The sequence below is a fragment of the Exiguobacterium sp. s191 genome, from assembly GCF_018618955.1.
In the GTDB taxonomy this organism is placed as follows: Bacteria; Bacillota; Bacilli; order Exiguobacteriales; family Exiguobacteriaceae; genus Exiguobacterium_A; species Exiguobacterium_A abrahamii.
In genome coordinates, this window is record NZ_JACSNC010000001.1 from 968692 (window position 1) to 1077304 (window position 108613).

Here is a 108613-nt window from a genome sequence, read left to right on the forward strand (position 1 = left end):
TGATAGCCGATCGTTTTGGCTGTCTCGATGAATGCTTCGAGGTCTGACGGGGCTATTCCTTGAAATACTTGATTGATCGCTTGCTCGTGCTTTGGAAAAATAGCTTCCATCAGTTGGTGTCCTTCAGAGGTCAGTTCCGCAAATGTCACACGCCGATCCTCTGGACATGCTTTTCGGACAACGTAATTTTTCTTTTCGAGCTTATCGATGACATAGGTGATGCTACTGCTCGTGATCAAGACTTTTTTCCCAATCAATTGAATCGGTTGCCTGCCTCTGTGAAACAGCAACTCAAGAACCGAAAAATCCGTCGGGTTCAACCCCCATTGCGCAACATCCTTCTTGATGACTTCATGTAACGCATCGACTGCGCGCACCATGACCGTTAATGCTTTCAAGTTCGGATTCGGTCGTGTCATTTCGTTCACCTCTATTGTATCTTTAATTCATATATCTTTAATTCGAGATAAATATACCATCTCGATTTTTGTTCGTCAACTGTTTTGATGATTATTTATATGACCATAATGCCTAGTAAACAAAAAACTGAGCCGAAGAAAAAATCAGCTCAGTTGCGATGAATCACATAGTTTTTAAAATAGCTTGAAGTTTAGACCCAATCAACGAGATCAGCGATGGCTTGACGCGTTTGCGCATGAGCCGGTGCTGCATTTCGGTAACCGAACGCTGCCATGACCGCGACATTCAGATTGTCCGTCAAATGTCCTTCTTCACGTAACAGCTGTTCGATAGCTTGTTGGTCGAACCCTTCGATTGGACACGAATCAATCCCGATTTGTGCCGCACTGGTCATCATGTTACCGAGCGCAATGTATGTTTGTTTTGCCGACCAATCCCGCATGGCACGCTTTGATGACACAAGATCGAAGTCTGATTCTTGGAACTGACGATAAAATGAATGACGACCTTTCTGTGCTTCAGGCGTTAATCCGATCACGTCCTGCATCATATGGTTGATGTAAGGCTCGTCAAAATGCATGTCCTGTTCATTTCGAGCCAAGAGGATGACGAAGTGGCTCGCTGTCTCAAGTTGTCCAGCAGCGCCCCATGCAAGCGGTGCAAGACGCGCACGAAGTGACTCATCTTGAATGACGAGAAAGCGCCACGGTTCGTAGCCAAACGATGACGGTGAAAGACGCCCTGTTTCGAGAATGAAGGCAAAATCATCTTCCGGAATCTGTTTGTCCGCAAATCGTTTTGTCGCGTGACGGAAGGCGAATGCCTCGAGAATCTGTTGTTTTCGTAAATCGGTAGTCGTTTTAGTTAACATGTTCTAGCCTCATTTCGTATGATAGTGACATCTGAAGTGTATGCCGCTCCCTAACAAGCGACAAGTACGCACTTTGAAGTGACATACTATCAATCATGTAACTAAAGGAGATGATCCACATGCAAATCGAAGAAAGTTGTGTCTTTCTGAATACCTATTCTTGCGCGACGGCAGCGACGGTTGAAGTGATCGGTGGAAAATGGAAAGCCATCCTGATCTATCAATTGCTTGACGGTCCGCTTCGCTTTTCAGAACTATTGAAGACCTCCGAATCCATTAGTCCGCGTATCTTGACCTTACAATTACGAGAACTCGAGTACGATGGGCTGATCCAACGTGTGACATACGCAGAAGTGCCACCTCGGGTCGAGTATTCGCTTACCCCGCTCGGTGAGACCCTTCGTCCACTCGTCCTGATGATGAAACAATGGGCGACCGAACATATGTCTAGCGTGCTCGAACATCGTGCTACAGGAGAACTCGCAGGAGAACTCGTTTGATGACGTTCTCACTATATGAAGCGCATCTACCGGTAACTGATTTACATCGATCGATTGTATTTTACGAATCACTCGGATTGACCTTTGATCATACCGTTGACGATCGAATCGCATTCTTATGGATTGAACCCGGAAAAAGCTGGATTGGACTTTGGCTTAGCGAGCACGCGAACACACCGTATCATCCTTCTATCCGACACATCGCTTTAACTGTCGATATCGACTTTTTACGGAATGCTCCAGGTTGGCTGCGCGAGCGTCAAATCGAACCACGCGCTGCATTTGGATTTGGACCAGATGAGCCCTTCGTGATGACACATACGAATTACGCCCATGCCAAATTGCATTTCAATGATCCGGATGGAAATAGTCTAGAATTCATCTGTCACTTACCGAATCCGAAACGACTATCGAAGAAGATGACACTCCTAGAGTTCGAGACGCTAACGTTCACTTAATGTAACGTCCATACAACGCGTGTCCTTCTCCTAATCGATAGTGATCTGTCCCAGAAAGAATATACGCCGTATCGTCAGGTAATCCGATCGCGTGATTCATTTGAGACAAGTGTTCCTGAAAACGGGTTGCCCGTTTTTCCTGGTTTAAATGAGGACAGAGACAACCGCTCAGCCAGCCTTGCCCCGTATCCAGGCAATAGTCCGTTCCGTCCTCACTCGTACGGATTCCGAATTCCATCGCATAGATCGCTCCAGCACTGACACCGACGTACCATGTTCCACGCTCAACGACTTGTTCAAGCAATACATCCATGCCTTTTAGAGCAAGCGTCTGAACGAGTAACGGGTAATTGCCACCGCCGACATAAAGAATGTCGGCACGTTCTATTAATCGTCGTTGCGTCGCCATGGATTGTTCGTCGTCAAATAGCGTGACGACCGAGACGATCGCTCCAAGTGCTTCATATGTATCTCGAAATTGGTATTGATATAACGATTCATCTCGACTTGCCGTCGGCAGGAAGACGATATGTGGCGCGTGTTTCGTCAGTTGAACGACATGCCGATTGATGAATTGGTGAGACGGAGCAACCAGTTGACCGCCTCCGATTAGCATGAGGTTCATCTTTTTTCTCCTTTGCAACGACTTTTTAGAAAAAGGAATACAGTCCGTGTTCGTAATAATCAAATTCTCGTTTAGTCAATCGCTCGAAACGATAGCCTTCATAAAAGGCATCGAGGGCTCGCGGATCATCGATGATTGGACTGATCGCAAGAGCGATGTCATACCGCCGATCGCCCGGTCTTATCGCTCCGACATCAATGAACGACAGCGTTCCGTCCGTCGCGACCAACATATTGTCCGTCGTACAGTCGCCATGAATCCAACTAGCGGCAATCGGATTCGGCCGGATAGATTTCAATCGTTTCAGTAAATCCAACGTACCGGACGTCCAAGCAGATGCGACATAACGTTCCGCTGTCATAAGTCGTGCCGTTAACCACTCCTGTGACGTTCCCCCTGTCATGCGTTGATGAAACTGGAAAAGATACGTTCCGAACGCTTGCCACAGCTGAATCCGTTGCTCGCTTGTCGCCTGTCTTAAGGCTGTCGTCAACGTCATCCCGTCTCGCCACTGCATCAAGAGATGGCTTTGCTGTTCCGTCTTAAAAAAACCAACGTACTCAGGTAGGAACCCTGGTTCTCGTTGCATCCATTCTTCTAAGACGATTGCTTCTTCTGCGAGCCATTCTTGGTATCTCGCTTCCGTAGCAGTCTTTAGTAAGTAACTCCCTTTCTTTGCTTCAATCCGGTACACAATCGAAGTTCCCCCTTGCTCACCGAGTTGTTCGATGTACTCGATATCCCCCGTCAGTTGTTCGATCCGTACACGTGTCGCTTCCGTCATACCGTATATCCCGTGAACGGCACTGGCGTCGACAGTCGAATCCAGGTCGATGGTTTGCCGTAGACCGATGCGTCATCAAGAAAATGTTCCAGTGTTGTAACGGACGCCGTTTGCAACTTGACCATGAAGTTATAGCTACCGGTCAGACGGTGACACTCGACGACTTCTGGATGTCCTTTACAAAATTCAATCAAGCCTGCGCAGCGTGTCTCTTCGAACATGACGACCGCGAGTAACCCTTGCGCGAGTGCTTCCGGATTTATGACAGCGCGGAATCCTTCGATGATCCCTGAGTCCTCCATTTTTCGGACCCGTTCGATGACGGCAGGTGCCGATAACCCGATCTGTCGTCCGAGTTCCGACCATGGAATCCGGGCATCGTCTTGCAGAATCCGGATAATCTGTTGATCAATTTGGTCCATTTTTCATCTCCCTTTCGAATTAAAACCACTTTCTTCAAATTAACACGGAATCAAAGGAAAATATAGCCTTTTCCTATGTTCTCCTACTGTGCTCCTCAAAATGCTTTTCTTATACTAATTACAGGAGGTGATACATATGGAATCAACCTGTGTCCGGTGTCAAGAAACGATTGAAACGACGGTCTATCAGTGCTCGCACGCTTGTACGTTTTGCGAACCGTGTACGAAAACGCTCGATCATATTTGCCAAAACTGCGGGGAGATGCTTGAACCCGTCACGCCAGTCGCGACATAAAAAGACGGATGCCTCGGCACCCGTCTTTTGTCTATTTAGATCGTCTCTTGTGATTGCCGCTCGGCTAAGCGCCCTTTTGCTTGTTCTTGATGCGGCTTGATCGCCGACTCCCCGAGTGCTTTCGCTAGACCTCGGGTTGGAAGATTGACATACATCGACTCATAATTGCTGACTTCGAACGTTTCATGGAAGATCCCGACCGCTTCTGATGTCCGTGCCTTCTGATTGAATCGTTTCCACGCCGTCAAATGACGAGAACCATGGGCATATGCCATCAATTCTTCCGTCGAACGCCAATACTGAATCAACGTCACGGAACGCCAACCGACAAGTGACTCATGCGAAATCAGACCGACATCGTTTTCATAACACTCTTGTAGCATCGGTCCCATCGCTTGGACCGTCGGTAACCACTGCCGGACAGAACGTAGGCGATTGATCCGTAAACCGATGATGAACACGACGACGTCTTTGTTCGGAGTCGCAATGATCCGTTTCATGTCAATTTCCTCCTTCAAGGGTCTCAAGGGAAGCGTCGCACCAGTCGAGTAACGCCCGTGTCTTCCGAATGCCATAATCAAGCGTCAATAACCAATAGACGGCATCATTCGAGTCAGGATAAGAACGAATCATCGCATCGATCGCTTGATACGTCTCAAGCCGTTCTTCGAGCAATCGAGCGTGCTCCTGAATTTTCTGCAACGTGACCTCTTTTGAAGCATGTCGAGCGAAGTACAGCTTCAACAACAGGTCGTTCCGTTGCACGGGCAATTCGACGGACGGTTCAGCGACCCACCGCTCGAGCTCCGCATGCCCGTTTTTCGTCAGGGCGAATTGTTTCCGTTCCCCATCCGCGACCTCTTCAACGATCAATCCTTCCGCCTCTAACCGTTTCAGTGTCGGATAGACTTGTCCGAAGCTGATTTTCCAAAAGTGATTCAAGCTCGTGTCGATCGTATGTTTCATCTCATAACCAGACGTACATCCACTTGCAAGAAGTCCGAGAATCGCATAACGGGTCATGTTTTCTTTAGGCATCGGTCCCTCCTATATCTAAAAGATACTATCTTTTAGATATAGTTCCCGTTCATTCAAATGCCAAACAAGAAATTCACTAAATGAAGCAGGAATTCTCGTTTTAAATCCGAATTCTTGTTCACATACTTAATTAAAAGGAGTTCTCACATGACATACGCTAAAGCTTCTATCTTCTTTAGTTTGCTCGGTCTACTCATCGCCTATATGATTTTCCCACCGCTCAACTGGTCGTTCGGACCGAACTCGATGCTTACGATTCCGATCGGACTTGTCATTTATCTGTTCGGAATCGGACTCGGGATCGTCGCCTTCAAACGACGCGAACCGGGAATCCTCAAATACGTCAGTCTCGCCTGTGCCGTTCCGCTTGGCGTGTTACTACTGCTCTTTCTCGGTTTCATCTTCAGCGGGCAGATTTAATCATTTTACAATAGTTGTTCATGAGACGTTTTCCCGTTTGCATCGAATGTCAGCTGATGGATTGCTGGACTCCCCATCGCGCCCAGCCACTCATTTGCCGGTCGTTCAGTGTAGTGTTCGAGCACTAACGCCAACACGAGACCATGCGTCGCGACGACCACTCGGTGGTACGGGTGGGTTTTAAGTAGCTGATCGATGGCTACTAGAGCACGATTGCGTGCTATTTGATTCGACTCTCCACCTTTTTGCGCGTAATCGTCATTTTGGAATGATCGCTTCAACAGTTCTTCTAGCCGTTTAGGTGATAAACGTTCGTCTGTTTCCTGAAAACACCGTTCCTGAAACGCTGCCTCGTAGATCGGCAAACCTCGTTGCTCAGCAAGCGGGCGAACGGAGTCCATCGCTCGTTGCATCGGACTCGAATAAATGGCGTCAATCGGCAGCGCTTGAAAGAACGCTACGAGTTCTTGCGCTTGTTCCTGACCTGCATCTGTTAATCCCCGCCCTCGATCACTGCCTGTTTTGATCGATTCGCAATGGCGAACGAAATAGATCGTCCTCATCGCAACTGGACCCAAGTTCCTTCAGAAATTACATCTACGTTCGAACCGATGACACGGATCGCTGTCGCGTCGTCGATTGCGTAAGCTGGATTCGTTAATATCTCAGCCCAAGACTTGGCAGCTTGTAAGTGATTGTCCGGTAACTGCGGATGATCGAGATGCGGGAAGATTGAAAAATCAACGAGACCTAATGTTGCGTCCGATTGCTCCGGCGTCTTGTTCCACCCAACGAAATCTGTTCCAATTCGTGGCGTAAGCACCATGCTACCGGCACTCATCCCGACATAGACCCCTGTCAAATTCGGTAACATGCGATCAAAACCCGATTCGACGAACCAATGATGTAGAAAGAGTGGATCCCCACCATTAACGAGGATGACATCCGCTTGTTCGACCGCTGGTTGCCAAATTGCTGGATCAATTACCGAGACCGCTGATAATTCCAACAGACCGACTGACTTCCATCCTAAATCAACCATCGGTGCCTCATCTTTTCCTTGAATGAAGTTTGTAGCAAGCTCCAATCCTTTGGATAACGCATATGAAGCTGTCGTGATCGCGATGGCATGGCATTCCTCAATCGGTTTTCCGAGCATCTCGCGTAACGCGTTGTGAATCGATGGATTTTGTATCCCACCAGACGTTAATAAATAGTCCATCATGATACCTCCTGTCCTTTGCTTCAGTTTACAATATTTGTACGTTTCTGGTATCCTTACTTTTATTCCCACTAGAATAGGAGGAATCATATGTCTTTCGATTTAATGACGTTACCTGAAACGACGTTACACTATCGTCTGATTCTCGGAACTTCCAATCAACCGACGTTTATCTTTGAAAATGGATATGGACAAGATCTTTCAACTTGGCAACCAATCATGGATCAAGTTGAAGGACTTGGAACGATCTTGATATATGACCGTACGAACATCGGTGGCAGTATGCCCTATGATTCCGAGACTAGTCGACAGAGCGTGAATCGCCTTCGCCGTTTGATTCATACTTTATCTCTCAAACCACCATTCATTCTTGTTGGTCATTCCTATGGCGGCACGTTAGTTCGACAATTTGCATCGCAATATCCAAATGAAATAAATGGGCTATTGCTCATTGATGCAACACCAGAGTCCTATATTCAACGCTTCTTACCCGTTATGCCAAACACGTTCCAATCCATTTACAAAAAACAATTCACGCTCGAATGTACATACGAAGATTTTAAAGAGAGTATTGAAGCGACGAACGTCGATGTCCTCTACCCATTTCCACTCATTGTTCTGTCTGCTGGTAAAAAGGATCATTATTCGCGTGAAGCGCAACTATTGTGGCACGAATTGCAACGACAAACTGCTGCACAGTCGATTCAAGGATCATTCATCGAAGTTGCCAACAGCCGGCACTTCATTCAACAGGATGCTCCCGATATTGTGATCGATGCGTTACATCGTTTGATTTCAGGTGATTCTTAAACTCTTTTCAAAGGAACTATTTCCCATTTACATACGTATAACTAATGTAAGCTTGATTCGACACACTGAATGGAGGCACATATGTATTCGATTCCTAGCTACTTCACACTCTACTTAAAAATCATGCTGACGGATAAGATTCCGGTCTTTTGGTCGTTGATCTTCCCATTGATTCTCGCCTTTGTCTTCGGGTCACGACTCGACTTCACCGAGAGCAGTTTCCTCTCGTTCCTCGCGCTTTTTTGGGGCTATATCTTACTTTCGATTTACGTGAATGGCATCGGTCTCCAGCTTGCCCGGATGCGGGAGCATGGTTTGATGAAAACGTATACCATGATTTCCGGTAGTAAGATCGGTTGTATTCTCGCACTCGTACTCGTTCAGCTCGTGTTCGCAACCGTTAGTTTAACGGTCTTTACGACGATCCTGATGCTCGTGTTCGGCTTCTTCTCACCTTTGACGTTGTTACTTGCATATCTCGTCTTGTTGCTCAGCATCCCGCTTGCTTTTGCAAGCATCGCCTTGACGATGCTTCCGGCAAAGATTTCGAGTATGTCGACATTGATCAACATCGTCATGTATCCCCTGTTCTTGTTCGCAAGTAGCCAACCGGATCGTTGGTACAGTTACTTGAATCCTTTTTATGTCATGAAAACACTCGGTCTCGCCGTCTCCGAGCACGTTACGGGAGCATCGTTACTTATCTTGACCGTCGTACTCGTCGTTTATTTATTACTTGGTCTATTCTCTGTCAAACGCTTTAATCTCATGTCATTGCTGACCCGATAGGAGGATTCAGATGCACGTCCAACACATACGATTTAACTATCCGAAATCACCTGACCTGTTACACGATGTCTCCTTTTCACTCATTCCCGGAAAATTGAACGTCTTGATCGGGATGAACGGTGCCGGGAAAACGACACTGTTTGATTGCATGACTGGTGCTTTACCGATCACGTCCGGTGAGCTTGATTTACCCGATATCTCGGACATTCTTTATTTGACGCAATTCATCTATTACTCGGACGAACTAAAGGGCAAGGATGTCGCTGTCTTCGTCGGCCGGCTCGCCCGTTTGAAAGCATATCGCAAGCAAGAGACGTATACGCGTCACCTGAAACAGCCACGAGAGCTCGATCTATTCGCTCACCTTTGGGAGATGAAAATCGGTAAGATGTCCGCTGGCGAAAAGAAATGGTTGTTCGTGACTCTGTTGACGACAGTACCACGTTCGCTCTACATCTTTGACGAGCCGACGAGCGGGGTCGATCCGGCAACACGGCTTCATATCATGCGACGCTTCGAGCAGATGACAGCAAACGGTCAAACGTGCCTCTTCTCGACGCATCAATTACACGATCTATTGCATACCGATGCCCATGTCATCTTCCTTCATCACGGTCGTATTTTGTACGAAGGCGACTTCAAGGATTGGTTGAACCGATTCGAGACGACCGATCCGGACGTCGCGTTCGTTCAGATGTTGGAGTTAGCAGGTTGATGGATTCTAAAAAAACCGTCCAGTATACTCGTATTTCCTAAGTGGAACACAAGTATACTGAACGGTTTTTATAATATGTTCATTTTTTCGACTCCGCATATGACTTGAACCGATCAAGGATCGCCTGCCAACCCGCTTGTTGCATCTCAGGCGGGTTGATTGTTTCGGCATCAAACGATTCGACGACTTCGGTCTGTTCTCCGTTCCGGGAGAAGTCGATCGTCACCTGGCGACCATCTTCGAGGACATACGCAATGCGTTCGTAAGGAACGATTGTCTCGTATGTACCCGTGAAATCAAACCCCATGCTACCATCTTTTGCTTCCATTCGATTCGTGAATTGACCACCGACCGTCAAATCATTCGTTGACGCCGTCGTGTGCCAATCGTCAGACGCTGCGTTCCAGCGTTTGATGTCTTCCGGTGCGTTCCAGATCTCCCACACGGTCTCGACCGGACGATCAATCACGGCTTGAATCGTTAGTTTCGTCATCTTTCTTCCTCCTTACTAATTTGAAGTTCCCTCCTTTTTTCGAGAATACCTAGACAAATTCCTTGTTTTTATCGATTAATTCAGAGGTGATTTTGAACGCTTTGTTTTCCATACCACAAACAATAGAATCGCCGGAACGAGACAGATGATTGCATCGGTAACGGTCGGCAGTCGTAACGCCGGACTGGTTAAAAACCGAACGCCTTCCACCGTCCAAATCGTTAACATACAGGTGGTCAACGCTGCAAGCCGCCAGCGTCTCGGAATCCGGACCCAGTAAGCGAGGAGTCGCTCCGATAACTTCATCTTCCTTCCACCTTTCGGACCGCTTTCAGAAAGCTTTGTTCCGTTTTATAGGAGGCGTCGCGCCACATGAAACGTTTTGTATGCTGGAACGTATTTTTTTCAAACTGATTTCCCGAACTCGTCTTGAAGTAATGGGCGACACTTAACGAACCATCGAATGTGTTTTTGATGATCGTGTTGTCATGGACATCATGCTGGACGAGCAATTGACCACCCTCGAGTCCTTTCGTATCATTCCCGATCAGCTGATTTTGCTCGATCCGGACACGTTTTGTACCGCCTCGCTTCGTGTCATACCCACCGATCGCAATTCCGGTGTAGACGTTTTGCCGTACATCATTCTGGCGCACGATGACATCTTCTGCGTATCGTTCGGCATGTTCACTCGTCACTTCAATCCCGATGTCACTCGCTTCGACGAGATTCTTCTCAATCGTCAAATTCTTCCCACCATCGACATAGATACCGGCTGCATTGTATTCCTTCCCGTAAGCAGGATTGCCGTAGCTCGACGTCCGGTAAACACGATTTTCCGACACGACGCCCTCACGGACGTAGTCGTCTTTCTTCGACTGAGCGATTCCTTCGTGTCCGATCAAATCAATGCCGATGTTGTCGTTATCCCGTAAAACGTTCTTCGTCACACGGAAATGTTTGACGTTTCCGTTTAAGACGAGGGCTTCACTGAAACCGAGACGATTCTGCTCGACTCGGTTACCGGTAATCGTCAGTTGACGAATCGCTCCCGTTCCGTAGACGGCGATGCCGTGTGCATTCCCATCTTTCGCGAGCGTCTTAATCTGGCGAACCGTATTGTTCTTCAACGTGATGTTAGATCCTGATCCCGTGACCAAAATGCCGATCGGTGTCGCATCCGACCGTTTCGACTGAACGGCTTCGATCGTCAGTCCTTGGATTGTCACATATTTTCGATTTTTCACCTGAACGATCGGTAAGGTTGCGTCCCGATCTTTGATTTTTTTCCCGCTTAACGTGACCTGCTCGTCTTGATAGTTTCGGAAGGTGATCGGGCGTTCTTTCGTTCCGTTCTGTCTAACGTTCAGCTTCTCGTGATACGTTCCTTTTCGCAAGTAGACCGTCGTACCCGCAGTCGCTTTTTGTGTCGCCTGTCGAATCGTTTTAAACGGATGCTTCAACGTGCCAGTATTTTTATCACTGCCGTTCGGTGCGACGTATAACGATTTTGCCGTCGATTCGACCTCTTCACTTGTCGAGGCACAACCGACGAGCAGGACGGTTGCTAATAACCATTTGCCTTTCATGATTTCCTCCTTTATTTAGCAAGAACATTGTTGGTATAATCTAGGTAACATTTCTAATTTTTTGAATATTTCAATTTCATCTCGATTCACTATGACTATGGAAAAGAGGATCACGTCATGAAATACGCGCTTTTATTCACCCTTCCCTTCTTGCTTGCTGGTTGCACAACGGAAGCAACCGTCCTTCCAAAAGAAACCGTCAAGATCAAGAAGTCTTCCTTTTCGATCACACCTTCTACCACGAAGGACGAGTCGCAGCAACAGCGGACATTTTTCTTAACTGGTACACTCGATCGCCCGCTCCAGCTCAAGGCGGTCCAATTTGACGATACAGAATCACCAGAGGTGCTGATCGACAAATCGATTCCTGCCGGTACATATGATCGCACGCCGTTCCAGTTGACGTATGATTTGAACCTACTTAACGATTCGCATGCCTTCACCTATTCGCTTGATGCGAAGAATGGTATTCCTGAGACGAAAACGGCCTATACCTTACCTCAAAACGTCCAGACTGACAGCGGTCAATTCAATGATCAAAAACAGACGAATGCTTCATTCTATCCCTTACTCCTCAAACGCTATACGACAGGAGAATCGATCATCGGTCGCTCAATCGACACGTTATCCTCTCCTCACCTAAAGGTCAGAAAACAAGAAGGCGCAATTTTGATCTATTTGACGAAATCACGATAAGGAGAACGGCGGACCGAGAAAAGTCCGCCGTTTTTTTAGTCCGCTATGACATGCGACATGTCAGCTTCTAATCGAATCACGGCTTCCCCATCCCTGTATTCAATGATCGTCAAACTCGTTCCATGAATGAACGGCGGATCCCATAATGTCGCGAACGGCTTTCGTTGAAGATATGTCAGCAAGATGTTAAGGAAGATGCCGTGGGTGACGATTAAGATGTTTTCGTCTTCTTCATGGTCTGCCAGTCGTTCCAAAAACGATAGAATGCGCTCCCGGACCGCGTCAAAGGATTCTCCACTCTCCGGTATGTACGTATGCGGCGTTTGCCAAAATGCAGCATGAGCAAGCGGGTGTGCGACTTCAATTTCCGCCGCCGTCCGCCCTTCCCATGCCCCCATGTGCATTTCACGCAATCGATCGTCGATAGTGACCGGAATCGCTGGATCGAGATCCATCATTCGAACTGTTTCTCGGACGCGACCAATCGGACTGATGTAGAGATGATCCAGATGAATTTCACGTAAGCGGTGACCAAGGTCCCGCGCATTTTGCCTGCCCTTTGCTGTCAGAGGAGAGTCTTCCCAGCCTTGCATTCGTTTTTCTAAGTTCCATTCCGTCTCGCCATGACGCGTAATGTAAAGTGTTGGCATCTGTTCCATCCTTTCGATTTCTAGTTTCTTTCAAAAGTGTATCAAACTCTGGCTGCTTTTTCCTGCAACTAGAGAAAACGAATCCAGAAGAGAAATTCACCAATCCGTTCGGTATGATGAAGATAGACCTAAAGGAGGAATTCGATGAATCGCCAAGAGATGATTGACCTTGCCAAACAAATCCGCTCGGATGAGGAACGTCCTCAAGTCACACCTCCTCATCCACCGCAAGCGACCACGACTACGCTACACGTGCCGACTTCAGTCGGAGATGTCCGAGTGTTGTGCCACTCACCGATTGATGCAGCAGAACCGCTACCTGGATTCATCAGTTTCCATGGTGGCGGCTTCATCACCGGAACGCCAGAGATGGACGAACCATGGAATCTGTTTCTCGCTGAGACCGCCAACTGTCATGTTCTCAATGTCGAGTATCCGTTAGCGCCGGAGCATCCGTTTCCTGTTCCGGTTCATGTCGCCTATGAGGTCGTTCAGTGGATTTTCCAACATGCTGATACGCTACGCCTTGATGCTTCACGTATCGCCATCGGAGGGCATAGTGCCGGTGGCAATCTTGCGACTGCCGTATCGTTATGGAACGCTGAGCAGACAGATCCTGTGCCGCTCATCGCTCAAATTCTGGACTACTCTCCGCTTGATCTCGCGACGGATCCCGCGGATAAACCATTCTTCGAGGAAGCGATCCCCGCTGAACAGGCACGGCAGTTCAATGCGATGTACATCGCTCGTACGGAAGACGCGTATCATCACCTCGCTTCGCCACTCTATGCGGCTCAACTCGATGCGTTACCACAGACGCTCGTCCTGACGGCGGAGCACGACTCGCTGGCGCAGGAGGCGCGGCAGTATGCGAAACGTCTTCAGGCGGCAGGTGTCGCTGTTGAACACCAGGAATTTGCTGGTCAAGCTCATGCCTTTACACACCATGGTGACTTGGACGCGGCACTTCAGGCTTGGTACCGTATCGCGGATTACCTCAAGTCCGTTTATCGTTCGTAAGTATAGGGGGGAGTTGACTCAAAAGTCGGTTTCCCCAAAGATAAGGGGGGGCAGAATGATGATTTGCCACCCTTATCGTGTAAATAAAGAATGACGCGTTTCACGCCACTCCTACAGGAAAAAGCGCATTGTTGCGCTGTCAGAGACAAACAAGACCCGCTTACCTGCTTGAATAAGGCAGGTAGGCTGGCTTGTGTCTCGCCTGAGGAAAGGGCGTGAAAAGACACGTCATTCTTTTTTAAATCAGCCTCTTTGTCTATTCGGTCTGGTCAAATGTCTACTCGGTGAGAAGCGCGTCAATCGGGCTGTCTGGTGATTTCTGAATCAATCGCATGGTTGTCTCTTCCGGTCGATCACTGACGATCCACATCACGTCCGTTCCGTTTTGGTAGGCAAGATTGAGCTGTTTCCCTTGCTTTTGAACGTGTACCTTCAATCCGTTAACGGTACGTATCCTTTTTCCAAATCGTGCCGGAATCTGCTCACTTTTCAGTCGTGTCTCAATCACCGTGTAATGATGATTCGTGACAATTTTCGTCGTCATTTTTTTCTTGTCTCCTTCCCACGCTAGGCTCCCTTCGATCGACTCGCCTTTCGTCGATTGATCCCGAATGAGATCCATCGAACTGCTTAACATCCAGTTCGACTTCTTTTCATAAATCATCAGCGAATCGAATCGTCCTTCGATCACGCTTGCTAGCAGTAAGTTATAGTCACAGAATCGCGCGTCCACTCGGAAATCGTCTTGCTTTAACGTATAGGTGGACTTGTCACTCAAGTCATATTTAAACTGATGCTCGGCCGTCTCTACAGCAGTCGGATAGGACCCACTGTCAAACAGACTTGTACCATCAACGTGAATCTTTTCCTTCACTTCGATATTCTTTTCCGCCGCGCACCCGCTGATACAGAGGAGTCCCATTAGTATGAGCGGTATCGTTTTTTTATAACTGATTCGTTTCATCGCATACGCTCCTTCTTGTTTCATTTACATATTTGTAGACCTGGATCGTCTTGCCATCCTTTTTCGATCACACGTCGCCGGAAAATTAAATGACGCTCGGTACCGGTTTGAAAAGATGGTGTCGGGCGAATAATTCGATCCGTAAAGTCATCTGCTCCATATGGAAGGTAAAGTTCAAAATCTGGTCGTCTCGTCACGCCAATTGCCGTGACGGTCTCCGGGAACTGCGCGATTGCATCTTGTGCTGATGTGTATGGAGGCAAATCGTTGACTGCGTGCATGCGTGCTTGATTCTTGACCGACCACGGTAAATCAAGCCATTCACACAATTGTCGCTCATGTCTTTTTTCCGTCGCTTCTGAAATATCCGATGGATCAAAATAGACGATATCGATGTCCGACTGTGCGTTTAAGTCGGTTCCCCAAACCTTCGAACGTAAGACACCGGCACAGATCCACCAATCCGGCAAATCAAGTCGTTCTACAGTGGCCAGCATGAGTTGCACTTCCGCATCCTCTCGTAATCGCTGTTCGATGTCAGCTTGATTCATTTCGTTTTCTCCCTCCAACGCAGCATGATGCTGGTTGCTTATTTTCTATAGTTTACCTCATTTCATCAGAACGGGAATCATTTCCTGACTTTTATCCCATTTTTTGTATTATCACTTGTTTCCATTCCTTGTAAATAGTATATTTTGTATAACTATTCTGACAATTCAACGAAAAGGAGTGTTTTCATGTCACGTTTTCGTAAAACGATTCCCGTGCTTGTGACTTCTCTTGCTCTGCTTGGTGGTGTTGGTTGGTACTGGGCTTCACATCAGGATAAACCCGTCAACGTCTCATCACAAACGAAATTAGCTGGTGTTAATGAAACAACCGAAGATCATGTTCAATCGATTCAAGAATTGATGAAGCTAGGAATTGTTAAAACGTATCCTGGTGATCCGGAATTAAAAAAGAAGTCATTCCGTGCTGAAGCACTTTTAGCTTCTCCCCCAAAAGAATTACAGTTAAAAGAAAAGACGGGTTTCCGCTACGTAACCGTACCACTTGTCCTGCATGATACGACTGAGACTGTGGGAGGTTACAGCATTTATAAACCGAACTTGTTTGTTCTAAATGACGGTAAGGGCAACGAATACAAGGTGGTCGACTATGTCAACCATAATCCGAAGGCATGGCGTAACAGTCATCAGTATTACGCTCCACAACGTGCTCAACTCGATCTCGTGTATCAAGTACCAGTCAAATCGAAAACGTTCGTCTTACTCGCAGATTCCGACGCGTTCCCGAAAACACATGCGATTAAGATCGAGTTATGAACTGTCGCGCTTGCATGAATGTGTAGGCGCTTTTTACATAGTATTTTAGAAGGGACGTGGTGTGAGTGCTACGATTCATTTGGAATTCTTGGTGGCGCAACAAAGAACGATTCATCCTCTTACTCGTCGGCGTACTCGTCGTCAGTACCGGATTGAGTTACTTGATCGGCACGACGCAAGCGAACAACGGTACGGTCGTTGACGAGTTACAAAAACGCTGGAAATCTTCCTACGATATCGTCGTTCGTCCACCGAACAGTCGAAGCGTGACGGAAGACCTCAAACTACTCGAACCGAACTATATGAGTGGTCTTGACGGTGGGATCACGATGAAACAATACAAAACAATTCAAGCCATTGCAGATGTCGACGTCGCTGCTCCAATCGCGATGATTGGAAATCATGCGACAGGAGCAAACGTCGGTACGCATCGTTTTGATGATTACGGTGTCTATAAGTTGACGATCACTAACAAACAGAATACCGGATTAAACGTCGAAAAGTATTCTTCCGTCAACTATCTTGCTGCTGGGTGGACGCCGGATGAAAATGCCACTATCTCTGGTGTCTCACCTGCTGCGCTCGGTGAAGAACCTTTGCTCGAGTTCGGGAGCGATACGATGATTGCCGGAATTGACCCAAAAGCGGAAGCCCGTTTGATCGGTCTAGACGAGGCGACAGTCGCCGGCAAACATAGCCGTTATTTTGACGAACAGGACGCAGCAAACATCGTCGATCCGGAACTTGGAACGGTCGAGCTTCCCATATTGATGAACGAGCGCGAGTATGTCGACGCATCGCGAACGTATACGTATGAAAAGTTAGATCTTCCCCTCATTAATGATTCGATTCAGGAGACGATTCGAGATGTGACGAAACGGGGCGGTAAAAAATATTTAAAAACGTTAAAGACGACGGATAGTCCTGGAAAAACCTATTCCGTCACGACACAAGACGTTCAGAAAAAATTGATCCAGCAAATCATGACCGACTCCTTTCCGACATTACCCTCTGGTAACTCCGAGTGGCTGATCCTCAAACCGTCACCAATCAGTTACCAGACGATTTCGAGCCCTTTCGCTTCGCGTTGGCCTTTCAGTTATCAGGTCGAACCGAAAAAAGTCAATCCTGATTCCTTACTTGCGAAACGGACGATGTATCGTGAGGCACGGATGTTCGGAAAAACGAGTGACGATTGGCCACGGATTCGCTTGAACTATATCGGCGTCTTCAATCCGAAGAAATTGAATTTATCAAAGGATCCGTTAACCGAATTACCGATGGAAACTTACTTCCCAGCTAAAGCACAATGGGTCATGGACAAAAACGATCGACCGGTCAATCCGGTCAAGGACGTCAAGCCGACGAACGACGCCTATGATTTTTTGACGAAACCACCTTCGATGTTGACGACGCTCGATGCCGCCTTTAAGATTCGCGGTGAAAAAGCGATCTCCGTCATTCGTGTCAACGTCAAAGGTGTCGATCAGATGAATGCCGCGAGTGAGCAAAAACTCCAAGATGTCGCTCGCGAAATCGAGGATAAGACCGGTTTGATCACGGACGTCACGCTCGGTTCGTCACCGCAACTTGCATTGACTTACTTACCGGGTCTAGAAAAAAAATCGGCGCTTGGCTGGGTGCAGCAACCGTGGATTAAGCTCGGTTCTTCGATGACGATTTTCCAGGAAGCGAAAGTCGGTATGTCTGGTGTCATCGCTAGCGTCATCGCGGTCGCACTCGTCTATGTCTTTAGTTCTAACATCATCCTGCTGTACGCTCGTAAAAAAGAGTTCGCGATTCTATTATCACTCGGTTGGCGGCCACGTCAGCTCTCTAAACTGCTATTCCTTGAAGCGACGCTACTCGGTTCTCTCGTCGCACTAATCGCCTGGACGATCCTCGGTACGTTCTGGTTGACGACGGACCATCCAATCGCACTGGGTCGGATTCTTTTAATCGGACTAGCCGGTTTACTCATCTACTGGGGTGGTACACTCGTACCGATGACATTGATCCGAAGAATCAAGCCGTATGAGAGTATGCGTTCCGGGGAAGTCTCTCGTTCACGACGCTTCGTCCGCTCCCAATCGATTGTTGGTATGAGCATGAACCAACTCTTCACATACTGGCAACGAACGCTTCTTTCCATCATCGCGATTGCCTTACCAACGGGTCTGTTCATCTTCTTCCTGTTCGTGACATTCCGTCTAAAAGGAGTCTTGTATGCAACGTGGCTCGGCGAATACGTCGCTTTAGAAGTCGGCATGATGCATTATGTCGCGATGGGTGTCGCCTTATTGATTGCTATTTTGACGACGACGGAAATTCTTTGGCAAAACGTCAATGAACGTCGCAGTCAACTCGCCGTCTTAAAGGCGACAGGTTGGCAAGACACACTCATCCGCCGACTTGTCTTACTGGAAGGTTTGTTGACAGGGCTACTTGCTGGGATTGTCGGTCTTCTCTTTGCGCTAGCGATGATTTGGCAAGTCTACCGTCAATTCCCGACATCGGAACTCGGTTTCTTATCTGCAACGATTCTAATTCCGCTTGTAACTGGAATTATCGGAGCCGTCTTGCCAGCTCAACGGGCTGTCCGAATCGTTCCGAATGCAGCGATCAGTAGTGTCAGCGTCAATTCCAAAGAGACGGAGCGTCGCTTCAAACTGGCTCTCTCAACGATTGGTGCCGTGCTATTCGTCGGTGTCTTATCGCTATTCCTGTTTGGGACAAATGAATCGCCAGCTGAACAGACACCGACCGCTCAAGCACCGAAGGTCATCACGACAGGTAGCAAGATTACAGATGGTGTGACCGGATCAAAGAGAACGCTTAAGAAAACAGAAAAACAAGCTTCCGGTGTGATTGAAGAAACGATGGCGAAAGGCGTCATCAAGACGTTCCCGGGAGACCCCGTCGTCAAAGATACAAGTTTTTGGGTTGGTACGTTATTGAAGCAACCGCCTGCCTCCTTGAAATTAAAAGAAAAAGCAGGTTATCAATACATCACTGTACCGACGTTCTATCAAGATCCATTTTATCAAGAAATCGGTGAAGAAAGGTTTTACCATCCGAATCGTTTCAGTCTGACTGGAGTCAGCGGAGTCTACGAACCGATTGATTATGAAAATAAGAACGAAAAAACTTGGAAACAAGGACTGAAATACGTCGCTCCGGGCAAAGCACACGTCAATCTCGTCTATCAAGTTCCGGCAGACGAGACGGAATTCGTCCTGTTCGTCTCAGGGGATAACTTCGCGAAGACGATTTCAATCAAAATCGATTTAAAGAACGACTAAAAACAGACCGTCTTGCGCGTAGATTCCCCTATGCGCGAGACGGTCTGTTTGTTCATAAACGAATCAGGATGATGCCACCTAGCATGACAAGTAGACTGACGATCTGCACACCAGTGACCGGTTGTTTTTTCGCACCGAACCAGCCGAAACGGTCAATCAATAGGCTGCCGGTCAGAAGACCGATCGTGACGATGACGACGGCGAGTCCTGTACCAACGAGCGGAACGATGAAGGCATTACCGGCAACGAACAACGCACCGATCAATCCCCCGATCCAAATCCAAGCAGGTAAGGGTTGCGAACGATCGATGTGCCATTTCGTTCGGAGGATCAGATTCAGTAATAACAAGGTGATCGTACCGATGACGAATGAAATCAAGGCACCTTTGACGGCTGACCCGAGAACACTTCCGAGATGACCATTGATCGCCGTCTGGGCAGCACTCATCATACCCGTCAGAATCCCGAGCAGACGCCAGACAAGCACCGAGTTTTCTGATGATGCCACCTGTTGCTTCCGCCGTCGTGCGAAATAGTCACCAAGCGCGACCGTCCCGACGACACCGAGTAACACAAGCACTGCACCGATGACCCGTGTCAACGAAAGTGTCGTGACGTTCGCTTCAAACAATCCAAAATGATCGATCAACAGTCCCATGATGACTTGACCGAAAATCGGCATGATGACCGTTTGGACGCCTCCGAGTCGCGGAAACAGCAGGATGTTTCCGGTCAAATAGATGACGCCGAGCAACCCTCCACCCCAAATCCAAAACGGTTCATCGGCAGTAGCTGAGAGACCTGTAAAATCCCCATCGACGAGCAAGACGAGAAGCAGTAGGAAGAGTGAGCCGATCGAAAAGGAAATCAGCGAAGCGAGGAACGGTGAACCGACGACACCCCGTAATCGTGTATTGACACTCGTTTGAACCGGCACGAGCAGACCGATGATGAATCCAATGATGATAGCAAGCATACGAGGACCTCCTTCTTCATGTGCCTTTCCATCATACGGCAGGCTCGCACGCGGAAGCGACAGGAATGCTCAAAAAAGGAGCCGGTTCATCGACCGGCTCCACGAATTATATCTTTTTCCACGACTTCGGATACGTCCTTAACTCCTTCTTCGTCGGATGCTCGGCATCGAGACGTTTTCCGTTTCGTTCAAGTCGCATATCGGACACGAGCAAAGCAATCGCAAGAACGACGTAGACGGCAAAACTAAGGAAGAATGGCAAGTCGAATACGATCAGCATCGGGAAGAAGAGTCCCATCAAGATGACGAACAGAAAATCCGTCACGTACTGCCATTGAATGATTCTCTTCATCTGTGGCTCTTCTGTTAATGCCATATCACGTTCGACTTCTTGCGAGTGAAGCCGCGCAATCCAGACCAATGCCACAAATAATAAAAATAGTGGCCAGTACACGTCCCGATTGGCGACGACCAAAAATATACTGACACCGTACAACAACGAGCTGTATAAACGTGGTTTGACGAGTTGCCGCTTTTCTTCTTGAATGAACGCGATGCGTTCGGCTTTCGTTTTCATCTAAATCCTCCAACTGATGTGACGTATCTTTTTAATCTGATCGAACTGTCCGAGATCGACCGATGTACTCGACTTTATTTTGAAGTACACGATACATCCGGTATTCTCCCGTCGGTGCCGACTTCAGCTGAACGGCAATCTGATGACGTCGTGATTTTGATGATTCCGACGATACGAAGTACGGTTTGACCGATGCGATATCATCGCGTCCGAACTGCTTCGTCACGTGTCGAACGACTTGTACTTCAACAATCTGTTCATAGGTCGCATCCCGTTCATCTGCGATCATCCACCAGCCGACACCGCTAATTATTACGAGTAATAGAATCGCCCCGATCGTTTTTCGCATTTCGATCCCCCCGGTTCACGTGCCATTACTTACTGTTTCAATTCGTGAACGAGGTTTTCCTGCTTTCGTCGGGTGACGAACCAAGCAATGCTTATGACAAGAACTATTAAACCGACAATGGTTCCGGCAATCGTCGGTACGTTGAAGTAAAATGATCCCGTATCATCAATCCGTGTCACGAAGAAGGTCGCACCAAGTCCACTGATCAGTCCAAAGGTGATGCCACTCCCAATGAATAAGAGCATTTGAATGAGTGTCAGCTGCCGGAGCTTGTTCCGTGTCAACGCAATCGTTCGGAGCAAGGCGTATTCGCCTCGTTTGCCACTCACGAAACTGAGTAAGGCGTTCGCAAGTCCGAACCAGACGGATCCACTCATGACGACAAGCGCAATCAAGAAGACGAACCAGCGTTCCATCGTTTGTTGCTCCGCATCGCGAAGCGCGTCAGATAGTCGATTCACTTGCAATGTCGGATAACTTTCTGTGATCTCTAATAATGTTGTGGTCACTTGCGCCTTCGTTAACTCGGACGGAACGTCGATAAAGACATTCAAGATCTGATCGTTCGGTTGCCGCAGCTGCTCGTTCCGCCAATCCACGAGGACATCTGGTGCCATCTTCTTTTCGATTCCAACGATTCGGAATTGACCGACCGAAACGCTTCGTTCTTGTTCCCCGTCCCATCGCCCGAGCGGCAACATATCGCCTTTTTGAAGACTGTGTGTTTTAGCGAATGTACGTGAGACGATGATTCCTTCTGTGTCACTCGTCTGTTCTCCCGCTAAGACGTCCAGACGACGATAGTCCGTCACTTCGTATTCGATCGAGATATCTTCTTGAGGCGACTGGTATTCGAAGGAATTGCGAGACGACAGGAAGGTCGCTCTTGCGCCAGGTAGGTCGGTTTCAATTTGTCGAATCAATTGCAACGGGTTTCCTTGCGATCCTTCATCCAAACGACTCTTTAGGACGACTTCTGTCGGATATTGGCTGGTGATGTACTTCCGCTCGTTTTGTTGCACCGTCTCAAGGAACGTCGAGCCGATGACGACGATGATCATCAAGACTTGAACGATCAGCATCAACCAAGCATTTTTCCGGAGTTGCGGTAACACGCCCCGGAAGGCAACGAAACTCGTCGGTCCCGCTAACCGACGAACAATCGGTTCCGCTCGCTGGAGCACTCCCTTCAAGAGGAGTGGCGTCGCAAGATACATCGTCAGTAAAAAGGCGACGGTCGCAACGAGCCAGGCGATCGCCCGTGACCCACCCGTACTGGCAATCACTTCAGCGAATAATACTAAGCTGCCGGTCAATCCACTACTGAACAGGACGAGACGTTTTCGCCGGGTCGGTCGTGACGCCGTTTTCAGATTTTCTCGCAAGACGTGGAGTGGTAACACATCCCGTTTTCGATAAGCCGTACTCGCGAGCAACAGCAGAATTAACAAGGCACTACCGAACGTTACGAGCATCAAGAACGCTCCCTGATCAATCATGAGGGAGACAATCATTTTACCCTCTGTCGGCCATACCAGTTGACCAAGTAACGGTAAGCAAACACTGCCTAGAATCGTAAGCATCGTGCCCGTTAAGACAATCAATCCAGATTGAACGAAGAACAGCTGAAACAGTTGTCGGGTCGTCGCCCCAAGCGTCCGCATGATCGCAAATTGGACGGCATGTTTACGTAAATACAAGTCGAAATTCGCCATCAAGATGAACCCGGACACGACAAGGATCAATACTGACAAGATTCCGATGTAGCCGTTCAGCGCCGGTGAGAGCGCTTGCCCTTCCGAAAGTTCAATTCGGGGCTTCGGATTCGTTTTGACGAGCGTATCGGCATAGTGGACGAGATCCACCTCTTTTTTTAGATTGAGCAAGACGGCTTTCGTTTCGATCGGATGGTTCTTTTTCAGATCAGCATACGAAAGCAAGACTTGATCGTGCGAAGCTTCAGATGTTTTTGTATTTGGTAAAATCTCACGGATCCGATACGTCGCTTCTCCAACGCGAAGCGTTTGCCCGACACTACGATCCAGCGACGTCGCGAGTCGAGCTGACAGGATTGCTTCTCCCTGTTCCAATTCGTTCGTGAAATGATACCGACTTTTCGTCAGGGCATCCGAATGAACTCCTATCGTCTCCACGTCAGCCATCGTTTGACCAGCGACGCGCGCTGTCGTCTGTAAGATCGACTCTGCTCCCAAGACATCGTGATTCTTTTTAAGTTGCTCCAACACGGACTGATCCGCCTGCTCGTCTTCAGGTGTATATTTGACCGTCAGATCGACTTGACCATATCTTTGTATACGATCTGTCTCGATTGCGGCTTGATTATGTAGTAAAAAAATGACCATCGTTAAGACAAGACCAATCGAAATCATGACGCTTCCGATTGAGGTCACTAAAATCATCGGACTTTTACGGTACAGACGGTGCGAAAGACGGAAGAGATGTTGTCGTTTCATACAGCCCCCACGAACTGCTCGTATGTCTCTAAGATCGGCGCCACATCACCGGTCGACAGTTGATCGGCAACGATTTGTCCGTCATGGAAATACAGTACACGTTTCGCATGAGCGGCTACGGTCGCATCATGGGTCACGAGCAGGATGCTCGTCTGTTGTTCGCGATTGAGTTCTTGAAGCAATTGCATGATTTCAGCAGAAGTCTTGAAATCGAGGTTCCCCGTCGGCTCATCCGCTAAGATGATCGGTGGTCGACTGATCAAGGCACGTGCGATTGCGACACGTTGTTGTTGTCCACCCGACAGCTCTTGCGGTCGATGATTGTTCCACTTCGTCAGTCCGACTCGTTTGAGCCAAGTGTCTACCTCTTGGTTGATCCTTTTATCATCCGTCCCCTTCAACATCAATGGTAAAGCGATGTTCTCCTGAACTGTCAAATCATCGAGCAGATGAAACGATTGAAAGATGAACCCGATGTGTTGCTGACGGTATAACGTCGCAGCAGGCTCAGTGAAGATGTCGCGTTGCCGTTTTTCCTTTAAGGTCAACGTTCCGCCGGTTGGCGCGTCAAGCGCTCCCAGAATATTCAACAGTGTACTTTTACCGGAGCCACTCGTGCCCATGATGGCGATGAACCCTCCTTCCTCTAACGTAAAGCTGACTTGTTTTAATGCATGAATCGTCTCCGTACCACGTATGTAGGTTTTTGATAACCGTTCGACTTCTAATAAAGCTGACACGCATATCCCTCCTTAGTTATTCCGCCTTTATCATAACCATAATAAGGATGATTTAGAAGTAAATGCAAAAAAATCCTCATCTAAACGACGAGGAGTTACTGGTTATTGTCGGACATATTTTAATGGAATCAAATCCGCAATCCGGACTTTCGTCAACTGATCGTCGATCGTCAAGAGGACAAATGCGTCCGGTGCATAGTCGGAAATCAATTCGCGACACATGCCGCACGGACTGACGACACGAATCGTTCGGTCCGCCTCATCCGAATAGGGATGTCGGACGGCGACGATCGTCTCAAAATCCGTCAATCCATCCGTGATGGCGGAACCGATCGTGATGGCTTCCGCGCACACCGTCACCCGTCCGATATAGGCTTCGACATGAACACCCGTTTTCGTCGCGCCATCTTTTGTCCGCAACGCAGCTGCGACGTGATGTTTATCGTCGGTGTAACGGCTTTGAATCGTTTCGGTTGCTAGTTCGACCAGTTCTAGGTCGGCTTCTGTAATCGGATAAGTCTGCATAATCTGCTCCTTACGTATCTTTTTTCTTATAGGTCAAACCGATGAATTGTGCTTTTTCATTGAACAGTCGACGGTAGGATAGAAAACCAACGAGGACCGATGCCATCGCTGCCGTCGTCAAGATTAGGAATAGAATCAATAGTTGATAGAGGACGGCTTCCATCGGATCCGCGCCACCGATGATCAACCCACTCATCATCCCTGGCAGTTGAACGAGCCCCATCGTTTTTTGCGCTTCGATCGTTGGAATCATACTTGTCCGGATCGCGCCTTTTAAGCTCGTATCAATCGCTGTCTTCGCATCTCCACCAAGTGAAAGAATCAGCTCGATGACCTCGTCGCTTCGTTCGACCTCGTCCTTGAACTTATTGAGAAACAATAGCGACAAAATCATACAGTTTCCGATGACCATCCCGCTGATTGGAATGACTTGCTGGGCTTCGAACGGAATGATTCGTAACCCGAGCAAAATGCCCATCGTCAATGCTTCGACCGCAATCAGTGTGAACAAGATGATCCACTGGATCCCGGGAATCCCGTCCCCTTTACGGATGACGTTCAGTGTCGCTGCACCGATCATCAACAGAATCATCAGTAACATGAAAATTGGACTTCCGCTTTCAAAGACGAACGTCAAAATATAACCGATGATCAACAGCTGTACAATCGATCGAACGGTTGCGATGATGATGTCCTTCTCTAGACCAAGCCGTAACGTCCGTGCTAAGACGAGGGGAATCAAAATGAAGATGAGCGAAGTCGCCAGTTGGAGGTAACTCATACCGATTCCCCCTTCAAAAATGCTTGCGTCTCGGCTTGACCATTTGAAGCGAGTTCCTTGAATGCACCAGACTCGATCAATCGTCCATCCTTTAAAAACCAAATGTCGTCGCTGACCCGCTTGGCTTGCTCTAAGTCATGCGTAATCCAAATGATTGTCGTCTGTAACTCCTGCTGTAGATCAAGGATTAGCTTCTCAATCTCTTGTACCATCCGGTAATCGAGACTTGCCGTGATTTCATCGAGCAACAGGACGTCCGGACGATTGACGAGTGTCCGTGCGATTCCAAGTCGGCTTCGTTCGCCACCGGACAAATCTTTGACCGGTCGCTCAAGTTCGACAGATAGATCAACTTGTTGTAGCAAACGTTCCGCTTCTTCGCGCGGTAACGATTCACCGAAGATCGATTTCGGCAAATTGATATTATCGTAGACGGTACCTGGAATCATCGGCGCGCTTTGGAACGCCATCCCGATCCGTTTGCGGACGTCGAGCAAATTCATCTGCTCAAGTGGTTCGCCTCGAAAACAAATTTCGCCGCGATCGGGAGAAATCAGTCCATTGATATGTTTCAATGTCGTCGATTTCCCGGCACCACTCGGTCCGACGAGCGTCGTAATGACACCTTCGCGGAACTCACCTGTTATTTCGTGTAAGATGTGTTGATAGCTGACTTCGTGAAACGTAAGAATCGACATACTGTGTGTTCACCTGACTTTCTACAAGTTTCGGGTAATGCTCCTGTAATGTTGTACCCGAAAATCCGTCACCTTAGTACGTCAAGCGACACTTCCTTACGCGTGGATGATCTCTCCGGCAAAATCATACGGTACCGTTCGACCAGCAAAGAGCGATTCTTTTGATGCTTCCGGTAAATTGAGGTGTTTGAACGCTTCTTCACGGTCCATCCAGACAAGTCCGGAAATCTCTTCTGGAACATTCGTCTTTAATTGACCGGAGGTGATTTCTCCCGCGAAGAAGAAAAAGAGACAATGTTCCCTCGCTTGCGGGAAGAATGCTTCTGCCACGTGGACGATGTCGCCTGGAATGATCGTAAATCCTGTCTCCTCCAGTACTTCGCGCGTGATTGCCGTATGTAGCGTTTCGTCTCGTTCGACCGTCCCACCGGGCAATGTATAGTAATCACCGTGATCGCCACGATTCTCGACCATCAATAATTGATCGCCTGTGGCATTGAATAATGTCGCATAGACGATGTTTTTACAGATATTCATGTTCGTCCTCCTATTTTCTTCTTTCCGTCTGAATGATACAAAATAACGGATCCAGTTGAATCTCACTTATGCGGTAATATTCATCATCACTATGATCAAGTAACAGACGTTTTCCGTTTTCTTCAACATATTTTAAGGATTGGATTGTTTCAATTCGTAATCGTGACAGCGTCTCCCCAGTCGGTCGGAGGACATGGAGTTCAATTTCAGTAAATGCCGGATACAGAATAAACTGAATACGCTCTTTTGAGGAGTTGTGTAACATGTATTTAGACCGCTGATAGAATGCTTCTTCCTCCGGAAACTCAAGAATCGGCTCTACTCCGAAAAAATAGAGGCTTTCTAACTCTTCTGGTATATGAATTTTCTTGTCGTCCTTCATTATATCGATGTACCGTCCTGTAAAATTATCTTCCAAGTCTCCACTTCTGATGTCAAAAAGCTCACTAATTCGCTCATCTCTCCTTCAGTCGGCAAGAAAGATACACCCGCTCTCGCGTAGACATCTTGAATCGAATGGGTTTGACTAAGAGCTAAAGCTGCGACGAAATCTTTCAGCGTTTGGTCGGGATCTTTCGTGAAACGGTAATACAACTGAAGAGCGGCAATCTGAGCAATCGCGTACTCGATGTAATAGAACGGCGTCTCAAAGAGATGGATGACACTCATCCATTCGTGGCCTTTCCAATCGGGTGTTTCCGACCAATCGATGACGTCCGTATCGTATGATTCTCGGAGATCGGCATAATAGGCATGTCGTTCTGTCGGATCATGGTCGGGGTGAGCATAGAGCCAAGATTGAAAACGATCGACGATGATCGTCTCGGGTAAGAACTCGACAATGGAACGCATCTGTTCGAGTTTTGCCCGGGCAACGTCTTTTTTATCCGGAATCACCTGATGCCATTCGTTCATCGTCAACAACTCGAGCGACATGGCAGCGAACTCCCCTACTTCAAGCGGAATCGGTTGTAGTCCGTCGTACGTTTCTTTCATCGCATCATGATGGACGGCATGGCCGATCTCATGCATGAAGATGACGAGATCATCAAACGTATCGATGCGATTCATGAATAAGAACGATTGTTGTTCGACCGGTAAATACTCACAAAACCCTCCGCCGGCTTTGTTCGACCGGGCACCGATATCGAGATGATTCCTATGTCGCATTTCTTTTAATACGTCCGCAAAATATGGATGAACACTCTCGAGAATTGCTTGTGCCTTGTCTAAGAATGAAGTGTCAGAACCGGTCACGTGATGATCAATCTGTGTATATGCCGATTGTCGGACGTCCCATGGATGGATCGTCTGTTTACCGAGAAACGTTTGTTGTTCGCGCTGAAATCGCCGTTTGACCGGTAGAAAGTCGGATTGAATGATGGTGGCGTAATGATCGACATCTTGACTCGTATAATCGACGCGTCCGAGTTCTGCAAAAGCTAGTTCCTCGTATCCGATCTTACCACTTGCAGAGGCACGCGCTTGTCGTAAATCAACGAGTCGTGAAAACAACGGTTGAATGACGGATTCTTTCGTGCGGAACGCTTCCTCAATCGATAAGAGCGCTTGTTTTCGAGTTGATTCATCCGCGTCAAATAAAGCAGCATAGAGATCCGAAACCGACTCTCCCGATTTTGTCAGCATCGTCGCCTCAATTCGGAGATAGTCTTGAATGAGCCGTGCTTCCTCTTCTGTCACACTTGTTGCTCTGAGTGATTGTTCAAAACGTGCTCTCGTTCGAAGTGTGACGTCATCGCGCGAGGCGAGATCCATTTTTACGGAATGTCTCAACGTATCGAGCTTATCCGATAGTTGCTGACGCCCTTGTTCGTATTCAGAAGTGGTACCGGGGTCTGTGACGTCCTGGAGATACGCGATTTTTTGTTTGAGCAATGTCTCTTCCATTTGGAGAATCGAAGCAATCTGGTGCGTAACATTCTCATCATTATTAATAACATTGTTTATACATGACTGAGATTTCATCGACGGATTTCACATCTCCTTTCAACTTATTCCAGTATACAGTTTATGCCAACGATATGATCGGTTTACAAATAATTGACTATTATATTATCTTTTTTGACTATTATCGTTGTCAAAAAGACTATGATAAGTTACATTATATAGGAGGTGAATCCCTATATGAAATCCAGGTTAAAAGAATTACGCGCCCGTCACGGGTGGAATCAGTCTGAACTGGCACGGCGTGCGAACATTTCGCGCCAGACGATCAGCTTAATCGAACGCGAAGAATTCATGCCGTCGCTACTAATCGCCGTCAAAATTTCTCGTGTGTTTGACACACCGTTAGAAGACATCTTTTATTTCGATGAGGAGGAATTAACATGAACAAGGAAGCAGTCAAGGTCATCATCGCAGCATTACTCGGTGGTATCAGCAGTTATTTCGTCATGTTTGTCCTCAAAAATACCAATTTGTCACAGTTTGAACGATCGCTCTATCTTGATTACATATTCACTGGTCTTTTCGTTATCTTGACGATCTTGACTCTGAGTTACGTCATACGCTATTTACAAATTCGTCAATTGACTCGACGATCCGTTTCTTCCGACGAAGAGGACGCGATTGACGATCAAGTGAATCGCTACTATGCGGACGGCATGATGATCGTGCAGTTTTCCAATCTCCTCAGTATCGGGCTCGCTTCTTTTAGCATCATTGAAAACCAGTTCGGACTTCATTTGATACTGAGCGGATTCTTTTTCGTCATCAGTTGTATTGCCTCTGTTTTTTATCTTAATCTCATGCATCATATATATCCGGACCGTCAGTTCCCGAAGTACTCGGAAACAAACTATATCAAAAAGCTGTTCGCTGCTTCAGATGACGGCGAGCGACACGTCATGTTAGAGGGACTCATCCGTTCACAGTCTTCTTTGCAACTCCTATTGATGGGGATTATCGTCGTATTGGTCGTGTATTCGTATGAGACCGGTCAATCTCAGATCTTTGCAATCAGCTTATTGATTATCGCCTTGATCTGGAGCAACGCAAAATATTTTCTCCATGTACGCAATCGCTAAAAAGGAGCATCCGGTCCGTCGACCGGGTGCTCCTTTACATGCCTTCAAAAATCACGATGATTTTGTTGCTGATGGACATCATGTTGATTCAATGTATATTCCTGATCGTCGAGCGATCGATGTTTCGATTGACTCCGCGCTGAAATGAACCAAACGACTCCACCAACGGCGAGAAAAATAGCAATAAAGATCATAGACACCCTCCTTTAGATTCCTTTTTTACTTTATTCTTCCAACAATCTGGTTTTTCCTTTACGATAAGATAGAAGATATTAATTTATAGGGGGCGTTAGGATGTTCGGCAAAGAACCGACATGTATGCATTGCGGCAAAACGATCGAAGGAAACGAAAAAGTCTACATTCAAATGCGTTATCCAAAACATCGCGGGATGACGGAAGTCAAAGCTTACTTAAAAAGCGAAGGTCGTTTCATCTGCGAAAAATGTTTCGCTGAAAAGACAGAGTCAAAGGGGTAAGCACTTATGAACCTGAAAGAGAGTACGATTTTAGTTACAGGAATGACCGGAACGCTTGGCTCTCGTGTTGCGCGACGTTTTCTAAAAGAAGCGCGTGAAGTGCGCGGTTTGTATCGCTCTCAGGAACAAGCGGATCAATACGCTTTCAAAGGTGTCCACGCAGTCATCGGTGAACTCGGTGATCCGAATTCGCTTCTTACAGCACTTCAAGGCGTCGATCTGTTGATTCACTGTGCTGCCTATCTCGGAGATGATCCCGATTTAGCACAGGAAGCAAATGTTACAGGTGTACAATATCTCGCAGATGCTGCGACAAAAGCTCGTGTCAAGCGCATCATTCACATCTCGACGACTTCCGTGTACGGCGAAGTCGTGAGTGGACATTTTACGGAAACGTCACCGCTCCTACCGTCCGAACATGTCTACATCCATACAAAGCAGGAATCCGAACGCCTGTTACAGGAATATACACCCGATTCCGATTTAATCATCTTACGTCCAGGATCAATTTGTGCCGAGGAGCAGTCCTACTGGGGGGATCGTCAAGTCGAGCGGATGAAGGAGGCGGATGTGATTACCTGGGTGCACCCGGACGATGTCGTCCCGTGGGTCCATACGGATAATCTAGTCGAAATGATCATGATCTCCGCAAAAAATGCGCATAATGAGGACATCATTAATGCGATCGATGCGAATCTACCGGAGACGGATTTTCGGTTGAAGTTGATCCATGCGAGCGGCACGCCATACCGAACACCGAAGCGTTCGGCGGAACGCGCTACTTTCTCGAACGAACGAATCAAACAACTCGGATACGTTCCACTCCGAACACCGCAAGAGACGATTGAACAGTTGATTCAATCCTTTACAGTAAAATCATGATTTCGCAAGCAATTATATTAGTAAACGGACACGTATTGCTGGTACGACAGTATGTAGCGCGAGGAGAAAACGTTTGGAATTTTCCTGGCGGACAAATCGAGCCTGGTAATTCACCCCAACAAGCGTGATGTGCTCCAAGAAAAAGGCGCTGACTCAAAAGTCAGTCTCTCCAAAGATAAGGGTGGCAGATTCATGATCTGCCACCCTTATCTCGTAAAAAAAGAATGACGCGTCACACGCCACTCCTACAGGAAAAAGCGCATTTATGCGCTGTCAGAGACAAACAAGCCCGTTTTCCTGCTTAAATAAAGCAGGAAAACGGGCTTGTGTCTCGCCTGAGGAAAGGGCGTGAAAAGACGCGTCATTCTTTTTTTGAGTCAGCCTCTTTTTCATACTATCGTTTGAAGCCAGTCGTACCATTTTTCCCGATCATGCCGTCTTAACTCCGCAAGCGTCTGAATGACTTGCTCTGTTCCAAGTCTCTGTTCTGCTTCAGACGAATCCGTCTTGTCCAGTGAACGATCGAGATTGAAGACTAACCAGTCAAGCTTGCTGTGGACACTGCGGTCGATGACACTGTGCCAATCGACATCGAGTACTTGATTCGTCGTTGCATATCCGTTTAAGAACGAAGAAAAACGTTCTGCATCGTACGTGCCATCCACCCGGCTTGACCAATAACAAGCGGTCTCGAAAAGATCGAGCATCGGATGAATCGGTCCGGCAGACTCCCAGTCGATAACGACCGGTCCGGTTGTTGTCCAAATGACATTCTTCGGATCGAGGTCACGATGACTGATGACACAGTCATTCCCTAACGTCTTCATCGAGCGGCATACATCCGCTTCGATTGCTCGTAGTTGCTGCACCAGTTCCCCCAACTGTCTCGCCCAACGCTTATTCTGCATTTGTCCTTGTTGAAGAAAACCATTCCAATCAATCGGAACATACTCAGATGAAGCAGAAGGAATCGACGGCGTCGTTTCGATCGCCGCTCGATGTAACGTACCTAGTACGTTACCAATGGCTTCTGCATGCATCGGACATAAGTCCTGCGTTTTTAAAGTTTGTCCGTCGATCCACGGGAACAAGAGACAGCATGATTCTCCCACTGCATACAACGGTCCATCTTGGCGAAGTGCCGGCAACGCAGGTAGCAACTTTGCAGCGGCAGACGCCACATCCTCGGATTGAATGAAGTTAGCTCGAGCCGTCTTCCGCTTCATGATTTGTTGATTTAGACGTTTTACGACGAAGTGTCCTGTATCCGTCGAAAAACGGAACATCTCGTGCATCAGTCCTCCTGAGAGTGGTGAAAGATCCTGCTGATACATACCAATTCGAAAGTCTAGGCATAATTTTTTCATTTGTTCGTCATTCATTGAAAACTCCTTTTACTTAACGCTTACGCGGATTGATCCGTTTGTTTCGTATGACGAATAAAATAATATTCACCGATGAAAATCAAGATGATACTGACGAGGGAGACGATCAGTACGAGCGGATCCGTCTTTCCCTTGAGATACAGAAATGCCAGCAACACGATGGCGTCAAACAAAATCGCCAATGTGACCACCCAAACGCGAACATGCAACTGCTTACGAAGATGTTTTAAGACGCCGACATGAATGATGATATCCATGACCAAGTACAGAATTGCTCCCATCGACGCAATCCGAGATAGATCGAAAAAGACAGTTAGCAACATCGCTAGGACGATCGTATAGACTAACGTATGTTTTTGCACGGATCCCGGCATCCCGAAATGACGATGCGGAATCATATGCATGTCCGTCAACATCGCAAGCATCCTTGAGACGGCAAAGACGCTCGCAATGATGCCAGAAATCGTCGCAAGGAGCGCGATGGATACCGTGAACCAGACGCCTTTATTTCCAAGTAACGGGCGGGCTGCTTCAGCTAACACATAGTCTTTCGCTTGAATGATTTGATCAAGCGACAATGTCGATAAGACGGAAAAGGCTAACAAGAGATAGACGATCAAACTAATCAGGATGGACAACATGATGGCTACGCCGACGTTTCGTTTCGGGTGTTTAATTTCCGAGCCGCTGTTCGTGATGGTCGTAAACCCTTTAAACGAGAGAATCGTTAGTGCGACAGCCGCGACATAATTCGTAATCGACCCATCCGACGTAGTGTTCGGACTATCCAGCTCAAATCCACCAATCGATAAAATCAAAATGCCGAACAGAACGAGAGCTCCGATCTTAAGCGCTGAAGTGATTAACGAAAATGTTTGGATAAACGAATTCCCAGAGATGTTGACGATGAATGCCCCAATCAATAAGACGACACCGAGTATTGGAATCCAGTAACTAGCCTGTTCTCCTGGTACGAGTTGTAACAAGTAGGTACCGAACGTGCGCGCCACGAGACTCTGATTGATGATCATCGAGATTGCCATCAGCAGGGCTGCAGCGGCAGCAATCGTTCCCTTACCGTATGCTTTGACAAGAAACATGCCGATTCCTCCAGCTGATGGAAAAGCATTGCTCAATTTGATATAAGAATAAGAACTAAATCCAGTCACGATACCGCCAATAATGAAAATATACGGCAACCAGGAACCCGAGAGTTCTGCGACCTGTCCGAGCAAGGCAAATATCCCGGCACTGATCATAACACCAGTTCCAAGACCAACGGCTCCTTTTAAACTAATACTGTCTTTTTTATACTCTGCCACTATCGTTCCTCCTCTTGATACTTCAGTAAGTTAGATACAGTTTCCCTTACCGGTCCTGAATTAATCATTTTTCAATTTCAGACCTGCTCCTTTATACTGATAAGGGTCGATTCCTACTATGAAGAATGAAAGAGAAGAGGTTTATTATGAAACAAATTCATCACATCTGCATTCAGACGACGGACTACGCTGCGTCTAAAAACTTTTATGAACAGCTCGGGTTCTCGCTCGTCCAAGAGTCACCTGGTTTTCACGACCGTGCCTTTAACAGCTGGTTGTGTCTTGGTGACTTCTATATCGAGTTGCAAACACCGAAATCAGGTCAATCGTTCACCGATTATACGAAACAAGCGGCTGGTCCCGTCCATTTCGCCCTCTACGTTGACGACTTGCAAGAGGAAGTAACACGCCTAGAACGACTCGGTATGCCCTTTTTACCAAAGGACGGTGGTAACATCTATTTCGTCGTCGATGGCCATCTCAGCAAATTAAAAGCACCAGAAGGAACAATCATCGAGTTACGAGATACGTTTGCAATAGAGGGTTGAAGCACTTGCACTTGTAATTGTGATATTAATGGTTCCAAAAATGAACTAAAAGAGGAATGATTGAATCAATCCATTCCTCTTTTCTCTCTATGTAGCTTACATGAATCGACACTCCTCACATCTTTCGATTCACGTATAGCAATACAAGCGGAAAGAATAAAAGTTGCCCTCCTAATGCTAGCAACAGAGCAAATTGAATGTCTTTTATGATCGACAGATTGACGAGAATCAAGATCAAAAAAAGATATCCGATACTTACGAGATAAGCGATATGTCCACTACGGATTTTAATCGTTCCTTGGCGCTCATCATACGGTTCCGTTGGCGAGAATACCGTTCCTGCGATACGTGACGTGACACCAGCTAAAGTGAGGATGATTCCGAGTGTTTTAGCCGCCGGATCCGTCATCGTTAAGTACAGACCTACTCCAATTAAAATGATATCTAACAACACATTGACTCGCTTCATTCTACTCCCTCCTCATTCATTCGATTCGGTGTAAAGATGTCTTCGATTCGCCGTTCAAACAGATCAGCTAGTGTAAACGCGAGGTCGAGTGACGGATTATACCGCTCTTTTTCGATGGAAATGACCGTCTGACGCGACACGTTCAATCGTTTTGCCAGTTCGCCTTGCGACCAACCTCGTTCTTCGCGCATCTCCTTGACCTTATTTTTCATGATTTCACCTCGTAGTCCCACTATATGTAAATAACACACTACCTGTCAAGTTTCCTTTACACCCTCTTCATACGCTCCCTCATGATATACCGATCGTCTCTCCCGACCTGAATCAATCCCGCTTTTTCGAGTACTCGGATTGATGCTTGATTCGTCGACTCCGTCTTCGCAAGTACCCCTGTCACTTCCGTTTGTTCAAACGCCCATTCAATCAATGCTTGAACTGCTTCCGTCGCAAACCCTTGATTGAGATACGCTGGTAACAGACCATAACCGATTTCGATCGCTTGTCGTATGTCCGGCTTCCCCTTAAATCCGATATCCCCGATTACTTGACCATCCTTTGTCATGACGAGCCAGCTGCCCCAGTATAGCAGCGAGGGATCTGACGCGAGTAACGTCAAGTGATGCTGAACTTCCGGTCCGTTATCGTAGTGCTGTTGTTGTAAACGTGTCACGTCATTCGCTGTACATGGATGAATCGTCAAGCGCTTTGTTTGAAGGGTTATCATTACTTTGTCTCCTTTTTTTAGGTTTGCCACCACTGTTGTAGGTAACGTTGGATATACCAACAAACGATAAAAAGACTTGTTGCACCGAGTATACTGTAAAAAATAGGAATCCCTAAGCGGATCAATCCATATAAGACGGCAAGCAATAAGAACGTCGCTGGTAATCCGAGTAACACACTCTTTAAGAATGTACTCAGTTCTGCCCGTTCACTTCCCTGTTTAACGAGCCAGGCAAAGCTAATCAAACTGACGACGGGCAACGCGGACAACACACCACCCAGTGACGGTGAACGCCGGGCGACTTCCGTGACAAGACCGATGACCAGTGCGCTCGAAAGCACCTTAACGAGAAAAGCAGTCATCTGCCGCCTCCCGCAACAATCGAAACGCCTGTTCAATCGCCTGTTGATCTGTTTTTGACATCGTAGCAAGGACTTGATTCAACCGCTTGGGATCGAGTTCCGTATGACGACGAACGATTGTATCCCCCAAGTCTGTCAAACCAATCGTCACTTGGCGTTGGTCTTCTGGATTTCGTTTTTTTTCGATATAGCCTAATCCCTCCAACTTTTTGACGTGCTCAGACATCGTATTATGTGAGAGGCGAAATGCCTCGGCAATCTGTTTGATCGTCGGATTCGTCGCAAATTGAATGTGTTGCAAAATGCGCACACTTTGGTGAGACAGGTTTTCCTCGAACCGAGGATGTAGTTGATAATAAATTTTTGCAAAATCAGATGGAATCATATTACTCCTCCTTATATCGTATAATCCGAATATATCGTAAATTACGATATATAACCAGAGAAAGAGGTATTTTCATGAAAAAAGTGTTAGCTACTATCGTATTGGTCATTCTTTTTCTCAGTGGATGTCAGACCGAGACGACGATGACAACGACAGACCTCATCGCGGCGGAATTCATTGAACAAGGTCAAGACGTCATCCGCTTGAACGATCGCGTGTATCGACTAGATCAGGTCGTAACCGTCTCGAGTCTTTTCTTGACTCCTGGTCCACGTGTTCAAAAAATAGCACCCGAAAAGACGCTCGAGGACGGCATGGCAACTCGTCTTCAGAGCGGTACGGTCATCTATCAAGAAAAAGATGATACGATGTTTCTATATGTGCAGCGAAACAAGAAGTGGTATCGCTATCAATCCATTCCTGAAGGATGAGGAGGAAGACAGATGCAGTATCCAACGACATTGGGCACGAAAAATGGCTACATCCACAATCCAACTTCCGCTGAAGCGATTCCTGTCCGTTATCGTGCCGTGATTCGAGACATCGTCGCCTTTGTACAAACCTTATCCGCGTTTCATGGCGTGTACTTGTATGGCAGCGTCGCAAAAGGAACGGCGCGTCCCTTTGAATCCGATCTCGATTTTACACTGATTTTGACAGAACCGTTGACGGAAGAAGAACACATGCAGTTAGATGAACGGACGGAAGACTGGTTGAAGGACTATCCATTCGTCACCAAAATCGATTATGACATCGGTCTGCTTGGCGACGTCATACGGGATGACGAAGCACTTCGCTGGGGCGTCTGGCTGAAATCCGTCAATTTGTTTTTGGCAGGCGAAAATCTCCAATCTCGATTTCCGTTTCTCCGTCCGACACGTGCTCTTGGCTTCGCATTAAACAGTGGGCTATCCGAGCAGTTGAGGTCTGATCTATCACGTCTAGAGAAAGGGCGAGTCACCTTGCTTGATTCGGATTCGATCGTGAAGCGGATCGTTCGGAGTGCCTATCATTTCCTCTTAGAAGACGATCAAAGCTTCGTGCATGACTTAGAGACACTCCGCTCGATCCTGTTTCATTATTTTCCTGACGAACCGCGCTTTTTAACGTTGTTCGCCGCTTACGATACACACCAAATCGTCTCGCTAGAAGATGTCCGTTACTTTGTGGACTGGTTCACGTCTCGAATGCCGGACGAATCAATCCTTTAATCGAAACAAACCGGTCCACAGTCCAGCATGACCAAATAATGCCTCTGGATTGTCGACGGGTTTCATTTCCGTTAGTTCGATGACGTCGAATGCATCGAATATGGAGAGTAATCGCTCTTTCGTATAGCCGAGTCCGCCTTGGAGACTATTTTCTTGATAGACTTCCCAGTCAGTCAACGTCGCCCCGCCAAGCGGACCGCCCGCAACAAAACACGTTAATCCGAAATATCCTCCTGGTCGCAACATCTCCTTCATTCGCGTCACGTAGGCCAAACGTCGATGTGGCGCCATATGGTGAAAACAGCCTGAATCGTAAATGAAATCATATGTATTCTGTTCTGTCGTCTCTAGAAAATCTTGCTTTCGAAACGCAACGTGTGCTCCAGTCTGTTGTGCTTGTTCCGTTGCCCATTCTAACGCGGTTGCTGAAAGATCCAGTCCCGTCACCGAGAAATCGTGTGTTGCGAGATAGATCGCATTTCGCCCCGGTCCTGTTCCGAGATCTAGTGCGTCACCTGGCGAGATCCAGCCCTGTTCGACGTAGCGAACTAAGTTGTCGTCAGGAATGTTCTTAAAAAACGGGACCGGTTTCGTCCGATCTTCATAAAACTTGTCCCAAAACGGTTCTGGTTCACCCAATCGCGCATCAAGCATCTTTAAAATATCCTCCATCGTATCAATCGTTTGTGTTTCGTTCATTCATCGTTTCCCCCTCTTTTCTTCTATAATATTGTATTCGTGTTCCACCTCTTATTTTCCTGTACTTCTCGGATGAAAATGCTCTATTTTTCTTACCTTACGATATTGTTAGTATGTTCTCGCAATCGCCCATGCTACACTAGCCTTTAATTGAAACAACCATTCAAAAGGGAGATATCTTGCATGCGTCAACATCCGACTTCCACTTCCACCTTAGCAACGGATGAGAAGATCATCCGCTTGATTCAAGGTCTTCATCAAATGCACCATTCACCTATGAAAGCTACCCATTATCAAAAGTTAGCAGCTCAACTTCCTTACCCTTCGCTTGAAGAAATCAACGCCCGATTCGGTTCGTGGGCACACCTGTTAGAACGAGCTGGAATCGTCAAGGCTTCCCATTTATCGACGAAAGAACGCATGACGCTGAACCGTCCCGCTGCGGTCAAGCGAACGAAGCGGTGGTCGATCGAAGAAAGCGTTGCTTTTTATGTCGCACAAAAAGGAACGAACATGACGATTCGCTCCTACACGGAATTGCGGGATCTACACCCCGAGATGCTGAGTGCGAATACGATCATTCGTCGGTTCGGCACCTGGAAAAAGGCCTTAGCACACTTCGATCTCACCTCGAACGGCTTCTTCACCGATCAAGACTGCTTAGATGCTCTTCAACAAGCTGCAGCCACACATGGACCGCTTCTGACGAGTCAACAATATGCCAAGTGGGCGCGTGCGCACCAAGCACCTTCACTGACGTTGTTGATTGAACGCTTCTCCAGTTGGCGCGAAGCCTTGCGTCGTCTCGACAGCGAATAAAAAGGATCGTGCCCGCTGATTGATTCGACGGGACACGATCCTTTTTGATTATTGTTTTGGCAATCGTAAAAGCTCATGATCCGCTCCTTCAGCGCATTGACGTAACGTATAGACCGACTGTTCCTTCACTTCGAGCTGTCGACAGACTTCGTTTTTACGATCATCGTCTGTCGTGCCGAACTGATCACGCGATGAATCGGACGTGTAGTGATACGACTTACCATCATACTTGACGTCATACAACACCGGGTCGCCTTCAGTCGTAAACGCCGTGATGCGGATCTGATCTGATTTCCCTTGCGTTGAGTTCTTCAAAAAGGACTCGAATCGGTCGCAGTTCGTAACATCCTTCTGGACGATGATATCGCCATTCTCCTTCGCCTCTTCCATCGTATATTTTCCGCAACCGGCTAAACAAAGCAGACATACTATAAGACTGAGCTTCCGCATCCCTCACCGACTCCTTCTCACTGTTTCACTAATAGACGATCGAGGCGATACAGTTGCGACGTAAAGCCCTCCTTCATCCCCATACCGAGCACTTCTTGCACGGCTGCTTCTGTCTCATAGGTCGACTCGAAGACGATCAACGTCGTCTCCCCGTGGTCGAGAAATGTCGTGACATTCTCGCTTCCTGGTAAATGTTCAGAGATCGCCCCTGACGCGTCCGAGAAATAATCGGCATGACTATACGTGTTCGGAGCATCGATGTTTCTGAAAATCGCTTTCCCCCACGACTCCATGCCGTAAAAGTCACCTTGCGCCGGATCAATACAGCGCATGCAATAATGCCACACACCACCTGGTTGAAACTCAAACGTCTCGATCGTCGTCTCCCAGCCTTCCGGTCCCCACCACGCTTCGAGCTGCTCTTTTTCCGTGAATGCGGCAAAGACGCTATCTCGCGGCGCCTCACACGTCCATTCCATTCGTAGAGTCTTCCCCTCAATCGAAGTCTTCAATTCCTTTTTCATTCGTCCCGTCTCCCTTCACGTTCGACTGAATCTGCTTCAAATGTGCGTCTAGACGATGCATGCGGGCTTCCATTTGTGCAAGCGAGTTGCTCCACATGACGAGCTCTCGAAACGCTTCTGAGCGAAGGCTATACAAGCGACGATTCGCCTGCCGTTCGACAGTGATTAGTTCCGCGTCGAGCAACAGCTTCAAATGCTTCGAGGTTTGCGGTTGGCGTAAGTGTAGTTGTTCAGCCAACTCATTGACGGAGCGAGGACCGTTTCGTAACGCTTCGATGAGTTGAATCCGTGTCGCATCTCCGAGGGCTGAGAATCGTATTGATATCTGATCATTCATATCCGTTCACCTCTTTATTTTATATATTCCCAATTTAGAATATTCCAAACTAAGAATATAAAAAATGCAAAATGATTGTCAGATGCGTTCAAATGGCGTACGTTCTAAACAACCTGTATGAAAAGAGCGTGAACCAATGAAGACCGAATGGATGGAAGCATTCCTCGTCACCGCGGAGACCGGCAGCCTGACGAAAGCAAGCGAAGTACTGCATATGACGCAACCGGCGTTAAGTAAACAAATCAAAAGTCTTGAGAGTGCACTCGACGTCTCGCTGTTACACCGTTCGGCACATGGTGTCACGTTGACGACAGCTGGCGAAATTGTCTTTGAAGAGAGTCGCGAACTGCTTGACCGGATCGATCAGATGAAACGGCGGATCGGTACGATCGACGAACGAACGACCCTGACGCTCGGATCATGGCCAAGCGTCGCGATGACGTATCTCCCCCGTCATGTTTCACGACAAGCGACGGCACCGGATCTCAAATTAAAGACGGCGCATACGACGATCGATTTGATGCAAGGTCTTGAAGAACGCCGATATGATGCTGTCTTACTCGACGATCGTCACCATGTCCATCCTTATCATACGACCCATTTGTATACGGAGAACTTTTTGCTTTACGTCCATCAAGACGACGAACGATTCACAGGCTGTACGTCTGTAGCGTTTGATCAAATTCGTGACGCCTCTTTCTTATCGCTTCCGATCGATTGCGATTCGACGAACATCCTAAAGGACGCGTTCATCGAGCGAGGTGCCGTCTACCAAGCAGAAAACGAGATGGAATTCGGATCGAGCGTCCTCGGTTTCATCCGTGCAGGACTGGGTATCGCTCTATTGCCGGAGATTTTCCAAGACGGACTATCCCCTGAAATCAAGACGTTACCGGTCGACGGGTTTGATGTCGTCCGCGAATTGTCACTCGTCTCACGAGACGCCTCCCATCATGCGATCCTGCTTGATTTACTCGGTCAGTCGCGCTGAAGGTGCACTTGTAGTTCATGTCTTAGATCATCAACCTGATTTTGTGAAATCGCCGAGTCCGGTGTCTCACCGTACCGGACGAGATGATAGATTGATGGATCGAGCGTGACATCAATCCGCTGTAACCATTCGCCGACCGTCTCTTCGGAGCGGCGGCGTTTTTGTCGTGTCAGTTGCCGATCGAACGTTTGTAACAGACGGCGAATCTCTGACTCTGATTCTTCACCAACAAGTGTTTGTCGGATCGAACGATTTGGGGAAAACACCGGCGGCGGGTCCATTAAATCGTCGATTACAGTCTCTCGTCTGCGTCGTTTTCGCAAACGCTTCAAGAAGTAAAGTACACTGAAGAGGACAGTCAGTAGTATGACAAGACCGACGACACCGTAAAAGGTAACAACTCCTAATGCATCCTTATCCGCAAATCCCCCGCTTTGGATGTCCATTTTTTGCTTGGTCGGTTTTCCTTCTTCCTTTCCGCCTCCATCAGCCATAAATCGAGCTTGATAGGTTGCTGGATCATAAAAGAAATAACGATAGACTTCTGTACCGACCAGTTGAATCGCAGCAAGGCTCACGAGTGCTATACATAATGTCACAACTAACCCACGCTTCATCTCATCCCTCCTTTTCAATATTTTACCATCTCTACTTTACTATGGAGTGATTTTTCTTTCTTTTCAGTCAATTTTTCATTAGAGTAAGGGGTGACTCTCAATAAAAGGACGTGACATCATGTATCTTCCAAGTTTTTCGTTAACCGATCAGACATTTCTTATCACTGGAGCTGGACGAGGTATCGGACGCGCGCTCGCCATCGGGATGGCAGAAGCCGGTGCTAACATCATTCTCGTCGCCCGGACGGAACGCGATTTGAAGGAGACGGCACAAGAAATCGAACGACTCGGTCGAACGGCTTACATCTTCCCGTGCGACATCACTGACCGGAAACAAGTCGTCGAGACGGTAGCTCGTGCATACGAACAAGTACCGCAGATTGATGGGCTCGTCAACAATGCGGGAATGAACATTCGCTCGAAGGCACTCGATGTGACGGAAGACGAGTGGGAAACGATCCAACAGACTAATCTGAAATCCGCCTTCTTTTTCGCTCAAGAAATTGGGAAACGGATGCAGGAGACAGGTGGAAGCATTCTGAACATCGCCTCGGTTGCTGGTCACGTCGCCTTAAGGACCGGTGTCGTGTATGCGACGACGAAAGCGGCAATGATTCAGATGACGAAAGTTCTGGCGCTTGAATGGGGACCACAAAACATTCGTGTCAATGCGATCGGACCGTGGTATTTTAAGACACCATTAACGGAACCATTACTGAAAGATCCTACATACTTGCAGGACATCGTTGACGTGACACCGCTCGGTCGGGTCGGTGAATTAGAAGAACTGGTTGGACCAGCCGTCTTCTTATCGTCTGCTGCAGCCCGTTACGTGACCGGGCAAACGCTTTATGTCGATGGTGGGATGACGATTAAAGGTTTTTAAGACAGAAGAAGACGGATGCGCATCTGCCCATCCGTCTTCTCGTATCTGAAAGGAGCTTCATCATGTCAAAACGGATTGCACTCATCGCTGGTGGCTCCCGTGGCGCCGGACGCGGCATCGCATATGCCTTAGGTGACGCCGGAATGATCGTTTACGTCACGGGACGAAGTACGAATGAACAGACAACGGATCAACGAAGCGAAACGATCGAAGAGACGGCTGCTGGTGTCACGGCACGCGGCGGACTCGGTATCCCGATCGTTTGTGACCATACGAGTCTTGACGATATCGATCGTCTGATTCAGCAGATCCAGCACCGCGATGGTCGAATCGATCTCCTCGTCAATTGTGTGTTCGGTGGTTCGGAAAGCCACTTACCGTCTGGAACCGGACGACGGTTTTGGGAGCGACCACCTGAACATTGGGACGCGATGATGTCTGCCGGACCAAAAGCGTACTTGTGGACGATTCGGGCCGCGATGCCATTACTGCAACAGAGTCCAGCTGCGCTCGTCATCAATCTGACATCATTCACTCCAGAGCAGGTGTCTGGAAACCTCTATTATGATTTGGCGATGCAAACGATTAATCGGATGACGCACGTCATGGCGCAGGAGTTAGCTCAGACGACCATCTCCGTTATCGCGCTCTGCCCCGGTTTCATGCGGACGGAACGGGTTGTCGATGCCGGTTTCGCGAGTGCCGCGACTGAATCGACGACCTATATCGGACGAGCCGTTACAGCGCTGATGGCGGATGACGATGTTAGACGTTATTCTGGACAAGCCGTCTTCGTTGCCGATCTCGCGAAGACCTATCAATTTACGGATCAGGACGGAACGCAGCCACTACCTTTTTAATTGCTTTAATCGATGAATTAACTAGTTTTCAATCACTCACTTCCGTTCCGGTCGTGCTGGATCAAAGATTTCTTCCGCATCAAAGAATGGATCGAGTATGCTCGTCTTTCCAGCAACGGCTTGACGTAGACGAATCCCATCAACGTTGATCCGGGCTTGGCGGAAGTAGTCGGGTCCAACTTGTTTCCACGCATGTTGACTCGCATCAACATTGAAGAAATAACGGAACCCGCTATCGATGAGTAAACGATATTTCTCACCCGAATAATCGTGCCAATCCCCGACATCACTACCGTATGGATAAATTAATTGCGTCGTTTTTCCGATCAGCGGGGCAACGTCCTGTTTGTAGCGTTTAAGATCCGCACGAATCGTCGTGACTGATTCTTTTCCGACCCAAATATGTCCGTACGTATGACTCGCGAACTGCCAGCCGTCCTCTTTTAATGCGATGGCGGTCTGTTTCGCTTGTTTTCGTGCCGTTTCGACCTTTTTATTGTGTCCATATTGATTGTAGGAGGAACGATACCCGAGCACCCCGTTATAACCTGTGATACCGAGCAACCCTTTTGCTCCTTTATAGGAAAAGTCAGGATGCGACTGGACGAACGCATCGACGATTGGTACGAGATCATAGGCACCATCCGGCTTTCCAACCATTGCGTTGACGATTTTGCCATCCTTCACTTTTAAATTCTTCGCAAATCCATCGCCTTTCATGTATTCGTAATAATTGACATCATCTTGCGAGAGCACGAGCGGGTGTTTTCCTTTTGGTAAACGGACAGGTGTTTCAACGATCTTCCCGTTCAACTCTTTTGCTAAGTCTGTTGGTCGGACGAGTACGTAATCGTTTTTATACAACGCATCTAAAATCCGTTCGAATTCCTGTTGCGTCACCATGTAATCATCGTATCCTGCTTCCTTCCGGTCGCCATCAAATGCTTGGTTTGGATCAGCAATCAATGAATGAAAAAAGAGATGTGGCACAGGTTTCGTCACAGGCAGGAGCGCCTGCTTTTTCTGTTCGTATTCCTCTTCCCTCTGTTTCGTCTCTTTTGCGCGGACGGGTTTCAACACTTTGATCGCCCGGTCATAATCGTACTGGGCAGCGTAACGATCCGCACGCTGGATCGTCTTTTCTATGTATGCCTGTTGCGAAGCTTGTCTTTTTTGCTGTGTCTCGTGTGTTTTTTCCGACTTTTTCTCGCTGACTTCGCTTTCCCCACATCCACTTAGTAGCAGACTCAGCGCCACACCGCCAATGATCCAGTTCCGTCTCATGTTTTTCGACTCCTTCATCAATTTTGACGTTTTCATTCCCCTCTATATCTAACTGTTCCCGATTGTTCAGTCGATTAACTACTTTTTTGAGTCATTCCGTTTCGTTATGACTGTCCATCCAAAGCGGAACTTCCGCTCACTCGTCTTGAGGTGTTTAATAAAGGACGTAATGAAATTCACGGAGGTGCAACAAGATGATTGAAAAGAACTTAATTAATGGTGAATGGTACGATACGACAGAAACGATTCCGGTCTACGACCCAGCAACGAAAGAACTGCTCGGACATGTTCCGGCAAGTTCAGCGGAAGACGCACAACGTTCCGTTGACGCAGCGAGCGAAGCATTCGTCAAGTGGTCAAATGAAACAGCAGACACACGCGCGAATTTAGTCGATGCCTGGTATCGCTTGATCAACGAACACCGTGAGGAACTCGCTCGGATCATGACGACAGAACAAGGAAAGCCGTACGTCGAAGCACTCGGTGAAGTCGATTACGGCAATCAATACGTCCGTTGGTACGCTGAAGAAGCACGCCGGATTTACGGTGAAACGATTCCGGCTTCTGTTCCAGGAAAACGACTCTTCGTCGAAAAAGAACCAGTCGGTGTCGTCGCAGCGATCACACCATGGAACTTCCCGGCAGCGATGATCACACGTAAACTTGCACCGGCTCTTGCAGCGGGTTGTACGATTGTCCTTAAACCATCGGAAGAAACACCGTTTACGGCACTTCGTCTCGTTGAATTAGCAGAAGAAGCAGGTATCCCTAAAGGTGTCATCAACGTCCTAACAGGTGACGCGGCAACGATCAGTGGCGTCTGGCAAGCCGATTCTCGCGTCCGGAAGATCACGTTCACAGGTTCAACAGCCGTCGGGAAATTGATCATGCGTCAAGCAGCCGATACGATGAAAAAACTATCACTTGAACTCGGTGGTCACGCACCCTTCATCGTCACGGAAAATGCGGATCTCGATAAAGCCGTCGAAGGCGCGATGCGCTCTAAATTCCGAAATGGTGGACAAGCGTGTGTCGCGACGAACCGCTTCTACGTGCAAGCGTCTGTTCTTGACGCATTCACGAAAAAATTCACAGCAGCCGTCAAACAACTGCAAGTCGGTAACGGGATGGACGCTGACTCGACAGTTGGTCCATTGATCAATGCGAAAGCCGTCGCAAAAGTCAAAGCACACATCGATGACGCTGTCGCAAAAGGTGCAACGATCCTGACTGGTGGTACGATTGACGAATCTGTCGGCTACTTCGTCACTCCAACCGTGCTTGCGAATGTCACAGAAGACATGCTTTGCATGCAGGAAGAGACGTTTGGTCCGCTCGCACCGATCTCTGTCTTTGAGACACTTGATGAAGTCATCGAACGGGCGAACAACACGCCATACGGACTAGCGGCTTACGCGTTCTCTGAACGCATCGATGAAGCATTGATGCTCGGAAAACGACTCGAATACGGGATCGTCGGTCTGAACGATGGTGCGCCATCTGCAGCACAAGCCCCATTTGGTGGCTACAAAGAGAGTGGTCTTGGACGTGAAGGTGGCGTCTACGGCATCGAAGATTATCTCGAAGTCAAATACTTGTCGCTCGGTTAATCCATCAGACATTTCGTTTGAAACGAACCATCTTTATTCATAGGTAACCCCTCATTTCTAAATCGAAATGAGGGGTTTTTGTATCGGTGATGCCCATGAATGAGTAGCTCCTCCGTGCAAGTTACTTTTTAAGGTATAATTCAAAATGAGAGATCATATGAAAGGACGGATGCAGGAATGGATGTCATCTCCTTTGGTCAGAAAGAAAATAATCAACGCTACATAACAAGACCGGCTGTCTATGCTGTAATGTTCAATCGTCAGTTAGACAAAATAGCTATCATTCAAAAAAATGACGGTAAATACTTTCTTCCAGGTGGCGGAATCGACGCACACGAAACGCACGAGGACTGTCTTAAAAGAGAAGTTTTAGAAGAAACCGGACTGGATATCGAAATCAGTGCTTTTATCGGACGCGCAAATCGATATTTCTACTCTCATAATGAATGTACTTACTATTTGGGTGAAGGTTATTTTTATGTCTGTCATGCGGATAAAAAAATAAAAGATTCCATTGAAGAAAACCACTTTTTAAGGTGGATTAATCCTTCTAAAGCAACAGAAGATTTATTCCACGAACATCAACGTTGGGCTGTTCGGAAAGTACTAGAGGAAAACCTCTGATGTAAAGAAAATGATTAAGACCAACAAAAAATTCAATTTTTATCACTTTATTAAAGAGTTACATTTTTATCTTCAGACTAACAATAACGAATCAAATATGTCCTAGTATTTCTTTATATTTACGTTGAACTAATGAGCATTCAATTAAGTATAAGTCGAATCAGGGATATCTGTTGGCTGTAAATTCATGATTGCTCCAAAATATTGAGATGCTGTACAAAACGTAATGAACGCACATAACTCGCTGATTTCTTGAGCAGTAAATGTTTCTTTCATCAATGAAAATATGGAATCAGGAATATTCCCCTTTACCGTTAAAAAGAGATCTGCAAATCCAATAGCTAAAATCATTTTTTCATCCATGATGTTCTTCTTCGGCTTTCCTTTAGCCTTACAATAGGCACATCCATTTGATTGTGCTAATGTTCTTCGAACTTGTTCTTTCAAATCTGAACTTAGGATTCCTTCTTCAACCAAGTCTCTTTCAAGCATCGTCCAACTATTTAAGATTTTGGCGTTGTGACCTAATAATTTCTGAAACGGTGTTTCTCCTATTTGGGATAAAGGTATTTTTGTCATTCTCGTCACTCCTTCTACAAAATATTTTATATAATAATCAAGCATCCTTGCATTTCATTTGATACATTTGACGATAAAATACTTACTGTTCAACATTTTATTTCGGAGGAGGATTTACAATTGAAAATTGACATAATTGATCGACAAATTTTAAATGAATTAGCTCAAGATAGTCGATTATCGATGCGTTCATTAGCAAAACGAGTTAATTTATCCGCTCCCTCCGTAACAGAGCGTGTCCGACAAATGGAATCTTTTGGACTCATTCAAAAATACAGTTTAAAAATCGATTACGAAAAGTTAGGGTCTCCTATTGAATGCTTAGTAGAAGCAACCATTAAAGAAGGACGCTACGATACATTTAAAAATCACATACAGCAACTTACTAACGTTGACTTTTGTTATAGAATATCAGGTGATTCTTGCTTCATGCTAAAATTACATTTCCAAACGTTTCAAGAGGCAGAATTTTTTATAGAACAAATCCATCCATATGCCCATACAGTTACTCGCTTTATTTTTTCGGAAGTTGGCACTCAAGTCATTATATAAAAAAAGACAAGAAGAGCATTTGAAGTTTGCTCTTCTTGTCTTTTGATAAATATTATTCGACGTATTCGTAGAGAACGACACTCTCGATGTAGTGAATGAAGCGGCGTAATTCCTTCTCCTCTTCGTTCGAGAGATCCCCTTCTTTCGACATATTCGCGATTTCAAGACGCTGAACTTCGATCGCTTTCAAGCAAAGTTCTTCTTTTTGCTGATCGACGTCCTTGCCACCGATTGGTGACGACCAACGCGTATGTTTGAAGCGAAGTCGTTTATAGAATTCCAGCACACTTTGAACGACGTCTGGTGGGTACGATGAGCGACAATTCTCGAGACGTTCAATCACTGTGCCCATTACCTTTTCATATAGTTCATGCTCGACTTGTGTCATTTGAATCAACGCATCAGACGACATGTTCGATCGTTTCCGTTTCCACCAGAGTTTACGGATCGGTTGGACGATTTGGAAACGCGAATCCTTGCCGATCGCCTTACGACGATTTTCGATCGAGCGGAAAACGTCCTTCTTCAGCAGATCCGGCACCTTGTGTTCAGCGACGAAGCGTTTCGTTTCTTCCTTCTCCCACTGAACGGCTTCAAGACGTAGGGCTTTTAATTGGTCATTGAACTGGTTTAGTTCTTCCTGACTTTTCTCCTGCGCTCGCAGTAATCGAAGCATGACATGATACTCATTGAGAAGATCAAACGCAACGACTGCATTGTCTTCATCCGTCACTTGCTTAATCTCTGAGATCGCCCGGCGAATCATCCGTTGTTTTTGGGTATTCAGGTCGAGTGCGATTGGTGTAGCCGCTTCTCCCCGGTTCAAGACCGGTAAGAGAATCGTTGCGAGAACGAGTGTATAGATGATGACACCCGCTGCAAGGAAGATGATCAATGAGCGTTCCGGGAAGGCTTCGCCGGACTCCGTCAAGAACGGTAATGACAAGACCCCGACCATCGTGATCGTTCCGCGAACCCCGACCAGTGTCGTGATTAAATCTTGTTTGAAGGACGGTCGACGATGATCGCGGTCCTCTTTTTTAAAGAACCGATGATCGAACCAATTGAAGAACATCGTCCAGACGAGACGGATCGCGAGAATGAATGAACCGATTTCGATGACATATAGCATGAGACGCCAGTTGTTGATCGCATCATCTGCAAAAATCTCGCGTGTCGCTTCCGGCAACGTCAAACCGAGCAATAAGAAGATAATCCCGTTTAACGTATACGCAATCATCGTCCAGATGTTATCCGTCAACGTCTGCTCTTGTGCAAAGAACGTTTCCGTCCGTTCTTTGATCAAGGCATGCAAGATACCACCTGTCACGACGGCGATGACGCCTGACGCGTGAAACCCTTCTTCGGCGATGAAGAAGATGATGAATGGCGTTAAAATTTGCAATAAGGCATAAAAGACAACATCTTCAATGCCGGCGCGACGCAAGCGAACCTTGAGAAAGTTCATCGCGAGTGAAATCGTCAATCCGATCAATGCTCCGACGATGAACATGTAGAAGAACTCAGTCGTTGCGCTTTGAAGCGAGAAATACCCTGTGACGACAGCAGCGACCGCATAACTGAACGCAACGAGTCCCGATGCGTCATTGATCAGCGATTCTCCACGGACGAGCGTCAGAATCTGTTCTGGAATCTGGACACGTTTCGCAATCCCGTTGACGGCAATCGGATCGGTCGGCGATAAAATCGCAGCTAAAGCAAAGGCAGCAGCGACTGGAATAACTGGAATCAACCAGTTGATGAAGTACCCTCCGACGATCGTCGTCAACAAGACGAGAATGATCGCGTTCCCAAAGATCGCTGTCCGCATCCGCCATAAATCTTCTCGTGGGAAGTGAGAACTATCGTTGTAAAGTAACGGTGCGATGAATAAGAGGAGGAACCACTCGGATTCGACCTCGATCGTCAAACCACTCATCAGGAGAGCGGCGACGGTTCCGGCAATGATTTGAATCAAAGCCGTTGGGATGAAACGGATGTAATGTCCGATGACTTGCGTCAATAAAATAAGCGCAAGCATCAATAAAATCAATGATAGTGTTTCCATGGAAGACCCCTTCCTCTATTGTTTCTTTCTACCTATATCCTAACATAGTTTTTTAATCAATCCTGTCCGAGCGCCTTATCGGACCGTTGCACAGCAATCATTTCTTCTGCTTGACGAATCAACTGCTCCCTAAGGTCGACTGGTTCAAGGACTCGCACTTCCGGACCGAGTCGCATCAACTGGCGTCCGAGATACGGCAGTTCAGTTTCCGGAATCAACCATGTTCGTTCCGACTGAATTGGTAAAATCCCCTCTAGCAAACGTTCGCCTAATGCTGATACTTCCAGTTTCACCGTCGTCATCGGTATGTGTGCCGTACCCTGCTCCAAATCTGAAAAGGTTAACTCCGTTGCCGGCAACTCATGGAGCGTTACGTCTTTAATCCGATCGACACGGAACTGGCGATACCCTCGATTCGTCTGTCCATAGAAGTACCAGCGATTCTGTTCGAACGATAAACCAATCGGATCTACGACGATCATGCGTCGTCCTTTTGTCGTTTCATAGAGAATATTCCCCATCCGTCCGCTCTCTAACAAGTCGAGTAACGCAGGATTTTGCGGCGACGGTGGTGTATCGACAGCTTGAAAGCGAAAGCGGTCTTTCCATTTTACGATCTGTTGCTCCGTCATCTTCGGTAACTCGTTCGCATAACGTTCAGCGACTTCCTGACGAATCGTTCCGAATGGAAAATCAGGAATCTGACTAATCCATTCCAAAAGGATGAAGAAGACAATCGTCTCTTCATCCGTCAAAACGAGTGGCGGCATGTTCCGATGTGGCAACATCCGGTAACCCCCTGCTACGCCAGGCTCGCTGTAGATTGGATAACCATTTGCTTCAAGTACCGTCATGTCTCGTTGAATTGTCCGGATCGACACCTGACATTCTTCCGCGAGCATCCGTGCAGAGAAGTGTTCGTCCCGGTTTAACAAGCGTACTAAACGCCACTGTCTCGTATTCATACAGTTCCTCCTTAAATGACGACATCTTTTGTCGTCATTATACGCTAAGATGAAGTCACACGATGCAAAAGGAGGAATTATGGATGTCGCAACCTACGACCGTTCTTTATATCGCTTGTAGTCTTGATGGGAAAATTGCTAGACTCGACGGTTCACTTGATTGGTTATTTGCCGTTGCCGGAGACGGGGATAATGGTTATCAAGCGTTCTATGATCAAGTCGGTGCCGTCATCATGGGACGAAAAACATATGATGAGGTCCTGCAACTCAGCGAGACATACCCTTACGCAGATATTCCGAGTTATGTCTATAGCCGGACGCAACAAACGTCTGAGACAGTCACTTATACGGATGAACCGCTCGATCAACTGCTTGACCGGATTTCGCCAACGATCGAAGGTAACGTCTGGCTTGTCGGTGGTGGCGAATTGATTCAAGAAGCGTTGCGCTTAAAACGCATCCGCTCGATTGAACTGGCGATCGCCCCTGTCATCCTCGGAACAGGCATCCCGCTGTTTCCGGAAGGGACGAATGAAACGAATCTTCGTTTGACAGCAAGTCGCCATTCGGGACAATTCCTGATGGCGACGTATGAAGTCTTGACTTAAAACAACAACAACCGGTTCGGGAAAGCGAACCGGTTGTTCGTTTATATCAGTCAGGCATTTTTCTTCGTTTTTTTCTCTTTTGGTTCCGTCCACTTGAAGATTTTATTCATGACGTTGTAAATCCGTTTTGATTCCTTCGTCATCAACGGTCCGACGATGGCGAGAATCAAGACATACAAGGCAGAGAATGGTGACAAGATATCCATCAATCCACCAGCGATTCCAAGATTCGCGACAATGATCGAGAACTCCCCGCGCGAGACAATCGTCAAGCCGATGTTCGAGGATGCTTTGTGTGACAAGCCTGCTTTACGCCCCGCAATCATACCGGCCACGTAGTTCCCGATGATCGTGATGACGACGGCACCGAGTGCGAGCCAGACAGCGTCAAGCAACATTGTCGGATCGATACTTAATCCGAAACTGAAGAAGAAGATCGCACCGAAGAAATCACGGAATGGAACGACGAGATGTTCGATCCGCTCTCCTTGATCGGTTTCCGAGAAGACGAGACCGAGTAACAACGCTCCGATCGCTTCTGCGACATGAATCGTTTCCGAGAATCCAGCGATGAAGAACAAGGCAGCAAAGACGACGATGATGAAGACTTCATCCGAGGCAATCTTCAGCATCTTATTCAAAAGCGGTGTTGCCTTCCGAGCGACGATGAAGAACAGCAACATATAGCCGAGGGCGATCAAGATTGACGTAAGAGATGCGAGTAATGTCGTCCCACCGCCGAGAAGCAGTCCCGATAAGACCGACAAATAAACCGCGAGGAAAATGTCCTCGAACATGATGATTCCAAGAATCAACTCCGTCTCCGTATTACCGGTCCGGCGGAGATCAACGAGGACTTTTGCCACGATCGCACTCGAGGAGATCGTGATGATCCCAGCGATGACGAGTACTTCATAGAGTGGGAATCCAGCGATGAATCCGTATAAGAGACCACCGGTGAAGTTAATCGATAAATAAATCGTTCCACTCGTGACAATTGATTTTCCGGACCGGATCAACTTACCGACCGAGAACTCGAGTCCGAGATAGAATAAGAGGAATAGGACGCCGATTCGTCCGAGGAAGCTGATGAACTCAGCACTTTCAATGAACTTGAAGTCTAGTATCCCGATTGTCGGAGCGTGCGGTCCAACAATCATCCCGAGAATGATTAGAAACGGGATGATCGAGAAATTGAGTCTGTTCGCGAGCACTGCCGCGATTGCCACTAAGATAAGCGCGGTACCGACTTCAAATATGAGATGATCCATATATTATCCGCCTCCTTCGATTGAGAATAATGCTTTCGTGATGTGACGGATGTTTTGACGCTCTCCAGATAAGACAATCGTATCACCGGCTTCAAGGCGTGTATCCGGTCCTGGGTTAAGCGATTTTGAACGGTCATGCTTGAGCACCGCAATGATTGAAATATCGTAATGGTTACGGACATCGAGCTCTCCAATCGTCCGATTGTTGACCTTTGAATCCTGACCGACTTTGAACCACTCGATGACGAGATCATCAAACGCGAGTTCGATCTTTTCAAGATCCTTCGGCTTATAGGATAATCCTCCGAGAATTCCTGCCATCTGACGGGCTTCTGCGTCATTGAACGTCACGCTCGAGATGCTCTCATCAAAATCGTCATCATCATAGTGATGCATCTCGCGTCGTCCGTCGTCATGGACGATGACGACCACCTTATCTCCTCGTGTCGTGATGCCTTCGAACTTCCGTCCGATTCCTGGTAAATCTACTTCGCGCATATCCATCTGTTATTTCCTCCTTTTTTGATTTTACAAATGATGATTCGCTTTGTGGATGAGTGTCTTGAACGCCTCATCACTCAATATATCTTGAAGGTCATGCAGCTGTTTCAAATCCGCTTTCGCCATGATGACAAACCCGTCCTCCTCAATGAATGCCACGCGATCTCCTTCCTCCACTTGCAAGGCCTGCCGAATTTTTTTGGGGATGGTGATCTGTCCTTTTGACGTTAACTTTGATAGCTCCATCACGAACTTCCTTCTTTCTGTGTTTTTTCTTGTATTCCTTACTTCCTTACTTTTCTTATTTCCAATATAACATAGTTCTAAACTTATTCCGAGTGTTTTGCTTTGAATTTAAATTTAAAAATCGATTTTCTTTTTGTTCAACCGTATTCATACGATTATTTTCAAGACATCTTATAATAAACATAGAAAAACGCATCCTAATCTAAATGGATGCGTTCTTCGTCTTATTGTTATTCGGAGGTGATTTTATGTCGCAATTATTTTCAATTGCGTTTGTAATCTATATTTTATCGTTGAACATGGCAGCGATCTATCTTATCTACAAGCGACTTATTTCTTCTATACTCGCTGGTTTAGCAATTTTTTTCTTCATTCTTTCTGTCAGTTCAACCGTTATCGTACTCTTTCTATTTCTCACACCATTTACGGACTGGTTCACAGGTTTAGGAAATTTGTTAAGTATCATTTGGTTTGGTCTGCTGAACGGATGCTGCTACATCTTATTCGGTACCGTCAAATGGGTTTTTTCAATGATTCGGAGATGATTCTTTGGCCGGAACAATCTTTAGCCCTTTTTCACCTAGGTGATGGATGGACCGTTCAATCGCTGTTTCGATGTATCCATCCAATTGACATGGCAACAAGATATCATATTCTTGTGGCAGAACGGTTCGTTGGTCCTCTTCTACCTCTCTAATGAAATGCGGAAGTGATTTCCATCTCGATTGCACACTCACTTCATGAAGCGCTCCGTTGATCGCTTGTTCATTCCAATTCACGAACGGAGCAATGCGTGTATTGTACCGCCTGAAGTCATCATGATACCTTGAACCAATCGAGGCGTCAGCTATAATCGCTTGCCGTAACCACCCCATATAAAAACCGCGTAACCAAATATCGTCCGCTATCAGATGGACGTAATAGCCACTTCGAAAAGATGGATCCCAAGACGCCGAGTCTCTCCAAAACGCTTCGTAGTCAATCGCTCGTGTTCCGCTCGCTAATTCACCCGTATAATAGTGGGCTTGCTCCTTCTCCTCATAGCATGCATCAGGAGCGACCGCACCGAGAAGAAATCGAGCGGGGTCTAGTTCCGAAAGTAACGTAATCAATCGTTTTCCGATGTAGGCATGCATCAGTCGTGAACCCATCGCTTACTTCCCTTCGTAATCGCTACGCGTGATCGCATAAATTTTTAAGTCCCAGAAACGCTCTTTAACGAATAAAGCACTCCGCGAGATCCCTTCGAACGTCATGCCAATCTTTTCCATGACACGAGCTGATCCATCATTCGCAACAAAACAACGGGCTTGAATGTGCTCGAGTCCGAGTGTCTCAAAACCGTACTGTACGAGACGCGCTGCTGCTTCCGGCATCAAACCCTTCCCCCAGTAATCGCGCGACAGCGCATAACCGAGTTCTGCTTGCTGTTGCTCAAACGAGACTTTGATGAAATCAATCGTTCCGATGACTCGTCCGTTCATTTTGTCTTCAATTGCCCAAGGTGCCGGATTCCCTAGTTCGTATTGGCGAAGGATATGTTCGACGAATTGCTCAGAGTCCGCGAGGCTTTTATGCGCATGCCAGCTGACATATCGCGCCGTCTCTTCATCTTTCGTGTAGGCATAGATATCTGCTGCATCTTCTATGCGAACCGGTCGCAAACGGAGTCGCTCCGTTTCAAGTACAGGCAAAGCTTGATATAAATCGATGGTCGTTAACATGATCAAACCCTTCTTCCCTTGATTTTTTCCAAGTATACCCACTCTTCCATAAAAAGTATAGAGATATACGAAAACGGTATCAGAATTTTCTGGTATACTATTGGAAAATGATGTAAGAAAGGGTGTTGTCATGTCTTCTCGGGAGCGAACGCTCTTAAGTGCACTCGGTATTTCACAGTTTGGTGACTTCATTTATCTCGTTGCGATCAACGTTTATATCTATCGCTTGACCGGCTCAGCGTCAGCCGTTGCTGCGCTTTGGATCATCAGTCCGGTCGTCGCTCTCGTCATCAAGTCGTTCGCGGGAAGTTGGGTCGATCGATCCGACTTACGTCGACTGTTGATTCAGACTGATTTGTTACGAGCTTTCTTAATCGGTATCATGCCATTTCTACCATTATCGTTGCTTTACATCGACTTGATCGCCTTAGCTATCATCAAAGCGGTCGTCGAACCGGCAACGTTGACCTACATCACGACGCTTGTTCCACAAAACGATCGGACGTCGTTTAATGCCTATCGTAGTCTGATCACGTCTGGTGCTTTTTTAATTGGTCCGGCTCTCGCTGGAGGACTGCTCTATGTTGCTTCTACTGACATTGCCATTTGGCTCAATGCCATCTCGTTTCTCGGATCAGCTGTCCTACTGATGCGCTTGCCGCGTTTTACCGCTTCGGTCGAACGAGGGATGCGGCTGCAAGACATTATATCTGATTGGCGGCTTGTCTATCAGTTCAGCAAAAGCGCACGCTACGTGACCGGATTGTATATCCTCGCGATGCTGATGATGATCGCGACACTTGCGCTTGATACACAAGAAGTCGTCTTTTTACAGCGGAGCATCGGCTTATCGGAAACCGATTACGGTTTACTGATGAGCCTGACTGGGATTGGTTCCGTCGCCGGCAGCTGGGTCGTCGCCCGCTACGCCAAAACACTCTCCGTTCGGACGATGCTGACGATTGGCTATGTATTTGTCGCTGTCGGTTACATGCTGTATGCAAGTGCGAATTCATTTTCAATCGTCTGTATCGGTTTCTTGTTGCTCGGTTGTTTCCACGCATTTGCGGGGACCGGTTTCCTAACGTTCCAACAGACGAATATTCCACTACACTTAATGGGACGCTTTACGAGTCTTTACGGAGTCGGTGTCAGTCTGCTACAGATTCTAGCGATCGTCGGCATCGGTCTGCTCGGTGATATCTGGTCGATTCGCTTCAGTACAATTCTATTTGCCTGCCTCCTCGTGATCGTGACAATCTGTTTTCTCGGATTGGTTCTCCTCCCGCGCAAGCAACGGTACTTTACGACGAACGAAGTTAAAGCAGAGCGACACGCCTAAAAAACAGGGAACCCCGTCAACGCGGTGTTCCCTGTTTGAGTTGCTGTTTCATCACTTCTGCGTGTGCGACGAGCGGAAAAGATCCATCTTGTAGTTGTTTTTGCAGTCGCTTCGCTTCTGCCCAAGCGAGCGCATATTCCGCTTGTGAGACCTCCCCTTGATCTCGTGCTGCTTCTAGTTCGTCCGTGTCGATTAACAAAACTTGTCCCGATGGCAAGGCGAGCAGATCGAGAAACAGATCCTCCCAGTAGACTCGTCCGTCCTCCACTCCGGTACGAAGACAGATATCGATATAGGTTTGTACTAACTGACCTGCGGCGTCAAACATCGAGGTCACGGCATGATGGGCATCGCTTGGGAATTGTTGTACCCAGACGTAACCAGCGTCAGCGATTCGAATCGTTTCGTCACCATAACGGACATCTAACGGTGAAGTGACTTCAATCAGTTGAAGGAGTGTCACATGTCCGTTGAACACCTCGTTTTCTACCTGTTCATGAACATAGTGTCGTTGTGTGATGCGACGCCAGTCACGTCGATCGGCATAGCGTTTTTTGATCATTTACCGGTCCCCCGTTTTTTCCTTAGTGTGCCATACCCCACTTCTTTTTCGTTCTAATTCTTTAAAAAAAGGGGCAACGGATTTTTTCCGTTGCCCCTTACTTCATCATTTTGCCGTCTCTGAACCGTGTAACGCAGCACCATTCGTCTCGATGACGTGACGGTACCAATCGAACGAGTCTTTTTTCATCCGTTCCATTGATCCGTTGCCTTCGTTATCCCGATCAACATAGATCATGCCATAGCGCTTTTTCATCTCCCCTGTCGTAAAGGAGACGATGTCGATGACACCCCACGGCGTGTAACCAATCAATTCGATGCCATCTTCGAGTACAGCTGCTTTGAATGCTTCGATATGCGCACGCAAGTAATCAATTCGCGCCGTGTCATGAATCTGACCATCCTCGATCGTATCGATTGCACCAAAGCCGTTTTCGACGATGAACAATGGAATCTGGTAACGATCGTATAGACGATTCATCGCATATCGGAGACCAACCGGATCAATTGCCCAACCCCAATCACTCGACTGGATGTATGGGTTCTCAACGCCGTTTGCGAGACCACCGTTGACGATATTTCCCGTGTTATTGACGACAGCATCATGTTTAACGGTCGTCGACATGTAGTAACTGAATCCGAGATAGTCGACTGTTCCGTTTCGCAAGATTTCTGCGTCACCGTCTAGAATCGGAATATCATACCCTTCCCGTTTGAACTCATTCAACGCATAAGACGGATAGTAGCCGCGGACTTGGACGTCTGGGAAGAAATAGCGCTGACGCATCGATGTCTCAGCGAGCAGGATGTCTTCCGGGTGCGATGAATACGGATAGATTGGTACGTGCGAGACCATTGCTCCGATCTCGAAGTCCGGGTTGATCGCTTTTCCTTTCGCGACGGCAAGTGCACTTGCGAGTAACTCGTGGTGTCCCGTTTGATACATGACTTCCATCGCGTTCTCTTCCGGATCAAGGAGGACACCGGAATTCGTCCAGAGGAATAATGGATTGCTGACGTCCATCTTGTTGTTGATCTCATTGAATGTCATCCAGTATTTGACCTTGTCTTTGTAACGCGTGAAACAGACTTCCGCGAATTTTTCGAAGAACAGCGCTACTTTCCGGTTGCGGAAACCGCCATATTCACGCGCAAGATGGAGTGGCATCTCAAAATGCGACAACGTGATGATTGGTTCGATGCCGTATTTCAGTAATTCGTCGAAGACGTCATCATAGAACTTCAGTCCTTCTTCGTTCGGTTCTGTCTCGTCCCCGTTCGGGAAAATCCGACTCCAACCGATCGATGTCCGGAGACACTTCAGTCCCATCTCAGCGAACAGCGCGATGTCCTCTTTATAACGATGATAGAAATCAATCGCTTCATGGTTCGGATAAAATTCATCCTCTTCTACTTGATCCGTGATGCGACGAGCGACACCGTGCGCCCCTGCCGTCAATACATCGACGACGCTCGGTCCTTTTCCACCAGCGTTCCAGCCGCCTTCGAATTGATGCGCCGCTAACGCACCGCCCCATAAGAAATCGTTTGGTAATGTCTTCATCTTCATGTCCTCCTTCTATTTCTCTTACTTGATGATCGTCAAGATCTGTGTGTTTGCCGTCGTGACCGTCTCGTCCGTCGGTAGGATTTCCGCATAACTCTGAGTGTTCGTGATAATGATTGGCGTGATCGTCTCGAGTCCATGCGCTTCAATTGCTGTCGCATCAAACGTTACGAGTAGATCACCTGTCGTCACGGATTCGCCTTCTTTGACGTGAAGCGTAAACGGTTTACCGTCGAGCGTCACGGTCTCAAGACCGACATGGATCAAAACTTCGACACCACTCGTCGAGCGTAATCCGATCGCGTGACCTGACGGGGCGACCATGACGACGGTTCCGTCAAACGGAGCCGTAACCCGGTTGTTCGTCGGACGAATCGCTACCCCTTGTCCCATCGCACCGGAAGCAAATACAGGATCCGGTACATCTGATAAAGCAACAATCGTTCCTTCAAGTGGTGCGCGAAGCGTCTCTTCGTTTGTCAGAGTTGCGCTGACTTCTTGTTTTGCAACTGGTGTCGCTGTACTTTCAGATGCTACGACCGGAGCAGCCTGCTCCCCGAAACCGAACACTTGAATCAAAACGATGGGTAGAATCAAGGCAATCGCCGTTCCAATCAATAAGCCGATGATCGACGATGGATAGTCGGAATCGATACCGTTGACGAGCGTCAATGGTCCCGGTAACCCAGCGTAGGCAAAGTAATACGGTTTAAAGAAACTTGCCGTGACAGCACCGATTGCTCCTGAGATACAGCCATAGATGAACGGTTTTTTAAAACGGAGCGTCACCCCATAGATAGCTGGTTCCGTGATACCGAAGATGCCCGTCAGTCCGGCTGAGACCCCGACTTTTTTCGTTTCTTTGTTACGTGCTTTCAAGATGACCCCGATGACGGCACCGATTTGGGCGATGACGGCAATCGTTTGGTAGGCTTGGAACGAGTCGCGACCATATTGCTCAAAGTTTGCGAGTACCATCGGCGTGACACCCCAGTGGACACCGAAGATAACGATGACTTGCCAGAAGCCACCGATGATGAGACCAGCTACCGCAGGAGCATTCTCCGCTAAGTAGTTATACCCGTTTGCGATCCCTTCTGCACCAAGTGTCGTGATCGGTCCGATCAAGAGAATCGTAAGCGGCACCATCAATACCATACTGAAGAATGGAACGAACAACGGACGAATGACTTCATGAATCGTCTTGTTCAGGAATCGCTCAACATAGGACAAAATCCAGACGAGGAATAATGGCGGTAAGACCGATGACGTATACGTTGTACCGGATAAAGCGATTCCTAGGAACGTGATGGATTCACCGGCAGTGATGCGTGCTGCGATATCTGCCCATGTTGGACTGACAAGTGCCGCACTACAGGCGACCGCGATGAAGGCGTTGACCTTAAAATGATTCGCTGCCGTGATGGCAATGAAAATCGGCAAGAACGTAAATGGTGCCCATGAGATGAAGCTGAAGACTTCATAAGTACCTGTCTTCGCAAATGCTGGAAAAGCGAGCGTCGTCAAAATCAGAGTTCCCTGCAGAATCCCCGCTGCAGCTAAGATGTAGACGAACGGTGCAAAGACGGCTGACATCGTCGCTATGATTCGGTTGAGGACCGTCCCTTTCGGTGCCTCTTCCGTTTCCGATTGTTCCAGATCGACAAGTTTTACAAACTCTTGATGGACTTCCCCGACGTGTTGACCAATGACGACCTGAAACTGCCCGCCAGACTCAACGACCGTAATGACGCCAGGTAATGCACTGACTGTTTCCTTGGCTGACGAATCCGATCGTTTCAAGACAAGACGAAGTCGTGTAGCACATCGGACGGCGCTGATGACGTTATCTTCTCCCCCGACAGCTTCTAAAATCGAATGCGCTAACTGTTGATAATCACGAACCTTGCCCATATCGTGTCCCTCCCCTGAATAAAACGCGTTGAATACCCTTTCATTTTAATTGTACATGCACAATTAATCAATACATAAATAATTAAATTTACCATGCCATTAATTAAGAGATGGCTTATGCTATACTGAAGAAAGAAAAAAGTTCGCAAGAAAAGAAGGTGTCCTATGCTGAAATACCAACAGACGGCCGATGAAATCGAACGGTACATAGAACAACATGAGTTGAAACAAGGGGACAAACTGCCGATTCTCGAAGAGTTGATCCGGCAGTTCGCTGTCAGTAAGACGACGATGACAAAATCACTTGAGTTACTTGAACGAAAAGGAATCATCTTTCAAGTCCGTGGAAGCGGGATTTTTGTCCGGAAGACGAATCGAACTGGCTACATTCGCCTGTTCTCGACCCAAGGATTCAAGCAGAATCTCGTCGGTCATACGATCGAGTCGACCGTTCTCGCACTCGAACCAATCGCTGCAACCGATAACATCGCGAAGAATCTCGGGATCGAGGCAGGTGAGACGGTTTATTACGTCAAGCGAATCCGCTATATCGACGGCAAGATCCTCTGTCTCGAAGAGTCTTACTATCGCCAATCGATCGTTCCGTACTTAAATCGTGAAATCGTCGAGAAGTCGATCTTCGAATACTTAGAGACAGCACTTCAATTGAATATTGGGTTCTCGGATATGTATATGCACGTCGGGAAGTTAAGCGCTGAGTCGGCTCGTCATTTGGATCTCACCGCGGGCGATCCTGGATTGACGATCGAGACGGTGTTTCATTTGACGAACGGTCGTCCGTTCGACTATTCCGTCATCACTTACCACTATGAACATTCGCATTTCGTCGTTCAGGCAAATGGGCTATACCTTTAACAAATGAAAAAAGTAAAAAAGCGAAGTCTGATGATTGTCTTCATTTTACTTAAGACGTTCCATCGGATTTCGCTTTTTCTTTTAAGAAACTAATTAAAATTAATATACAAAACGGATAAATCGCTAAAACACCAATCAATAATAAGCCAAGGACTGGGCTCGGAAAATCAGTAGGATACGTGACTGGAAACCACTGACTCAGAGCATACGACATAAAGAAGAAATACGGTATCCAACTGAAAGAAGTCGACCAAATAAGTCGGTTTCGAATTGTTATCCCCCGAATCAGTCGAATAGGCGTAAAGAATAGAATAGTGCACACCAATATCAACAGGCCATCGATTAGATAAAAAAATTGGTATGATGTTCCCGTTATGCGGATAATACGTTCGATGTTCAATGTCATATCAACAGGAAGAAAGAGAATCAAGGCGAAAAACAAACTCCATCCGTTCCATTTTATAAATAATCGCATCCTTTAAATACCTATCTCATCTTTACTAGAATTTTCGAGATACAGTTCTCCATCAAATGTCGTTAAGGCAATCACTTTCCCGTCTTTTTCATACCACGCCGTTGCGCCTTCACGATCGAGTTCTTTCCAACCGGCTTGGCGAATCCGAGTCCCATAGAGTAAACCCGGTCCGTCAGTTTCCGAGACTAGACGGGTTTTGATTTTCCACTCGCCTTGTTTTTCAACTGCCGTAGCAAATCGCGGCACCGGAAAACCGGATACTTTTGATTCTTGAAATCCAGCATACCAACTACCGATGACTACAATGAGCCCAAGACATACAATGGCGATCCATTTCTTCTTCATAAGTATTCTCCTTTTACTTTCCATCTTCATTTTAAAATTACCAAAAAATAGTTTAACTTCCCTCATCCTAAAGGCGGATTACTGATTTTTTAGTTGTGAAAACATATGAAAATTGTTTCGAATTTATGAAAACATCCAAAAAAATTTCAATTTTTTTCATAAAAAATGCACACCCCTGTTCGTCCTTAGAGTCGCAACGGTTTGATAACTCCCGGCACAGAGCCATTCTCAGTCATTTTCAAGTGGTTAAGCGTATTAGCAACTTGACTTCATTTCCTGCTATGGTACGATACGAACTTATCAAAGGGAGTGAACAGAACTTATGAAATTCAGAAAAGAAAAAGTCAATGTCGTTGACATGCAGCAAACCAAAAAGAGTGTCTACGCGACCGGAATTGGGAATGCGATGGAATGGTTCGATTTTGGTCTTTATTCCTATCTCGCAATCATCATCAGTCAAAACTTCTTTAGCGCTGTTGAAAATGATGAACTGAAGCTCGTCTTTACGTTTGCGACCTTTGCGATCGCTTTTTTAATGCGACCAATCGGCGGAATCGTCTTTGGACGCATCGGAGATCGACTCGGGCGGAAGGTCGTCTTAACAACGACAATCGTCATGATGGCTGGCTCCACGCTCATCATTGGACTATTACCGACCTACGATCAAATCGGAATTTGGGCACCGATCCTGTTATTGTTAGCCCGGATCTTACAAGGATTCTCGACTGGCGGTGAATATGCCGGCGCAATGGTCTACATCGCTGAGTCATCACCAGATAATAAACGAAGTGCTCTCGGAAGTGGACTTGAAATCGGTACACTCGGTGGATATATTCTCGCCTCATTACTGGCTACAACACTTTTCGTCACCTTATCGGATGATCAAATGGCATCTTGGGGATGGCGGATTCCCTTCATTCTTGGGGCACCACTCGGTTTATTTGGTCTCTATTTACGTCGTCACTTGGATGAATCACCGATCTTCGAAAATGAGATTAATGAAAACACAGAAGAACCTGCGACATTCCGCGAAATTCTTCGCGACCACAAACGTGATATCATCGTTTGTTTCATCGCTGTTGCCTTCTTCAATATTACGAACTACATGCTCTTGTCCTACATGCCATCGTACCTCGATGAAGTCATCGGCATGTCAAGTTCGACAAGTACGATTCTAATTACTGGTGTCATGGTGATCATGATTCCGCTCGCTTACTTCTTCGGGAAGCTCAGTGATAAAAAAGGGAATCGTAATATCGTCCTTTTCGCGTTAGCCGGACTATCGTTGCTCTCAATCCTGTCGTTCTTCTTGATTGGTCTTAAACCACTCTTGTTCGTCGGAATCGGGATCTTCATCCTTGGCTTCTTCTTGGCGATCTTTGAAGGAACGATGCCAAGTCTTCTACCGAGTATCTTCTATACGGATGTCCGTTACCGGACACTATCCGTGACGTTCAACGTCTCGGTCTCGATCTTCGGTGGAACGACGCCACTCGTTTCGACTTGGCTCGTCCATACGACACAAAATCCGCTTGCTCCTGCTTTCTATCTAACAGCAGTCAGCGTCATCGGCTTCGTCACGTTCTTCTTCTTCTTTAAGAATACTGCTGGTAAGGCACTGAAAGGGTCGCATCCGACTGTATCGAGTGAAAAAGAAGTCGCGTCGATCGCGAAGAAACCAGACGATGCCCTCTGGTGGGCAGAATAATTGCTATAAGTAAGAGTCGTCTTCCACAGAAGACGGCTCTTTTTAGTAGACAGCACTCAACTCTTTTACGACTCGGTCCGCGACTGCGAGTTCCTGCTCTTGTGCAAAATCGAACTGACAACCGATTGCAGCGAGCCCGTTCGCATGCGCCGCTTTGAAATCAGATAAGCGGTCACCGACAACGTAGCCTGACGAGATATCGTGCATCTTACAAATCTCCCGTACGAGTGCTGATTTATCACCGGAACGAATGTCTTCAATGCTATAGACATGATCGATATACGCTTCAAGTCCATACGTCGTCACGATTGCTGACAAGTAGGATGGCCACCCATTACTAGCGATATAGACGGAGTGACCCGCTTGTTTCAAACGAACGAGCAACTCGACCGTTCCTGGATATAAGCGACCGTGCCCCGCTTTGACTGCCTGCTCTAAGCTACGTCGAAACTTGTGATCCGCAGCCTGTTGGTCTGTGGCTGAAAAGTCCGGTAGTAACGTCTGCCAGACTTCCGGTAACGAGACGCCCATGATCTGCTGATAGAGGGCGAGTGGGGTTTCCCCCTCCCAGCGTTCCGTTTGACGCAACTCTTGAAAGACCTCTTCTAGCGCATGCGACAGCACGGCATTCGTTTGAAACAACGTTCCATCCATGTCAAAAATGTAGTGTGTCATTCGCTCTCCCCTTTTACTCTTGATTTATCATTTGAATCACGGATTCTATCGATCTATCCTCAGCAATTAGACGATCTGTCGGGCGGTGATCCCGATCAATCCACCAGCGTTTCATATCCGTCACAGAAAATTCCGTGGGCTGGCGCATTTCATGGCGACGAACCGTTTCTTCAAATGAGACGTCAAAATAATACGCCGCGTATCGTGAAGTAAAGCGTCGTTCTAACCGGTCAATCATCTCACCGTACCAGTCCTGTGCAAGAATGCCTTCCAGCAGAATCGTCGCGTGGCGTCCGTCAGCAAGTCCGATCAACTCTTCGATCCAGCGAATCGCCGGATTTCCTGGTCCATCTTTTACGTTCAACATCTCCCTGCGGATGACATCTTGCGAGAATAAGATGCTATCCGGTAAGACCGATCGTAACGCTTTTGCAAGCGTCGTTTTTCCACTACCAGAATTCCCACGGATGACGATCAAGCGCGACTTCATGTCGTGAACCAGTCCCCGTTTAAGGCAGCAATGTACCGCTCTGCAGAGCGCGCTACTGCTTCAGACGCACCGGTTTCGATTTTCCGATGAAAGGCGTCATATAATTTTTCAAAGTGAAGCGGACGTAACGTTTCTGCCATTCGCGCGACCGTCTTTGCCGGAAGCGGAATCACATTCGGATAGCTGTACATGAAACTGACCCATGCCCGATCGGCAACGATTCGAATGATGTCTCCTGTCAACAATAGACCTGCTGATGCGTCTTTTCGTTCACAAATGACTGCTCCTTTGAAGTGACCACCGACGCGATGTAACATCACATCTTCCGTCAACTCCAAGCGTTCACCACTCCAGAAGACGATGCGCTCGCTTGGTCGCGTCACGAACGACGCATCATCTTCATGAATATAGATCGGCACGTCAAAGGTTTCCGCCCATTCGACTTGTGTCGCGTAATAATGCGGATGTGATAAAGCAATTGCCTGAATCCCGCCTAATTCGTCAAGTTGCTCTTTCGTTGTTGAATCAAGATATGTAATGCAGTCCCATAACAAGTTGAACGATTTTCCTTGGACAAGATATGCCGTCTGACCGATACCAAACGCCGGTGTCGTCTGAATCGCATAGACGCCTGCTCCGTCGTCGCTAATGACGTTTTGATACGTTCCTGACGTTTGCATGGCAGCGAGCGTCGTCCACGTTTGACCAGTTGGATTGACATACTGTCGTTCCTCTAAGCAAATCGGACATGTTTCGCGTTGCGGATTGATTTGTTCAACACCACACGTCGTACAGATGATGGTTTCCATATCATCATTCCCTTCCTATTCGTAAATGATTTTCCTGATATATCATACCATATTCCATTTATAGGGATTGGAGGAATTAAGAGGCGGTTATCGAAAGGAACATGTATGAAAACAAAGGAGGAGATTCTGATGTCAATTTTGACTCACCTCATTGCGCCCCGCTTGAACGCTGTCTTTTTGCATGTTCAGGATGTGAAACGTACCGCCGCTTGGTATCACCAGTTACTGCAGCTGCCGTTTGATGCGTCGACCGTCTCGTCACCTGTCTACAATCTTCCACTTGAGGGTCCAACGAGTTTGACGCTCGATGATCATACGAATGACGCAACGTACCGACATCACCCTTCTCCCCATGCCTTGTTTAATTTTTATACGACGGACATCGATGCATCCTATCAGTTTGTGCGGTCACTACACGCACCCATCATTCGAGACATCGAACGTTTCGATGACTTTGCTTACTTTACGTTTGCAGATCCCGACGGCAACGTCTTGATGCTCTGTACAGGATAAGACAAAAGCAGGTCGAGCCACATTAGTGGTTCGACCTGCTTTGTTTAACGAGATGTTCGATCGTCATTTATGACGCTTTGAAAACGTTCTGTGAACCGATTGATTGCCTCTTCCGTGTCTAAAATACCTAAAAACCAGATCTTTTTGTCTTCCGAAAATGTAAGATGCAGTGACCCTTCTATTGTGGACTTCACTTCAAGCGTAGCAATCGTATCCGACTTCATTAAAGTCTTTTGTGATAGAGTGACCAGTTCATTCGTCAACGTTTCGCGTGTACCTTCTGATGTCTTTTCACGAAGTAGATGAATCGTTTTGCGGAGCAGTTCGGTCTTTGAAACACTTAAAAGATTCAATTCGCGGATTTCGAAAGTATAGGCGTTCTCGTCTACCCCGGATTGTTGAACGATGAATCGCGGGGATTGCACTAAGCGTTGAATGAAGTGAACGAACATTCCGATGGTCATTTCGGACATTGCAAAAACCTCCCTTTTACATGGATCAATGGACGGATGCCTTTAATCCTTTATCTGAATGGGATTAAAGTCCCTTATTATAATCTAGACAGTGAACAGAATGAAGGTACAATCCACCTTCAATATAGCTAATACAATAAACAAGTACAAATTGAACATGTTTTAGGTGTAAAAACAAGATTCGAATAGCATCCGAATCTTGTTTATAGTAACATAAGAGATACTAGTTTTTAGTATAAACGGATCCTAATTAATTATGAGTGTCTGTTTTCATTATGTACAAGGATAAAGAGCCAGAGAGCAATCCTTTGTCTCTGACTCTTTACTTCAATCATTGATCGGTGGCGCAATTAAGTCTAGTAACGTATAGGCTTGAAGTGCGTCCGTGAAGGACGTGAATGCTTGATCGAACGCTTGTCGTGTGTTCTGTAAACTACCATTTTTATTTGGAACCGTCACATTTTCGAGATAAGACACTTCTTCGAATAAATGGACGATTTCTCCTAATGTAATCGTATCTGGCGATTTCGCTAACTTGAATCCACCATTACGACCTTGTACGGAGATTATGAGACCGAACTTACTTAAAGAATGGACAATCTTCATTAGATGGTTTTTAGAAATATCGTAATGTGTTGCTACTTCTTGAATTTGTACAAGTCTAGTCGGATGCGACGCTGCATAAATTAGCACACGAATAGCATAGTCCGTAGAGCGAGTCATTTTCATCCATTTCACCTTCTTTTTAATTCCTCTTACAGAAATAGTACAAAAGCTCTCTCGCTTTCACAATTGATAGTGTGGTTTCAAGTGCAGCAACAAATAATCAACAGTGATTTTGCACATAATATATAGCCTATCTTATAGGATAAGAAGTGCGAAAATCTAGTTGTTTTTTCGTAAAAAGGCAAAATGATATTTTAGAAATTTGTAACTCTTGTTTCCTATCACGAATATCTAAACGAATTGAATGGTCGTCCACTCTTAAAAATGAAAAGCGTTTAGATTTTTCTTCTGTTTACGAATCGATGAATAGTGGAACACAATTAATAACATGTATGAAAATGATATGAATAATATAGAACTAGGAAGTGAAAAAAGTGGAAGGTGATTTAAATCAAATCGTCTGCTGTTTGAATCAAGATTTCAGACAACAGCGAACTGTGTTTAGTGCATTGACCTTGAAAGAAACCAATCCCTGTATCGTCTTAATGGAAGATCATCTTCATAGGCAAATGAATGATGCGCTGTATCAATATCCAGAATTTATTGTAGAACTAGAAACGTTGATTTACCGATGTTTGATCGATGTGCGAGGAGCACGTGAATCCGTCTCACCTTCCGAGATTTTTATTTCCAAAGCTCAGTTATACTCGCCTTATCATTATTTAGTCACATTTTTATGAACAAGTGTAATCCGACCGTTCAGATCAGAAGAAAGATCCAATATTAAGCTGAATAGTTGATTTTATATCACTCGGATCTGGCCCAACCAAAAATATAGTATTTATTTTAGTTAAACGACAAAAAACCGCGATTTAGATGAAGGCGGTTTTTTCCTATTTCAATCATGAAATCGAGCACGCGTCTCTGATGAAGGGAGCGCACAATGTTGTTTTACACCGAACCACTGATGTCGATTTTTGGCGACAACATCATACACACAATCTCGGAATGACCGTGGAAAAATACGTAAAATAGTCAACAGTTTCCATCCACCCTGTAAATGACGAGCAATCCGTAACGCGGCGTCCGATTTGATATAGGGTACTCCTCGTTCAATTACGACGACACTGTCAATCGTTGCCGGGAGATGATGACGCTTTACGAATTCTTGTCCGGTCTTTCCTTGTAACGATGCAAAATCATGATACCCTTGGTCTCGTTTTAAGATGAACTGGACGCTTGCGTCACAGAGATTACACTCTCCATCAAATAAGACGATTGCTTTCATGAGTGATTCATCCTTCCCGTACTGTTTATCGAATTACTGTGTTACTTACACTTTACCTTTACTACACTCTTTTTTGATAGGCGTGATGTCATGATGTTAAATATTGATAACGCTTTCTTTCTCAGTCCTCCATACGCTATACTAATTTCTGTAAACATCTGGTTTTTATGAATGTATTTACATAAAGGAGAATACATATGACTCGACCTATTGCCATCGTAACCGGCGCCAGTCAGACACGCGACATCGGAGCTGCCATTTGCCGCCAGCTTGCCTCGTCCGGACATGACCTGGTCTTTACTTATTTTAAAGCAACAGCGGATTGGGCGGCTAGTTTTACGACCGAACTCGAAAATCAAGGCGCCCGCGTCCTTGCGATCGAGCTAGATTTAGGTCAAGCAGATGCTGCTGACGATTTATTCAATCAGGTAGAAGACTTTGGAACACCAAGCATCCTGATCAACAACGCTGCCCATTCGACGATGACGGATTGGAAAACGCTTGATGCAAAAAGTCTCGATCAACACTATGCCGTCAATCTCCGAGCACCGCTGTTGCTTGCGACACGTTTCACGAAACGATTCGCTGAAGCACATCTAACGTCCGGTCGTATCATTCAACTGACGTCCGGACAAGATCTCGGTCCGATGCCTGACGAGATTGCTTACGCTACGACAAAAGGTGCCTTGTCGACATTTACAAAGACTTACGCGGCAGCCGTAGCACCGCTTGGCATCACCGTTAATGCGGTCAATCCGGGTCCGACAGACTCGACTTGGATGGATGAAGCAACACGGACAGCGCTTAAACCTAGTTTTCCGTTCGGGCGAATCGGTGCGCCAGAAGACGTCGCACGATTGATCCAATTCCTCGTGAGTCCTGACGGTAGCTGGGTGACTGGACAGATCATTCATTCCGAAGGCGGCTTTGAACGCTGAACATAGAGAACATAAAATCCCCCCTGATTTTTACATCAGGGGGGGATTTTTGCGTTATCGAAAAACCGGACCCAGTTCCGTCAAAAAATCGTTCCAGGCTGTTTGATGCAGTTCGCTATAGAGTTCTGGCATTTGGTCTCTTTCAAAAAAAGCAATATCGAGTGATTCATCGGAATCAATCGTCAATTGTCCCCCATTGATTCGGCAAACGAAAAAATGGACGATCGGTTGGGCGACATCCCCGTTCGGATACATCTCTTCGTACTTCGAATAGACACCACTCAAACGTTCAATCGTGACATGAAAACCGGTTTCTTCAAAAATCTCACGCTGTGCGGCTTCGACAATCGACTCTCCCAGTTCCAGTGCGCCGCCGGGAAAGCCCCATGCTTGTTGCTCCCGCCGTTTTTGAAGAAGAATGCGCCCCTCCTCGTCGAAGACAATGCCACCCGCAAAGTTCAACATCACTTTTTCTTGACCGACCTTACTGCGAAGAAAACGTATGTAGTCCATCTGTCGCCCCTTGAAGTTTGACGTGCTTCAGCCATGCAATCAGTTGCTTGATCATGGCATCGGTAACGGTATGGTTGACACCTGGAAAAACGTCTAATACGGTCGTTTGCGCCATACCTGCTTGAACAGCTGTCCCGTGATAAAACTGCTGGATCGATAGTGGAATGATGTCATCGGCATCGCCGTGCAGGAGCAATCGCGGACGCTCATCCATCACACTGATCGGATCGAGCTTCCATGGTACATCCTCCTGTTTGATGGCAGGTCGCCCGTCACGAACGCGGAATTGACGTTCCGCTTCAAGATAGGCACCGCCCCCATTGATCGCAACAAGCGCTTTAATCGGCTGACGTGCCATGATTCCATGGGCAATGAACCCACCCATCGAGACGCCGATTGCCATCACATCTGAAACATGCCAGCCTGATTGTTCGATGATAGCTGTCGCTTCCGTAATCGATTGTTCGACGACCGTCCAAAAATAGGTCGTCGTTACTTCTGAATCAAACGGATGATCAAACGGTTTACGTTGATCATGCCGAAGGAGTTCCGGAATAAAGACATCGAATCCTTCTTCAGATAATTGTTGTGCAAACTCTAGATAAGAAACAGCCGTTCCGCCCCAACCATGGTAGAGCAGAATAGTTCCCGTTGGTTGAGAGGCGCGGACACTATGGACATGAAAATCAAGCTTCATTTTTTAGCTTCTCCTGGTTCAAGCGGACGATCGTTTTCGCGAAGTCATCCTCCGGTAATCGTTGTCCGTTCTTGAGAAACGGTTTCCAGTACGGTCGAATCTTAAATAGTGAGACCGTATCACGATAGACTGTTCGGCGGACGATTTGTTTCGTCGTCAACGGCAATCCGTTCTCGCTTTCAACCTGGATGCCGCAAATCTGACCACCAATCGTTTTTCCGTTCAACAGTTTTAATTGCGCGACTTCTCCTAGAAAACTGATCGTCGGTTGTGTCACGACAGCGTGAACGACTTCTGACTTCACACGTCGTAACACCGTTTTTTCGATGAAGGCGGAAAGTCCGAAATAAACAGCTTGGTTGATGATGTACGCACCGATTCGTCGTTTAGTCGTTGAATGCATGGGTGGTCCTCCTTATACGTTGAAATAGACGACAGCGCCAAGTCCACTGACGGCAATCAAATAAAAGACGATTGCGAGTCGTTTGTTTGCGGCAGAGATATCCTTTCGGACGAGGATCTTACTATACCGATACGTCAAAAATGCGAACACGAGCAATGCCAAAATCAATAATGGTGCCATTTGATTCCCCCCTTTTCTTTCTTATTCTACATCATTTCTGGTTTCGAATTGTTATATTTTACAAGTAAAGTGGTATATGCTTGATCCATATGTCATCAATCTAACAATGAAATGAGGTTTACATGTTGAACACTACAACGATTTGCTGTCTTGTGGAGTCGAAGACACCTGGTTATCTTGTTCGGGAACTGCCGCCGCTTGGCATCCATGACGTCCACGTCCGCACTCTAGCCGGTGCCATCAGTATCGGTGCCGAACTTCCCCAATGGCTGGAACAAGACATGACCGAAACCAGCTATGACTATCCGCTCGAGACAGGATATGAAAGTTATGGTGAAGTGCTTGCAGTTGGTGACGCCGTCCAAATCGTCAAGCCCGGAGATCGGGTCGTCAGCTTCTATGGTCATCAAGATCAGGCGATCGTTCCTGAATCGAAAGTCATCCCGGTTCCTGCTCATATCTCACCACGTGAAGCCTTACTACTGATTCTGTCCTGTGACGCGGCAAAAGGCGTCCGAAAGCTAACATTGACACCCGACACAAGCGTCTTAGTTTCTGGAATGGGTACGATCGGTTTGCTGACGGTACATTACTTACGGCATTACGTTAACGTTCGTCAGATTGATATCCTCGAGCCGCTTACGTCCCGAGCGGAGTTAGCGCGTCAATTAGGTGCACGTGTCGTCACACCGGGTTCAAGTATGTATGACGCCGCCATCGAATGTTCCGGACGTCAAGCGGCCTTTGCCGAGCTTCAATCCGCTGTCCGTCCTCATGGTGCAATCTGCGTCTTATCGGACGGCAACCGGGAAGCCTTGACGTTGACGCCCGCGTTTCACGCAAAAGAACTTCAGATCGTTGCATCGAGTGACGGCTGGGACTACCGCAAGCATGCAGACTGGCTCTTTGCAGACGAGCGTCACGCGACATTGCCCGCTTTGTTCGAACACGAGACTTCGTTTTTGAAGCTTGCCAGTTGCTTCGCTAGCTTAATGGAAACACCAGATCTCCCAATCAAAGTATTCGTTGATTATGAGCAGACGAGCTGAACACCGTTCGGATCCGTACCTACGAGCGATACGTCGGAAAAGACTGCTTCTTGTAAGACGGTCTTCTCTCCGCGGACGGTTTGGATTTGTGAAATCGGTCGATCGAACAGTTTCGTTAAATCCGCCTCTAATCCTTCGCGCGGTGTAGTTAGAATTAAACGCTCAAGTGTCGTTCCATCAGTACCCGCAATTGCATCTTCATGGACTTGCAGTTCAATCCGTAATCCGTATGGTGTCTGCAAGAACGTCCGCCGCTCGTTCGCTTGGACCGTGAACGATAACGTTTCTGCGCGATCAAGAATCGTTTGCACGTCACCAGGCTGAATCAAAAATCCGATGTGATCGAAGCGAACCGTTTTTCCGAATCCGATCGTCACATTGACCGCTCCCCGTTTCATTTCAATGATTCGGAATAAAATTTGATCTGCTCGAAAATCATCCCATGATAGAGGTGGATTGAACGACGAAAATTCTCCGTCTTTCTTCCCGATCCGCTGGGAAACGTGAAATCCGCGTGCCGTGTACCAAGCTTCTGTTTCTTCCAAATGTGGTGTCCAAATATGGTAGTGAAATAGCATTTACATACACTCCTTTTTGTTGTTCCAATCGTTCCACGTCATCACTTCGACTTGGTTCGATTCATTCAAATATTGTCGTAATAACGGGAGGTGCGCAACACCGTACAAACAGACGATTCGTTCGTTCGCCTGAGCGAGGTGCAGTAAACGATTTGCGATCTTTTGATTGCGGACTCGCCAGTAGCGTTCAACCCAAATCCGACCGCTCTCCAGTCGTTCGATTTGATCATAGATTCTAGCCGACGCTGCAATCGTTTCTTCAGCGTGCAATCGATCGAGCCATTTGGAAAAAGACAACTGCTCCATCGCGTGCTCTAACTGTTGGGTCCGCTTCATCTCAGCCGCGACGATCGTCTCAAAGGCTTCCGGATGATGTGAACGGACGATTCCTAAATCCGGTACGCCGGGTACGACTTCGTTCCAATCGACCCCATGGAGATCTGCTACTCCTGCCATCCGGGCTAAGCGAAAGCCGATTTGTTGTCGTTCATTTTCGGTTAAATCGCTCTCGTGTTGATAGGTTTCATATGTATGTTGCAGGTCACTCATGCGTTCAGGTGCCGTCTCAAGGGCAACGCCTGTCGGTCGAAATGCATTCAATCGAGCAACGACTTCTTGAATTTCTCGTTGCCTTCTCTCTGACGCGACATCAAAAATTGCTGGACGAATCATGTCACCATTGGTCGGGCGATCGAGATGGAACATGCCTAACAGTAAAATCTGAGGTTTCATCTATCTCCCTCCTTTTCCTGATTTTACCTTATACTTGGTAAAGGAAGCGACTTTTACCAATCATGAATTTACGTTACTATTCAACGAATACTTATATAAGGAGGTTCCGATGAAAAAGATATTCGTCATTGTGTTCATTGGATTTTTATTCGGATGCAGTCAAACCGGTACAGAGGACGAAGCTAGTCATGCCATGATCGTCATTGTGAATAACAAAGAGTATAACGGAACAGAAGTTGAATTGGATGCATCTATGCAACAAGGAGAAAAAATGAGCACGATACTAAAGAAAACAAAAGCCTATGAAATACCCCAAGCGAACAGTCAATCGAATCTTTTTTCAGTCGGCTCCACCATCTATTCTGTTAAAGGAACAGAAGATTTTATCATCGTAAAAGACAAAGAAAATAAAAAATGGCTTTTAAAAAAGGTAAGAGATATCAAAAACAATTTGAATCAATGAGGCACTTTAACACTTTTAACGTGGTACCTCTTTAGAAGTACCAACAGCAGAGATGTTTTGTACTTTTACACGAGGTATGGTGAAAAGTAATAAAAAGTGGACAGATGGCGCCATCTGTCCACTTTTTTTATCCTGTTAAGCTTGATTTAACGAGTAATATTTTCCCACTTTCCTCTGCATCGATATAAGATACGGCTTGTACATCGAGATGGATATCACGACCGAATAAACGGTACAACCGTTCCATCAGAAGTCGTTCGTCTGATTGACTGAACCGCTCTGCGTCCGGAACGTAGTAGATCGATACGCTATCTGTCGTCATTTGAACATATTGAATACGCTCGATACTGTTTGGCAAATGTTTGACGAGACTCGCCAGTTGCGCTTCAAAAATCTTTTGTCCATCCGGTTTTTGAATGAATGCCCGCCCCCTGCCGTCAATCGATTCGATGATTGGTCCCGGGTGACCACAGGAACAGGTGCGCTGACTGAGCGTCATCCGATCTCCGACCCGGTAGCGAATGAGGGGGGTTCCGTGTGTATCAAAACTCGTCACAAGAATCTCCCCGTCTGTATCGAGTTCGATGATCCCCATCTCATGGTGCAGATGTTTTTGACCAAACCGGCATTCAGAAACGATAGGTGCCCCTTCAGACGATGCATATTGATCAAAGACTGGTCCGTGAAACACTTCTTCGATGACTTGGCGCTCTTCCACGTCGATCCGTTCTGCCGTCGGGAAAATCGCAACCGGTTGACACGTCAAGCGGATCCCTTCTCGCTTCGCGAACCGCGCGAGCTCAATCATCGCTGACGGAAGACCATCAATCGTTTCTGGTTGAAAACGTTCGATGGCTTCAAGATACGCTGCCATCGTCCGTGGGGATAACCGTTTCACCGTGAACAAGAGTTGATTCGCCGCTCGATTTATCCGCCAGTAGACGTCCACCTGTTGACGCTCGGGTACGAGATCCTGTGCCGTAAAGCTGATTCGTCGCATGCCACGGTAGACACCGTGGGTCGCCTTGAAATAATCCAGATGGGCCATGCGAATTTGCATATCCGGTATCGTATATCGTACTTGCAGTGACGTGCCTGTCGTTCCACCCGTTTTCCCTATGATTGGCGCAGCGACATCTGTTTGAATGTCCTCCATGTGTGTTCGTAATATTTCTTTTGATAGTACAGGAATATGTTTTAGTTCGGATAAGTCCGTTAACGGCAGGCGAATGCCGTGTGAAGTGAAGAGCTGACGGTAATAGGGACTGTGTTCCGTACAGAAGCGAAGGAAGTCATTTAAACGATCAAGTTGTTCCGCTTTGACGTCGATCGTCGTATGTTCTCGTTCGAGGAGCATCCGGAACCGTTCTTGATAGACCGGTCCATAACGTTCGCGATGCAATTGATACCCATAGAGGGTTGTGAAGAAGTGCTGGAGAAATAGAGGAGAGCGATTGTAGATCTGCTCTTTGATACCCATGTCATCACGTCCTTTCGCAAGGGAAGTAACGGTTTCGATGTCTCTACAATAGCCTATGTACCTGACAGGAATATGACAAAAATAAGGGAACATGCCTCCTGACAAATTGCTATCGGTTTGGACAGGTCCGACGATCATCGCTCTACTATACTGAAAACAAGGAGGTGACAAGATGTGGCTCGAATCGATTCAACGCGTTATTGACTATATCGAAGATCATTTAGAAGACTCGCTCGATCTCAACGTTTTGACAAAAGTCGCTCAGATGCAGGCTTATCCTTTACAACGGACGTTTTCGTTACTTGCGATGATGACGTTACCGGAATACATCCGAGGACGACGTCTGACGCTCGCAGCGCAACAATTGACACAGACGGACGAAAAAATCATCGATCTCGCCTTACGTTTTGGTTACGAGACGCCGGAAGCTTTCACAAAAGCTTTCAAACGTCAGCATGGTTGTTCGCCGACGTTGATGCGAAACGAGCGACGTCCGATTCACGCCTATAACCGCCTGAGCATTCAGGTGACCTTGAAGGGACTGAAGCAAATGGATTACCAACTTATCGAACGACCGGCTTTACAAATTTCAGGATGGCGAAAACATTTCCCGACGCAAGATGGTGCCCAACAACAACTGATTCCGTTGTTTTGGAATGATGTGAATCATTCCGGTCAAGATGCTACCTTGTTTAAACAAAATGACGGTCAGATTGAAGGTGTGATTGGTGTCTGCTCCAATTTCACCGAAGCATCGATGGATTATTGGATCGCGACGACGACAACGGAAGTTCTGCCCGGTCAGGAAACGATGACGATTCCGGCGAGTCTTTGGGCGACGTTTCCGGTCGTTGGTCCGATGCCGCATGCCATTCAAGAGATGTGGCAGCGTATCTATCAAGAGTGGATCCCATCGCATGGATATGATCCTCTACCTCACGCTGAACTCGAAGTTTATTCGGCAGGCGACCCGTCTGCCGCCGATTATCAATCTGCCATCTGGATTCCGGTGCGACCACGCGACTGACGGTTTCAGGACACACGAAAAAGCGAGATCACCGGTGATCTCGCCTTTTCGTGTGTCATGCATACTGTTGTTTAATCAGTAACGTTTTTCCGCTGATTTCTTTCGGAATTTCCGGTACCGCGCGCATGACGACATTCAATTGTCCGTCAAACAGTCGGTCCAGAACGAAAAAGAGTTTCTTCTCATGTTCTTTCTCGAAGCATCGTTCATCCGGAACATATAATAAAACAATCTCATCCCGCGACTCTTGAATGTATTGCACGCGTTCGATACAGTTCGGGAACGCTCGAACGATTCCCGCAAGTTCGCCTTCAAAGACACGGTGCCCGTTTCTGAGTTGAATGAAGCTTCTCCCCCGTCCGTCGATCGAAGCGATGATCGGACCTTGATGACCACAGGGACACGTTTCCTGACTAAGCGTCATCCGATCGCCAACGCGGTAACGGACAAGTGGTGTACCATGCGTATCGAAGCTCGTCACAAGGATTTCACCGTCCTCATCACGTTCAATGATTCCCATCTCATAATGTAAATGTTTTTTCCCATACGGACATTCGGCGACGATCGGCGCCCCTTCTGACGACGCATACTGATCATAGATCGGCGCATGGAAGACTTCTTCGACGAGCGTTCGTTCTTCTGCCGTCATCATCTCAGCCGTCGGGAAAATTGCTTTGGGACGAAACGTACAGGTCATCCCATATTTTTTAGCATATCGTGCGACTTCGATCATTCCTGAAGGCAAACCATCAATCGATTCCGGCTGAAACCGATTCAGTTGTTCGATGTATGCAGCAGCGGTTTTCGGATTAATGTTTTTGATCGAAAACAACATCTGATTGATGACTTTATTCGTCCGCCAATAAACCGGTGCCTTTTGTTGCGGGGAAGCAAGCGTTTGACCGGTAAAACTTGCACGGCGCATCCCTTGATCGACTCCATGGGTCCACTTGAAGAAGTCAAGATGTGCCATCCGGATTTGCATGTCTTCCTTTGTATAATGCACTTGAATCGATTTACCGGTCGTACCGCCCGTTTTTCCGAGAATCGGGGCATGGACGTGCGCATGGACGTCCTCATTTTGTTGGCGTAAGATTTCTTTCGTCAAAGGAGGAATCTGTTTTAGTTCGTCAATCGATTTTAGCGGGAGCTCTAGTGCAATGGTAGAAAACAATTCCTGATAGTATGGACTATGTGTTTGGCAAAAAGAAAGGAAGTCGTTTAATCGTTGCAATTGTTCTGCTCGAACGTCATGCGGTCGTCCTAACTTCTGTTTTAGTTCTTGTAAACGTTGCTGATAGGCGGGACCGTATCGTTCATGGAACAGGCGACGTCCTTGTAAAGTCGTCAACAAGTTTTGGATGAAAATCGGTGAGTGAAAGTAGATCGATTCTTTGAGCTGCATGATGTCACTCCTTCCATAGTTAGACCACCTTTTACTGATACTTTCATCTTATTTCCAGTCGCCGCCCATCTCAATTAGTTCTTCGTGAATAAACTTAGCTTTTATTTTCATGGCGATTTATTTTAATGAACTCTGATTCACGAACATCTTCTTACCGATTCTTGAACTTACAACTTTTCTTCCCTCACAAAAAATCCGATTGATGAAGAGGAGTTTCTTCATCAATCGGATTCATACGAGTGGCATTACGATTTCGCACCTTTTTGTAGCATCTGACATCCGTATGCCCGCAATTTAATCGCTTCGAGTACGATCGACATCTGTTGCTCATCCAATCGTTCAATCAGCTCGATGATCGTGATCGTCGTTCGTCCATTATACAATTGGACGATCAAGTGGATGATTGCTTCTAACGCTGGACTCGGATAGGGTTCAGCCAGAAATTCACGATCAAAAAACTCACCACTATCCGGAAAGAAGTAATCCGAGAACCGTTCGAGCACTTCTGGCTGTCCTGTCGCAAGGTACAGCATCGAGACCATCGCTGCATCTTCTCGTTGTTTCGGCTTTAAACGTCTCCACAACAGATCGAATCGTCGTTCATGTCCCTCTTGCATGAATTGTATCGTCTGCATGGTTGAAGCCCCCTTTGTTTTCATACTTCCTGTTGGTTCTTTTCCATATGTTACTATTCCCTATTCCATTCAACTGAATCGTCTCAGCATATCCTCTTGCGATTGAACCGACTCGATTGGGGGTACATTACAACAGATATAAGAGAGGAGTTTACATCCATGCCAACGCGCCTAGCTTTAGCCGGAGCCACCGGATACATTGGTCACAATTTACTGAACGAACTAAAGAAAAAATATGACGTCATCGCCCTTTCACGAAATGGTGACGACAAGGACAATGAGGAACGCGTCGAATGGCGATCGTGCGACCTCTTTTCTCTAGACGATACGATCGCTGGTATGAAAGGAGCAGACATCGCTGTCTACCTCGTCCATTCGATGATGCCATCTGCTAAATTGACACAAGGATCGTTTGAAAATATGGACTTATTGTTAGCCGATAACTTCGCCCGTGCCGCAAAAGAAAACGGCATCAGGCAAATCATCTACTTAAGTGGTATCATTCCCGAAGAAACAGAAAATCTATCGCGTCACTTAAAGAGTCGACTTGAAGTCGAACGCGTTCTCGGTGCGTACGGAACACCGGTGACGACGATCCGTGCTGCGTTAATCGTTGGTCCGAAAGGTTCATCGTTCCCAATCTTATCGAAACTCGTCAAACGCTTACCCGTCATGGCACTCCCACGATGGACACGTAACAAGACACATCCTGTCGCCTTACCCGACGTCATTCATGCTCTTGGTGAAAGTGTCGATCGCGATGATGTCAAAGATCGAGCCATCGATATCGGTGGTCCGGAAGCGATGACCTATAAAGAGATGATTCTTAAAACAGCCGACATCATGGGTAAACGACAACCGACGATCGATATTCCTTTATTGACCGTTAAATTATCCCGCCTTTGGGTGACACTCGTGTCCGGAGAACCAAAAGAAACCGTCTATCCACTCGTTGAAAGCATGGTCCATGAGATGGTTGCGAATCCAGAAAAAATGATTCCCGGCATCAGTGACGGCAAAATCACATTCGAACAATCAGTCCGAGATGCGTTAAAAGAGGAGGAGGAACAAAAAGGATCTTCTTCCTCGTCGTCTTCGACACCAGACGTCCTTGACGTCCGATCGGTACAACGTGTTCTTTTGCCAAAGGATCGCGATGCCGACTGGGCAGCTGACGATTATATGAACTGGTTGTCATCATTTGCCCGCCCCTTCCTATCGTCAACCGTGAAAGATCAAGTCGTTGGAATCCACATTCCGTTTTACGAACAACCGCTGCTTGAATTGACGAAGGAACCGGTTCACGATCGACAAATGGCGACATACCGGATTACCGGCGGATTGTTCGCAAAAGTCGAGCAAGACAGCCGTGGTCGGATTGAATTCCGGCAAATTCCCGGTACGCAGGAATGTATCATCGCCATCCATGAATTCGTTCCTGCGCTACCGTGGATACTCTACAAGGCAACACAGGCGAATGTTCACCTGCTCGTCATGTATCTCTTCAAATTACACTTGTTGCGCCGGATTCATTCGACGGAACAAGAATCGACACGCGCGGACGAAATCGTTCCGTCCTCTTAATGCCAATCAAAACACTCCGCCTCTTACTGGGCGGATTGTTTTTGTCGTTTGCGGAAGGATGACGAAACGGAAAAAATCGTGATACACTGGACGATGACTGAAAGAAAGGGGTTTCACTGCATGCGCTCATTTGAGGAACGATTATCGAACCAACTCGAGGCGACGGCTTCACTCGCCACATTGATTCAACCTTCAACGGATCAACTCCGTTTAGATAAACTAGATAAATTTGCTAGCAAACTATTAAAACGAGAGTTCACGATTGCGTTTGCTGGTCATTTCTCGGCTGGAAAGTCGAGCATGATCAACGCCTTGACGGGTGAATCGGTCTTACCGACGAGTCCGATTCCGACGAGTGCAAACATCGTGACACTTCAGCAAGGTGAGATGGATTCAGCAATCGTTCACTTTCATGAACAGCCGTCTGTTCGTCTGACAGCAACAGAGCAAGAGGAGCATCTTCAATCGCTTGGGAAAAGTGGTGATGTCCGACAAATCGATTTGACGCATGCCGCGTCCGAGCTGCCTCCTGGTCTCGTCTTAATGGATACGCCAGGCGTCGACTCGGTCGATGATGCCCACCGTGTATCAACGGAGTCTGCCCTTCACTTGGCTGATATCTTGTTTTACGTCATGGACTACAATCATGTTCAATCCGAATTGAACTTCATGGTGACGGATGAATTACAAGCTGCCGTACCGGAATTATATTTAATCGTCAATCAAATCGATAAACATCGTAACGATGAACTATCATTCGACGCTTTCCGCCGCTCGGTTCATGCGTCCTTCGCTGAACACGGTGTCGTGCCGAAAGGAATCTTCTTTACGAGCCTACGGGACCCAGCCCATCCGCATAACGATTTCACGGAAGTCGAACAGCTCGTCAAACAAAGCATTCGGGACGCTCAACCGAAGTTGTTGACTTCTGCCGCTTTGACACTCGAAAGTCTTCACCAGGAGCATACACGTTATCTCACACGTCTCGTCTCAGAAACACACGAGACGATGGCTGAGCAATTGAATGACGCTGAACGACGGGATCCGGCGAAAATCGAAACCGAATTAACGCGTGTCTCGCAACAATTAGAAGCACGCCAACCGGACCGCTGGGTACAGACGTTTTCGCTTCATCGGGATCAACTCTTGAAAAATGCGACATTGATGCCATTTGAGTTACGCGAGAAGATGCGCCGTTTCCTCGAGTCACGTCAGCATGATTTCAAGGTTGGATTATTCCGTAGCGCGAAAAAAACGGAAGCGGCTCAAGCAGAGATCGCACAAGACGTGCTCCGTGCCTATCAGACAGTGACCGCTTCCGAAATTTCGCTTCATTTACGTAACTTGATGAAACAATCATTACGTGACCTTGGTCTCCTGCAGGATACGCATATCGTCGCAATCGATCAGCTATCACTCGACCCACCGCTTTCCGTACTCGAAAGTGCCTTGCCAACCGGTATTACGATCACAGGTGAATCAGTGCTCCAGTTCACGAATCGTGTCGCCGAACAGACACAAGCGTGGTTCGTCAAGGAAACGAACGCGTGGCGTGAGCTTGTTCGTCAAGAGTTGACGGCAACTTTCCCGAAAGAACAAGCTGAACTATTGCAACAACAGACGTCACTACAGCATAAATGGAATAGCGTTCAAGCATGGCAACAGGCTACCGTAGCACTCGAGCGATATGAGCATGACGTTGCGAGTCCATCTGACCAACAACTCGAACGGGCTCGGACGCAAGTCTCAGTTTGGGAGGAGCAATTGATTCAGCAAGAAGCGGCGATCGTTTCCTTTACCGGGTATGAATCGGTGACAGAAACTACTGCGTTTGAAGTTGCGACGACGATCAGTGAGCAACAAGCCGTCCGTTATGCACCGGAAGACGTCGCTCGAATCCGTCAGCATCTGAATGGTCTTCAAGGTTTTGAAGATGCCGTCGCTTATTTGAATGACAAATTGGACCGACTGACACATCAATCGTTCACGATTGCCTTATTCGGTGCCTTCAGTGCTGGGAAATCGTCGTTTTGCAATGCCTTACTCGGAGACAAGGTCCTCCCGGTCTCTCCGAATCCGACGACCGCATCGATCAACCGGATTCACCCTGTTGACGCTGCACACCCGCACGGCGTGGCAGAAGTCACGTTCAAGTCGGAAGCAGCGATGCTCGAGGACTTAAATGAAGCGATGGTCGGAACGATGACATTCGAGTCAACGAAACAGGCATACGATACGCTCTTATCACGTGCCGCGTCACTGACGGACCCGTTCTTGCGTGCTTTCTTGAAAGGATTCCCTGCCGTTCAATCCTTCATCGGTACCGCTCAGACGGTCGATCAAGACGCATTTAAACTGTATGTCGCGCAGGAAGAACGAAGCTGTTTCGTAGATGTCATCGATTTCTATTACGATAGTCCGTTAACACGTCTCGGCGTGACGCTCGTCGATACGCCAGGAGCAGATTCAATCAATGCCCGTCATACTGATGTCGCTTTTGATTACATCAAGAACGCGGATGCGATCTTGTTCGTCACGTACTTCAATCATGCCTTCGCCCGCGCTGACCGTGAATTCTTGATTCAACTCGGTCGTGTCAAAGACGCATTCGAACTCGATAAAATGTTCTTCCTCGTCAATGCGATTGATCTCGCTGCTTCAGATAGCGAACGTCAAGATGTCTTGAACTATGTCGCGACGGAATTGCAACGCTTCGGGATTCGGTCGCCCCGACTCTATGGAGTCTCGAGCTTACAAGGACTCACCGAAAAGCAACAAGAGCGATCGGATTCAACTTCCGGTCTACCCGAATTCGAGGAGGCATTCCATCACTTCCTTGCAGAGGACTTGACCGGTCTTGCCAAAGTCTCGTTGTCTGAGCAGACGGAAAAGACCGTCCAGCGACTCGAACGATTTATCGCTGCGACTGAAGCGAATCTGTTGCGAAAAGAAGAACGGTTGGCTGAGCTGTCTACTCTAGAACAGCAGGTCACGGATCGTTTCGAAGACAATCGCGCCGCTGTGATCGAACCTGCACTCAAAGCAGAGATCCATGAGCTGTTGCACCATGTCGTACAACGCATTTATTACCGTTTCCCTGACTTTTTCAAGGAAGCCTATAACCCTGTTCGTTTTGCTCAAACTGGCAAAGGAGTGGCATTACAGGATGCGTTAACGGAACTGTTGACGTTCCTTCGGTTCGATTTTGAACAAGAGCTCCGGGTTACGCATTTCCGTGTCGACCAATGGCTCGAAGCGGCCATGATCCGGCGTCAACAAGAGGAGCAACAGTTGCTAGAGCAATGGAACGAATCCTTCCAGCTCGCGCCTGTTACGGTCTCTCGATTAAACGAAATGACGTTCGACGGGCCCTTCGAAGATGCAACGCCTTATATCGGCGTCAAACGTCATTTCCGGAATGCGAAAGCCTTCTTCGAGAAAAATGAGAAGGAGCAGTTGAAGGAAGAGCTGGCGACGTTAACCAAACAAGAAGCACTCGCGTACACTGCCACTCAAGAAGAACGCTTGCTGGCAGTCGCGACGGCACATCTGGATGTTTCTTTGACCGCCGTTTCAGAGCACCTGTTACGTCAAACACTCGAGCAACTTGAGAGTGAACGCGCGACGTTACAGGCACAAGAGACGCTGACTCCTTATAAACAAGCAGCAAAGCAGATTCGCAGTCTGACGCAACACGTCACTTCTTGAAACACGATCGCTCCAACGTAAAAGAGGCTGACCCAACAGTCAGTCTCTACAAAGATAAGGGTGGCAGAATTATGATCTGCCACCCTTATCTTGTAAAAATAGAATGACCCGTCACACGCCACTCCTACAGGAAAAAGCGCATTTTTGCGCTGTCAGAGACAAACAAGCCCGTTTTCCTGCTTCATTCCAGCATGAAAACGGGCTTGTTTGTCTCGCCTGAGGAAAGGGCGTGAATAGACGAATCATTCTTTTTTTGAGTCAGTCCCCTTTTTGATTGCCTTCTCGTTAACGCGATGGCGTTGGCCAATACGACTGAAAATAGTGGACGATGTATTGGTGGACGTGCCGGACAACAGGACGTAATTCCGTCCCGACGAGTCGGTTCAACGAGACATCCCATAACATCGGTGGATCGAACGGGATGATTTTAATGTCATCCGCATGATGAAACCGTAGTATCGGCTCCGGTAGGATTGAGATGACGTCAAGTTCTTGGACCATCCCGATCAACAAGTCCCATGCCCCTGACATGAAGAAGATATTCGGCTCTTGCTGCACTTTACGAAACTCCGATAGTATTTGATGATGTAACATGAATCGATCGTTCAAGATGACAAGTGGTTCATTTCCGATATCACGATACGATAACGCTTCTTTGGCTTGAAACGGGTGATTCGGACGCACGGCGACGACGACCTCATCTTCGATCAATCGAAAACGTTCGATACCATAGGATTCGCCCGGTTCAATCAATATGGCCAAGTCGAGTTCTTCAAGTAACAGTCGACGCTTGAGTTCAAACGCCCCCTCTTCGATGATTTCGAGTTCGATGCCTGGATGTTCCGCCATGAACTTCGGAATCAACTGCGAAAATAAAACTGGTAATATGACGGGTGGGATGCCGAGACGGACCTTTCCTCGGACGACGTTCGAACGCTCACGCAGATGACCCATCAATGCTTGATGACGTGTCAGAACGATCTTCGCATCCTCATACAATTGACGTCCCGTTTCCGATAATCCTGTCAACCGTCCGTGCTTTCGAATGAACAGTTCTACTTGCTCCAGCTGTTCGAAGTCGCGGATCATCTGACTAAGCGCCGGTTGCGAGATTGACAAGTGCTTCGAAGCACGCGTTAAATTATAGCCTTGCTCGACGATCGTCGTAAAAAAGAGCAATTGTCGAATATCCACTTACATCCCCCCTTATTCATCAAACCAGCGATTTTTTTTGAAGAACAGAATCATTCCTAAAGCGAGGAGTCCCATTGCCCCTAACGTTACGAAATAACCATACCGGGTCGTCAGTTCTGGCATGTGTTTGAAGTTCATGCCATATATACCTGCGATGAACGTCAACGGCATGAAAATCGTCGTGAAGATCGTCAATGTCTTCATGATACTATTCATCCGGTACGAGTTGAGAGAGATGAAATTATCCCGAAACTCAGACGTCATCAATCGATTGTATTCGATCATTTCCGATAATTTCAATAAGTGATCGTATAGATCGCGAAAGAATGCCTGTTTCTTCGGATGAATCGATAACCGCTTCGATTCGACGACACGGTACAATAAGTCCCGCATCGGCATGACCGTCCGCGAGATTCGAAGTAACCGCGCGCGTAGTTCGAAAATCTCCTCCATCAACCGACGATCATTGCCACGCGTTCGGTAGCGTTCCTCAAGAGCAAACAATTCATCTTCCGTCGCATGAACGATCGGAAAATACCCGTCGACGATCTTATCCATGATTTTATGTACGAGGTCGACTGTTTCTTGTTTGTCGAGGCGTTGGCTACACTGTTCAAACACGATATCAATTTCTGGTGAAGATTGCTCATGGTAGCTAACGAGATGCCGATCACTTGCGAACAAATTGATTTCACGACTCGTCAACGTTCCTTCATCGAGCGCATGAAGGACAAAAAAGCTATGTTCTGTATAATATTCAAGCTTCGGACGTTGTAAGTAATGAAAACAATCTTCAATCGCCAGTGGATGAAAATCAAAGACCTCAATCAATTTTTGCTTCTCTGCGTCTGTCGGTTGATCGAAATCAACGAAATAACGTGTGATGCCCGATTCCTGTATCCGACTTACATCATCGGTCAAAATGATTGTGTCATTCGCATCGATCAGTATGCAACGAATCAACTTTTTCTCCCCCTTTCCCTATGTAAGCGTACTACATTTTTTCACATGCAACAAAAAAGGATTCCTCCGAAGAGAAATCCGTTTCATATAGCAATCAACCATGTTCAATATAAAATCCGCTCCAATAAACCTGACGATACGTAAACTCTTTTCCACTCTTCGTCGTCACAAGCATCTCATCTTCTGCCATGACGGCGATTTTAATGGGTACTTCACCGTGATCCGTCAAATAATTGAGGATCTCAAGATGCCGATTCAACCAAAGACGACGGCGGAACCAACGAAAACGACTGAATGCCGCACTGAAGTGGAGTAAGGCAAGCGCAAGGATAATTAAAGCAAACGGAAGTGGAATATCGAACAACGCAATCAAATATACATCTGCGATCAGCAAGGATAACGAGAGACCCATTTCCGTCATCTCCATGAAAGATGCTTTATAGGTCGCAAAGTAGGTCATCACACGAAATAGGAAGATGACTGTGAGGTACGGTACGAAGTACATTTGAAACACATGGTCCGTGCCGCTGTTGACGAACATGAGCAGTGGCAGGAAGAATAGCAATTTCCAGATTAGGATGGCGGAATAAAATAAAGTATGATCCGTGTAGCGTCTGCGTACGATGGCTTGACTCATATTCATTGCCTTCCCCTCCTTCATGATGGACCGTTTCAAAGTCGATGATGACAGGACATGATGCCTATAAGGGTATGTTTCCGAATTCAGCTGTTTCTAATCGTCTAATTCACAGTTTTTAGAAACTGTATATTTAGTATACGTCATGACGCGCTAAATGGTTCACTTTCCCCATCATTTCCCATCATTCGATGTGCTATAGATTGGAAACCCGCTCTTGCTAGTCGTCCGGATCTTCTACTGCTACAATAAAAGATATTCCAATTGAACAGAATCGAGTTGAATCTTTCATGTACACCCATATCATCATTGGCGCCGGAATTCTCGGTGCCTCGACTGCCTATCATTTATCGAAGGCTGGTGAACGCGTCTTACTCGTCGATCGGAAGGAACCCGGTCGAGCCTCTCATGCGGCAGCCGGCATCATCTGTCCGTGGATGACACAACGGCGAAATAAGGCATGGTACAAATTAGCGAATAACGGGGCTCATTTTTACAAGACATTGATTCCTGAACTCGAAGCACTCGGTGAGACGAGTACGGGTTATCAGCAAGTTGGCACGATCGCCTTACACGAAACATCAAAAATCGAAAAGATGGAGACGATTGCGCAAAACCGTTTTCCGGAAGCACCTGCCATCGAACGTATCGAACGACTGGACCAAGATCGTGTCAAAACGCTCTTTCCACTCGTCGAACAGATCGAAGATGCCTTATTCGTTTCCGGTGGTGCCCGCGTTGACGGACGTGCCTTGTGTGCTGCACTGATTCGTGGCGCTGTCGAACACGGTGCGACCGTCCTAGAAGGAGATGCTTCTCTTATCGTAGACAAGGGAGTCGTCACCGGTATAACCATGGAAAATGAACAGTACTCGGCAGAACAGTTCATTTTAACGGCGGGCGTCTGGTTAAATGACCTACTCCGTCCACTTGAGCTTAAAATCGATTTGCATCCGGAGAAGGGACAGATCCTGCAACTCGATTTGACGGATTCTACATCAACGACATGGCCCGTCGTCATGGGACAACGCGGATTATATCTCGTCTCCATCCACGAAGGGAAATTGATCGTTGGTTCAACACACGAAAAACAGACCGACTACGACTTGAAACCAACCGTTAAGGGGATGTATGCCTTATTGAATCGAGCTTTACCTGTCTTACCGCGTCTCGAAGAAACGACGATTGATGAACTGCGTATCGGCTTACGCCCGTATACGAAAAACTCCCTGCCGGTGATTGGACCGCTTCAAAATCATCCGAACGTGTTCCTAGCGAACGGACTTGGTGCATCCGGTTTGACGATCGGACCATATCTCGGTAGCCAATTAGCGAAGCTTGCACGTCATCAAGCGCCTGATATCGAATGGACGACTTATGAGCCGACCTACGTTTCTCTCGATTCCTGACCAACTCTATGCTTCACTTTGAAAGGAAGTACACCATTGTCCATGAAACCAATCGTTCCTCTTGAATTATTCGATGCTTTAGATATACGTGTTGGTACAATCCAGTCGCTTTCGGATCTTACCGATGGCTCAATTCAGCTTGAACTACAATTCGGCGGATTTACGCGTTTATTCTCACTCGAGTGGGAATCACTGCGACCCGATGTCCATGAATTGCTTGGAAAACAAGCGATTGCTGTACTCAATATACCCGGTCGTACGCCTGAAGAGTCCGGTCGGGTGCTTGAGATCGGTCGCTCGGAACAATGGATGCCGATTCTCGTCGTACCGGAACATCCGATTCCGGAAGGAGCACGTGTCGAATAAGGCATATCATTTAGAAAAACACTCCCCTGTGTCGCTTCGTAACGGAAGCTTACATGTGGGAGTGTTTTCAGATGTGCCGTTACATTTTTTCTAAATAATGCACGCTGAATCGTTCATCGTCATCGATCCAGCAATTGACTGGATGAAAACCACTTTTAAGGACGAGTGTCTCAAACTCTTCTTTACTGTATTTATAGGAGTTTTCCGTATGAATTGTTTCCCCTTGTTTAAACGGAACCGTCACATCTCCGACTTGTACGAGTTGATCGAGTTGACTCCGAAGATGCATTTCGATTCGTCCTTTTTCCTCATTATAAAAAGCATGATGTTCGAATCGCGTCACATCAAACGTTCCCTCTAGCATCTGATTCAAATGCGTCAACATGTTCAAATTGAATGCCGCTGTGACGCCGGCTACATCGTTATAAGCCCGTTCAAGTACATCAACAGACTTTTTCAGATCGACGCCGATCAAGAATCCATCGCCAGTTTCAAGAATTCGTGAGGAATGACGTAAGAAGCGCATCGCTTCCTCCGGCTCAAAGTTTCCGATCGTCGATCCCGGGAAAAAGATGACTCGTTTTTGAGCCTCCTCGACCGGTAAGGAAATCGATTGTGAGTAATCCCCACAGACCGCTTTAATATGCAGCGCAGGATACCGTTCCGACAATTGGCGTGCAGATTCCATTAGGAAATCTTTTGAGATATCAATGGGCATGTACGTGTCTAGATGTGTAAATGTCTCCAGTAACATCTGGATTTTACGACTGCTTCCACTTCCATATTCAATCAGTGTATGCACATCGCCGATACTTCGTGCGATCTCCGCTCGATGCTGCTCCAAGATGGCGAGTTCTGTCCGTGTAGGATAATATTCCGGTTGTTGCGTAATCTGTTCGAACAACTGGGATCCGATATGATCATAAAAATATTTTGCCGGTAAGACCTTTTGTTCTCGCATCAGACCTTCAATGACTTCTAAACGCATGTTTTGTTGCGGAGTATATAAATCGTACCCAATGACTGTCTCTCGCATCACATGTCACCTGCCAATCGGAATCCGCCAAATAACCAACGTTTATCAGGCGGGAAGAAGTTGCGGTATGTCTCGCGAATATGATCGTCAGGCGTCACGCACGCTCCTCCACGCAGTACCATTTGATTACACATGAACTTCGCATTGTATTCCCCGAGTGCTCCTTCGAGCGGTTTACTGCCTGGATATGAACTATAAGCGCTCGACGTCCACTCCCAGACGTTTCCGAACATGCTCGCAAGCGTCGTCTCTGACTCTTCGACGGCTACCGGATGGAAATTTCCGCTTCCCATCATATTACGCTTCGTGACAGAATCGACTTGGCGAGAAGCCCATTCCCATTCCGCTTCTGTCGGCAAGCGTTTCCCTATAAAGCGACTATAAGCGTCCGCCTCATAAAAACTGACATGACAGACCGGTTCATCGAGACGAAGTGGTTCGACACCGTTCATCGTAAAGATCGTCCACTCTCCCGCGTCATCCTTCATCCAATATAACGGTGCTTTCCATCCTTCTTTTTGAACCGTCGCGTACCCATCCGATAGCCAGTACTCTGATTTTTGATAGCCCCCTGCTTCAATGAACGCCAAATACTCACCGTTCGTGACAGGACGCGTCGCTAATTCAAACGGATGTAACCACGTTTTATGACGTGGACTCTCGTTGTCAAACGCAAAACCGTCTCCTGTATGACCGATCTCGACGAGTCCTTCCTCGAATTGGATAAACGATGTTTCCTTGACTGCATTTTCAGGCACATCTGTTGCCAGCGACTTTGACTGATAAGCAGGTAACAGTGGATTCGTGAAAAAGTTATACTTCACGTCCATCAAGATCAATTCCTGATGTTGTTGCTCGTGTTGTAGTCCCATCTCGACTAATGTTTCGATTTTTCGTTGGTCTTCTGGAGTCCGTTCTTCCTTCAAAAACTCGACCATTTGTCCATCGACATATGCCCGGTAAGCAATGATGTCCTCGACGGTCGGACGTGATAACATCCCTCGTTGTTGACGAGGCTGGTAAGCACCAATCGAGTTGTAGTACGAATTGAACAGATAATTGTACTTAGGATGGAAGACGCGATAGCCTTCACTATATTCTTGTAGTATCATTCGTTCAAAAAACCAAGTCGTATGGGCGATATGCCATTTCGGCGGACTCACGTCCGAACTCGCTTGAATGATGAAGTCTTCTGCTTCGAGCGGTTCAATCAAGGCAATTGTTTGGTTACGAACAGTGGCAAATTTTTCGATTAAGTACGATGTCGTTTCAAATAGCATGTCAATCACTCCCTATCCAAAATATTCCGAATCTTTTGGTCCATTTGATGTATACCCCTCCTATGGAAGAGTTATGCTAAAGAAACAAAAAAAAGTCCGCTCCGTTAAGAGCGAACTGATCACTTTAATATACTTTATCGCCGTTGAAGATCGAGTTCTTGACGACGACGTAGTCGACCGTCCGAATCGCCTGCAATTTATTTCCACCAGCATACGAAATTGCCGATTGTAAATCTTGCTCCATCTCGATCAACGTATCCGCCAGGCTTCCTTTATGCTCGACGAACATCTTCTTTCCTTCGACGTTCTTGCGTTCCCCTTTTTGGAACTCAGAAGCAGAACCGAAGTATTCCTTGACGAGCACCCCATCTACTTCATGCGTCTCACCAGGCGATTCCTCGTGCCCTGCGAAGAGTGAACCGATCATGACCATCGAAGCACCGAACCGAACCGACTTCGCGATATCGCCATGCGTCCGAATCCCGCCATCAGCGATGATCGGTTTACTTGCTGCTTTTGCACACCAACGAAGTGCCGCAAGTTGCCAACCACCTGTACCGAATCCTGTCTTAATCTTCGTAATACACACTTTACCTGGTCCGATCCCGACTTTTGTTGCGTCGGCTCCCGCATTCTCAAGTTCGCGCACCGCTTCTGGCGTACCAACGTTACCCGCGATGACGAAACTTGCTGGTAGAAGCGACTTGATGTGACGAATCATCTGAATGACGGCTTCCGAATGACCGTGTGCGATATCAATCGTGATGTATTCAGGAGTTAGGCCCTCTGCCGCAAGCTGTTCGATCAGCTGATATTCCTCTTCCTTGACACCGACGCTAATTGAAGCGAACAGTTGACGTTCTTGCATCATGCGTACGAATGCCAAACGACGAGCCGGTTCGAATCGATGCATGATATAAAAATAATCGCCTTCCGCTAAGAACAAAGCAATCGATTCATCAATGATCGTTTGCATGTTTGCAGGTACGACCGGAAGCTTGAAACGTCTACCACCGAACTCGACTGACGTATCACATTCCGAACGACTACCAACGATTGATTTTGCTGGAATTAATTGAATATCTTCATAATCGAATACTACATCCATGAATAACACCTCTAATTACGAATATTTTTTAATATATTGGCGATAATCATTCGCCCCTTGACTACTATAACGAACTGTCCTCATAGTGTCAAAGAAATTTTCGCATTTTCAAGGTTTTTCAAGAACTTTATTCAGTTATCAGTAATTAAATGTTCGGTTTTTAACGGTTTTTCCGTTGTAAATCTGTCAACCAGTGCTCTTCCCAGTCAAAATAGCTCGTTGCTTCGGATGCTTCAAACACGTGATCAGGATAAGGCAGTGCTAAAGGAGGACGATCCTGTTTCGGAAAATACGCCAGTTGCTTTGATTCGCCATCGATGGCTTCGAGCGTTCCGCCGACTACCTTACACTCGAATACCGTCGCTACATATTCAACTTCGTTTCCGTCCGGGTACGTCAAACGAAACGACTCTCCACCGAAGGTCGCAATCAGACGGACCGGTCGGACGAATAGACCCGTCTCTTCATAGACTTCGCGAATGACTGCCTGTGCCGGTGATTCCCCCAGTTCAATCGCTCCAGCAGGCAAACTCCAAAACGGACCTCCTGGATCCTGAAAGAGGATGTGACCTGCTTCGTTTCGAATGATTGCTGCGACGCATGGTGTAAAAAGACGCTGCGTTCCGACAAGTTGGCGCAGATTGGCATAATAATTAGAGATTGGCATGACGTGACTCCTTTCGGTCTTCTTTTAATAGGGCAAACAAAATAAAGTCTTCCCAGGCATCGTTGATGAAGAGATTTTGTTTCGCGATTCCTTCTTGGCGAAATCCAACTTTCTCAAGGACACGGATCGAGCCGATATTCTCTGGCATGACTTCAGCACGGATCCGGTGGAACTGGTGGACATCAAATAAATGATCCACGAACAATCCGACCGCCTGTGCCATATATCCTCGTCCTGAAAAGGCGGCATCCAACTGGTAGCCAATCATGCACGTCTCCGCTGGTCCACGTTGAACGAACATCGCCGAAACATCCCCAATCAACTGGTCCGTCTCGGATAAAAAAACACCATACGCATAATAAGCATCTTGACGCATTAACTCTTGATGACGATGAATCCGTTCACGTTGCCCTTCTATCGTGTATTGTTCTGGTGACGGCTTGATTGGCATCCAGTATTCAAAGTGATCACGGTTTCGCAAATTCACCTCAAGGATCGCCGCTGCATCCTCCAAGATGTACGGGCGAATGTATATAGGAAGCATATAACGTTCCTCCATTTCCATTATTATCTTTAGTTCAAGAAGTTTGGGTGTTTCATAATTCATATAGCGGGAATCTACATAATAGTTTCATTACATTACAGTGACAGCATACTATAGAGAAAACTGTCGAAGAAGGAGTGACCTATGTATTCAGACATTGATTTGCTCAATCAAATCAAACAACGCGATTCCGTCGCGTTAGAACGATTATACGATCGTTACGAAAAAACACTCTTTCTTCTATTCCGTCGCACACAAGTCGAGGATGAACTCATTCATGCTGCGATGACGCAATTGTTTCGTACCGTTTGGGAACAACCGACACGTTATCCGAACTTCCAAGGATTCATTTTGCATACATTACGACATCTCAGTAATAAAAGAGAACATATTCCGACTCGTTGAAAGAATCAGTTATACTCTTTCGACACAAGTAGAATGAACCCTTTAATTGCATGCTTTATTCAGAGAAGAACAGCTTCGTTTGTTCTTTTTTTGTTTTGTCCTTTCTTTTTCGATTCAGGCATGCTATATTATTAAGTAATTATTGTTGTTCGGTGGAGATACGAAGTGTTTCACTTTATATTCGATGAAATTGATCACGGTAGTAATAATCAGTGTGCCAGTCACACGCAGGAGGCAATACACATGGAACAAGGTAAAGTAAAATGGTTTAACGCAGAAAAAGGATTCGGCTTCATCGAGCGCGAAAGCGGAGACGACGTATTCGTACACTTCTCAGCAATCCAATCTGAAGGTTTCAAATCACTTGACGAAGGTCAAGAGGTTTCTTTCGAAGTTGAAGAAGGTCAACGTGGACCACAAGCAACTAACGTTGTAAAACTTTAATTTCTTTTAGACCCTGCTCACGCAGGGTCTTTTTTTTGTTTATATATGCTACACTAGCGATTCAGGAAGAAAGGAGATGTAATATGACACTTGAACAAACGATGCAACACCTTCAAGAGGCTATGCTAAAAGGCGACCTAACACAAGTCTCGCCTCTATTATCTCCCGAATTTACGTTCATCGATGCGTTAGGGCGGTCATTTGATGCCGAGACCTACCTCGATCATTACGTGGATCCTGCAAACATCCGCTGGTTATCCCGGACCGATGATTTTTCATACATTGATCATTTCGAAGATACGGCAATCCAGTATAGTTTGACAGAAGACCGATTTGAATACGGGACAACTCAATACGTTGGTCGTTTCCGGATCGTGTCCATCTATCGTGCTACGTCAGATGGTTGGAAATGGCATTTTGGTCAATTGACATCTCTTGATCCGTCGTAACGGATTCAAGTGATGTTTTTATTTTCATTTTCCATTCATCGTCAGTTGGAATTGCTTCTCATTTTTCATTCCGTTACACTTGAGGGGTACATATTTTCTGAAAATTCAAGAAGGAGTGTTCCTCATGACGGTTTATAACTTCTCTGCCGGTCCAGCAGTCCTTCCTGCCCCGGTTTTATTGAAGGCTCAATCCGAGCTACTCGATTATGAAAATTCAGGACAATCCGTTCTTGAAATGAGTCATCGTTCGCCGATCTTTGAATCGATTCGAGATGCGGCTGAACAATCCTTACGGCGACTGATGTCGATTCCCGATACGTACTCCGTATTGTTTCTTCAAGGGGGAGCCACCCTTCAGTTCACGATGTTACCGCAAAATCTAGCGACGAAGACCGGACGGGTTGATTTCATCGATACCGGTGGCTGGTCGACGAAGGCGATTGCAGATGCAAAACTGTATGCCTCGGTCCAAGTGCTCGCCTCTTCCGCTAATCACGGATATCGCTTCATCCCAGATGGTCCGTTCACGTCAACAGCCGACTATCTGCATATCACTTGGAACAATACGCTCGAAGGGACGGCGTATCAGACACCGCCTCTCGTCGATGTGCCACTCGTCGCTGATGTCTCTTCTTCGATTTTGTCTGAACCATTGCCAATCGAGTCATTCGATGTGTTGTATGCTGGTGCTCAAAAAAACCTTGGCGTCGCTGGTTTAACGATCGTTATCGTGAAGAACGAGTTGCTAGATCGTGTTCCTGACACGATCGGCGCCTACTTACGGTATGACATCCATGCAAAACAGCGATCTCTTTATAACACGCCACCGACGTTTAGTCTTTATATGACGAAATTAGTGCTCGATTGGATTGAAGAGACGGGACTCGAGACGATCGCGGCACGAAACGTCTCACAAGCGCGCATGTTATATGAAGCAATTGATCAATCCGATCTATTTCATAACCATGTAGCCGTCAAGGATCGAAGCCGGATGAACATTCCATTCTCGACCGGAAGCGAATCGGAAGACGCTGCTTTCTTGAACTTCGCTGCGCGTAACGATTTGATCAATCTTGCCGGTCATCGCTCGATTGGTGGAATGCGCGCGAGTCTTTACAATGCGATGCCGACCGAAGGGGTTACGGCACTGATTCATATCATGCACCGTTTTGAACAGGGGGAACGTTAAATGTATCAAGTCCAACTATGGAATGATCTATCAGACAAAGGATTAAAACGATTTACAGACGACTATCACGTCCAGCGAGAAACGGAGCAGCCAGACGCCTTTCTCGTCCGCAGCAAGGATTTACATGACATGCGCTTTCCAGATAGTCTCAAAGCCGTCGCTCGAGCTGGCGTCGGTGTCAATACGATTCCACTCGATCAACTCGCGAACCGCGGGATTCCCGTCTTTTCGACACCAGGTGCCAATGCGAATGCCGTCAAGGAACTTGTCATCGGTAGTTTATTCCTGACGGCGCGAAAACTCGTCCCAAGTCTGCTTTGGACGAACAACTTACGCGGACCGGATATTCCGGAACGGATCGAAGCGAACAAAAAACAATTCGTCGGAACGGAGTTGCTCGGGAAACGAATCGGGATCGTCGGACTCGGGGCAATCGGGGCAAACTTAGCCAACACCCTTCACGAGCTTGGCATGACCGTCACAGGCTATGATCCACATATGTCCGTTGAGTCTGCCTGGCGCGTCTCGAATCAGATTCAGCGGGCAACACAGCTCGAGGATCTCCTCGCGACAAGCGACTACATCACGTTGCATCTCCCGCTCGTTGATGCGACGACGGGTTTACTCGATGCGTCACTCTTTTCAAAAATGAAACACGGCGCGACCCTACTCAACTTCTCGCGTGGTGAACTCGTCGATGAACAAGCGTTAGCAGAAGTGCTCAGGTCCGGTCGCCTGGCGAATTATGTGACGGATTTCCCGAACGCCTTCATCTTGTCCCTCCCCCGAGTCATTGCCTTACCACATATCGGGGCATCAACAAGTGAAGCGGAGGAAAACTGTGCCATCATGGCGGTCGATCAACTGCGTCTGTTCCTTGAGACAGGAAACATCCGCAATGCGGTCAATTTCCCAGCCGTCGAGCTACCGTTCACTGGAAAACGACGAATTACGATTGCTCACCACAACATTCCGAACATGGTCGGTCAAATCGCCTCGGTGTTAGCGCAAGAGTCGATCAATATCGCGAATATGATCAATGGTAGTAAAGATGCGATTGCCTATACGATCATCGATATCGATAACCATGCGGACGAGATGATTTCGCTCGACCGACTGAATCAGATTCCTGGCGTCTTGAAAACACGCCTACTCTAAAGGAGTGAACCCCATGCCAACTTTCGAACCTTTTGCGACGTTACGACCGGACTCAAAATATGCGGCAGAATTTGCCGCCTTACCGTATGATGTTTATTCGCGCGAAGAAGCACGTTCCGAGATCCGACGTCATCCGCTGTCTTTTTTACGGATCGACAAAGCAGAAGCCACCCTTCCGTCATTGATCGCTGAAGATGACCCACGCGTTTATCAGCAAGCGGCGCTTGCCTTCGAAGAGAGTCAAACAAACGGCATCTTACAGCTCGACACGGATGAGACGTATTACATTTATCAATTGTCAGATGGAACACATACGCAATCCGGTTTCGTCGGATGTGTTGCCGTCAGTGATTATGAGACGAATCAAATTCGTAAACATGAGTTCACACGTCCTGATAAAGAGCGCGACCGTGTCCGACACGTCGAACAGTTACAAGCACATACGGGTCCGATTTTACTTGCGCATCAAACCGATCCACAACTCGAAGCAATCGTCACGACGATTACTGCTGGCGATCCCCTATATGATTTCACCGTCGATGGAGTGACGCATCGAATTTATAAAATCACCGATCGCAATCATCTATTGACGATTGGAAGCCAGTTCGCCCGTCACGATGCTCTCTATATCGCTGATGGTCACCACCGCGCTGCAGCAGCAGCCATCGCTGCCAGTCGGACGGACCAGGAGGAAGCCCAACGTTTTCTTGGCGTCTCCTTCCCGCAAGATCAATTACGGATTCTCGGTTACCATCGCGTCGTTGAAGATTTGTACGGTCAATCCGTCGTTGATTTCCTTGAGCGATTAGCCCATCGCTTTACGATCACAAAAGGACGTGCCGAACAAACGAAGCCTCACCAAATCGAGATGTATCTCAACCGACAATGGTATACCCTTTCGTACGATTCTGAACGAATAGGGACGAAAGCGAATCTCGACGTCTCGATTTTACAAGAAGAGTTGTTGACACCGTTACTCGGTATCGAAGATCCACGGACGGACGCACGGATCCAGTTCGTCGGTGGTCATAAGGGGTATGCCGGCCTTGAGCAAATCGTGGACTCTGGACATGCCGCTGTCGCCTTCCACTTGCATCCGACTTCGATCGAAGATTTAATGGCTGTAGCTGATGCGGGAGAAGTGATGCCACCGAAATCGACTTGGTTCGAACCGAAACTTCGGAGCGGTTTACTGATCCATCCGTTTGATTCATAATGCACACTAAAAAAGCAAGTCGCGGATGCGATATCCACGACTTGCTTTTTCTTATACGTGTCGCAAAAGAAGAGCTGACACAGCTTCTACTTGAATAGTTCCCGATAACGTCGTTGCGTCTAACAGACTTTCATACGTTCCTTCAAGCGAAAGAGATTGTACCTCTTCACTGACGTTGACGACGAGCAAGTAAACCTGTTCGCCCTGACGTCGTTCGACAATAAATGTCTGTCTTGTATCATCGATCCTTTGGAAATGATACGTTCCGGCATTTGCTAAAACCGGATGCTGTTTTCGAAGGGTGATCAACTGCGCAACGTGATCGAACAACTCAAGGTTCTGCTTCGTCTCGTCCCATTCCATACACGCACGGTTGGCCGGATCTTGCCCACCCTTCATTCCAATCTCATCACCATAATAGATGACGGGTGAACCTGGAAACGTCAACAGTGTAGTGAAGAGCAATTTCATTCGATCGATATTCCCTTTCGCACGCGTTAGAGCACGCGGCGTATCATGCGAGTCAATCAAATTGAACATCACTTCGTTGACATTTTGAGAATGCCAGTTTAAATTCCGGCTGACTGCATGTGAGAAATCACGAACGCTCGTCTCGCCCGTCGCAAAACAAGTCAAAAAGCTCTCTGTCAAACCGTAATTCATGACGGCATCAAATTGATCGCCGAGGAGCCATGGTTGTGAATCCGTCCAGCATTCACCGACGATATAACATGTTCCGTTCGCAGCCCGGACTTCCTTTCGAAACTCACGCCAAAACGCATGATCGACTTCACTAGCGACATCCAGACGCCAGCCGTCAATTCCGAATTCCTCGACCCAGTAACGTCCGACGTGAAGCAAATAGTCTTTGACGTCCGGATGGGCAGTATTCAACTTCGGCATGTTTCGTTCAAATGCAAACACTTCATAGTTTGGAATCGATGGATCGACCGGGAAGGAATCAATCGTAAACCAGTTGGCGTATTTTGAGTCTTGTCCCTTTTCTAAGACATCTTGAAATGCTGGGTGCTCTTCACTAATATGATTAAAGACGGCATCGAGTAATACGCGGATACCGTTCTCATGTAGCACATCGATCATCTTGCGGAACGTTTTCTCGTCACCGAACGCAGAATCAAGCTTCAAGTAATCAAGCGTATCGTATTTATGATTGGATGGTGCCTCAAAGACTGGACAGAAGTAGACACCCGTGACGCCGAGACGTTGTAAATGATCGACGTGATCAATGACACCTTGAAAATCTCCACCGAAGAAATTCTGAAAAGCCGGTGCTTCACTTCCCCACTCCTTCGTTCCCGCTGGATCATTCGCCCGGTCACCATTCGCAAATCGTTCCGGGAAAATTTGATACCAGACCGTATCCTTCACCCAATCCGGTGTATCAAAGACATCCGTCGCATGAACATATGGCACTGAAAAATAATAGCCTGGATGATCGAGTGGCGCTTCGTCATACCAGCCACGCTCGGTTAATACGGCTGTCGTATCGCCATGAACCTCAAACCCATACCGTACCCGCTTCCGTTCTGGACGGATTGCAATGAACCAATAGTCATACGTCGCATCACTTCCATTGTGTTGCATCGGCGTCCGCTCTACTTTCCATGATTTTTCTTTCTCCGGATCAAAATTCCAATCTCGGTCTTCTTCTTTTTCCGCTTCCCATTCATACGGATCACCATATATCAATTCAACTTTTTCAATATCGCCTTTAGCCGTCATGAGTCGGATATGGACCGTCTCTTGATCGTAAGCATAAACGAACGGTGATAATGCGCGATGAACTACTCCAGCCTGGTTCAAATTCTGCCACTCTCCCTTAAATTGATATTTCTCTATCGGTAAAGTTCCTTTCTTCCGCATCGCTTAAACGTATTTAGTAGAAATTCAACTGTTCCACCGACATTTTAGTTCAGTCTGTCAGGTAGTTTAAGGTATACTGATAACGCATAGGAAATCAGGGATTTCTGATATTACGGAAAGAGAGTGGATACGAAATGGGTCGTAAATGGAACAATATCAAGGAAAAAAAAGCATCAAAAGACAAAAATACGAGTCGGATCTACGCAAAGTTCGGTCGTGAGATTTATGTAGCGGCTAAACAAGGTGAACCCGATCCAGAATCAAACCAAGCATTAAAGGTCGTTCTTGAACGAGCGAAGACATACAACGTGCCACGTGCCATCGTCGATCGGGCGATTGAAAAAGCAAAAGGTGGAGCGGAAGAAAACTACGATGTCTTACGTTATGAAGGATTCGGTCCAAGCGGTTCAATGGTCATCGTCGAAACGTTGACGAACAACGTTAACCGGACGGCTTCTGACGTCCGTGCTGCATTTGGAAAAAATGGCGGAAACATGGGCGTGAGCGGATCCGTCGCTTATATGTTCGATGCGACGGCAATCTTTGCCTTCGAAGGTAAAACTGCGGATGACGTTCTCGAATTGATGATGGAAGCGGATATTGATGTGCGCGATATCCTCGAAGAAGACGAATCTGTCATCATCTACGCTGAGCCGGAACAATTCCATGCTGTGCAAGAAGCGTTGAAAGCTGCAGGGATCACCGAGTTCTCACTTGCCGAACTCGTCATGCTCGCTCAAAACGAAGTCGCGTTGTCTGAAGACGACGTCGCACAATTCGAGAAAATGATCGATGCACTGGAAGATCTTGAGGATGTGCAACAGGTCTACCACAACGTAGAACTATAATCAAAAAGACAAGGGGATGGTCATGACCATCCCCTTGTCTTTTTGATTATAGTTTCTGTATCGGTTAACGCCCGGAATCGGTCACGCACCGTCTGTATTCATCATAAAGTATGAAACGCGTTTCATAACAAGAACTAAAAAAAAGAACTAAAAAAAGATTCATTTATGATGTTTATTTCTTGAATTTAATGGGAATAGTAATATTCGGTGTTAATTATAACTTATTTTATTTTGAAGAAATAAAAGGAGGAACGAACGATGACATATTCTTTAATTGAAACATTCAAACACATCGTAAGCGAGGCAACTAGCTTTAAGCGTGTTGATTTCGGAGGATACGATATTTATATGCAGACAACAGATGGACGAACGATTACGGCACACATCCGCTATGATGGTGGTGGAACAGACTTCAATGAAGCTTATTTAATGCTCGAATCGAGTACCGGTCAACGTCGCACAGCGACCTTAACGCTTTATCAATTCGAACATCTCTCTTCTTATACTGCACACAGTGAACGGACACGTGCCCTAGTCACAACAAGTGCTTAATGACCATAAAACACGCCTCTCATTCGAGAGACGTGCTTTTTTAATTTTCTTCTCGCTCGAGGCGTTCGAGTTCTGCGTGTGTTTGTGGGAATCCATTCGCTTGCCAATCTGCCCGATGAATGGAATCCAGTTGTGTCAGTCCGACTTCAGCCGGATCGCGTTTCGCGTCGACACTTGGACGATGGTCAATATCATCTGAAGTCGATTTTCGTTGTTGGTATTGTTGATAGGCGATTGTCGCAATCGCTGCTAGACCACCTAAAATAACACCTGTCTTGAATGTTGCTCGCATGAAAGTTCCCCCTCTATGGTCATTAGTTGTGCTCTAGATAAATGTACCCGCGTTCCTTGAGTTTGAATCATTCTTCTCATGGATCCACGTGTTTTTTGAAAAAAACCAAAAAAATTTTCAGCCTATTTCTGCCGTGTTCCTACATATTTAATAATCAAGAGAAAAAATGGCTCTATCCCTTATGCTTCAACGCTTCACGTCATGCAAGAAGGAAAAAAGTACGCTATACTTGATTCAGAAACATCTTCGACGAACAAAATGAATCGTGTCTTCTACTGGACAGTTCCGAGCTTCAACAGCTTGCGTTCGCGTCCCTTTTTCATTTTTGGTCGTCGATGTCACAAAGGAGGGAATTTCGTGTCCGTGATGCACGGGGCTATTTTACTGCCCATATTGATCAGTCTTTTCATTCCGCTTCTAGCGAAACGCCTTCCGAACATTCATACCGGTTGGTTTGTACTTGTCGTACCTGTACTGCTCGTTTCGTATTTCAGCCGCTTTCTCCCTGGTACGATGTCAGGTGAGACCTTTACGGCACGTATGCCGTGGATACCATCGCTCGGTATCGATTTCGTCACGTATCTTGACGGACTCGGCTTATTGTTCGCACTATTGATCACAGGAATCGGCTCACTCGTCGTTCTTTATTCGATTTTTTATTTAGATGCGAAAAAAGAATCACTCGGAACATTTTATGTCTATCTGTTGATGTTCATGACCGCCATGCTTGGGGTCGTACTGTCAGATAACATGATCGTCCTCTATCTGTTCTGGGAATTAACGTCGATTTCGTCGTTCTTATTGATCGCCTACTGGTACGAGCGGGAACGTTCTCGTTACGGCGCTCAAAAATCGATGCTGATCACCGTCTTTGGTGGATTAGCGATGCTTGGGGGAATCGCGATTCTCTCTACACTCAGTGGATCGTTAAGTATTCGTGAGACCTATGCGTCGCTTGAGTCGATTCAAGGTGAACCCTTCTTTACGGTCGCCCTTGTTTTATTCTTGCTAGCCGCCTTCACGAAATCGGCTCAATTTCCGTTCCACATCTGGTTACCAGATGCGATGGAAGCACCGACCCCTGTCAGCGCCTACTTGCACTCGGCAACGATGGTCAAGGCAGGGTTGTATCTTGTCGCTCGTTTCAGTCCGATTTTTGCGGATGAGTCGCTCTGGTTCTATCTCGTCTCATCTGTCGGAATATTCACCTTATTCTGGGGTTCACTCAATGCGGTGAAACAACATGATTTAAAGGGAATCCTTGCTTACTCGACGATTTCTCAGCTTGGATTAATCATGTCATTACTTGGACTCGGAGCAGCTGCCTTGCACGTCGACGCGTTAGATGACGGATTATATACGATTGCGACAGTCGCTGCGATCTTCCACCTGATCAACCACGCGACGTTTAAAGGCAGTCTCTTCATGATGGCGGGAATCGTCGATCACGAGACTGGTACTCGCGACATTCGGAAGCTCGGTGGTCTTGCGCAACTCATGCCGATTTCGATGACGATTGCGATGATCGGGACCCTTTCGATGGCGGGGATTCCTCCATTCAATGGTTTCTTAAGTAAAGAGATGTTCTTGACAGGTGTACTTGAAGTTTCAGGATCTGACTTGTTCCACTTACCGTCTTACGGTTGGATCATTCCTGTACTCGCCGTCGTCGGAAGTATCTTTACATTCGTCTATAGCATCTTGATCGTCCGCAGAACGTTCTTCGGTAAGCGTCAAGACGACAAGTTACCGAAAGCACCACACGAGGCACCGATTGGAATGTTGATTCCACCTCTCGTCCTCGTCTCGCTTGTAGTCATCATCGGCCTCTTCCCGAATATATTATCGGATACGTTGATTCGACCGGCAGTCGAAGCAATCTTACCGCAAGTCGTTGATGCCGGTGGCAAGATTGATGTGCATATTACGATGTGGCATGGATTCAAACCAGAATTTTTCCTGACGTTACTCATCTTTACAGTCGGGTTCATCTTGTATAAGACACTGCCGCGCTGGCAATCGCTCTATAACCGGATGCCTCGTGCCATCTCCTTGAATCATCAATATGACGCTTTGTTACGCCGTGGTGAACAGACCTCGACAAAGATCCATGATACGGTCATGACCGGATACATGCGGTCGTATCTCGTCTACATCTTCGGATTCATCGTCATCTTGATTTTGACGGCATTATACGGGTTTGATGCCTTCCGCTTCGCGGTTGATCCCATCAGCACGATTGACGCGTATGAGATCATCCTTGCACTCGTTCTCGTTTCGAGTGCACTCTCGATCACCTTTGCGCGTTCACGACTGACATCGATCATCTTGCTCGGTGTGACAGGTTATACGGTCGCTCTGTTCTTCGTCTTATTCCGAGCGCCAGACCTTGCTTTAACGCAACTCGTCATCGAGACAGTATCGGTCGCTCTGTTCCTGCTCGTTTTCTATCGTTTACCGGAAATCAGCCGGAAAGAAGAACGCATCCCGTTCAAGCTCGGCAATGCCTTGATTTCGGCACTCGTCGGATTGACAGTGACACTCGTCTCCCTTGCTTCTCTCAGCCAACGATCGTTTACTTCAATCGCCAAGTATTACATCGATAACGTCGCTGATCTTGCCGCTGGCGGTAATATGGTCAACGTCATTCTCGTCGACTTCCGTGGCTTCGATACGTTGTTTGAGATTGCCGTTCTCGCACTGGCTGGAATCGGTATTTACACGATGATTAAATTCAGACGAACAGGAGGGATGGATAAATGAAAAAGCAGACAAAAAAGCATACGAATGACGTCATCTTAGAGTCCGCGACTTCCTTTATCACGTTCATCATCTTCCTGTTTGCTGTCTACTTGTTCTTTGCTGGACACTATACGCCAGGTGGCGGTTTCATTGGTGGTCTTGTGACGGCGTCTGCTCTTGTCTTGATCTTACTTGCTTACGACATCAAGACGTTACGCCGGATTTTGCCATTCGACTACAAATGGATCACGGCTCTTGGCATGTTGATTGCCGTACTGACGGCTTCAGGAGCGCTTGTCTTTAACGTCCCGTTCTTCACACATGCACATGACTATTTCAACTTACCGTTATTCGGTAAGACATCACTTCATACGGCGATGTTGTTTGATCTTGGTGTTTATCTTGTTGTCGTCGGTGTGACGATGACGATTATTCAAACGATTGGGGAGAGTGATTAATATGGAAATCATCATGGCGATCGCCGCAGGCATCCTGACGATGTGTGCCATTTATCTCATTCTTTCGAAAAGTATTCTTCGCATTATCATCGGAACAGGGTTGCTCAGCCACGCTGCCCATCTACTCGTCATGACGATGGGTGGATTAAAACGAGGCGCGGCTCCGGTCTTAAAGGACGGCGTGACTTCCTATACGGATCCACTACCGCAAGCACTCGTCTTGACCGCCATCGTCATCAGCTTTGGTGTCACTGCCTTTTTCTTGGTACTCGCTTATCGTGCCTATCAAGAACTCGGAACCGATAATATCGAAGAGATGAAAGGAACCGATTCGAATGATTAACTTACCGCTACTACCAATCATCATCCCTTTGTTGACTGGTGTCATCTTGATGTTTTTCCCGCGACACCTCAAAGGACAACGAATCGTTTCCCTCTTTTCGACGATTTTAACTGTCTGTGCCTCCATCTATCTTGTGCTGACTGTCCGGTCGAACGGAATCTTAACAGTCACACTCGGTAGCTGGCCAGCGCCTTTTGGTATCACACTCGTCTCTGACATGCTATCCGCTTTACTCGTCACGACGACAAGCATTCTTGTTCTTTGTATCATCTGGTATGCCATTGTCTACTTGAGCGTTTCCTATCAACGATACTACTATTTCATTGCCGTCCAATTCTTGCTCGTTGGTGTCAATGGTGCCTTTACGACAGGTGATATCTTCAACATGTTCGTCTTCTTCGAAGTCTTCCTGATTTCGTCTTATGTCTTGATCGTTCTTGGCGGGAAACCGGCACAATTACGAGAATCGCTGAAGTATCTTTTGATCAACGTCATCTCGTCCGCATTATTCGTCATGACAGTTGCCTTCTTGTACGGGATCATTGGATCGCTCAGCATGGCGGATATCAGTCAAAAGATTTCAGAGGTCGGACAGCCGGCAATCCTAAACGTCATCGCCTTGTTATTCCTGATCGTCTTCGGATTAAAAGGTGCGATCTTCCCGCTCTACTTCTGGTTACCTGGTTCTTATCAAGTACCGCCGACGCCTGTTCTTGCTCTGTTCGGTGCCTTGCTGACGAAGGTCGGGGTCTACGGGATTTTACGGACGTATAGTTTGTTCTTCTCAAATGAGATTGGAACGATTCATCAAATCTTAAGTATCCTTGCTCTCAGTACGATCGTCATCGGGGTGATCGGTGCGCTTGCGACACGGGATGCGAAGCAAATCATCATCTACAACATCATCGTCGCAGTCGGAGTCATCTTGTACGGGGTTTCCCTCATGACACCGCAAGCGCTAGAAGGTGCGATTTTCTACCTTCTTCATGATATGTTGATTAAAGCCGCTTTATTCCTACTCGTAGGAATCATGGTCGGAATTGCCGGCTCGAGTAAGCTGAAAGATATGGGCGGGATGATCAAAGCCTATCCTGTATTAGGTTGGACGTTCTTCATCGCGGCGTTATCACTTGCCGGGATTCCACCGCTCAGCGGATTCATTGGGAAATTCCTGATTGTTCGTGGTGGTATTGAAGCCGGTGAGTTGATTGGACCAATCATCGTTCTACTATCCAGTCTACTCGTCTTGTATTCGGTCGTTCAATTGTTCATGCGTGCCTTTTGGGGAACACCGAAGACCTACTCTGGTGATAAACAAGCGCTTGTTCCAAAGCTGCTCGTTCCTACGATTGCCTTAGTTGCGCTCAGCGTTCTCTATGGAGTAGGTGCTGAGGCGATGCGTCCACTGATTCAACAAGCCGTCGAACCGTTGACGAATCCAACGCTCTATATCGATGCCGTACTAAAAGGAGGTCGTTAATTCATGGCATTTCAAGTCTTGCTCAACTTATTTCTTGCATTCTTGTGGATGTTTCTCTCAAACAATTTCTCGGCCTCCGGTTTCGTCATCGGTTACGCGCTAGGGCTGATTGCGATGTTCGCTTTCCGTCGCGGCTTCAAAGGTCGCTTTTATCTCGGACCTGTCGTCGCACTCGTCCTATTGTTTTTCCGCTTTCTCTACGAGCTTGTCGTCGCGAACATCGATGTCTTGAAAATCATTTTAAAGCCGAAGTTAGATATTCAACCTGGTATTTTCGCCTATGAGACCGAACTCGATCAACCGTGGCAAATCACGTTGCTGTCAATGCTGATCACGCTGACACCGGGAACGCTCGTCGTTGATATCTCGGATGATAATAAGACACTCTACATTCATGCACTCCACATGCCAGAGGTCGATGAAGCGGTCGCTTCGATTCGTGATAGTTTTGAGAAAGCCATTCTGGAGGTGAGTCGGTGATGTTCGATATTTTAATCTATATCGCACTCGGGGGTGTCTTTCTCTCGATGCTCGGTCTGTTTTACCGGGTCATCAAAGGACCAAGTGTGGCGGATCGTGTCATCGCGCTTGATTCAATTGGTATCAGCTTGATTTCAATCGTTGGCCTTGTCTCGATCATCTTACGGACGAGCGACTACCTCGAAGTCATCCTGTTGATTGGTATACTCGCCTTCATCGGTACAGTTGCCTTTTCAAAATATATCGAGAAAGGAGAGATCATCGAACGTGATCGCAACCAATG

At 47.0% G+C, this 108613-nt stretch carries 131 protein-coding genes (3 of these 131 only partly in view); 55 read left to right on the plus strand and 76 right to left on the minus strand.

The window, feature by feature from the left end:
* Nucleotides 1-419 carry the 5' portion of a MarR family winged helix-turn-helix transcriptional regulator gene (locus KNQ09_RS05200; RefSeq protein ID WP_214723322.1) on the minus strand. 16 nt of this gene lie to the left of the window's left edge, so only the first 419 of its 435 coding nucleotides appear in the window; its start codon is at nucleotides 417-419; its stop codon lies off the left edge, out of view.
* Nucleotides 420-610: 191 nt separating this feature from the next.
* Nucleotides 611-1291: an NAD(P)H-dependent oxidoreductase gene (locus KNQ09_RS05205; RefSeq protein ID WP_214857713.1), complete on the minus strand. Its 681-nt coding sequence runs from the start codon at nucleotides 1289-1291 to the stop codon at nucleotides 611-613.
* Nucleotides 1292-1410: 119 nt separating this feature from the next.
* Between KNQ09_RS05205 and KNQ09_RS05210 the strand changes: the two genes are divergently transcribed.
* Nucleotides 1411-1791 (plus strand): winged helix-turn-helix transcriptional regulator, encoded by a 381-nt coding sequence (locus tag KNQ09_RS05210; RefSeq protein ID WP_251138095.1) that lies wholly within the window; start codon nucleotides 1411-1413, stop codon nucleotides 1789-1791.
* On the plus strand, nucleotides 1791-2249 hold the full coding sequence (locus KNQ09_RS05215; protein WP_214857716.1) for a VOC family protein: 459 nt from the start codon (nucleotides 1791-1793) through the stop codon (nucleotides 2247-2249). The genes KNQ09_RS05210 and KNQ09_RS05215 overlap by 1 nt, the downstream gene beginning before the upstream one ends.
* Here KNQ09_RS05215 and KNQ09_RS05220 read toward each other — a convergent pair.
* From KNQ09_RS05220 to KNQ09_RS05230, 3 genes are read right to left on the minus strand one after another with little or no spacing between them, the layout of a single operon-like run.
* Entirely contained in the window at nucleotides 2242-2874 is a 633-nt protein-coding gene (locus KNQ09_RS05220) for a Type 1 glutamine amidotransferase-like domain-containing protein (protein WP_214857718.1), read from the minus strand. The two genes, KNQ09_RS05215 and KNQ09_RS05220, sit on opposite strands and share 8 nt — an antisense overlap.
* 25 nt (nucleotides 2875-2899) lie before the next feature.
* The gene (locus KNQ09_RS05225; RefSeq protein ID WP_214857720.1) at nucleotides 2900-3658 is read right to left on the minus strand and encodes an aminoglycoside phosphotransferase family protein; all 759 of its coding nucleotides are present in this window, start codon (nucleotides 3656-3658) and stop codon (nucleotides 2900-2902) included.
* Nucleotides 3655-4080, minus strand: coding sequence for an Lrp/AsnC family transcriptional regulator (locus tag KNQ09_RS05230; RefSeq protein ID WP_214857722.1), 426 nt, complete (start codon nucleotides 4078-4080; stop codon nucleotides 3655-3657). Before KNQ09_RS05230 ends, KNQ09_RS05225 begins: the two co-directional genes overlap by 4 nt.
* Before the next feature lie 136 nt (nucleotides 4081-4216).
* On the opposite strand from KNQ09_RS05230, the gene KNQ09_RS05235 reads away from it, so the two are divergent.
* On the plus strand, nucleotides 4217-4375 hold the full coding sequence (locus tag KNQ09_RS05235) for a DUF1272 domain-containing protein (RefSeq protein ID WP_075642401.1): 159 nt from the start codon (nucleotides 4217-4219) through the stop codon (nucleotides 4373-4375).
* Between the two features lie 35 nt (nucleotides 4376-4410).
* On the opposite strand, the gene KNQ09_RS05240 is transcribed toward KNQ09_RS05235, so the two are convergent.
* Nucleotides 4411-4875, minus strand: a complete 465-nt coding sequence (locus KNQ09_RS05240; RefSeq protein WP_029341806.1) for a DUF4188 domain-containing protein — start codon at nucleotides 4873-4875, stop codon at nucleotides 4411-4413.
* 1 nt (nucleotide 4876) lies between these two features.
* Nucleotides 4877-5413, minus strand: coding sequence for a PadR family transcriptional regulator (locus KNQ09_RS05245; protein WP_214729420.1), 537 nt, complete (start codon nucleotides 5411-5413; stop codon nucleotides 4877-4879).
* A gap of 147 nt (nucleotides 5414-5560) precedes the next feature.
* Here KNQ09_RS05245 and KNQ09_RS05250 point away from each other — a divergent pair, with 147 nt between their 5' ends.
* On the plus strand, nucleotides 5561-5833 hold the full coding sequence (locus tag KNQ09_RS05250) for a hypothetical protein (protein WP_214857724.1): 273 nt from the start codon (nucleotides 5561-5563) through the stop codon (nucleotides 5831-5833).
* Between the two features lie 5 nt (nucleotides 5834-5838).
* Here the strand turns inward: KNQ09_RS05250 and KNQ09_RS05255 are convergent, their stop codons facing one another.
* Both KNQ09_RS05255 and KNQ09_RS05260 read right to left on the minus strand, forming a co-directional pair.
* Nucleotides 5839-6396 (minus strand): histidine phosphatase family protein, encoded by a 558-nt coding sequence (locus KNQ09_RS05255; protein WP_214857726.1) that lies wholly within the window; start codon nucleotides 6394-6396, stop codon nucleotides 5839-5841.
* A complete protein-coding gene (locus KNQ09_RS05260) occupies nucleotides 6393-7055 on the minus strand; it encodes a Type 1 glutamine amidotransferase-like domain-containing protein (protein WP_214857728.1) in 663 nt (220 codons plus the stop codon). Before KNQ09_RS05260 ends, KNQ09_RS05255 begins: the two co-directional genes overlap by 4 nt.
* A 90-nt stretch (nucleotides 7056-7145) precedes the next feature.
* On the opposite strand from KNQ09_RS05260, the gene KNQ09_RS05265 reads away from it, so the two are divergent.
* From KNQ09_RS05265 to KNQ09_RS05275, 3 genes are all read left to right on the plus strand, one after another.
* Nucleotides 7146-7865 (plus strand): alpha/beta fold hydrolase, encoded by a 720-nt coding sequence (locus KNQ09_RS05265; RefSeq protein ID WP_214857730.1) that lies wholly within the window; start codon nucleotides 7146-7148, stop codon nucleotides 7863-7865.
* 81 nt (nucleotides 7866-7946) lie between these two features.
* The gene (locus KNQ09_RS05270; protein WP_214857732.1) at nucleotides 7947-8654 is read left to right on the plus strand and encodes a hypothetical protein; all 708 of its coding nucleotides are present in this window, start codon (nucleotides 7947-7949) and stop codon (nucleotides 8652-8654) included.
* Nucleotides 8655-8664: 10 nt separating this feature from the next.
* On the plus strand, nucleotides 8665-9369 hold the full coding sequence (locus KNQ09_RS05275) for an AAA family ATPase (RefSeq protein ID WP_214857734.1): 705 nt from the start codon (nucleotides 8665-8667) through the stop codon (nucleotides 9367-9369).
* A 79-nt stretch (nucleotides 9370-9448) separates the two neighbouring features.
* On the opposite strand, the gene KNQ09_RS05280 is transcribed toward KNQ09_RS05275, so the two are convergent.
* From KNQ09_RS05280 to KNQ09_RS05290, 3 genes are all read right to left on the minus strand, one after another.
* Entirely contained in the window at nucleotides 9449-9862 is a 414-nt protein-coding gene (locus KNQ09_RS05280; protein WP_064299794.1) for an SRPBCC family protein, read from the minus strand.
* A 75-nt stretch (nucleotides 9863-9937) separates the two neighbouring features.
* Entirely contained in the window at nucleotides 9938-10168 is a 231-nt protein-coding gene (locus KNQ09_RS05285) for a hypothetical protein (protein ID WP_214857736.1), read from the minus strand.
* Nucleotides 10165-11451: a right-handed parallel beta-helix repeat-containing protein gene (locus KNQ09_RS05290; protein WP_214857738.1), complete on the minus strand. Its 1287-nt coding sequence runs from the start codon at nucleotides 11449-11451 to the stop codon at nucleotides 10165-10167. The genes KNQ09_RS05285 and KNQ09_RS05290 overlap by 4 nt, the downstream gene beginning before the upstream one ends.
* Before the next feature lie 117 nt (nucleotides 11452-11568).
* On the opposite strand from KNQ09_RS05290, the gene KNQ09_RS05295 reads away from it, so the two are divergent.
* Nucleotides 11569-12147 (plus strand): hypothetical protein, encoded by a 579-nt coding sequence (locus tag KNQ09_RS05295; protein ID WP_214857739.1) that lies wholly within the window; start codon nucleotides 11569-11571, stop codon nucleotides 12145-12147.
* Nucleotides 12148-12182: 35 nt separating this feature from the next.
* Here KNQ09_RS05295 and KNQ09_RS05300 read toward each other — a convergent pair whose 3' ends face one another.
* Entirely contained in the window at nucleotides 12183-12797 is a 615-nt protein-coding gene (locus tag KNQ09_RS05300; RefSeq protein ID WP_214857740.1) for a histidine phosphatase family protein, read from the minus strand.
* 144 nt (nucleotides 12798-12941) lie between these two features.
* Between KNQ09_RS05300 and KNQ09_RS05305 the strand changes: the two genes are divergently transcribed.
* Complete coding sequence (locus KNQ09_RS05305; protein ID WP_214857742.1) at nucleotides 12942-13817, plus strand: alpha/beta hydrolase; 876 nt, start codon at nucleotides 12942-12944, stop codon at nucleotides 13815-13817.
* Between the two features lie 277 nt (nucleotides 13818-14094).
* Here KNQ09_RS05305 and KNQ09_RS05310 read toward each other — a convergent pair whose 3' ends face one another.
* The gene (locus tag KNQ09_RS05310; protein WP_214857744.1) at nucleotides 14095-14805 is read right to left on the minus strand and encodes a hypothetical protein; all 711 of its coding nucleotides are present in this window, start codon (nucleotides 14803-14805) and stop codon (nucleotides 14095-14097) included.
* Nucleotides 14802-15332 (minus strand): nucleotidyltransferase family protein, encoded by a 531-nt coding sequence (locus KNQ09_RS05315; protein WP_214857746.1) that lies wholly within the window; start codon nucleotides 15330-15332, stop codon nucleotides 14802-14804. Before KNQ09_RS05315 ends, KNQ09_RS05310 begins: the two co-directional genes overlap by 4 nt.
* Before the next feature lie 186 nt (nucleotides 15333-15518).
* Between KNQ09_RS05315 and KNQ09_RS05320 the strand changes: the two genes are divergently transcribed.
* Both KNQ09_RS05320 and KNQ09_RS05325 read left to right on the plus strand, forming a co-directional pair.
* On the plus strand, nucleotides 15519-16106 hold the full coding sequence (locus tag KNQ09_RS05320) for a hypothetical protein (RefSeq protein WP_214857748.1): 588 nt from the start codon (nucleotides 15519-15521) through the stop codon (nucleotides 16104-16106).
* Between the two features lie 65 nt (nucleotides 16107-16171).
* Complete coding sequence (locus KNQ09_RS05325; protein WP_214857750.1) at nucleotides 16172-19408, plus strand: FtsX-like permease family protein; 3237 nt, start codon at nucleotides 16172-16174, stop codon at nucleotides 19406-19408.
* A 52-nt stretch (nucleotides 19409-19460) separates the two neighbouring features.
* Here the strand turns inward: KNQ09_RS05325 and KNQ09_RS05330 are convergent, their stop codons facing one another.
* From KNQ09_RS05330 to KNQ09_RS05375, 10 genes are all read right to left on the minus strand, one after another.
* Nucleotides 19461-20384, minus strand: coding sequence for a DMT family transporter (locus KNQ09_RS05330; protein ID WP_214857752.1), 924 nt, complete (start codon nucleotides 20382-20384; stop codon nucleotides 19461-19463).
* Nucleotides 20385-20490: 106 nt separating this feature from the next.
* Nucleotides 20491-20961: a hypothetical protein gene (locus KNQ09_RS05335; protein ID WP_214857754.1), complete on the minus strand. Its 471-nt coding sequence runs from the start codon at nucleotides 20959-20961 to the stop codon at nucleotides 20491-20493.
* A gap of 31 nt (nucleotides 20962-20992) precedes the next feature.
* Nucleotides 20993-21310, minus strand: coding sequence for a hypothetical protein (locus KNQ09_RS05340; protein WP_214857755.1), 318 nt, complete (start codon nucleotides 21308-21310; stop codon nucleotides 20993-20995).
* 29 nt (nucleotides 21311-21339) lie between these two features.
* Nucleotides 21340-23784, minus strand: a complete 2445-nt coding sequence (locus KNQ09_RS05345) for an ABC transporter permease (RefSeq protein ID WP_214857756.1) — start codon at nucleotides 23782-23784, stop codon at nucleotides 21340-21342.
* On the minus strand, nucleotides 23781-24530 hold the full coding sequence (locus KNQ09_RS05350) for an ABC transporter ATP-binding protein (protein WP_214858577.1): 750 nt from the start codon (nucleotides 24528-24530) through the stop codon (nucleotides 23781-23783). Before KNQ09_RS05350 ends, KNQ09_RS05345 begins: the two co-directional genes overlap by 4 nt.
* 96 nt (nucleotides 24531-24626) lie before the next feature.
* Complete coding sequence (locus KNQ09_RS05355; RefSeq protein WP_064299781.1) at nucleotides 24627-25049, minus strand: cytidine deaminase; 423 nt, start codon at nucleotides 25047-25049, stop codon at nucleotides 24627-24629.
* 10 nt (nucleotides 25050-25059) lie between these two features.
* Complete coding sequence (locus KNQ09_RS05360) at nucleotides 25060-25830, minus strand: ABC transporter permease (protein WP_064299780.1); 771 nt, start codon at nucleotides 25828-25830, stop codon at nucleotides 25060-25062.
* Nucleotides 25827-26528 (minus strand): ABC transporter ATP-binding protein, encoded by a 702-nt coding sequence (locus KNQ09_RS05365; protein WP_064299779.1) that lies wholly within the window; start codon nucleotides 26526-26528, stop codon nucleotides 25827-25829. Before KNQ09_RS05365 ends, KNQ09_RS05360 begins: the two co-directional genes overlap by 4 nt.
* A gap of 96 nt (nucleotides 26529-26624) precedes the next feature.
* Nucleotides 26625-27065, minus strand: coding sequence for an NUDIX domain-containing protein (locus KNQ09_RS05370; RefSeq protein ID WP_214857757.1), 441 nt, complete (start codon nucleotides 27063-27065; stop codon nucleotides 26625-26627).
* A gap of 381 nt (nucleotides 27066-27446) precedes the next feature.
* Nucleotides 27447-28973, minus strand: coding sequence for a M3 family metallopeptidase (locus tag KNQ09_RS05375; RefSeq protein ID WP_214857758.1), 1527 nt, complete (start codon nucleotides 28971-28973; stop codon nucleotides 27447-27449).
* Between the two features lie 237 nt (nucleotides 28974-29210).
* Here KNQ09_RS05375 and KNQ09_RS05380 point away from each other — a divergent pair, with 237 nt between their 5' ends.
* Together KNQ09_RS05380 and KNQ09_RS05385 are read left to right on the plus strand one after the other, a co-directional pair.
* Nucleotides 29211-29417: a helix-turn-helix transcriptional regulator gene (locus KNQ09_RS05380; RefSeq protein ID WP_023468455.1), complete on the plus strand. Its 207-nt coding sequence runs from the start codon at nucleotides 29211-29213 to the stop codon at nucleotides 29415-29417.
* Nucleotides 29414-30112, plus strand: a complete 699-nt coding sequence (locus KNQ09_RS05385) for a DUF3169 family protein (protein ID WP_214857759.1) — start codon at nucleotides 29414-29416, stop codon at nucleotides 30110-30112. Before KNQ09_RS05380 ends, KNQ09_RS05385 begins: the two co-directional genes overlap by 4 nt.
* 44 nt (nucleotides 30113-30156) lie before the next feature.
* Here KNQ09_RS05385 and KNQ09_RS05390 read toward each other — a convergent pair whose 3' ends face one another.
* Nucleotides 30157-30306, minus strand: coding sequence for a hypothetical protein (locus tag KNQ09_RS05390; RefSeq protein ID WP_023468457.1), 150 nt, complete (start codon nucleotides 30304-30306; stop codon nucleotides 30157-30159).
* A gap of 100 nt (nucleotides 30307-30406) precedes the next feature.
* Here KNQ09_RS05390 and KNQ09_RS05395 point away from each other — a divergent pair, with 100 nt between their 5' ends.
* From KNQ09_RS05395 to KNQ09_RS05405, 3 genes are read left to right on the plus strand one after another with little or no spacing between them, the layout of a single operon-like run.
* Complete coding sequence (locus tag KNQ09_RS05395; protein ID WP_149427483.1) at nucleotides 30407-30589, plus strand: Fe3+ hydroxamate ABC transporter substrate-binding protein; 183 nt, start codon at nucleotides 30407-30409, stop codon at nucleotides 30587-30589.
* Nucleotides 30590-30595: 6 nt separating this feature from the next.
* The gene (locus tag KNQ09_RS05400) at nucleotides 30596-31471 is read left to right on the plus strand and encodes an NAD-dependent epimerase/dehydratase family protein (protein WP_214857760.1); all 876 of its coding nucleotides are present in this window, start codon (nucleotides 30596-30598) and stop codon (nucleotides 31469-31471) included.
* Nucleotides 31468-31599 (plus strand): NUDIX hydrolase, encoded by a 132-nt coding sequence (locus tag KNQ09_RS05405; RefSeq protein WP_195864935.1) that lies wholly within the window; start codon nucleotides 31468-31470, stop codon nucleotides 31597-31599. The genes KNQ09_RS05400 and KNQ09_RS05405 overlap by 4 nt, the downstream gene beginning before the upstream one ends.
* A 261-nt stretch (nucleotides 31600-31860) precedes the next feature.
* Here KNQ09_RS05405 and KNQ09_RS05410 read toward each other — a convergent pair whose 3' ends face one another.
* Nucleotides 31861-32853 carry a phosphotransferase gene (locus KNQ09_RS05410; protein ID WP_214857762.1) on the minus strand — a complete coding sequence of 331 codons (993 nt, stop codon included), beginning with the start codon at nucleotides 32851-32853 and terminating at the stop codon, nucleotides 31861-31863.
* Between the two features lie 23 nt (nucleotides 32854-32876).
* Nucleotides 32877-34178: an APC family permease gene (locus KNQ09_RS05415; RefSeq protein WP_214857764.1), complete on the minus strand. Its 1302-nt coding sequence runs from the start codon at nucleotides 34176-34178 to the stop codon at nucleotides 32877-32879.
* Between the two features lie 146 nt (nucleotides 34179-34324).
* On the opposite strand from KNQ09_RS05415, the gene KNQ09_RS05420 reads away from it, so the two are divergent.
* On the plus strand, nucleotides 34325-34726 hold the full coding sequence (locus tag KNQ09_RS05420; RefSeq protein WP_214857766.1) for a VOC family protein: 402 nt from the start codon (nucleotides 34325-34327) through the stop codon (nucleotides 34724-34726).
* Nucleotides 34727-34841: 115 nt separating this feature from the next.
* Here the strand turns inward: KNQ09_RS05420 and KNQ09_RS05425 are convergent, their stop codons facing one another.
* From KNQ09_RS05425 to KNQ09_RS05445, 5 genes are read right to left on the minus strand one after another with little or no spacing between them, the layout of a single operon-like run.
* Nucleotides 34842-35195, minus strand: coding sequence for a hypothetical protein (locus KNQ09_RS05425; RefSeq protein ID WP_214857768.1), 354 nt, complete (start codon nucleotides 35193-35195; stop codon nucleotides 34842-34844).
* Nucleotides 35192-35407: a helix-turn-helix transcriptional regulator gene (locus tag KNQ09_RS05430; RefSeq protein ID WP_251138096.1), complete on the minus strand. Its 216-nt coding sequence runs from the start codon at nucleotides 35405-35407 to the stop codon at nucleotides 35192-35194. The genes KNQ09_RS05425 and KNQ09_RS05430 overlap by 4 nt, the downstream gene beginning before the upstream one ends.
* Before the next feature lie 56 nt (nucleotides 35408-35463).
* The gene (locus KNQ09_RS05435) at nucleotides 35464-35919 is read right to left on the minus strand and encodes a GNAT family N-acetyltransferase (protein ID WP_251138097.1); all 456 of its coding nucleotides are present in this window, start codon (nucleotides 35917-35919) and stop codon (nucleotides 35464-35466) included.
* A gap of 17 nt (nucleotides 35920-35936) precedes the next feature.
* Nucleotides 35937-36281 carry a DUF3147 family protein gene (locus KNQ09_RS05440; RefSeq protein WP_195864929.1) on the minus strand — a complete coding sequence of 115 codons (345 nt, stop codon included), beginning with the start codon at nucleotides 36279-36281 and terminating at the stop codon, nucleotides 35937-35939.
* Entirely contained in the window at nucleotides 36262-36666 is a 405-nt protein-coding gene (locus tag KNQ09_RS05445; protein WP_214857770.1) for a MarR family winged helix-turn-helix transcriptional regulator, read from the minus strand. The genes KNQ09_RS05440 and KNQ09_RS05445 overlap by 20 nt, the downstream gene beginning before the upstream one ends.
* A gap of 74 nt (nucleotides 36667-36740) precedes the next feature.
* On the opposite strand from KNQ09_RS05445, the gene KNQ09_RS05450 reads away from it, so the two are divergent.
* Entirely contained in the window at nucleotides 36741-37097 is a 357-nt protein-coding gene (locus KNQ09_RS05450; protein ID WP_214857772.1) for a hypothetical protein, read from the plus strand.
* Between the two features lie 12 nt (nucleotides 37098-37109).
* On the plus strand, nucleotides 37110-37877 hold the full coding sequence (locus KNQ09_RS05455) for a nucleotidyltransferase domain-containing protein (protein WP_214857774.1): 768 nt from the start codon (nucleotides 37110-37112) through the stop codon (nucleotides 37875-37877).
* Here the strand turns inward: KNQ09_RS05455 and KNQ09_RS05460 are convergent.
* Nucleotides 37866-38576, minus strand: a complete 711-nt coding sequence (locus tag KNQ09_RS05460; RefSeq protein WP_214857776.1) for a class I SAM-dependent methyltransferase — start codon at nucleotides 38574-38576, stop codon at nucleotides 37866-37868. The genes KNQ09_RS05455 and KNQ09_RS05460 overlap by 12 nt on opposite strands.
* A gap of 183 nt (nucleotides 38577-38759) precedes the next feature.
* Between KNQ09_RS05460 and KNQ09_RS05465 the strand changes: the two genes are divergently transcribed.
* Nucleotides 38760-39395 (plus strand): homing endonuclease associated repeat-containing protein, encoded by a 636-nt coding sequence (locus KNQ09_RS05465; protein ID WP_214857778.1) that lies wholly within the window; start codon nucleotides 38760-38762, stop codon nucleotides 39393-39395.
* 48 nt (nucleotides 39396-39443) lie between these two features.
* Here KNQ09_RS05465 and KNQ09_RS05470 read toward each other — a convergent pair whose 3' ends face one another.
* From KNQ09_RS05470 to KNQ09_RS05480, 3 genes are read right to left on the minus strand one after another with little or no spacing between them, the layout of a single operon-like run.
* Complete coding sequence (locus KNQ09_RS05470) at nucleotides 39444-39845, minus strand: DUF4362 domain-containing protein (protein ID WP_214857780.1); 402 nt, start codon at nucleotides 39843-39845, stop codon at nucleotides 39444-39446.
* A gap of 17 nt (nucleotides 39846-39862) precedes the next feature.
* A complete protein-coding gene (locus KNQ09_RS05475; RefSeq protein ID WP_050677252.1) occupies nucleotides 39863-40369 on the minus strand; it encodes an SRPBCC family protein in 507 nt (168 codons plus the stop codon).
* A complete protein-coding gene (locus tag KNQ09_RS05480) occupies nucleotides 40341-40706 on the minus strand; it encodes an ArsR/SmtB family transcription factor (RefSeq protein WP_214857782.1) in 366 nt (121 codons plus the stop codon). The genes KNQ09_RS05475 and KNQ09_RS05480 overlap by 29 nt, the downstream gene beginning before the upstream one ends.
* 136 nt (nucleotides 40707-40842) lie before the next feature.
* Between KNQ09_RS05480 and KNQ09_RS05485 the strand changes: the two genes are divergently transcribed.
* Nucleotides 40843-41697 (plus strand): LysR family transcriptional regulator, encoded by an 855-nt coding sequence (locus KNQ09_RS05485; protein WP_214857784.1) that lies wholly within the window; start codon nucleotides 40843-40845, stop codon nucleotides 41695-41697.
* Here KNQ09_RS05485 and KNQ09_RS05490 read toward each other — a convergent pair.
* Nucleotides 41685-42314 (minus strand): hypothetical protein, encoded by a 630-nt coding sequence (locus KNQ09_RS05490; RefSeq protein ID WP_214857786.1) that lies wholly within the window; start codon nucleotides 42312-42314, stop codon nucleotides 41685-41687. The two genes, KNQ09_RS05485 and KNQ09_RS05490, sit on opposite strands and share 13 nt — an antisense overlap.
* Nucleotides 42315-42432: 118 nt before the next feature.
* Between KNQ09_RS05490 and KNQ09_RS05495 the strand changes: the two genes are divergently transcribed.
* Together KNQ09_RS05495 and KNQ09_RS05500 are read left to right on the plus strand one after the other, a co-directional pair.
* On the plus strand, nucleotides 42433-43200 hold the full coding sequence (locus KNQ09_RS05495) for an SDR family NAD(P)-dependent oxidoreductase (RefSeq protein ID WP_214857787.1): 768 nt from the start codon (nucleotides 42433-42435) through the stop codon (nucleotides 43198-43200).
* A 62-nt stretch (nucleotides 43201-43262) separates the two neighbouring features.
* Nucleotides 43263-44060 carry an SDR family NAD(P)-dependent oxidoreductase gene (locus tag KNQ09_RS05500; RefSeq protein ID WP_214857789.1) on the plus strand — a complete coding sequence of 266 codons (798 nt, stop codon included), beginning with the start codon at nucleotides 43263-43265 and terminating at the stop codon, nucleotides 44058-44060.
* A 36-nt stretch (nucleotides 44061-44096) separates the two neighbouring features.
* Here the strand turns inward: KNQ09_RS05500 and KNQ09_RS05505 are convergent, their stop codons facing one another.
* Nucleotides 44097-45344 carry a polysaccharide deacetylase family protein gene (locus tag KNQ09_RS05505; protein ID WP_251138098.1) on the minus strand — a complete coding sequence of 416 codons (1248 nt, stop codon included), beginning with the start codon at nucleotides 45342-45344 and terminating at the stop codon, nucleotides 44097-44099.
* 194 nt (nucleotides 45345-45538) lie between these two features.
* Here KNQ09_RS05505 and KNQ09_RS05510 point away from each other — a divergent pair, with 194 nt between their 5' ends.
* Nucleotides 45539-46954, plus strand: a complete 1416-nt coding sequence (locus tag KNQ09_RS05510; protein ID WP_214857792.1) for an NAD-dependent succinate-semialdehyde dehydrogenase — start codon at nucleotides 45539-45541, stop codon at nucleotides 46952-46954.
* A 177-nt stretch (nucleotides 46955-47131) separates the two neighbouring features.
* Nucleotides 47132-47578: an NUDIX hydrolase gene (locus KNQ09_RS05515; RefSeq protein ID WP_214857793.1), complete on the plus strand. Its 447-nt coding sequence runs from the start codon at nucleotides 47132-47134 to the stop codon at nucleotides 47576-47578.
* A gap of 144 nt (nucleotides 47579-47722) precedes the next feature.
* Here the strand turns inward: KNQ09_RS05515 and KNQ09_RS05520 are convergent, their stop codons facing one another.
* Nucleotides 47723-48157, minus strand: a complete 435-nt coding sequence (locus KNQ09_RS05520) for a carboxymuconolactone decarboxylase family protein (protein ID WP_029341860.1) — start codon at nucleotides 48155-48157, stop codon at nucleotides 47723-47725.
* Between the two features lie 120 nt (nucleotides 48158-48277).
* Here KNQ09_RS05520 and KNQ09_RS05525 point away from each other — a divergent pair, with 120 nt between their 5' ends.
* Nucleotides 48278-48709: an Lrp/AsnC family transcriptional regulator gene (locus KNQ09_RS05525; protein ID WP_214857795.1), complete on the plus strand. Its 432-nt coding sequence runs from the start codon at nucleotides 48278-48280 to the stop codon at nucleotides 48707-48709.
* A 52-nt stretch (nucleotides 48710-48761) separates the two neighbouring features.
* On the opposite strand, the gene KNQ09_RS05530 is transcribed toward KNQ09_RS05525, so the two are convergent.
* Together KNQ09_RS05530 and KNQ09_RS05535 are read right to left on the minus strand one after the other, a co-directional pair.
* Entirely contained in the window at nucleotides 48762-50777 is a 2016-nt protein-coding gene (locus KNQ09_RS05530) for a Na+/H+ antiporter (protein WP_214857797.1), read from the minus strand.
* Nucleotides 50778-50833: 56 nt separating this feature from the next.
* Nucleotides 50834-51742: a helix-turn-helix transcriptional regulator gene (locus KNQ09_RS05535; RefSeq protein WP_214857799.1), complete on the minus strand. Its 909-nt coding sequence runs from the start codon at nucleotides 51740-51742 to the stop codon at nucleotides 50834-50836.
* 83 nt (nucleotides 51743-51825) lie between these two features.
* Here KNQ09_RS05535 and KNQ09_RS05540 point away from each other — a divergent pair, with 83 nt between their 5' ends.
* Nucleotides 51826-52350: a dihydrofolate reductase family protein gene (locus KNQ09_RS05540; RefSeq protein WP_214857802.1), complete on the plus strand. Its 525-nt coding sequence runs from the start codon at nucleotides 51826-51828 to the stop codon at nucleotides 52348-52350.
* Between the two features lie 50 nt (nucleotides 52351-52400).
* On the opposite strand, the gene KNQ09_RS05545 is transcribed toward KNQ09_RS05540, so the two are convergent.
* The 5 genes from KNQ09_RS05545 to KNQ09_RS05565 all read right to left on the minus strand — a co-directional run bounded on the left by KNQ09_RS05545 (nucleotide 52401) and on the right by KNQ09_RS05565 (nucleotide 56092).
* The gene (locus KNQ09_RS05545; protein ID WP_214857804.1) at nucleotides 52401-53621 is read right to left on the minus strand and encodes a cation:proton antiporter; all 1221 of its coding nucleotides are present in this window, start codon (nucleotides 53619-53621) and stop codon (nucleotides 52401-52403) included.
* Nucleotides 53622-53624: 3 nt separating this feature from the next.
* The gene (locus tag KNQ09_RS05550; RefSeq protein WP_029341865.1) at nucleotides 53625-54125 is read right to left on the minus strand and encodes a cation:proton antiporter regulatory subunit; all 501 of its coding nucleotides are present in this window, start codon (nucleotides 54123-54125) and stop codon (nucleotides 53625-53627) included.
* Nucleotides 54126-54149: 24 nt separating this feature from the next.
* Nucleotides 54150-54368 carry an AbrB/MazE/SpoVT family DNA-binding domain-containing protein gene (locus KNQ09_RS05555; protein ID WP_058264909.1) on the minus strand — a complete coding sequence of 73 codons (219 nt, stop codon included), beginning with the start codon at nucleotides 54366-54368 and terminating at the stop codon, nucleotides 54150-54152.
* Between the two features lie 527 nt (nucleotides 54369-54895).
* Complete coding sequence (locus KNQ09_RS05560; protein WP_214857807.1) at nucleotides 54896-55519, minus strand: zinc dependent phospholipase C family protein; 624 nt, start codon at nucleotides 55517-55519, stop codon at nucleotides 54896-54898.
* A gap of 3 nt (nucleotides 55520-55522) precedes the next feature.
* On the minus strand, nucleotides 55523-56092 hold the full coding sequence (locus tag KNQ09_RS05565) for a GNAT family N-acetyltransferase (RefSeq protein WP_214857809.1): 570 nt from the start codon (nucleotides 56090-56092) through the stop codon (nucleotides 55523-55525).
* 130 nt (nucleotides 56093-56222) lie between these two features.
* Between KNQ09_RS05565 and KNQ09_RS05570 the strand changes: the two genes are divergently transcribed.
* Nucleotides 56223-57434 carry an MFS transporter gene (locus KNQ09_RS05570; RefSeq protein ID WP_214857810.1) on the plus strand — a complete coding sequence of 404 codons (1212 nt, stop codon included), beginning with the start codon at nucleotides 56223-56225 and terminating at the stop codon, nucleotides 57432-57434.
* Between the two features lie 16 nt (nucleotides 57435-57450).
* Here KNQ09_RS05570 and KNQ09_RS05575 read toward each other — a convergent pair whose 3' ends face one another.
* From KNQ09_RS05575 to KNQ09_RS05585, 3 genes are all read right to left on the minus strand, one after another.
* Nucleotides 57451-57996, minus strand: a complete 546-nt coding sequence (locus KNQ09_RS05575) for a ribonuclease FAU-1 family protein (protein WP_214857811.1) — start codon at nucleotides 57994-57996, stop codon at nucleotides 57451-57453.
* A gap of 105 nt (nucleotides 57997-58101) precedes the next feature.
* Complete coding sequence (gene bglA, locus KNQ09_RS05580) at nucleotides 58102-59559, minus strand: 6-phospho-beta-glucosidase (RefSeq protein ID WP_214770473.1); 1458 nt, start codon at nucleotides 59557-59559, stop codon at nucleotides 58102-58104.
* Nucleotides 59560-59583: 24 nt separating this feature from the next.
* Complete coding sequence (locus KNQ09_RS05585) at nucleotides 59584-61476, minus strand: beta-glucoside-specific PTS transporter subunit IIABC (protein WP_214857812.1); 1893 nt, start codon at nucleotides 61474-61476, stop codon at nucleotides 59584-59586.
* A 165-nt stretch (nucleotides 61477-61641) separates the two neighbouring features.
* Between KNQ09_RS05585 and KNQ09_RS05590 the strand changes: the two genes are divergently transcribed.
* Nucleotides 61642-62352 (plus strand): GntR family transcriptional regulator, encoded by a 711-nt coding sequence (locus KNQ09_RS05590; RefSeq protein WP_214857813.1) that lies wholly within the window; start codon nucleotides 61642-61644, stop codon nucleotides 62350-62352.
* A gap of 478 nt (nucleotides 62353-62830) precedes the next feature.
* On the opposite strand, the gene KNQ09_RS05595 is transcribed toward KNQ09_RS05590, so the two are convergent.
* On the minus strand, nucleotides 62831-63172 hold the full coding sequence (locus tag KNQ09_RS05595; RefSeq protein WP_214857814.1) for a hypothetical protein: 342 nt from the start codon (nucleotides 63170-63172) through the stop codon (nucleotides 62831-62833).
* A 322-nt stretch (nucleotides 63173-63494) separates the two neighbouring features.
* Here KNQ09_RS05595 and KNQ09_RS05600 point away from each other — a divergent pair, with 322 nt between their 5' ends.
* Nucleotides 63495-64880: an MFS transporter gene (locus KNQ09_RS05600; RefSeq protein ID WP_023468496.1), complete on the plus strand. Its 1386-nt coding sequence runs from the start codon at nucleotides 63495-63497 to the stop codon at nucleotides 64878-64880.
* Between the two features lie 42 nt (nucleotides 64881-64922).
* On the opposite strand, the gene KNQ09_RS05605 is transcribed toward KNQ09_RS05600, so the two are convergent.
* The 3 genes from KNQ09_RS05605 to KNQ09_RS05615 are packed head-to-tail and all read right to left on the minus strand — an operon-like array spanning nucleotide 64923 to nucleotide 66854.
* Nucleotides 64923-65555 (minus strand): HAD hydrolase-like protein, encoded by a 633-nt coding sequence (locus KNQ09_RS05605; RefSeq protein WP_214857816.1) that lies wholly within the window; start codon nucleotides 65553-65555, stop codon nucleotides 64923-64925.
* A 13-nt stretch (nucleotides 65556-65568) separates the two neighbouring features.
* On the minus strand, nucleotides 65569-66045 hold the full coding sequence (locus KNQ09_RS05610; RefSeq protein WP_214857818.1) for an AAA family ATPase: 477 nt from the start codon (nucleotides 66043-66045) through the stop codon (nucleotides 65569-65571).
* On the minus strand, nucleotides 66042-66854 hold the full coding sequence (locus KNQ09_RS05615) for an MBL fold metallo-hydrolase (RefSeq protein WP_214857820.1): 813 nt from the start codon (nucleotides 66852-66854) through the stop codon (nucleotides 66042-66044). The genes KNQ09_RS05610 and KNQ09_RS05615 overlap by 4 nt, the downstream gene beginning before the upstream one ends.
* Before the next feature lie 129 nt (nucleotides 66855-66983).
* On the opposite strand from KNQ09_RS05615, the gene KNQ09_RS05620 reads away from it, so the two are divergent.
* A complete protein-coding gene (locus KNQ09_RS05620) occupies nucleotides 66984-67367 on the plus strand; it encodes a VOC family protein (RefSeq protein WP_214857822.1) in 384 nt (127 codons plus the stop codon).
* Nucleotides 67368-67411: 44 nt separating this feature from the next.
* On the opposite strand, the gene KNQ09_RS05625 is transcribed toward KNQ09_RS05620, so the two are convergent.
* Nucleotides 67412-67840, minus strand: a complete 429-nt coding sequence (locus KNQ09_RS05625) for a hypothetical protein (protein ID WP_214857824.1) — start codon at nucleotides 67838-67840, stop codon at nucleotides 67412-67414.
* 327 nt (nucleotides 67841-68167) lie between these two features.
* Entirely contained in the window at nucleotides 68168-68569 is a 402-nt protein-coding gene (locus KNQ09_RS05630) for an RrF2 family transcriptional regulator (RefSeq protein ID WP_035397050.1), read from the minus strand.
* Nucleotides 68570-68931: 362 nt separating this feature from the next.
* Here KNQ09_RS05630 and KNQ09_RS05635 point away from each other — a divergent pair, with 362 nt between their 5' ends.
* Nucleotides 68932-69246, plus strand: coding sequence for a hypothetical protein (locus KNQ09_RS05635; protein ID WP_145981727.1), 315 nt, complete (start codon nucleotides 68932-68934; stop codon nucleotides 69244-69246).
* A 158-nt stretch (nucleotides 69247-69404) separates the two neighbouring features.
* Here the strand turns inward: KNQ09_RS05635 and KNQ09_RS05640 are convergent, their stop codons facing one another.
* On the minus strand, nucleotides 69405-69794 hold the full coding sequence (locus tag KNQ09_RS05640) for a thiol-disulfide oxidoreductase DCC family protein (protein ID WP_214857825.1): 390 nt from the start codon (nucleotides 69792-69794) through the stop codon (nucleotides 69405-69407).
* Nucleotides 69795-69991: 197 nt separating this feature from the next.
* On the opposite strand from KNQ09_RS05640, the gene KNQ09_RS05645 reads away from it, so the two are divergent.
* Nucleotides 69992-70732 (plus strand): SDR family oxidoreductase, encoded by a 741-nt coding sequence (locus tag KNQ09_RS05645; RefSeq protein ID WP_214857827.1) that lies wholly within the window; start codon nucleotides 69992-69994, stop codon nucleotides 70730-70732.
* 54 nt (nucleotides 70733-70786) lie between these two features.
* Here the strand turns inward: KNQ09_RS05645 and KNQ09_RS05650 are convergent, their stop codons facing one another.
* Genes KNQ09_RS05650 through KNQ09_RS05665 form a run of 4 tightly spaced genes read right to left on the minus strand, consistent with a single transcriptional unit; the run spans nucleotide 70787 to nucleotide 72525 of the window.
* On the minus strand, nucleotides 70787-71245 hold the full coding sequence (locus KNQ09_RS05650; protein WP_214857828.1) for an NUDIX hydrolase: 459 nt from the start codon (nucleotides 71243-71245) through the stop codon (nucleotides 70787-70789).
* Nucleotides 71217-71942: an alpha/beta fold hydrolase gene (locus KNQ09_RS05655; RefSeq protein WP_214857829.1), complete on the minus strand. Its 726-nt coding sequence runs from the start codon at nucleotides 71940-71942 to the stop codon at nucleotides 71217-71219. Before KNQ09_RS05655 ends, KNQ09_RS05650 begins: the two co-directional genes overlap by 29 nt.
* The gene (locus tag KNQ09_RS05660) at nucleotides 71932-72345 is read right to left on the minus strand and encodes an RDD family protein (RefSeq protein WP_064299738.1); all 414 of its coding nucleotides are present in this window, start codon (nucleotides 72343-72345) and stop codon (nucleotides 71932-71934) included. Before KNQ09_RS05660 ends, KNQ09_RS05655 begins: the two co-directional genes overlap by 11 nt.
* A 12-nt stretch (nucleotides 72346-72357) precedes the next feature.
* On the minus strand, nucleotides 72358-72525 hold the full coding sequence (locus KNQ09_RS05665; protein ID WP_214857830.1) for a hypothetical protein: 168 nt from the start codon (nucleotides 72523-72525) through the stop codon (nucleotides 72358-72360).
* A gap of 122 nt (nucleotides 72526-72647) precedes the next feature.
* Here KNQ09_RS05665 and KNQ09_RS05670 point away from each other — a divergent pair, with 122 nt between their 5' ends.
* Nucleotides 72648-73574: a zinc-dependent alcohol dehydrogenase gene (locus KNQ09_RS05670; RefSeq protein ID WP_214857831.1), complete on the plus strand. Its 927-nt coding sequence runs from the start codon at nucleotides 72648-72650 to the stop codon at nucleotides 73572-73574.
* Here KNQ09_RS05670 and KNQ09_RS05675 read toward each other — a convergent pair.
* Both KNQ09_RS05675 and KNQ09_RS05680 read right to left on the minus strand, forming a co-directional pair.
* On the minus strand, nucleotides 73556-74152 hold the full coding sequence (locus tag KNQ09_RS05675) for a hypothetical protein (RefSeq protein ID WP_064299736.1): 597 nt from the start codon (nucleotides 74150-74152) through the stop codon (nucleotides 73556-73558). The genes KNQ09_RS05670 and KNQ09_RS05675 overlap by 19 nt on opposite strands.
* Nucleotides 74153-74884 carry a DUF5694 domain-containing protein gene (locus tag KNQ09_RS05680; RefSeq protein WP_064299735.1) on the minus strand — a complete coding sequence of 244 codons (732 nt, stop codon included), beginning with the start codon at nucleotides 74882-74884 and terminating at the stop codon, nucleotides 74153-74155.
* Between the two features lie 109 nt (nucleotides 74885-74993).
* Between KNQ09_RS05680 and KNQ09_RS05685 the strand changes: the two genes are divergently transcribed.
* Nucleotides 74994-75347 (plus strand): hypothetical protein, encoded by a 354-nt coding sequence (locus tag KNQ09_RS05685; protein ID WP_214857832.1) that lies wholly within the window; start codon nucleotides 74994-74996, stop codon nucleotides 75345-75347.
* A gap of 127 nt (nucleotides 75348-75474) precedes the next feature.
* Here the strand turns inward: KNQ09_RS05685 and KNQ09_RS05690 are convergent, their stop codons facing one another.
* A complete protein-coding gene (locus KNQ09_RS05690; RefSeq protein ID WP_214857833.1) occupies nucleotides 75475-76827 on the minus strand; it encodes a phenylacetate--CoA ligase family protein in 1353 nt (450 codons plus the stop codon).
* A 172-nt stretch (nucleotides 76828-76999) separates the two neighbouring features.
* Here KNQ09_RS05690 and KNQ09_RS05695 point away from each other — a divergent pair, with 172 nt between their 5' ends.
* Complete coding sequence (locus tag KNQ09_RS05695) at nucleotides 77000-77854, plus strand: AraC family transcriptional regulator (RefSeq protein ID WP_214857835.1); 855 nt, start codon at nucleotides 77000-77002, stop codon at nucleotides 77852-77854.
* 55 nt (nucleotides 77855-77909) lie between these two features.
* On the opposite strand, the gene KNQ09_RS05700 is transcribed toward KNQ09_RS05695, so the two are convergent.
* Both KNQ09_RS05700 and KNQ09_RS05705 read right to left on the minus strand, forming a co-directional pair.
* Nucleotides 77910-79259 (minus strand): phenylacetate--CoA ligase family protein, encoded by a 1350-nt coding sequence (locus KNQ09_RS05700; protein ID WP_214857837.1) that lies wholly within the window; start codon nucleotides 79257-79259, stop codon nucleotides 77910-77912.
* A gap of 245 nt (nucleotides 79260-79504) precedes the next feature.
* Nucleotides 79505-79894 (minus strand): hypothetical protein, encoded by a 390-nt coding sequence (locus tag KNQ09_RS05705; protein WP_214857839.1) that lies wholly within the window; start codon nucleotides 79892-79894, stop codon nucleotides 79505-79507.
* Between the two features lie 159 nt (nucleotides 79895-80053).
* Between KNQ09_RS05705 and KNQ09_RS05710 the strand changes: the two genes are divergently transcribed.
* Nucleotides 80054-81478 carry an NAD(P)H-binding protein gene (locus tag KNQ09_RS05710; RefSeq protein WP_214857840.1) on the plus strand — a complete coding sequence of 475 codons (1425 nt, stop codon included), beginning with the start codon at nucleotides 80054-80056 and terminating at the stop codon, nucleotides 81476-81478.
* Nucleotides 81479-81598: 120 nt separating this feature from the next.
* Nucleotides 81599-85186 (plus strand): dynamin family protein, encoded by a 3588-nt coding sequence (locus KNQ09_RS05715; RefSeq protein ID WP_214857841.1) that lies wholly within the window; start codon nucleotides 81599-81601, stop codon nucleotides 85184-85186.
* A 285-nt stretch (nucleotides 85187-85471) separates the two neighbouring features.
* Here the strand turns inward: KNQ09_RS05715 and KNQ09_RS05720 are convergent, their stop codons facing one another.
* From KNQ09_RS05720 to KNQ09_RS05730, 3 genes are all read right to left on the minus strand, one after another.
* Nucleotides 85472-86380: a LysR family transcriptional regulator gene (locus KNQ09_RS05720; protein WP_050677213.1), complete on the minus strand. Its 909-nt coding sequence runs from the start codon at nucleotides 86378-86380 to the stop codon at nucleotides 85472-85474.
* A 12-nt stretch (nucleotides 86381-86392) separates the two neighbouring features.
* Entirely contained in the window at nucleotides 86393-87343 is a 951-nt protein-coding gene (gene corA, locus KNQ09_RS05725) for a magnesium/cobalt transporter CorA (RefSeq protein WP_064299728.1), read from the minus strand.
* 94 nt (nucleotides 87344-87437) lie between these two features.
* On the minus strand, nucleotides 87438-87986 hold the full coding sequence (locus KNQ09_RS05730; RefSeq protein ID WP_023468520.1) for a hypothetical protein: 549 nt from the start codon (nucleotides 87984-87986) through the stop codon (nucleotides 87438-87440).
* Nucleotides 87987-88270: 284 nt separating this feature from the next.
* On the opposite strand from KNQ09_RS05730, the gene KNQ09_RS05735 reads away from it, so the two are divergent.
* Both KNQ09_RS05735 and KNQ09_RS05740 read left to right on the plus strand, forming a co-directional pair.
* Entirely contained in the window at nucleotides 88271-89389 is a 1119-nt protein-coding gene (locus tag KNQ09_RS05735; protein ID WP_023468521.1) for an NAD(P)/FAD-dependent oxidoreductase, read from the plus strand.
* A gap of 42 nt (nucleotides 89390-89431) precedes the next feature.
* On the plus strand, nucleotides 89432-89755 hold the full coding sequence (locus KNQ09_RS05740) for a hypothetical protein (protein WP_214857842.1): 324 nt from the start codon (nucleotides 89432-89434) through the stop codon (nucleotides 89753-89755).
* A gap of 79 nt (nucleotides 89756-89834) precedes the next feature.
* On the opposite strand, the gene egtD is transcribed toward KNQ09_RS05740, so the two are convergent.
* From egtD to KNQ09_RS05765, 5 genes are all read right to left on the minus strand, one after another.
* Nucleotides 89835-90791, minus strand: a complete 957-nt coding sequence (gene egtD / locus KNQ09_RS05745; RefSeq protein WP_214857843.1) for an L-histidine N(alpha)-methyltransferase — start codon at nucleotides 90789-90791, stop codon at nucleotides 89835-89837.
* The gene (gene egtB, locus KNQ09_RS05750) at nucleotides 90791-92071 is read right to left on the minus strand and encodes an ergothioneine biosynthesis protein EgtB (RefSeq protein ID WP_214857844.1); all 1281 of its coding nucleotides are present in this window, start codon (nucleotides 92069-92071) and stop codon (nucleotides 90791-90793) included. Before egtB ends, egtD begins: the two co-directional genes overlap by 1 nt.
* Nucleotides 92072-92195: 124 nt before the next feature.
* Nucleotides 92196-93179, minus strand: a complete 984-nt coding sequence (gene guaC / locus KNQ09_RS05755) for a GMP reductase (RefSeq protein WP_023468525.1) — start codon at nucleotides 93177-93179, stop codon at nucleotides 92196-92198.
* Nucleotides 93180-93339: 160 nt separating this feature from the next.
* Nucleotides 93340-93846 carry an NUDIX domain-containing protein gene (locus KNQ09_RS05760; RefSeq protein WP_064299724.1) on the minus strand — a complete coding sequence of 169 codons (507 nt, stop codon included), beginning with the start codon at nucleotides 93844-93846 and terminating at the stop codon, nucleotides 93340-93342.
* On the minus strand, nucleotides 93833-94390 hold the full coding sequence (locus KNQ09_RS05765; protein ID WP_064299723.1) for a GNAT family N-acetyltransferase: 558 nt from the start codon (nucleotides 94388-94390) through the stop codon (nucleotides 93833-93835). Before KNQ09_RS05765 ends, KNQ09_RS05760 begins: the two co-directional genes overlap by 14 nt.
* A 144-nt stretch (nucleotides 94391-94534) precedes the next feature.
* Here KNQ09_RS05765 and KNQ09_RS05770 point away from each other — a divergent pair, with 144 nt between their 5' ends.
* From KNQ09_RS05770 to KNQ09_RS05795, 6 genes are all read left to right on the plus strand, one after another.
* Nucleotides 94535-94795: an RNA polymerase sigma factor gene (locus KNQ09_RS05770; RefSeq protein WP_064299722.1), complete on the plus strand. Its 261-nt coding sequence runs from the start codon at nucleotides 94535-94537 to the stop codon at nucleotides 94793-94795.
* A 243-nt stretch (nucleotides 94796-95038) separates the two neighbouring features.
* Nucleotides 95039-95239, plus strand: coding sequence for a cold-shock protein (locus KNQ09_RS05775; protein ID WP_023468529.1), 201 nt, complete (start codon nucleotides 95039-95041; stop codon nucleotides 95237-95239).
* Nucleotides 95240-95322: 83 nt separating this feature from the next.
* Entirely contained in the window at nucleotides 95323-95688 is a 366-nt protein-coding gene (locus KNQ09_RS05780; protein ID WP_064299721.1) for a nuclear transport factor 2 family protein, read from the plus strand.
* 124 nt (nucleotides 95689-95812) lie between these two features.
* A complete protein-coding gene (serC, locus tag KNQ09_RS05785) occupies nucleotides 95813-96877 on the plus strand; it encodes a 3-phosphoserine/phosphohydroxythreonine transaminase (RefSeq protein WP_214857845.1) in 1065 nt (354 codons plus the stop codon).
* The gene (locus tag KNQ09_RS05790; RefSeq protein ID WP_133207446.1) at nucleotides 96878-98035 is read left to right on the plus strand and encodes a phosphoglycerate dehydrogenase; all 1158 of its coding nucleotides are present in this window, start codon (nucleotides 96878-96880) and stop codon (nucleotides 98033-98035) included. It begins immediately after the preceding gene.
* A 13-nt stretch (nucleotides 98036-98048) separates the two neighbouring features.
* Nucleotides 98049-99251, plus strand: coding sequence for a DUF1015 domain-containing protein (locus tag KNQ09_RS05795; protein WP_214857847.1), 1203 nt, complete (start codon nucleotides 98049-98051; stop codon nucleotides 99249-99251).
* A 51-nt stretch (nucleotides 99252-99302) separates the two neighbouring features.
* On the opposite strand, the gene KNQ09_RS05800 is transcribed toward KNQ09_RS05795, so the two are convergent.
* Nucleotides 99303-101075, minus strand: coding sequence for a glycoside hydrolase family 13 protein (locus KNQ09_RS05800; RefSeq protein WP_214857849.1), 1773 nt, complete (start codon nucleotides 101073-101075; stop codon nucleotides 99303-99305).
* A 194-nt stretch (nucleotides 101076-101269) separates the two neighbouring features.
* Between KNQ09_RS05800 and KNQ09_RS05805 the strand changes: the two genes are divergently transcribed.
* Nucleotides 101270-101983 carry a YebC/PmpR family DNA-binding transcriptional regulator gene (locus KNQ09_RS05805; protein ID WP_023468535.1) on the plus strand — a complete coding sequence of 238 codons (714 nt, stop codon included), beginning with the start codon at nucleotides 101270-101272 and terminating at the stop codon, nucleotides 101981-101983.
* Between the two features lie 258 nt (nucleotides 101984-102241).
* Entirely contained in the window at nucleotides 102242-102535 is a 294-nt protein-coding gene (locus KNQ09_RS05810) for a hypothetical protein (RefSeq protein ID WP_023468536.1), read from the plus strand.
* A gap of 40 nt (nucleotides 102536-102575) precedes the next feature.
* Here KNQ09_RS05810 and KNQ09_RS05815 read toward each other — a convergent pair whose 3' ends face one another.
* Nucleotides 102576-102827, minus strand: coding sequence for a hypothetical protein (locus tag KNQ09_RS05815; protein ID WP_029341919.1), 252 nt, complete (start codon nucleotides 102825-102827; stop codon nucleotides 102576-102578).
* A 357-nt stretch (nucleotides 102828-103184) separates the two neighbouring features.
* On the opposite strand from KNQ09_RS05815, the gene KNQ09_RS05820 reads away from it, so the two are divergent.
* The gene (locus tag KNQ09_RS05820; RefSeq protein WP_214857851.1) at nucleotides 103185-105590 is read left to right on the plus strand and encodes a Na+/H+ antiporter subunit A; all 2406 of its coding nucleotides are present in this window, start codon (nucleotides 103185-103187) and stop codon (nucleotides 105588-105590) included.
* Nucleotides 105587-106027: a Na(+)/H(+) antiporter subunit B gene (locus KNQ09_RS05825; RefSeq protein WP_023468539.1), complete on the plus strand. Its 441-nt coding sequence runs from the start codon at nucleotides 105587-105589 to the stop codon at nucleotides 106025-106027. The genes KNQ09_RS05820 and KNQ09_RS05825 overlap by 4 nt, the downstream gene beginning before the upstream one ends.
* A gap of 1 nt (nucleotide 106028) precedes the next feature.
* Complete coding sequence (locus tag KNQ09_RS05830; RefSeq protein ID WP_023468540.1) at nucleotides 106029-106370, plus strand: Na(+)/H(+) antiporter subunit C; 342 nt, start codon at nucleotides 106029-106031, stop codon at nucleotides 106368-106370.
* Entirely contained in the window at nucleotides 106363-107850 is a 1488-nt protein-coding gene (locus KNQ09_RS05835) for a Na+/H+ antiporter subunit D (protein ID WP_064299715.1), read from the plus strand. The genes KNQ09_RS05830 and KNQ09_RS05835 overlap by 8 nt, the downstream gene beginning before the upstream one ends.
* 3 nt (nucleotides 107851-107853) lie before the next feature.
* Nucleotides 107854-108330, plus strand: a complete 477-nt coding sequence (locus KNQ09_RS05840; protein WP_023468542.1) for a Na+/H+ antiporter subunit E — start codon at nucleotides 107854-107856, stop codon at nucleotides 108328-108330.
* Between the two features lie 47 nt (nucleotides 108331-108377).
* Nucleotides 108378-108613, plus strand: the 5' portion of a protein-coding gene (locus KNQ09_RS05845; RefSeq protein WP_369792030.1) for a Na(+)/H(+) antiporter subunit F1. It continues 1 nt past the right edge of the window; only the first 236 of its 237 coding nucleotides appear in the window; the start codon lies at nucleotides 108378-108380; the stop codon is cut by the window's right edge — 2 of its three bases fall inside, at nucleotides 108612-108613.
* On the plus strand, nucleotides 108598-108613 hold the beginning of the coding sequence (gene mnhG, locus KNQ09_RS05850; protein ID WP_023468544.1) for a monovalent cation/H(+) antiporter subunit G. It continues 359 nt past the right edge of the window; 16 of the gene's 375 nt are visible here — the first part of the coding sequence; the start codon lies at nucleotides 108598-108600; its stop codon lies off the right edge, out of view. The genes KNQ09_RS05845 and mnhG overlap by 17 nt, the downstream gene beginning before the upstream one ends.

What these genes read in the sequence shown, in the direction of transcription:
- KNQ09_RS05205 (WP_214857713.1), bottom strand. Translation starts at nt 1,291, where the DNA reads ATGTTAACTAAAACGACTACCGATTTACGAAAACAACAGATTCTCGAG.
- KNQ09_RS05210 (WP_251138095.1), top strand. Translation starts at nt 1,411, where the DNA reads ATGCAAATCGAAGAAAGTTGTGTCTTTCTGAATACCTATTCTTGCGCG.
- KNQ09_RS05215 (WP_214857716.1), top strand. Translation starts at nt 1,791, where the DNA reads ATGACGTTCTCACTATATGAAGCGCATCTACCGGTAACTGATTTACAT.
- KNQ09_RS05220 (WP_214857718.1), bottom strand. Translation starts at nt 2,874, where the DNA reads ATGAACCTCATGCTAATCGGAGGCGGTCAACTGGTTGCTCCGTCTCAC.
- KNQ09_RS05225 (WP_214857720.1), bottom strand. Translation starts at nt 3,658, where the DNA reads ATGACGGAAGCGACACGTGTACGGATCGAACAACTGACGGGGGATATC.
- KNQ09_RS05230 (WP_214857722.1), bottom strand. Translation starts at nt 4,080, where the DNA reads ATGGACCAAATTGATCAACAGATTATCCGGATTCTGCAAGACGATGCC.
- KNQ09_RS05235 (WP_075642401.1), top strand. Translation starts at nt 4,217, where the DNA reads ATGGAATCAACCTGTGTCCGGTGTCAAGAAACGATTGAAACGACGGTC.
- KNQ09_RS05240 (WP_029341806.1), bottom strand. Translation starts at nt 4,875, where the DNA reads ATGAAACGGATCATTGCGACTCCGAACAAAGACGTCGTCGTGTTCATC.
- KNQ09_RS05245 (WP_214729420.1), bottom strand. Translation starts at nt 5,413, where the DNA reads ATGCCTAAAGAAAACATGACCCGTTATGCGATTCTCGGACTTCTTGCA.
- KNQ09_RS05250 (WP_214857724.1), top strand. Translation starts at nt 5,561, where the DNA reads ATGACATACGCTAAAGCTTCTATCTTCTTTAGTTTGCTCGGTCTACTC.
- KNQ09_RS05255 (WP_214857726.1), bottom strand. Translation starts at nt 6,396, where the DNA reads ATGAGGACGATCTATTTCGTTCGCCATTGCGAATCGATCAAAACAGGC.
- KNQ09_RS05260 (WP_214857728.1), bottom strand. Translation starts at nt 7,055, where the DNA reads ATGGACTATTTATTAACGTCTGGTGGGATACAAAATCCATCGATTCAC.
- KNQ09_RS05265 (WP_214857730.1), top strand. Translation starts at nt 7,146, where the DNA reads ATGTCTTTCGATTTAATGACGTTACCTGAAACGACGTTACACTATCGT.
- KNQ09_RS05270 (WP_214857732.1), top strand. Translation starts at nt 7,947, where the DNA reads ATGTATTCGATTCCTAGCTACTTCACACTCTACTTAAAAATCATGCTG.
- KNQ09_RS05275 (WP_214857734.1), top strand. Translation starts at nt 8,665, where the DNA reads ATGCACGTCCAACACATACGATTTAACTATCCGAAATCACCTGACCTG.
- KNQ09_RS05280 (WP_064299794.1), bottom strand. Translation starts at nt 9,862, where the DNA reads ATGACGAAACTAACGATTCAAGCCGTGATTGATCGTCCGGTCGAGACC.
- KNQ09_RS05285 (WP_214857736.1), bottom strand. Translation starts at nt 10,168, where the DNA reads ATGAAGTTATCGGAGCGACTCCTCGCTTACTGGGTCCGGATTCCGAGA.
- KNQ09_RS05290 (WP_214857738.1), bottom strand. Translation starts at nt 11,451, where the DNA reads ATGAAAGGCAAATGGTTATTAGCAACCGTCCTGCTCGTCGGTTGTGCC.
- KNQ09_RS05295 (WP_214857739.1), top strand. Translation starts at nt 11,569, where the DNA reads ATGAAATACGCGCTTTTATTCACCCTTCCCTTCTTGCTTGCTGGTTGC.
- KNQ09_RS05300 (WP_214857740.1), bottom strand. Translation starts at nt 12,797, where the DNA reads ATGCCAACACTTTACATTACGCGTCATGGCGAGACGGAATGGAACTTA.
- KNQ09_RS05305 (WP_214857742.1), top strand. Translation starts at nt 12,942, where the DNA reads ATGAATCGCCAAGAGATGATTGACCTTGCCAAACAAATCCGCTCGGAT.
- KNQ09_RS05310 (WP_214857744.1), bottom strand. Translation starts at nt 14,805, where the DNA reads ATGAAACAAGAAGGAGCGTATGCGATGAAACGAATCAGTTATAAAAAA.
- KNQ09_RS05315 (WP_214857746.1), bottom strand. Translation starts at nt 15,332, where the DNA reads ATGAATCAAGCTGACATCGAACAGCGATTACGAGAGGATGCGGAAGTG.
- KNQ09_RS05320 (WP_214857748.1), top strand. Translation starts at nt 15,519, where the DNA reads ATGTCACGTTTTCGTAAAACGATTCCCGTGCTTGTGACTTCTCTTGCT.
- KNQ09_RS05330 (WP_214857752.1), bottom strand. Translation starts at nt 20,384, where the DNA reads ATGCTTGCTATCATCATTGGATTCATCATCGGTCTGCTCGTGCCGGTT.
- KNQ09_RS05335 (WP_214857754.1), bottom strand. Translation starts at nt 20,961, where the DNA reads ATGAAAACGAAAGCCGAACGCATCGCGTTCATTCAAGAAGAAAAGCGG.
- KNQ09_RS05340 (WP_214857755.1), bottom strand. Translation starts at nt 21,310, where the DNA reads ATGCGAAAAACGATCGGGGCGATTCTATTACTCGTAATAATTAGCGGT.
- KNQ09_RS05345 (WP_214857756.1), bottom strand. Translation starts at nt 23,784, where the DNA reads ATGAAACGACAACATCTCTTCCGTCTTTCGCACCGTCTGTACCGTAAA.
- KNQ09_RS05355 (WP_064299781.1), bottom strand. Translation starts at nt 25,049, where the DNA reads ATGCAGACTTATCCGATTACAGAAGCCGACCTAGAACTGGTCGAACTA.
- KNQ09_RS05360 (WP_064299780.1), bottom strand. Translation starts at nt 25,830, where the DNA reads ATGAGTTACCTCCAACTGGCGACTTCGCTCATCTTCATTTTGATTCCC.
- KNQ09_RS05365 (WP_064299779.1), bottom strand. Translation starts at nt 26,528, where the DNA reads ATGTCGATTCTTACGTTTCACGAAGTCAGCTATCAACACATCTTACAC.
- KNQ09_RS05370 (WP_214857757.1), bottom strand. Translation starts at nt 27,065, where the DNA reads ATGAATATCTGTAAAAACATCGTCTATGCGACATTATTCAATGCCACA.
- KNQ09_RS05375 (WP_214857758.1), bottom strand. Translation starts at nt 28,973, where the DNA reads ATGGAAGAGACATTGCTCAAACAAAAAATCGCGTATCTCCAGGACGTC.
- KNQ09_RS05380 (WP_023468455.1), top strand. Translation starts at nt 29,211, where the DNA reads ATGAAATCCAGGTTAAAAGAATTACGCGCCCGTCACGGGTGGAATCAG.
- KNQ09_RS05385 (WP_214857759.1), top strand. Translation starts at nt 29,414, where the DNA reads ATGAACAAGGAAGCAGTCAAGGTCATCATCGCAGCATTACTCGGTGGT.
- KNQ09_RS05390 (WP_023468457.1), bottom strand. Translation starts at nt 30,306, where the DNA reads ATGATCTTTATTGCTATTTTTCTCGCCGTTGGTGGAGTCGTTTGGTTC.
- KNQ09_RS05395 (WP_149427483.1), top strand. Translation starts at nt 30,407, where the DNA reads ATGTTCGGCAAAGAACCGACATGTATGCATTGCGGCAAAACGATCGAA.
- KNQ09_RS05400 (WP_214857760.1), top strand. Translation starts at nt 30,596, where the DNA reads ATGAACCTGAAAGAGAGTACGATTTTAGTTACAGGAATGACCGGAACG.
- KNQ09_RS05405 (WP_195864935.1), top strand. Translation starts at nt 31,468, where the DNA reads ATGATTTCGCAAGCAATTATATTAGTAAACGGACACGTATTGCTGGTA.
- KNQ09_RS05410 (WP_214857762.1), bottom strand. Translation starts at nt 32,853, where the DNA reads ATGAATGACGAACAAATGAAAAAATTATGCCTAGACTTTCGAATTGGT.
- KNQ09_RS05420 (WP_214857766.1), top strand. Translation starts at nt 34,325, where the DNA reads ATGAAACAAATTCATCACATCTGCATTCAGACGACGGACTACGCTGCG.
- KNQ09_RS05425 (WP_214857768.1), bottom strand. Translation starts at nt 35,195, where the DNA reads ATGAAGCGAGTCAATGTGTTGTTAGATATCATTTTAATTGGAGTAGGT.
- KNQ09_RS05430 (WP_251138096.1), bottom strand. Translation starts at nt 35,407, where the DNA reads ATGAAAAATAAGGTCAAGGAGATGCGCGAAGAACGAGGTTGGTCGCAA.
- KNQ09_RS05435 (WP_251138097.1), bottom strand. Translation starts at nt 35,919, where the DNA reads ATGATAACCCTTCAAACAAAGCGCTTGACGATTCATCCATGTACAGCG.
- KNQ09_RS05440 (WP_195864929.1), bottom strand. Translation starts at nt 36,281, where the DNA reads ATGACTGCTTTTCTCGTTAAGGTGCTTTCGAGCGCACTGGTCATCGGT.
- KNQ09_RS05445 (WP_214857770.1), bottom strand. Translation starts at nt 36,666, where the DNA reads ATGATTCCATCTGATTTTGCAAAAATTTATTATCAACTACATCCTCGG.
- KNQ09_RS05450 (WP_214857772.1), top strand. Translation starts at nt 36,741, where the DNA reads ATGAAAAAAGTGTTAGCTACTATCGTATTGGTCATTCTTTTTCTCAGT.
- KNQ09_RS05455 (WP_214857774.1), top strand. Translation starts at nt 37,110, where the DNA reads ATGCAGTATCCAACGACATTGGGCACGAAAAATGGCTACATCCACAAT.
- KNQ09_RS05460 (WP_214857776.1), bottom strand. Translation starts at nt 38,576, where the DNA reads ATGAACGAAACACAAACGATTGATACGATGGAGGATATTTTAAAGATG.
- KNQ09_RS05465 (WP_214857778.1), top strand. Translation starts at nt 38,760, where the DNA reads ATGCGTCAACATCCGACTTCCACTTCCACCTTAGCAACGGATGAGAAG.
- KNQ09_RS05470 (WP_214857780.1), bottom strand. Translation starts at nt 39,845, where the DNA reads ATGCGGAAGCTCAGTCTTATAGTATGTCTGCTTTGTTTAGCCGGTTGC.
- KNQ09_RS05475 (WP_050677252.1), bottom strand. Translation starts at nt 40,369, where the DNA reads ATGAAAAAGGAATTGAAGACTTCGATTGAGGGGAAGACTCTACGAATG.
- KNQ09_RS05480 (WP_214857782.1), bottom strand. Translation starts at nt 40,706, where the DNA reads ATGAATGATCAGATATCAATACGATTCTCAGCCCTCGGAGATGCGACA.
- KNQ09_RS05485 (WP_214857784.1), top strand. Translation starts at nt 40,843, where the DNA reads ATGAAGACCGAATGGATGGAAGCATTCCTCGTCACCGCGGAGACCGGC.
- KNQ09_RS05490 (WP_214857786.1), bottom strand. Translation starts at nt 42,314, where the DNA reads ATGAAGCGTGGGTTAGTTGTGACATTATGTATAGCACTCGTGAGCCTT.
- KNQ09_RS05495 (WP_214857787.1), top strand. Translation starts at nt 42,433, where the DNA reads ATGTATCTTCCAAGTTTTTCGTTAACCGATCAGACATTTCTTATCACT.
- KNQ09_RS05500 (WP_214857789.1), top strand. Translation starts at nt 43,263, where the DNA reads ATGTCAAAACGGATTGCACTCATCGCTGGTGGCTCCCGTGGCGCCGGA.
- KNQ09_RS05505 (WP_251138098.1), bottom strand. Translation starts at nt 45,344, where the DNA reads ATGAGACGGAACTGGATCATTGGCGGTGTGGCGCTGAGTCTGCTACTA.
- KNQ09_RS05510 (WP_214857792.1), top strand. Translation starts at nt 45,539, where the DNA reads ATGATTGAAAAGAACTTAATTAATGGTGAATGGTACGATACGACAGAA.
- KNQ09_RS05515 (WP_214857793.1), top strand. Translation starts at nt 47,132, where the DNA reads ATGGATGTCATCTCCTTTGGTCAGAAAGAAAATAATCAACGCTACATA.
- KNQ09_RS05520 (WP_029341860.1), bottom strand. Translation starts at nt 48,157, where the DNA reads ATGACAAAAATACCTTTATCCCAAATAGGAGAAACACCGTTTCAGAAA.
- KNQ09_RS05530 (WP_214857797.1), bottom strand. Translation starts at nt 50,777, where the DNA reads ATGGAAACACTATCATTGATTTTATTGATGCTTGCGCTTATTTTATTG.
- KNQ09_RS05535 (WP_214857799.1), bottom strand. Translation starts at nt 51,742, where the DNA reads ATGAATACGAGACAGTGGCGTTTAGTACGCTTGTTAAACCGGGACGAA.
- KNQ09_RS05540 (WP_214857802.1), top strand. Translation starts at nt 51,826, where the DNA reads ATGTCGCAACCTACGACCGTTCTTTATATCGCTTGTAGTCTTGATGGG.
- KNQ09_RS05545 (WP_214857804.1), bottom strand. Translation starts at nt 53,621, where the DNA reads ATGGATCATCTCATATTTGAAGTCGGTACCGCGCTTATCTTAGTGGCA.
- KNQ09_RS05550 (WP_029341865.1), bottom strand. Translation starts at nt 54,125, where the DNA reads ATGGATATGCGCGAAGTAGATTTACCAGGAATCGGACGGAAGTTCGAA.
- KNQ09_RS05555 (WP_058264909.1), bottom strand. Translation starts at nt 54,368, where the DNA reads ATGGAGCTATCAAAGTTAACGTCAAAAGGACAGATCACCATCCCCAAA.
- KNQ09_RS05560 (WP_214857807.1), bottom strand. Translation starts at nt 55,519, where the DNA reads ATGGGTTCACGACTGATGCATGCCTACATCGGAAAACGATTGATTACG.
- KNQ09_RS05565 (WP_214857809.1), bottom strand. Translation starts at nt 56,092, where the DNA reads ATGTTAACGACCATCGATTTATATCAAGCTTTGCCTGTACTTGAAACG.
- KNQ09_RS05570 (WP_214857810.1), top strand. Translation starts at nt 56,223, where the DNA reads ATGTCTTCTCGGGAGCGAACGCTCTTAAGTGCACTCGGTATTTCACAG.
- KNQ09_RS05575 (WP_214857811.1), bottom strand. Translation starts at nt 57,996, where the DNA reads ATGATCAAAAAACGCTATGCCGATCGACGTGACTGGCGTCGCATCACA.
- bglA (WP_214770473.1), bottom strand. Translation starts at nt 59,559, where the DNA reads ATGAAGACATTACCAAACGATTTCTTATGGGGCGGTGCGTTAGCGGCG.
- KNQ09_RS05585 (WP_214857812.1), bottom strand. Translation starts at nt 61,476, where the DNA reads ATGGGCAAGGTTCGTGATTATCAACAGTTAGCGCATTCGATTTTAGAA.
- KNQ09_RS05590 (WP_214857813.1), top strand. Translation starts at nt 61,642, where the DNA reads ATGCTGAAATACCAACAGACGGCCGATGAAATCGAACGGTACATAGAA.
- KNQ09_RS05595 (WP_214857814.1), bottom strand. Translation starts at nt 63,172, where the DNA reads ATGAAGAAGAAATGGATCGCCATTGTATGTCTTGGGCTCATTGTAGTC.
- KNQ09_RS05600 (WP_023468496.1), top strand. Translation starts at nt 63,495, where the DNA reads ATGAAATTCAGAAAAGAAAAAGTCAATGTCGTTGACATGCAGCAAACC.
- KNQ09_RS05605 (WP_214857816.1), bottom strand. Translation starts at nt 65,555, where the DNA reads ATGACACACTACATTTTTGACATGGATGGAACGTTGTTTCAAACGAAT.
- KNQ09_RS05610 (WP_214857818.1), bottom strand. Translation starts at nt 66,045, where the DNA reads ATGAAGTCGCGCTTGATCGTCATCCGTGGGAATTCTGGTAGTGGAAAA.
- KNQ09_RS05615 (WP_214857820.1), bottom strand. Translation starts at nt 66,854, where the DNA reads ATGGAAACCATCATCTGTACGACGTGTGGTGTTGAACAAATCAATCCG.
- KNQ09_RS05620 (WP_214857822.1), top strand. Translation starts at nt 66,984, where the DNA reads ATGTCAATTTTGACTCACCTCATTGCGCCCCGCTTGAACGCTGTCTTT.
- KNQ09_RS05625 (WP_214857824.1), bottom strand. Translation starts at nt 67,840, where the DNA reads ATGTCCGAAATGACCATCGGAATGTTCGTTCACTTCATTCAACGCTTA.
- KNQ09_RS05630 (WP_035397050.1), bottom strand. Translation starts at nt 68,569, where the DNA reads ATGAAAATGACTCGCTCTACGGACTATGCTATTCGTGTGCTAATTTAT.
- KNQ09_RS05640 (WP_214857825.1), bottom strand. Translation starts at nt 69,794, where the DNA reads ATGAAAGCAATCGTCTTATTTGATGGAGAGTGTAATCTCTGTGACGCA.
- KNQ09_RS05645 (WP_214857827.1), top strand. Translation starts at nt 69,992, where the DNA reads ATGACTCGACCTATTGCCATCGTAACCGGCGCCAGTCAGACACGCGAC.
- KNQ09_RS05650 (WP_214857828.1), bottom strand. Translation starts at nt 71,245, where the DNA reads ATGGACTACATACGTTTTCTTCGCAGTAAGGTCGGTCAAGAAAAAGTG.
- KNQ09_RS05655 (WP_214857829.1), bottom strand. Translation starts at nt 71,942, where the DNA reads ATGAAGCTTGATTTTCATGTCCATAGTGTCCGCGCCTCTCAACCAACG.
- KNQ09_RS05660 (WP_064299738.1), bottom strand. Translation starts at nt 72,345, where the DNA reads ATGCATTCAACGACTAAACGACGAATCGGTGCGTACATCATCAACCAA.
- KNQ09_RS05665 (WP_214857830.1), bottom strand. Translation starts at nt 72,525, where the DNA reads ATGGCACCATTATTGATTTTGGCATTGCTCGTGTTCGCATTTTTGACG.
- KNQ09_RS05670 (WP_214857831.1), top strand. Translation starts at nt 72,648, where the DNA reads ATGTTGAACACTACAACGATTTGCTGTCTTGTGGAGTCGAAGACACCT.
- KNQ09_RS05675 (WP_064299736.1), bottom strand. Translation starts at nt 74,152, where the DNA reads ATGCTATTTCACTACCATATTTGGACACCACATTTGGAAGAAACAGAA.
- KNQ09_RS05680 (WP_064299735.1), bottom strand. Translation starts at nt 74,884, where the DNA reads ATGAAACCTCAGATTTTACTGTTAGGCATGTTCCATCTCGATCGCCCG.
- KNQ09_RS05685 (WP_214857832.1), top strand. Translation starts at nt 74,994, where the DNA reads ATGAAAAAGATATTCGTCATTGTGTTCATTGGATTTTTATTCGGATGC.
- KNQ09_RS05690 (WP_214857833.1), bottom strand. Translation starts at nt 76,827, where the DNA reads ATGGGTATCAAAGAGCAGATCTACAATCGCTCTCCTCTATTTCTCCAG.
- KNQ09_RS05695 (WP_214857835.1), top strand. Translation starts at nt 77,000, where the DNA reads ATGTGGCTCGAATCGATTCAACGCGTTATTGACTATATCGAAGATCAT.
- KNQ09_RS05700 (WP_214857837.1), bottom strand. Translation starts at nt 79,259, where the DNA reads ATGCAGCTCAAAGAATCGATCTACTTTCACTCACCGATTTTCATCCAA.
- KNQ09_RS05705 (WP_214857839.1), bottom strand. Translation starts at nt 79,894, where the DNA reads ATGCAGACGATACAATTCATGCAAGAGGGACATGAACGACGATTCGAT.
- KNQ09_RS05710 (WP_214857840.1), top strand. Translation starts at nt 80,054, where the DNA reads ATGCCAACGCGCCTAGCTTTAGCCGGAGCCACCGGATACATTGGTCAC.
- KNQ09_RS05715 (WP_214857841.1), top strand. Translation starts at nt 81,599, where the DNA reads ATGCGCTCATTTGAGGAACGATTATCGAACCAACTCGAGGCGACGGCT.
- KNQ09_RS05730 (WP_023468520.1), bottom strand. Translation starts at nt 87,986, where the DNA reads ATGAATATGAGTCAAGCCATCGTACGCAGACGCTACACGGATCATACT.
- KNQ09_RS05735 (WP_023468521.1), top strand. Translation starts at nt 88,271, where the DNA reads ATGTACACCCATATCATCATTGGCGCCGGAATTCTCGGTGCCTCGACT.
- KNQ09_RS05740 (WP_214857842.1), top strand. Translation starts at nt 89,432, where the DNA reads ATGAAACCAATCGTTCCTCTTGAATTATTCGATGCTTTAGATATACGT.
- egtD (WP_214857843.1), bottom strand. Translation starts at nt 90,791, where the DNA reads ATGCGAGAGACAGTCATTGGGTACGATTTATATACTCCGCAACAAAAC.
- egtB (WP_214857844.1), bottom strand. Translation starts at nt 92,071, where the DNA reads ATGCTATTTGAAACGACATCGTACTTAATCGAAAAATTTGCCACTGTT.
- guaC (WP_023468525.1), bottom strand. Translation starts at nt 93,179, where the DNA reads ATGGATGTAGTATTCGATTATGAAGATATTCAATTAATTCCAGCAAAA.
- KNQ09_RS05760 (WP_064299724.1), bottom strand. Translation starts at nt 93,846, where the DNA reads ATGCCAATCTCTAATTATTATGCCAATCTGCGCCAACTTGTCGGAACG.
- KNQ09_RS05765 (WP_064299723.1), bottom strand. Translation starts at nt 94,390, where the DNA reads ATGCTTCCTATATACATTCGCCCGTACATCTTGGAGGATGCAGCGGCG.
- KNQ09_RS05770 (WP_064299722.1), top strand. Translation starts at nt 94,535, where the DNA reads ATGTATTCAGACATTGATTTGCTCAATCAAATCAAACAACGCGATTCC.
- KNQ09_RS05775 (WP_023468529.1), top strand. Translation starts at nt 95,039, where the DNA reads ATGGAACAAGGTAAAGTAAAATGGTTTAACGCAGAAAAAGGATTCGGC.
- KNQ09_RS05780 (WP_064299721.1), top strand. Translation starts at nt 95,323, where the DNA reads ATGACACTTGAACAAACGATGCAACACCTTCAAGAGGCTATGCTAAAA.
- serC (WP_214857845.1), top strand. Translation starts at nt 95,813, where the DNA reads ATGACGGTTTATAACTTCTCTGCCGGTCCAGCAGTCCTTCCTGCCCCG.
- KNQ09_RS05790 (WP_133207446.1), top strand. Translation starts at nt 96,878, where the DNA reads ATGTATCAAGTCCAACTATGGAATGATCTATCAGACAAAGGATTAAAA.
- KNQ09_RS05795 (WP_214857847.1), top strand. Translation starts at nt 98,049, where the DNA reads ATGCCAACTTTCGAACCTTTTGCGACGTTACGACCGGACTCAAAATAT.
- KNQ09_RS05805 (WP_023468535.1), top strand. Translation starts at nt 101,270, where the DNA reads ATGGGTCGTAAATGGAACAATATCAAGGAAAAAAAAGCATCAAAAGAC.
- KNQ09_RS05810 (WP_023468536.1), top strand. Translation starts at nt 102,242, where the DNA reads ATGACATATTCTTTAATTGAAACATTCAAACACATCGTAAGCGAGGCA.
- KNQ09_RS05815 (WP_029341919.1), bottom strand. Translation starts at nt 102,827, where the DNA reads ATGCGAGCAACATTCAAGACAGGTGTTATTTTAGGTGGTCTAGCAGCG.
- KNQ09_RS05825 (WP_023468539.1), top strand. Translation starts at nt 105,587, where the DNA reads ATGAAAAAGCAGACAAAAAAGCATACGAATGACGTCATCTTAGAGTCC.
- KNQ09_RS05830 (WP_023468540.1), top strand. Translation starts at nt 106,029, where the DNA reads ATGGAAATCATCATGGCGATCGCCGCAGGCATCCTGACGATGTGTGCC.
- KNQ09_RS05835 (WP_064299715.1), top strand. Translation starts at nt 106,363, where the DNA reads ATGATTAACTTACCGCTACTACCAATCATCATCCCTTTGTTGACTGGT.
- KNQ09_RS05840 (WP_023468542.1), top strand. Translation starts at nt 107,854, where the DNA reads ATGGCATTTCAAGTCTTGCTCAACTTATTTCTTGCATTCTTGTGGATG.